The following is a 115343-nucleotide window of genomic DNA, read 5'->3' as shown; positions in this document are numbered from 1 at the left end:
GCCAGGAACGACGGGATCAGGGCCTGACCGCGCTTGCTGACGTACCCCCGGTCCTGAATGGTCTGCATGATCGACGCGTACGTCGACGGGCGGCCGATGCCCAACTCCTCCAGCGCCTTGACCAGCGAGGCCTCGGTGTACCGGGACGGCGGCTGGGTGTGGTGGCCCTGCGCCGCCAACTCCCGCGCGGTCAACGGCTGGTCCTTGACCAGGGTCGGCAACCGCCGCTCGGCGTCCTCGGCCTCGGCGTTCTCGTCGTCACTGGACTCGACGTACGCGCGCAGGAAACCCGGGTCGGTGATCGTCTTGCCGGTGGCCGCGAAGTCGGCCTCCTCGCCCGCGCTGGACAGCGCCCGGATCCGCACCGACACGCTGGACCCGACCGCGTCGGTCATCTGCGAGGCGATGGTGCGCCGCCAGATCAACTCGTAGAGCTTGTACTCCTCAGCGGACAGTTCCTTCGCCACGTCGCCGGGAGTCCGGAAGTTGTCGCCGGCCGGGCGGATCGCCTCGTGCGCCTCCTGGGCGTTCTTGACCTTGCCGGTGTAGCGGCGCGGCTCCGGCGGCACGCTGCGGTCGCCGTACAACTCCGCGATCTGCCGGCGGGCGGCCGCGATGGCGGTCTCGGACAGGTTGACCGAGTCGGTCCGCATGTAGGTGATGTAGCCGCTCTCGTACAACCGCTGCGCTGTGCGCATCGTCTGCTGGGAGGACATCCGCAGCTTGCGGGACGCCTCCTGCTGGAGCGTCGAGGTGATGAACGGCGCGTACGGGCGACGCCGGTAGGGCTTCTCCTCGACCCGGATGACCGTGAACGGCCGCCCGTCCAAGCGGGCCGCCAGTCCCCGGGCACCCGCCTCGTCCAGATGGGTCACCCCGGCACCGGGCCGTACCCGGCCGGTCGTGGGTTCGAAGTCCTTCCCGGTGGCGATCCGGTCGCCGTTCAACGCCACCAGGGTCGCGCCGAACGTCTTCGGTCCCTCGCCGGCCTCGGCCACCGCCAGGGTGGCCAGGATGTCCCAGTACTCGGCGGTGCGGAACGCCATCCGCTGCCGCTCGCGTTCCACTACGATCCGGGTCGCCACCGACTGGACCCGGCCGGCCGACAGCCCGCTGCGCACCTTGCGCCACAGCACCGGGGAAACCTCGTAGCCGTACAGCCGGTCGAGAATCCGGCGTGCCTCCTGGGCGTCCACCAGATCCCGGTCGATCTCCCGGGGGTTGGCCACGGCGGCCTGGATCGCCGGCCGGGTGATCTCGTGGAAGACCATCCGCTTGACCGGCACCTTCGGCTTCAGCGTCTCCACCAGGTGCCAGGCGATGGCCTCACCCTCGCGGTCCTCGTCGGTGGCGAGGAAGACCTCGTCCACCTCCTTGACCAGCGAGCGCAGCTTGGTGATCTGCTTGCGCCGGTCCGGCGAGACCACGTAGAGGGCGGCGAAACCGTTGTCCACGTCGACCCCGAGCCGGGCCCAGGGCTTGTCCTCGTAGCCCGACGGCACCTCTGCCGCGTTCCTCGGCAGATCGCGGACGTGCCCGAAACTGGCCTCGACGACGTAACCCGGGCCGAGATAGCCCGAGATCGTCTTGGCCTTCGCCGGTGACTCGACGATGACCAGACGGGTGCTCCTGGCGTTGCTCGGCACGTTACTCCCCGACCTCGCTCACAGTGCGCTGCTGCCCGGCGGACCGCTCTGACCGATCCGGGTGGTGCTGCCCGGCGGACCAGTGGCGGCCGCTACGGGTGGTGCTGCCCGGCGGACCGCTCCGGCCGGGCGTCCCGGCGAACCGTTCCGGCCGGGCGTCCCGGCGTCGTCGCCTTGCCGGGCTCGTCCCGATACCACGGGCCGACTGAACGTCCAACGTAACGCGCTCACCGACACTTCGGTTGCTCGGGCCACGCAATAGGCTCCCGAGCAGCGACGTTGACGGGACGACCGCGCCACGTAGTGGAACGGTGCCGAACGGCGACACGGTACACCGCCGATGGCTGCCAGCGGGGCAGACCGAGCGGATCAATATCCGTCAAGGTCTCCGGATCGGACCGTTTTCCGGGTCAAAACCCTCCCAACCGCCACCCCCGAATCCACCGGGTCGAACCCGAGATGAACGGCTCTTTCGATCCCCAAACCGCCCATCGACCCTCGCGATCGACGGCGCGGACCGGCGATCAGGCCGGGCCGCCGGCCCGGCGCTCCAGGGGTGCGAAAACCACCGGCCGACGCGCCGGGAGCGGGATGCGGGGTGCGGTCAGACCGGCCCGCCGGGAGCGGGTGCGGTCGGTCAGACCGGCCCGCCGGGCCAGCGGTCCGGGGGCGCGGTGGCCGGGCGGTCGCCGACCAACTCCGCCAACCGGGCGATCGGGCGCGGGCCGCTGATCCGGTACGCCGGGCCACCGTCCCCGGCACCGACCAGGTCCGCCGCCAGACCCACCGCGGCCAACGCGGCACCGATGATCGGCCAGTACGCCGCACCGGCCGGGTCCAGCCGCAGCGCGTACCCCTGGTCGTCCGGCCCGCCGTCGGCGGCCACCCAGAGCCGCAGCCGGGGACCGTCGAGGTGGAAGCCGGCCGGCGGGCGTTTCCGCTCGCCGGTCAGCCAGGCCCGCCCCAGCGCCGCCAGCCCGACCGCGTACGAGGTCCGAACGGCGTACCTGCCGTCCGCCGTGGGTGTCCAACCGGCCTTCAGGCCGCGCCGATCCAGTTCGGCGGCCAGGACGTGAACCCGCCACGGATGATCGACGTCGACCGAGATCCGGGCCGTACCGCCCATCCGGACCACCTGTCCGGTGCCGGCCAGCAGCCCGGCCAGATCGGCCACCGACGGCTCGACCGCCGCGACCCCGAACAGCGACGGCTGCCGGGCCGGATCGACGCCCGACGCGCCAGCCCCGGACCGTGCGCCGGATCGGCGGGCGGGCGTGGCGCCCGGGGCAGGATGATCGGCCGGCGGCTCGACCGAGAAGAGCGCCGGCTCGCCTGGTTCGGGCGGGGAGGTCAGCGACACTCCGGGACCTCGTCGAAGGCCCGCTTCAGCTCCTGCGAATTGAGCTTGGTGGTGTCCACCGAACTGGCCCGGTACTCGGTGGTCAGCCGCTCGACGCTCGCCTGCACCCCGTCATAGAACGTGTCCGACCGGTCGGTGCCCAACGCCTCGATCGAGGCGCGGGCCCGCCCGTACGCGTCGCGGACCGCGACGAGCGAGTTCAGGAAGCCGTGCGCGACGCTCTCGCCCTGCTCGGTGTCGGGAATGCCGGCGTCCGCGATCTTCTTGCGGGCCGTCTCGGTGGCCTGCTCGGCGCCGCCCATGAGCCGCACCAGATTCTCCTTCGCCTGGGCGGGAGTGGTCCGGGCCGTCATCTGCTGCTGGGTCACACTGGTCAGCTTGTTGATCTCGACCCGCCAGGGCGCGAGTGCCTGGCAGACCGTGGCGGCCCAGACCTGTGGGGTGGGTCCCGACCCGCACGCCCCGAGCAGGAGGACGGCCGTGAGGAGCACCGCAGCCGGTCCGACGGCGGTCGCGCGGGGCGTACGCATGCGTTGCAGCGTACCGGCGCGTGCGCCACACCGTACCGACCGAAAGGAAGGGCCCCTTGTTATCGCTTTCTGTATAACAAGGGGCCCTTCCTAACGCTGCCGACGGATCAGGCGTTGACCGGCTCGGACTCGCGGTCCGCACCGCCACCGGTCGCGTCGCCGCCGGTTCCGGCGTCGGTCATGGCGACCGGCTTGCGCTTGCTCCACACCACGGCGAGCACGATGATCAGCGCGGCGATCAGGGCGACGGACACCCGCAGCGGAGTGTTCTTGTCGTTGCCGACGCTCCACGCCACCACCGCCGGGGCGATCAGCAGCGAGACCAGGTTCATCACCTTGATCAGCGGGTTGATGGCCGGGCCGGCGGTGTCCTTGAAGGGGTCACCGACCGTGTCACCGATCACCGTGGCGGCGTGCGCGTCGGAGCCCTTGCCGCCGTACGAGCCGTCCTCGACCAGCTTCTTCGCGTTGTCCCACGCGCCACCGGAGTTGGCCAGGAAGACCGCCATCAGCGTGCCGGCACCGATGGCACCCGCCAGGTACGCCGCCAGCGCACCCGGCCCGAGACCGAAACCGACAGCGATCGGGGCCATGATGGCCAGCAGACCCGGGGTCATCAGCTCGCGCTGCGCGTCCCGGGTGCAGATGTCGACCACCTTGCCGTACTCGGGCCGCTGGCTGCCGTCCATGATCCCGGGCAGCTCGCGGAACTGCCGGCGTACCTCCATCACCACGGCGCCGGCGGACCGGGACACCGCGTTGATGGCCAGACCGGAGAAGAGGAACACCACCGCGGCGCCGATGATCAGGCCCACCAGGTTGCGCGGGTTCGCCACGTTCAGCGCGTTCATGATCTGCGTGCCGACGTCCTGCACGCCCGCGTCGGCGTACGAGACACCCAGCGTGTCGGTGTACGAGCCGAACAGCGCGGTCGCGGCCAGCACCGCCGTGGCGATCGCGATGCCCTTGGTGATCGCCTTGGTGGTGTTACCGACGGCGTCCAGCTCGGTGAGGATCCGCGCGCCGGCCTCGTCGATGTCGCCGGACATCTCGGCGACGCCCTGGGCGTTGTCGGAGATCGGCCCGAAGGTGTCCATCGCCACGATCACGCCGACCGTGGTGAGCAGACCGGTACCGGCCAGCGCCACGGCGAACAACGACAGCGTGATGGAGCTGCCGCCCAGCAGGAACGCGCCGAAAACGCCGGCGCCGATCAGCAGTGCGGAGTAGACGGCCGACTCCAGGCCGATGCTGATCCCGGCGAGGATCACCGTGGCGGCGCCGGTCAGCGAACTCTTGCCGATGTCCTGCACGGGACGCCGGTTGGTCTCGGTGAAGTAGCCGGTGAGCGCCTGGATGGCGGCGGCCAGCACGATGCCGATCAGCACCGCGCCGATCGCGACCAGGCGCGGGTCCCGGTCCACACCCGCCATCTGCTCGCTCGCGCCCTTGAAGTCGGCGAAGTTGTCCGGCAGGTAGAGCCAGCTCGCGACGGCCACCAGCACCGCCGAGATCAACGCCGAGATGTAGAACGCCCGGTTGATGGCGGTCAGGCCGGACCGGTCACCGGGCCGCAGCCGGGTGATGAACACGCCGATGAGCGCGATGACCGCGCCGATACCGGAGACGATCAGCGGGAAGACCAGGCCCTGCTCACCGAAGGCCGCACGACCCAGGATGAGCGCGGCGACCAGGGTCACGGCGTACGACTCGAACAGGTCGGCCGCCATGCCGGCGCAGTCACCGACGTTGTCGCCGACGTTGTCCGCGATGGTCGCGGCGTTACGCGGGTCGTCCTCGGGGATGCCCTGTTCGACCTTGCCGACCAGGTCCGCGCCCACGTCCGCGGCCTTGGTGAAGATGCCGCCACCGACCCGCATGAACATGGCCAGCAGGGCGGCACCGAAGCCGAAGCCCTCCAGCACGGTCGGCGCGTCGCCCTTGAAGATGATGACCACCAGGGCGGCGCCGAAGAGGCCCAGGCCGACGGTGAGGAAGCCGACCACGCCACCGGTGCGGAACGCGACCTTCATGGCCGCCTCCCGGCCGCCGGCCGCCTCCCGGGCCGCCGCCGCCACCCGCAGGTTCGCCCGGGTGGCCAGCGCCATCCCGAGACCGCCGATGGTCGCGCTGAACCCGGCGCCGACGACGAAGAAGATCGAGCGGCCGAGCTTCACTCCCAACTCGCTGCCGGTCGTGTCGTGTACCGGCAGCAGGAACAGCAGCACGACGGCGATCACGACGAACACGGCGAGCGTTCTGAACTGGCGGAGCAGGTATGCCGAGGCGCCCTCCTGGACCGCCCCGGAAATCTCCTGCATCCGCTTGGTGCCCGTACCGGCCGCCAGGACCGCCCTGGAGAGGGCTGCCGCGAAGCCGAGCGCCACCAACGCGATTACCGCGGCGATGATGACGTACGACAGGTTGGCGCCGGTAAGGGACAAGCCGCCGTCCGCGGCGACCAAGGTCCCGGACATCTATGTCCTCCTGTACCGAACAGTCGTGCCGGACCGCGGACGAACCGGTCCGGCGACATTACGCAGGGAGCAACGACCCGGTCCCGCGTCGGCGGGACCAGGGCATCTGCTGATCACCCCGGGTACTCTAGTCGTCGGCGGTGTCCGAGGTCACATCAGGCCGGGCCCCACCCTGATGATCTTCATCATTGGATTAGGCCGGGTCGGAACCCTGCGCCGTCAGCCCTTGCGGCCGACCGGCCAGACCATCCGTACCTCGGTGCCGATCCCCTCTTCCACGGGACGTACCTGAAGGTCCTCGACGAAACCGGCGAGCAGGGCGAAGCCGACGCCCGTGGTGAGCGCCTCATCCGTCAGCGACTCGTCGGCCAGTTCGTCCGGAGGCAACGCGGTCAGCCCGATGGCCGCCTCGATCGGTGCCCGGTCGATCACCCGGACCGTGTAGTTGCCCTGGTCGGCCATCTCCACCTGCACCAGATCGGACAGGTGGTACTGGCGGTGCAACGCCACCGCCCGGGTACACGCCTCACCGATGGCCAGCCGGACCTCGTCGAGCAACTCCTCGGCCACCCCGGCCCGCCGGGCGACCGCCACGCCGACGAGACGGGCGGTCCGGACGTGTACCGGGGCGGGCGAGAAGGACAGTCGGACCGTGGACATCACGTGTTGGGAGCGGCGGCATCGCCGGCCATGGCCGCCTCGACCGTCGGGTAGAGCGGGAACACCTGGTCCAACGCCGTGATCCGGAAGATCTTGAGCAACGGTTCCTTGTCGCACACCAGACTGAACGAGCCGTGTACCGCGCGCAGCCGCTTGAGCGCGCCGACCAGCACGCCCAGGCCGGTCGAATCGAGGAAGTCGACCCGACCGAGATCGACGATCACCTTCCGCGCACCGCCGTCGATCAGCTCGATGAGCCGTTCGCGCAGCCGCGGGGCGGTGTAGACGTCGACCTCGCCGCCGACCTCCAGCACCGTGTGTTCGGCGACGGTGCGGGTCGCCAGCGAAAGCTCCATCGGTCCTCCTCCGGGACGTACACGCTGCCCAGGATCCTGCCCGCCGCCGGTGGCGGCACGCTCTGGGCATCTAACCATCGAGCCCGACCGGCCGCACCGGCCGCCGCCCGGTCACCCTTACCCAACACCCGACTTTTCCATGGCACCCGGCGAGTGCGAGAGTGCAGGGTGTGACCTCCGAAGCCACCGTACCGGCGGGTTCCGGAGCGGCCGACCGGCCACCACCGGCCGCGCCGGACCCGGCGTCTCCGGGGGCGGCCGACCGGACCCACCCGCAGGCGGCCGACCGGCCGTCGCCGGCCGCGCCGGACCCGGCGGAGCTGCTGCACCGGCTGCGCGCCCGCACCGCCGCCGATCCGGTCACGCACGTCGAGCGGGTGCCGGCCAGTGCGGGTACGACCACCGACTGGCCGCTGTGGGTCCCCGACGAGTTGCGCAAGGCGTTCGCCGAACGCGGCGTGACGGCTCCCTGGCGGCACCAGGCCGAGGCGGCCCAGCTCGCGTACCAGGGCCGGCACGTGGTCGTCGCCACCGGCACCGCGTCCGGCAAGTCGCTCGCGTACCAACTGCCGGCGCTGGCCACCCTCCACGCCGACCCGCGCGCCACCGTGCTCTACCTGGCGCCGACCAAAGCACTCGCCGCCGACCAGCTCCGGGCCCTCGCCGAGCTGGGTCTGGAGGGGGTACGACCAGCCGCGTACGACGGGGACACCCCGCAGGCCGAGCGGGAGTGGATCCGGCAGCACTCCCGGTTCGTGCTGACCAACCCCGACATGCTGCACCACGGCATCCTGCCCGGACACGCCCGCTGGGCGACGTTCCTGCGCCGGCTCGCCTTCGTGATCGTCGACGAGTGCCATACGTACCGGGGGGTGTTCGGTTCGCACGTGGCCCACGTCCTGCGTCGGCTGCGCCGCCAGGCGGACCGCTACGGCGGCGGACCCGGCCGGGCCCTCGGCCGGACCGGACGCACCGCCGGGCCGGTGGCCGCCGGCCTCGGCCCGGGTGCCGCCGGCCTCGGCCCGGGTGGGCCCGGAGTCGTCCTCGACCCCTCGCACGGATTCGCCGATCCCCCACCGGGTCCCGGAGCAGCCCCCGGATCCGGTGGCCCGTCCGGAGCCGGAACTCGGGCGGTGAACCGCGGTCCGGTCTTCGTCCTCGCGTCGGCGACCGTCGGCGACCCGGCCGGCGCCGCCGAGCGGCTGACCGGGCTACCCGTGACCGCGGTGACCGAGGACTCCTCGCCGCGCGGCGGGGTCACATTCGCGCTCTGGGAACCGCCCCTGCTGCCGCCGGAACCCGGCGCCGGCGCACCGCCGTACCGCATCCACGCCCAGCCGGGTCCCGGTCACGACGGCCAGTCCGGTCCCGGTGGCCGACCCAGCGCCGGTGGTGCCGGCCGGTCCGGTCCCGGTGGCGCACCGGGCGCCGGCGGTGATGGCCCGGACGAGGTTGCCGGGGTCGGCGAGCTGGCCCAGGTCCGCCGGTCGGCGCTGCGCGAGACGGCCGACCTGTTGAGCGACGCGGTCGCGGCCGGCACCCGGACCCTGGCGTTCGTCCGGTCCCGGCGCGGGGCGGAACTGATCGCGACGGCGGCCCGGCGCTCGCTCGACGAGGCGGTTCCCGGACTCGGCCAGCGGGTCGCCGCCTACCGGGCCGGCTACCTGCGGGAGGAACGCCGGGAGTTGGAGCGGGCGTTGCTCTCCGGTGAGCTGCTGGGACTGGCCTCCACGAACGCGCTGGAACTCGGGGTCGACCTGACCGGGCTGGACGCCGTGCTGATCTGCGGCTATCCCGGCACCCGGGCCTCGCTGTGGCAGCAGGCGGGCCGGGCCGGCCGGTCCGGCCGGGAAGCCCTGGCGGTGCTGGTCGCCCGGGACGACCCGCTGGACACCTTTCTCGTCCACCATCCGGAGGCGCTGTTCGGGCGGCCGGTCGAGGCGACGGTGCTGGACGCGGGCAACCCGTACGTGCTCGGACCGCAGCTGTGCTGCGCGGCGGCCGAGGCCCCACTGACCGGGTCCGACCTGGAGCTGTTCGGCCCGGGCGCACCGGCCGCGGTGGAGGCACTTACCGCCTCCGGCGCGTTGCGGCGGCGCCCCACCGGGTGGTACTGGCGGCACACCGGGCGGCCGGAGGTGGACCTGCGCGGCACCGGCGGGGCGCCGGTCTGCGTGGTCGAGTCGGCAACCGGGCGGCTGCTCGGCACCGTGGAGGAGGCATCCTCGCACCTGCTGGTCCATCCCGGCGCGGTCTACCTGCACCAGGGCGTCTCGTACGTGGTGGACGAGCTGGACCTGGACGGCGCCTGCGCGCTGGTCCACGCCGAGGAACCGGACTGGTCGACGCACGCCCGCGACGTCACCTCACTCTCGGTGGTCTCGGTCCGGTCCTACGTCGACGCCGGTCCGGTCGGGATGTTCCTCGGCGAGGTCGACGTGACCAGCCAGGTGGTCTCCTACCAGCGGCGGCGGATCGCCACGGGCGAGGTGCTGGACACCCGACCGCTCGACCTGCCGGCCCGGGAACTGCGCACGGTGGCCGTGTGGTTCACCGTTTCGCCCCGGGCCCTGGACCTGGCCGGTGTCGAGCCGCCCGACGTGCCCGGTGCGCTGCACGCCGCCGAGCACGCGGCCATCGGGCTGCTGCCGCTGGTCGCCACCTGCGACCGGTGGGACATCGGCGGGCTGTCCACCGCGCTGCACCCGGACACCGAGGCACCCACCGTTTTCGTGTACGACGGGCACCCCGGCGGGGCCGGGTTCGCGGAGCGGGCGTACCACGCGGCCACCGACTGGCTGCGGGCCACCCGGGACGCGATCGTCGAGTGCGGCTGCGAGACCGGTTGCCCGTCCTGCGTGCAGTCCCCCAAATGCGGCAACGGCAACAATCCACTCGCCAAGGGGCCGGCGGTGACGGTGCTCGACGTGGTGCTGGCGAACCTGCCGGACCTGCCTGTCGACTGACGGTTGCGCCGGCTCAACCGGTCTCGTACCGGCCAATGGCGGGGCCCCGGCGTCCTACCCAGATATGCGAGACTCCCGCGGACAATTGAGGAGTAAAAACAATGGATCTTGCGCAGTTGCAGGCGCAGCGGCAGCTTTTCATCCGGCAACGGCTCCGGATGATGGTGAACCAGTACGAGGTGCGCTCGGTCGCACCGGACGGTTCTGAGGGCGAGATGCTGGCGTTCGCGCAGCAGAAGCGGCTCGCCTTCAAGGAGCAGGTGACGCTCTACACCGACGACAGCAAGCAGTACCCGGTGCTGGGCTTCAAGGCCCGGCAGGTGATGGACCTCGGCGCCACCTACGACGTGACGGACTCGGCCGGTACTCCCCTCGGGCTGTTCCGGAAGGACTTCAAGGCGTCGCTGCTGCGCTCGACCTGGCACCTTGAGCAGCCCGGCCTTGGCGTGGCGACCGGGCAGGAGCGCAGCCTGCCGGTGGCGCTGCTGCGTCGGTTCGTGGACTCGCTGTCCTGGCTGCCCTACCACTTCGACTTCACCATGAACGGGCAGGTCGCGTTCTCGGTGGTCAAGAAGTGGGGCCTGCGGGACCGGTACGTGATCGACATCCCGCACCCGGGTCTGGACCGTCGCCTGGTGATCGCGATGGCGGTCGGCCTGGACGCGCTCCAGTCCCGCTGACCGGTTTCCGGTAGTCGGGGCGCGGACCAGTGCGGTCCACGCCCCGGCTCAGGGCCGGCCCGACCAGTTGTCCCGGGATGACTGCCGCGGTTCAGCCGGACCGAGCCGGCTCTGGTGCGCTGTCCTCAACCCGTCCGGCGCGCTCAGCCCCGGAGCGGGCCGGCGCGGGCGGACGCCGTCACCGTGCGGTCGAGGCCGGGTAGCGGGCTGACCGTCACCACCACGGTGATCAGCAGGTCCAGCGCTTCGACCCGACATCCAGCCAACCGCGCTCCGTTACGCGAGACGATCTCGGTCGCGCTGGCGCAGGCCGCCTCGGCGCCCTCGATCGCCCTGGTCGCCCCGGCCAACGCGCCCAGATCCGCCGCGGCCTGAGCCTGCCGGCCGGCCAGCCGGGCGGCACCCACCGCCGCTCCGGCTGTGCCCGCCACCACCAGCAGCAGACCGATGGCGAGCAGCCACAGGGTCGCGCTGCCCCGGTCCATCGGCCCCGTACGGTGCCCCGACCGGCGCCACCAGCCAACCGCTGATCGCCGTGTCGGCATTGCGCCGGCAAGCCGACGCGACGATGTCGTCCCCATGCGGCGACCGAACCGTTGCCGCGAGTCGACCGCCTGGCGCCGTGTCGGCGTTGAGCCGATGAACCGCCGCGCCGACGTCACGGCGCCGGCTCCGGAGCGCCCGGCTCGACCACCGCGACGGCCGTCGCGCTGATCCGCAGCGATGGCAACCGGTTGCCCAGCGCGCGTACCGGTGCCACGACGGTCACCTCCACCCGGTCACCCTCGACGAACACGTCGATGGTTGCCCCGGCCGGCGCGCTCCCCGCCCCGGCCGAGGCGCCGTCATCGCCCCGGGAGGCGGCGAGGGCCGCCTCCCGGGCCGCGTCCAGGCACTGCCCCTTGACCGTCACGGCATTGACGGCGGTCAGCCCGGCCATCAGGAGCAGCAGGAGCGCCGGCAGACCGGCCGCGAGTTCCGCGGTGAACGAACCCCGGTCGCCGTGGGCACGGCCGGGCGGCCGGCGCCGGGTCACTTCAACGCCCGGTCGATCACCGCCGTCAGCGCTGCCTGCACGTTGCCGGAGGTGAGCACCTTGAGCAGGATGCCGGCGAAGGCCACGGCGGCCAGGGTGCCGACGGCGTACTCCGCCGTGTTCATCCCGGCGTCGTCGCGCAAGCGGTCGAGCAGAGTTCGCACGTTGTACTCCTTGTCTCTCGATTGGTTCTTCCGATGCGGGGTTCACAGCACGTCACCGAGAACGGCGACGATCACCGGGACGAGCCCGGCGAGGATGAAAGCCGGCAGGAAACACAGGCCCAGCGGCAGCACGATCAGCACCCCGGCGCGCCGGGCCGCGGCCTCGACGGCGGTGGCCCGGTCCGCTCGCAGGTCCTCGGCGAGCCGGAGCAACGCTCCGGACAGCGACGCACCGCTGCCGGTGGACCGGACGGCCGCCTGGGCCAGCCGCCGGGCTCCCTCGCCGGCACCCAGATATGCCCAGGCCTCCGCCGGAGTGCCGCCGAGGCGCAGCGTCCGACCGACCCGGTGCAGCCGCTCGCCCAACGGGCCGCCGATCGCCTCGGCAACGACGCTGGTCGCGTGTTCGGTGGGTGCCCCGGCCCGCATGACCGCTGCCATCAGGTCGGCGGCGAGAGGCAGGTCGGCGGCTTCCCGCTCTCGACGGCGCCGCTCGCCCGCCGGTTCCAGGCGGCGCAGCCCGCGATCCAACCCGACCGTTGCCAACCCGGCGACGACCAGGCCCGACCAGCCGCCGAGCACCAGCACCGTCGCCAGCCCGGTCAGCAGGCAGACCATCCGGATCCGGTCGAGCCGCCACGGACGGTCCGTAGGGCGGCGGGCCATCAGCGACCCGTCCAGATTGGTCTGGACGGCTGGCAGACCCACCGCGCCACCGGTCCGCGGGTCGCGCCGCCGCAGACCGGGCTGCCGCAGGCCGAGTCGCCGCAGGCGGCGCCGCGCCCGCCGACGGCGGGCCAGCCAGGCCCCTCCAAGCAGCGCCAACCCGGCGGCCGTGACCAGTACGATCTTCGCTGGCGGGCCGGGCGCGGCTGCCCAGTCCGGCACGAGGCTCCCGGCGACCCCGACGGACCGGACGAACCCGGTGGACCCCACGATTTCGGCGGACCCGACGATTCCGGCGGAGCCGACGATTCCGGCGGAGCCGACGGCTTTGGCATATCGGACGGCTTCGGCGGACAGGACGCTTCCAGCGGAGCTGGACGTTCCGGTACGCCAACTCCGGGTGGTCGTCACCGGGCCTCCGATCCGACGGCGGCAAGCCGGTCCGCCCAGGCGAGGCCGGTCACCTGGAGCACGACGGCCCCGATCGCGCAGGCCGCCCCGACGGAGCTGTGCAGCAACACCGCGAGCGGGTCCACCCCGATGCCGTAGCCAAGGGCGATGCCACCGGCCGGCAGACCGGCCAACAGCCAACCGGTCGCCCGCGCACCGGCCGCCTGAGCAGCGGCGGCAGCCAGGCCGCGGTCAATCGATCGCGCGTCCGCCTCGATCCGGTCGAGCAGGTCAGCCAGCGGAGCTCCGGTACTTTCAGCGATCCGGACGGCTGACGCGATCAGGTCCGCCACCCGTCCGCCAGGCTGGCTGCCGACAGGCTCCCGCCCCGGAGGGCGGACGAGCGGGTGAGCGGTCCGGGTGACCTCGCCATCGGGATCGTCCGCTCCGGTGCGCTCCCCTGCCCGGGGTGGCGACGAGCCGGCCCGCAGGTCGGCGGCCAGGGCGCCCAACCGGTCGAGTTGGCGCCGCCGCTCGTCCCGGGCCATCCGCCCGGCCCGCCCCCGCAGCACGGCGTGCGCGGCGAACCCGCCGTACGCGGCCAGCGCGAACCCCGCCACCGGGCCGGCGAACAGCCCTCCCGTTGCCGCGCCCAACACGGCGACGCCGACGACCGTCCGACGGCGGGTGGCGGTGAACCGCTCCAGCAGGCGGCGCGCAGAACGGCGGAGCGGCGCGACGAACGGCAGGACAGCGGCGGTCCACCGGCGGAGCCCACCGGGCCAGCCGAACGCCAGCATCGCGAGCACCGCGCCGACCAACGGTTGGACGGCGTTCACCGATCCGCACCGGCTTCCGGTGCCGAGCACGGACCGCCGGGCGCTGAGCCGGGAACCAGGATCGGCGGCACCCTCACCCCACGGTCCGCGATCAATCGGGCCAGCACGGCTCGAGCCGGTCCCGCACCCGTCGGTCGGCGCCAGGCCGGTAGCACGGTCACCAGCCGGTCCGGACCGTACGGCGTCAGCACGCAGACGGATTCCACGACCCGACCCTCGGGCCGTCGTCGGACCTGGACCAGCACCTGGAGCGCCGCCGCGACCTGCGCGTGCAACGCCGCCCGGGGCAGCCCGCCGAGCATTCCCAGGGCCTCCAACCGGGCCGGTACGTCCCGGGGGGCATTGGCGTGCAGGGTGCCGGCGCCGCCGTCATGCCCGGTGTTGAGCGCGCACAGCAGATCCACGATCTCGGCGCCGCGACACTCGCCGATCACCAGCCGGTCCGGTCGCATCCGCAGCGCCTGGCGTACCAGGTCGGTCAGCTGCACGGATCCCTGCCCCTCCACGTTGGAGGTGCGGGTCTGCAACCCCACCACGTGTGGATGGACCGGACGCAACTCGGCGGCGTCCTCCACGAGGACGATCCGCTCCGTGGGTGGCACCAGCCCGAGCAGCGTGTTGAGCAGCGTGGTCTTGCCGGATCCGGTCCCACCGACGACCAGGTATGCCAGGCGGGCGGCCACCAGCGCGGTCAGCAGTTCCGCCACCGGCTCCGGGACCGTGGCCTGACGTACCAGTTCGTCGAGGGTGAACGGTCGCTGCCGGAAGGTACGCAGTGACAGGTACGGGCCGTCGGTGGCCACCGGCGGCAGCACGGCGTGCAACCGGGTGCCGTCGGGCAGGCAGGCGTCCGCGAACGGCGACCCGTCGTCCAGCCGCCTGCCGCCGGCGGCGACCAGCCGTTGGGCGAGGCGGCGCACGTCCGCCCGGTCACCGAGGTCCAACGAGACCGGGCTGAGCCCGTGCCCCCGGTCCGCCCACACCCGCACCCCGTTGACCAGTACATCCGTGACCGCCGGATCGGCCAGCAGTGGCGCGAGGGGCCCGGCGCCGGCCAGTTCGTCGTGGACCTGGGCGGCCACCCGCAGCACCGTGGTGTCGCCCAGCACCACGGCGCCCGGCTCCTCCCGGATCGCCTCCACCACCGCCGCGGGGGTGACCGCCGTGCCTCGGACCGCGAACCGCCGGCGGACCCGGTCGGACAGTTCGGCGCTCATTCCGGCACCCCGCCGTGTTCGGTTCGGTGAACCGGCATCGGCCGGCTCATGCCGCACCCGCCCTCGGCGTACCTTCGAGGTTGGCGACCACCCGCTGGCACAGTGCGGCCAGCGGCCCGTTGCCGGACGAGGCTGGCGCCTCCCCCCGTTCGAGGGCCCGGCGCAGACCCGGTTCGGGGCGCAGGGTGCCCGCGAGCGGCAGGTCGAGCGAGCGGGCCACCTCGCGGGCCCGCAGACCGCCGGGTGCGGGCCCCCGGACCACCAGCGACAGGTTCGGACAGTGTGGCAGGGCCGTCCGCACCACCCGGGCAGCCGCCGCCGTGGCACGCAGTTCGGCCGGCACCACCACCAGCCCGAGGTCGGCCGACTGGAGCGCGATCACGGCGGCGTCGTCAAGTTGCCGGGGCAGGTCGACGATCAGGATGTCCCGGCTGCGCCGCCCGGCGTCCAGCGCGGCAGCCATCGCCTCGGCGGGCAGGCTCAGCGGATCCCCCCGGTCCCAGGAGATCATTACCAGGTCGCCGCGGCTGGGCAGCGCCCGCACCAGGGCCGGCGCGTCAACCCGCCCGTCGGTCGCCCGCAGAGCCGGCCAACGCAGCCCCTCGATCTCCTCCCAGCCGAGCACGAGGTCCAGACCGCCGCCCAACGGATCGGCGTCGATCAGCAGGGTCCGCAGGCCACGTCGGCCGGCGGTGATCGCGAGCCCGCCAGCCAGGACGCTCGCCCCGGCTCCGCCCCGACCACCGATCACCGCCACCACCCGGCCCGGACCGACGGCGCCGGTCGGTGGGACGGTGTCCCCGAGCCGGTCCACCACCCACGGCTCGGCAGCCGGCAGGATCGCCACGTGCTGGGCGCCGATCAACTCGGCGATCTCCCAGCCGGGATCGGCCAATCCGGACCGGCCGACCAGCACCAGTGGGGACCGGTGTGGCAGCCGGGCCCGCAGACAGGGTTGGGCCTGGTCGGCACCGACCAGCACCAGCGGCGCGCGGGACCAACGTGACCGGGCCGCGGCCGGATCGGCGGCCACCTCGACCTCGGTACCGGCCGCGGCGGCCAACCGGAGCAGTTCGTCGAGGAGACCGCCGTCGGACGTGACGACGAGCGGGAGCCGTCGGTCGGCGACGGGCAGCGTACGGGTGGACATCGCGGACCTCCGGCGGCGGTGCGGGCTGGTTGGACCCGTTCAGCGTCGCGTTCCCGGGTGGCCGGTGGCGAACGTCCGGAGTGGCCTGTGGACAACCGGGGGGGGCTGTGGACAACCCCCATGATTGGTGTCGATCTGCTATGAGTACTGCGACGAAGTGGATGAAATCGTTCACCCTCGGTTTCGACGACAAACGTCGATGGATGGAAAATCGGCGCGATCCCCGAACCGTCGGTGATATCCATCTGGTCCGGGCCAGCTTCACTGGCCGTGGCGACAACCATCCTCGGGGGCGAACCATGACCACACCGCAGTTCCGCACGGCCGGCGTCGACGACGCCGATCGGATAGCGCTGCTGCACGCCGACAGTTGGCGACGGCACTACCGCGGTGCGTACGCCGATGCGTTCCTGGACGGCGATGTCGCCGCCGACCGGCGCGGGCTGTGGTCGGCGCGCCTGGCGTCCCCCGGTCACACCGCGACCACCGTCGCCGAGGACGACACCGGGCTGGTGGGCTTCATCCACGTCGTCCTCGACGAGGATCCCCGGTGGGGCAGCCTGGTCGACAACCTCCACGTGGCGAACCACCGCCGGCGTACGGGTGTCGGCAGCGCCCTCCTCCGCCGGGCGGCGACCGTCGTTCAGGATCGGGCCAGGCGGGTGGCGCTGCACCTGTGGGTGCTCGAACAGAACACCGCCGCACAGGGGTTCTACCGGGCCTGTGGCGGTGAACCCGTCGAACGGGCCGTCGTGGAAGCGCCGGGAGGCGTACCGGGCCGGCTCAACGGCGCCCCGTACAAGTTGCGCTTCAGTTGGCCGGACTCGCCAACCCTCGCCCGACTCACCGCTCCCGGGAGCGACCGGTGATCGATGCGACCGGTGATCGGTGCGACCGGTGATCCACGGTCGACCAGAAACGCCCCGGGATCCGCCAGAAACGCCATGGGCTGCGGGAATGACGTACCCCGGAAAAGGAGACGACCCCCGTCGGGGGGAGCCGGGCCTGGGCTGTCGATCATTGGCAGCCGTTGCCGAATGGCACTGGCGTGCACGCTTCATCTGCTGTGCGTTGACGGGCCGACATGACCCTGATCAACGCTCTCGCTGCCTTCTCGCTGCCTCGGTGCTGCACGACGTCTCGCTTACAAGCTCTGTGCGCCTCGTCCGCACGCGTCCGGCAACGGCTGCGCGCTCGGAGCTTCGTTCGTGCCAGCGCTCGTCAGGGTGCCGCCGTCCGGTGACGTTGCTGTCAGCGTTGCTGTCGACAGCCGTTCCGCCGGTGAGCCAGGCCAACCCTCGGCCGGGGAGCCTGGTCGGGGTTCGCTGCTGACTCCGCCTACAGGTGGCAAACCCCTTGCCGGCCGGACTGCGAACTGCAACGCTCCGTCGATGATCGACAAGCCTGGCGTTGACCAGCGGCTTCTGGCGGCTGAGGTGGCCGCCGCCTGGGCCGTGAACATCGCCGACCTCGTGTTTATGCCGGTTGGGCTTGACGGGCAGGCATGGGCGTACCGGGTAGACACGTCCGACGGCGAGCGCTACTTCCTGAAGATGCGCCGCGGCGAGTTCGCCCGAGCCGCCGTCCTGCTGCCCGGGTTCCTCAGAGCGCAACGCGTCAGGCAGGTCGTAGCACCGATCGACCTTCCAGACGGCGGAGCCAGTCACGGGTTCGGGGGCTACCAGCTGCTGCTGTACCCGTTCCACGACGGCGGCAGCCTGTGGAGCCGCGGCCTCACCGACCGCCAGTGGATCGAGTACGGCGAGTTCCTGGGTCGTCTGCATGCGGTCACGCCGAGCGCCGACATCGCCGCCGTCCTGCCGGTCGAGACCTACCGATCAAGCGCCGGCGAGCGGCTGACAACCCTCGGCGGGCAGGCCGCGGCGAGCGAGGCCCTCGACGCTTTCTGGGACCGGTACGGCGCCGCACTGCATCACTTATCGGCAACGGTGGATGACCTCGCCTCCCGCGTGACGCAAGCTCAACACGTCATCTGCCACGCCGACATCCACCCCGGCAACCTGATCGCTGACGGCGACGGTGCACTGCACGTCGTGGACTGGGATGCGCCGATCCTCGCACCGCGCGAGCGGGACCTGATGTTCATCTACAGCCAAGACTTCGGCGACCACCCGATCAACGCGCACCGCGCCGAACTCTTCCGCCGAGGCTATGGGCCGCTAGAACCGGACCGGACCATGCTGAGCTACTACCGCAGCGAGCGGCACCTCGACGACGTCGCCGCGTTCCTCCATAGCATCCTCAACCCCGACGCCAGTCCGGAATCTCGAGCCAACGACCTGCACTGGCTCACCCGCATCGCCGAGACCGTCGCCGACCCCAGCTACGCGCCCTGATCTGGCCACACGCCCGATGACTACGCCGACCGGGTCCTGGCGGCCTTCGGTGGTGCTGCTGCCTCTCTGCTGCCTTCCGGCGGGGAAACGACCCAGGATGACACCCTGGTAGACGAGGAAGAGGGGCTATGAGCTGGGGATCTACCCGAACCCGGATAGGAGACGACCCCCGTCGGGGGGAGACGGGGGTCGTCTGCGGGTTCGGCTCCGGGGGGGTTGAGCCGATCCCACTCAGCGGTTACGGGGGGTGCAACCGCCGAGGGTCAATCTATGAATCTGTGTCGCAAATACAAGCATGCCTCAGCGCTCCCGTATACGTCGAGTGCTGAAGCGTCCACTCCCTGCAAATTTCCGCGGAGCCAGCGCGTCGTCCAGCGCCGGCGTCCTCGACCGCCGGATCAGGACCTTACCGGCCCTGACGTGCGGATGTGACCCCGCGCACCCGCCGACGATAGACCATCCGGCTAGACTTGCGCGCCGTGGGCCGAAGTGCCGCCTTTTTCGACCTCGACAAGACCGTCATCGCCAAGTCCAGCGCCTTGGCGTTCGGGCGTCCGTTCTACCGGGACGGGCTGATCACCCGACGGGACGTCGTGAAGTCCGCGTATGCCCAGCTGATGTTCCGGCTGGGCGGCACGGACGAGCAGACCATGGCCAGGACCAGGGACTATCTGGCCGCTCTCTGCAAGGGCTGGCCCGTGGAACAGGTCCGCCAGATCGTCGCCGAGACCCTGCACGACCTGATCCATCCGTATGTCTACGCCGAGGCCGCCGCACTGATCGAGCAGCACCAGGCGGTCGGCCGGGACGTGGTGCTGGTGTCCGCCTCCGGCGAGGAGATGGTCCGGCCGATCGGAGCGCTGCTCGGGGTGACGGACGTCATCGCCACCCGGATGTCGGTGGCCGATGGGCGGTACAGCGGCGAGGTCGAGTTCTACGCGGCGGGCCCGAGCAAGGTCTCGGCGGTGACGGAACTGGCCGGGCAACGCGGGTACGACCTGTCCGAGTGCTACGCGTACTCCGACTCGATGAGTGACCGGCCGCTGTTGGAATGCGTCGGTCATCCCACGGCGGTCAACCCCGACCGGCCGCTGCGCAAGCTCGCCACCGAGCAGGGCTGGCCGATCCTGGAGTTCCGTCATCCCATTCCGCTGGGCCGCCGGTTGCGCGAGCGGCCGGCCGTACCGGTCGCGGCCGCGGCGATCGGCGTCGGGGTGGGGGTGGCGATCGGGGTCGCATGGTACGGCCGGCACCGGCGGTCCCGGATCGCCAGCACCGCCTGACACCCGGCCGCCGAGATCCGGCGCCACCCGAAATCCAGCTTCCTCCGAGGCCCGGTACGCCGAGCCTCGGCGCTGCCCCGACTCAGGAGCCGGATCCGTTAACAGGGGACCCTTCCTCTACAAAAAGCGATAACAAGGTGCCCTTCCTTTCATCAAAGCTGGTCGGCGATCTCGGTTAGTTGGTCGACGCCGGCCTCGATGGCAGCCGTGTAGTGGCGCAGCCAGGAGCGCAGCCCGTCGGGGGTGCCGGTGGCGAACGCGCCGGCCGCGCCGACGTACTCGGGTTCCCGCTCGTGGTGACCGACGTCCACCGCGACCAGGCCGCGCGGGTCGAAACCGCCGGCGATCAGGGTGAGCCGGGCCACTCCCCGGGCCACCAGGCCGACGGGTCCGGCGAACGGCCGCAGCGCCAACAGCTCGCCGTGGACCACGGCGGCCAGCACGAGCGGGGACACCGACGTGCCGCCGGCCACCAGGTCGACCAGCCCGGTCAGCCGGGCCGCCACCGCCGGCGACGGGTCCGGCCGGCCAGGTCCGCCGGCACCGTCCGGTCCGCCAGCGCCGCCGGGCACGGGCTCGCCGACCGGCCGGCCCAGGTCGGCCGGTGGCACCGCGTCCCGGGCGGCCAGCACGTGCAGCCGGGCGAGCACCTGCCGGGGCGCGCGCTGCCACTGGTCGGCCAGTCCGGGTAGCGCACCGGCCACCCGCAGGGCCCCCTGCACCACCGGGTCGGTGACCGTACCGGCCCGGACGCTCTCCCGGTCGTACCCGTGTCCTTCCAGCGCGGCGCTGGCCACCGCGGACCGCAGGCTGACCTCGGCCGCGACCTGGCCGCCCTGGCGGCGCAGCGCGCGGTGCCGCAGCGCCTGGTCGACCCGGTCGCGGGCACGGTCGACGGCCGGCGCGATGTCGGCGAGGGCGAGCAGCGGGGCGAGTGGGTCGGTGGTCACGCCCGCAACGCTAGCCAGCGGTCCCGCCGCCGACCCCGGGGGTACGACAATCCACCGCCCCGAGGTACGGCGACCAGCGCGAGGGGTGCCGTCAGGCGCCCGGCACCGGTCGTTCGGCGCCCGGTGCAGGTCACCCCGGTGCCCGCGCTCGCGGTGTTCCGCGGAGCGCGACTAGGGTCGGGAGACGTAGGTCACGGGAAGCGGAGGGACAGGCTGAGATGAGCGAGACGCTGGCCAATCTGTTGAACGAGACTCGGGTCTTCCCGCCGCCGGACGGGCTGGCCGCCGACGCCAACGTGACCGCCGGCGCGTACGACGAGGCGGCCGGTGACCGGCTGGCGTTCTGGGCCCGTCAGGCCCGCCGACTGGACTGGGCCCGGGAATGGGACGAAACGCTCGACTGGTCCAATCCCCCGTTCGCGAAGTGGTTCGTCGGCGGCCAGCTGAACGTCGCGGCCAACTGCCTGGACCGGCACGTGGCGGCCGGCAACGGCGACCGGGTGGCCATCCACTGGGAGGGCGAACCGGGTGACACCCGGACGATCACCTACGCCGACCTGCTCCGGCTCACCAGCCAGGCCGCCAACGCGCTGACCGAGCTGGGCGTCACGGCGGGCGACCGGGTGGCGATCTACCTGCCGATGATCCCCGAGGCGGCGGTGGCGATGCTGGCCTGCGCCAGGATCGGCGCCACCCACAGTGTGGTCTTCGGTGGTTTCTCCGCCGACGCCCTGACCAGCCGGATCCAGGACGCCAGCGCCAAGCTGGTGATCACCGCCGACGGCGGATACCGCCGGGGCAAGCCGTCCGACCTGAAGTCCACCGTCGACGAGGCCGTCTCCCGGTGCGACACCGTGGAGCACGTGCTGGTGGTGCGCCGCACCGGTGAGCGGGTGAACTGGGGCGACAAGGACGTGTGGTGGCACGAGACCGTGGAGACGGCCGCCGACACCCACGAGGCGCAGCCGTTCGACTCCGAGCACCCGCTGTTCATCCTCTACACCAGCGGCACCACGGCCCGACCGAAGGGCATCCTGCACACCACGGGCGGTTACCTGACCCAGATCTCCTACACCACGCACGCGGTGTTCGACCTCAAGCCGGAGACCGACGTCTACTGGTGTACCGCGGACATCGGCTGGGTGACCGGGCACTCGTACATCGTCTACGGGCCGCTGTCCAACGGCGCAACCCAGGTGATGTACGAGGGGACGCCGGACACCCCGCACCGGGGCCGGTTCTGGGAGATCGTCGACAGGTACAAGGTGAGCATCCTGTACACGGCGCCGACCCTGATCCGCACCATGATGAAGTGGGGCGAGGACATCCCGCAGGAGTACGACCTGTCCTCGTTGCGCCTGCTGGGCAGCGTCGGTGAGCCGATCAACCCCGAGGCGTGGATGTGGTACCGGGAGTTCGTCGGCCGGGGCAACTGCCCGGTGGTGGACACCTGGTGGCAGACCGAGACGGGCGGCATGATGATTTCCCCGCTGCCCGGGGTGACCGCGACCAAGCCGGGCAGCGCGATGTCGCCGCTGCCGGGGATCAGTGCCGACGTGGTGGACGACCAGGGCAACTCGGTGCCGAACGGCGGCGGTGGCTACCTGGTCCTGCGCGAGCCGTGGCCCTCCATGCTGCGCACCATCTGGGGCGACGACAAGCGCTTCCTGGAAACCTACTGGTCGCGCTTCGGCGCGGGCGCCGACAGCCAGCACAGCGGCGCGGGCGCCGACGGCCAGCACAGCGGCGCGGGCGCCGACGGCCAGCACAGCGGCGCGGGCGCCGGTAGCGAGACCGGCGGCGCGGGCGCCGAGGGCGGTCGTTGGGTCTATTTCGCCGGTGACGGGGCGAAGAAGGACGACGACGGTCATCTGTGGCTGCTCGGCCGGGTCGACGACGTGATGCTGGTGTCGGGGCACAACATCTCGACCACCGAGGTGGAGTCGGCGCTGGTCTCGCATCCGTCGGTCGCCGAGGCCGCGGTGGTGGGAGCCACCGACCCGACCACCGGGCAGGCGATCGTCGCGTTCACGATCCCGCGCGGCAACGTCGACGCCGAGGGGGAGGCGGGCGAGGCCCTCATCACCGAACTGCGCAACCACGTGGCGAAGACGCTCGGGCCGATCGCCAAGCCGCGTCAGATCATGCTCGTAGCCGAGCTGCCCAAGACCCGATCCGGGAAGATCATGCGTCGGCTGCTCCGGGACGTCGCGGAGAACCGGTCGCTGGGCGATGTGACCACCCTGCAGGACTCGTCGGTGATGGACCTGATCTCCTCGGGGATGCGGTCCGGAAAGTCCGACGAGGACTGATCTCGACCGGAAAGTGACTCGAGGGTGGCGGTCCACACGGACCGCCGCCCTCGCCCGTTCGGGTACCGACGACCGCCGGACACTTGCCATCTGGGAACTGTCAACTTAGCTTCATGCCGTCGGGCCGCTCGGCTGATCCGACCCCTCCGAGCGGGCGTCCGGCTTCCACTCCCTCCCCATGCCATCGGAATTGGAGCGGCATGAACCATCCACATACCCGAACCCGGTCGCGCCGGCGTCTGCTTGTCGCGCTACCCGCGCTCGCCCTCGTCGCCAGCGCGCTGACCGTGTCCGGCGGTTCGGCGGCGGTGACCGCCGGTCCGGCGGGAGCCGTCATCGGACCGGACGAGTACTACATCAACTACGCCGAACCCACTGTGCAGTCCGATACCGAACATCTGGTCAAGGGCACCGCCGGGGTCTACGCCCCGGCGTTGACCAAGGCCAAGGCGATCGACCACAAGTACGCCCGGGGCAACCCGGTCACGGCACGCGAGCTGGCCCGGCTGGAAGCCAGGGCGGTCCGCGACCGGAAGAGCCCGCGCAAGATCAAGCAGGCGAAGCAGACCCAGGTCGCGAAGCTGCTGACCGTACTCGTGGAGTTCAACCCGGCGGCCAACGACGACTTCACCGGCACGATGGTGCCGAAGACCGTGACGGAGGACCGGACCTGCGTGCCGGGCACCGTGCAGAACGGGCCGACGCACAACAAGATCCCCAACCCGGCGACCCTGCCGCACAAGGACAACAACTCGATGTGGGTGCCGGACTTCTCCTCCGCGCACTACAACAAGATGCTCTACAGCACGGAGGGCATCACCCAGCGGGTCCGCACCGACCTGCGGGGGCCGGACGGCAAGCCGGGCATCAACCTGGCCGGCCGCACGATGCACAACATGTACTCGGAGATGTCCAAGGGCGCGTACACGGTGAACGGGCAGGCCAGCCCGTGGATCACGGTGCCGCACTCGGAGGCGTGGTACGCGGCCACCCTCTGTTCCAAGGACGCCGACGGCAACTGGGTCGCCCCGGAGATGCAGGCGATGAACGGGCACCCGGACAACCCGCTCGGTCCGGGCCGGCTGGCCACGGACGCGATCGACGCGCTGGCCAAGGCGGACCCGCACTTCCCCTGGGCCGACTACGACGTCGAGGACCAGGGCGACCGGGACGGCGACGGCAACTACTTCGAGCCGGACGGCGTGGTCGACCACCTGGTGCTGGTGCACGCGGGTGAGGACAAGTCCGGCGGCGGCGGCGCGGAGGGTCCGTACTCGATCTGGGCGCACTCGTCGGCGGTCACGGGCGGTTACACCATCCCCGGCACCAGCCTGAAGGTCTCGAACTACATCGTGCAGCCGGAGGACTCCGGGGTGGGCGTGTTCGCCCACGAGTACGGCCACGACCTGGGCCTGCCCGACCTGTACGACACCTCGGGCGCGGCCGATTCGGACGTCGACTTCTGGGACCTGATGTCCTCCGGTTCACACTCCGGCGAGATCATCCAGGCCCTGCCCACCCACATGGGCCTGTGGGACAAGTGGGTGCTCGGCTGGGCCGACCCGCTGGAGTTCACGCCGGGCAGCCGCGCCCGTAGCGTCCAGGTCGGGCAGACCTCCCGGACACCGGTCGGGACCGAGGACGGCATCAAGGTCGACCTGCCGGACAAGGTGCTCACGCTGGCGACTCCGCACAGCGGCGCCAAGATGTGGTACAGCAACGCCGACCAGGACTGGGCCGACGTGACGTTGAGCCGTTCGGTGAGCGTGCCGGCGGGCGCCGACGCGAAGTTCTGGATGTGGAACAACTACGTCATCGAGGAGGACTGGGACTACGGCTTCGTCGAGGTCTCCACCGACGGTGGCCGGACCTGGGCCGAACAGAAGGTCTACGACGCCACCGGAAACCTCGTCTCGACCGACGACGGCTACGCCGACCCGAACGGCCGGATGGCCGACTATGGCGGCAAGAAGTACGGCCTGACCGGCGACAGCGGCGGTTGGCGGCACGACTACGTCGATCTGAGCGGGTTCGCGGGCAGCACCGTCCAGGTGCGGCTGCGCCAGGCCACCGACGCCGCGTTCGAGGAGCGGGGCTGGTTCGCCGACGACTTCTCGGTCACCGGCGGTGGCAGCACCACCTGGAGTGACGACGTCGAGGGCGGGGCGAACGGTTGGACCGCGACCGTCGGCTCGTTCACCGACACCACCGGAGCGGGCTGGCAGATCGACAGCGGTACCCAGGTCAAGTCCCAGTACTACCTGGCGGAGTGGCGCAACTTCGACGGCTTCGACAAGGGCCTGAAGTACGCCTACGACACCGCGTACTCGCACGAGGCGTGGAAGGTCGACCGGGTGTCCTACAACGCTCCCGGCCTGCTGGTCTGGTACCGGGACACCGCGCTGGGCGACGTCAACCACGTCACCGCCCAGATGACCGCGCTACCCAGCTACGGCGCCAAGGGTGGCCTGCTCATCGTCGACTCGCACTTCGACCCGTACCGCCGGCAGGGGGTGGCGGCCGAGAAGGACCCGTCGGTGCTGGACAACCTGCCCAGCCGGCCGCAGTCGTCGAACGCGGCGTTCACGCTGCACCGGACGTACCCGTTCCGGGAATGTCTGGAAGCGGCCGACGAGCCGTACAGCGAGTACTGCACCAACTTCGGCAGCCAGCGGGCGGTGCCGGCGTTCAGCGACGCCAAGGGCTGGTACCCGGGCATCGAGATCCGGGACGGCAGCGCGTACGCCCGGGACAACGACGCCTCGGTGGTGGTCCCGTCGCGGGGCAACGCCAGCTACACCACCCGGGTGGTCAATCCGGACGGAACGCCGGCGCTGGACTACTACGGCGTCACCCTCGGCGGCGGGGCCATCGTGCTGGGGTCCGGCAATCCCGGTGACGCGGGCGTCAGCTACGGCGTTTCGCTGACCATCAAGCGCGCGGCTCGGGACAATTCATCCGCCACGGTTTATGTAACTCCGGCTCGGAGCTGACCCGAGGCACCTCGACGACCCGTCCGGAGCGGTCGCTCCGGACGGGTCGTCGCATTTCCGGCGTGTATCGACGGTGGTCAGAGAATGACCGAGAGTGGGATCGGTGAACCGGCCCGAGGTGGTCATCCGGACGGCCGGGTTGTGACATCGAAGGTCTTGTCCACGAAGTTTCTGCAATAAAACGACGCACGGTACTTCACATGATTCCCGGTGGTGTCTAGGTTCACAGTGGTCCCACAACTGGGTCCACCTGCGCCGGCGTGACTGCGTCATGTCCCGTCGGCTCCCCCTACACCGGAGGTACCACGTGCGCAAAGTCGCAGTGGGGCTACTCGGGTTGTCGTTGACCGCGACGAGCTTGGCTGTTGGCTCGTCCGCGGTGGCGGCTCCCGTGGCGAAGGCGCCGACGTCAGCCCCGTCGGTCTCCGAGCCAGCCCCGACTCGGGACGAACTGCCGAACCCCTTTGAGGACAAGCGGCGCGCGCTGCGCCAGGAGGGCCTCACCAGCGTCATCAACGGCAAGGCCAAGCCCGAGAAGCGCAACGGCAGCACCGTCGTGAAGGTGGGTGAGACCGTCAGTGCCGGCCCGGCCGGTAAGGCGGGCGCCCGCACTCTCGCCGGCGGCACCAACACCACCGACCAGTACGTCGAGCTGGCCCGGGAGAAGACGGACCACATCTTCGTCATCCTGGCCGAGTTCGGTGACGAGCGGGACCCGCGGTTCCCGGATCGGGACACCAACCCCCAGGTGCCCGGTCCGACGAAGTACGACGGTCCGCTGAACAACCAGATCCCGCAGCCCAACCGGGCGGTGGACAACTCCACCGTGTGGCAGCCGAACTACGACGCCGACTACTACCGGAAGCTGTACTTCGGTGAGGGCAGCGGCGTCGAGTCGGTCAAGACCTACTACGAGACCCAGTCCTCGGGGCGGTACAGCGTCGCGGGCGAGGTCACCGACTGGGTCAAGGTCAAGTACAACGAGGCCCGGTACGGCCGGTCCAGCGACTCGCCGACCGACGGCAACGGTGACGACCCGAACGTGTGCAACTCGCACGTCTGCAACACCACCTGGGACCTGGTCCGGGACGCCGCGAACCAGTGGGTCGCCGACCAGAAGGCCCGGGGTCGCACCGACGCCCAGATCGCCGAGGACGTCAAGCAGTTCGACCAGTGGGACCGGTACGACTACGACGGCGACGGCAACTTCAACGAGCCGGACGGCTACATCGACCACTTCCAGATCGTTCACGCCGGTGGTGACGAGGCCGACGGCGACCCGATCCAGGGTGAGGACGCCATCTGGAGCCACCGGTGGTACGCCTACGGCACCGACGCCGGTCGCACCGGCCCGGCGCAGAACAAGCTGGGCGGCACCCAGATCGGCAGCACCGGCCTGTGGATCGGTGACTACACCATCCAGCCGGAGAACGGCGGCCTGAGCGTCTTCGTCCACGAGTACGGCCACGACCTCGGCCTGCCGGACGACTACGACACCAACGGCGCCGGCGACAACGCGGTCGAGCACTGGAGCCTGATGGCCCAGAGCCGGCTGAACGCCAAGGAGGACGAGGCCATCGGCACCCGTCCGGGTGACATCGGTGCCTGGCAGAAGCTCCAGCTCGGCTGGCTGGACTACGAGGTCGCGGTGCCGGGCCAGACCCGGACCCTCAACCTGGGCCCGCAGGAGTACAACTCCAGCAAGGCGCAGGGTGTGGTCGTACCACTGCCCAAGAAGGCCGTGACGACCAACCTCGGGGCACCGTTCGCCGGGAGCAAGCAGTACTTCTCCGGCAACGCGGACGACCTCGACACCACCATGACCAGGTCGTTCGACTTCACCGGCAAGACGTCCGCGTCGCTGTCGGCGAAGGTCCGGTACGCGATCGAGGAGGGGTACGACTACCTCTACCTGGAGGCGTCGACGGACAACGGGGCGAGCTGGACCGCACTTGACGGCACGGTCAACGGCCACGCCTTCGACCGGGACGCCAGCGGCACCCCGGCCCTCGACGGCAGCACCGCGGGCGCCTGGGTCGACCTCAACGTCCCGATGAACGCGGTCGCCGGTCAGAAGGTGCTGTTCCGGTTCCACTACCGCACCGACGGTGGGGTGTCGGAGGGCGGCTTCTTCGCCGACAACATCACGGTCACGGCGGACGGCGCGACCGTGCTCAGCGACGGCGCCGAGTCGGCCGCCGGGTGGACGCTCGCCGGGTTCTCCGTCGTGGGTTCGTCCATCAGCAGCCTGTACGACAACTACTACATCGCGGGCAACCGGTCGTACGTCTCCTACGACAAGTACCTCAAGACCGGCCCGTACTACTTCGGCTACCAGAACAGCCGGCCGGACTACGTCGACCACTACCCGTACCAGCAGGGTCTGCTCGTCTCCTACTGGGACACCTCGCAGGTCGACAACAACGTCAGCGACCACCCGGGTGAGGGTCTCAACCTGTACATCGACGCGCACCCGCGCCCGATCTACAACCTCACCGGCAACCCCTGGCGGACCCGGGTGCAGATCTACGACGCCCCGTTCAGCACCATGAAGGCGGACTCGTTCACCCTGCACATCAACGGCCAGCCGCAGTACGTCCGTGGCCAGGACGCGCAGCCGCTGTTCGACGACACCAAGGACTACTTCGACTCGGTGCTGCCGAACCACGGCGTCAAGCTGCCGGCCGCCGGTGTCAAGATCAAGGTCCTCGAGCAGGACGGCACCTCGATGAAGATCCGCGTCTCCTGACGCACCGCACCACCGCACCACCGCACCACCGCACCACCGCACCACCGCACCACGACGATGCCCGGGACCGGTCCGCCGGTCCCGGGCATCGCCCGTTCCAGCGGGAACCAGCGACCGCCGGGCACCGTCGAACGGGCATGACGTCGAACCGCCGTGCCATCGCCGTCGCCGTCGGGGCCCTGGTGAGCCTGGCCGTCGTGGCCTGCGCCGCCCCGAGGGGAGACGCCACCCTTCCGCGGGAGCGGCCCGGCAGCACCACACCATCGGAGCGGGTCGAGTCCACCGGCCCGGCCGCACCGACCCAAACGCCGCCGCCGGATCCCACCCGGCCGGCCGACGGCGGCCCGTCGAGCCGCCCACCGCTTTCCGACGTCGCGCCGCCCACCCCGGGGCCGGTCGGCAAGCCGCCGGACAACCCGACCGACCAGACCCGGATGGACACGGTCGGCGGCCTCGTCACCCGTGGCGGGTCCGGACCCTGCTACGGACTGGTCGACGACGAGGGCACCGAATACGCCCTGTACGGCCCGGAGACCGGCTCGTTGCCCAGGGGTGTCCGGGTGGTCGTCCAGGTGGCGGCGTCGGCTGGGCAGGTCGACTGCGGACCCGGCAGGCCGCTGGCCATCCGGAGCGTACGGCGGCTGAGCTGAACCGCGCTGGCGGCGGCTGAGCTGAACCACGATGACGGCGGCTGAGCTGAACCGCGCTGGCGGCGGCGCCCGGCGAACCGGACAGCCGGTGGCCACCCGGACGATTCCCTGGTCCGACCCGTAGGGCCCGGTCGGGTAGCCGGCACGCCGCCTAGGCTGTTGGACATGAACGAGCGAAGCGAGCGAATCAGCAAGCTCACCCTGGTTGAGCCTCATGCTGGCTTCGAGCGCAGCGAGAATCCAGCATGAGAGCGCTCAGCGAGGAGCCGGCGTGAGCGACCACCGGGGTACGACCGTCGACGAATCCTGCGTGCTGGACGACGGCCCGTGGACGCACCGGTTCGTCGGTGCCAACGGCAGCCGCTTCCACGTCGTGGAGGCGGGCACCGGTCCGATGGTGCTGTTCCTGCACGGTTTCCCCGAGTTCTGGTGGGCCTGGCACGAGATCCTGCCGGCGGTCGCCGAGGCCGGATTCCGGGCGGTCGCGGCCGACCTGCGAGGATACGGCGCCAGCGACAAACCACCCCGCGGGTACGACGGGTACACCCTCGCCGCCGACGTGGCCGGGCTGATCCGCGGGCTGGGCGAACGCTCGGCCACCGTCGTCGGCACGGGCGCGGGCGGCATGATCGCCTGGGCCGCCGCCTCGTTCCACCCCACCCTGGTACGCCGGCTCGTGATCCTCGGCGCACCGCATCCGCTGCGGCTGCGGGCCGCCATCTTCGCCGACCCGCGCGGGCAGTTCGCCGCCGCCACCTCCACGCTGCGGTTCCAGCTCCCCCGGTACGAGCACATCCTCACCCGCGACGACGCCGCACTGGTCGGTGAGGTGCTGACCCGGTGGGCCGGCCCGGACTGGGTGCGGGGCCCCGCCTTCCCCGGCTACGTCGAGCGGTACCGGCAGGCGATGCGGATCCCGCAGGCGGCGTTCTGCGCGATGGAGGGCTACCGCTGGGCGTTCCGGTCCGCGCTGCGGCTGCACGGCTACCGGTTCGTCAAGCTGATGCAGAAACCCATCGTGACGCCCACGCTGCAACTGCACGGCGCGTTGGACCGCGCCGCGCTGCCCCGCACCGCGCAGGGTTCCGGCCGGTACGTCACCGCCCCGTACGAATGGCGACTGCTCGACGGGGTGGGTCACTTTCCGCACCTGGAAGCGCCCGACCTGATCCTCGGCGAGGTGCTGCGCTGGACCAAGAGCTGAACCACCCGGCCCAGACCTGAACCGCGCCGGTCAGACCCGGTGCTCCCGCAGCTCGGTGACCTGGACCGTGCCGGTCAGACCCGGTGCTCTCGCAGCTCGGTGACCTCGGTCGCCGGGGCCCAGCCCTGGTAGACGCCGTAGTCGAAGGTCTCCAGGCCCAGCGACTCGGCCACCGGCCAGCGTCCGCCGGTGTACTCGATCCGCAGCCAGCCGTCCTGCTCACCGAGCACGATGAACGGCTGCCCGCGCCACGAGCACAGGGTCCGCACATACACCAGCTCGTCCACCTCGGTCGCCGGGAGCACCCGGACGTACCGGTCGGGTCCGATGCCGGTGAAACCCTCCGCCGGGTCGGGCCGGTAGATCCGCACCTGCTCGCCGGCCGGGCTCGCGTCGTACTCGTCGCCCCGCCAACGCGCCAGATAGCCGTCGCGGATCATTCCGACACCCAGGCACGCCGGTCGCTGTCCAGCGTCGCCACCAGGCTCTCGACGCCGTCCGATCCGAGCCGCCAGAGCTGCGCACCGTGCGGCAGCCGTACGCTGTCCACCTTGAACTCCGCGATGACGTCGGGACCGTCCCCCGGGGCGAAGCCATTGCCCCGGAACGGTGGGCGTTCGATCATCCAGCCCTCCATCGCCCGCATCGCGGCCTCGTTCTGGCCGCCGTACGGGATGCGGTAGAGATCCGGTCGGTAGGCGGCCCACCGCAGCAGGTAGATCTCCTCGGCGTCAGGCGCGAACGCCGAGGTCGGATGGTTCAGACCGAGCGCTTCGTACAGCTCGGCCGGGCCGCGCAGGTGCGCCACCTCGCTGGCCCGCTGGACGAACCCGGCCACCCGGTCGTACCCGCGGTCCAGATAGAAACCCAGCTGGGTCGGTGCCACCACCTTCTGCATGATGACCGGCCTGGTGGGGTCGTCCGGCGCCGGTACGTACGGCGGGGCGGCCGGTGACACCGGGACGGGTCCGTCGGCCGCGGCCGGCAGCGGTTCGTCGTCGAGACCAGCCTCGGTGGCCCAGTTGGCCAGGGCGAGTACCTGCTCGCCGGGAAGCTTCGCCCCGACCGGCGTGCCGGGGTTGACCGCGAACGACCAGTCCGGATCCGGCCACCGACGGATCAGCTGCACGAACGTGACCCCCACCGTGGGGGTGTCGGGCGGCAGGTGCTCGGCGAGCCGTTCCGGCGAGGTGAAGACCACAACGAACCGCTCATCACCCAGCGCCTCGGCCCGCCAGACGAAGCCGGCGTCACCCGGCCCCGTCCCGGGCACCGAGGTGGCGTCCACCGGCAGCAGCACCCTGGCCAGCAGCAGGGTGGAGAGGAACCGGTCGGTGCTGCCCTCAGCGGCCGCCGTGTAAAGATCCCATTCCACCTCGTTGGCCGGCGTGAAGGCGTCCGACCGCTCGACCGGCCACCCGGCCGGCGCGGAACCGGTCCCGGCCGCCTCCGCGTCGGCCCGCTCGACACCCGCCGCCTCGGGGTCCACCGTCCCGACACCCGCCGGCCCGGGGGACGTCGGCTCGGGGTCCACCGTCCCGACACCCGCCGGCCCGGGGGACGTCGGCTCGGGGTCCACCGTCCCGACACCCGCCAGCCCGGGGGACGTCGGCGCGGGGGACGTCGGTGAGGTCGGCGTCAGCTCGGTTCCGTCGACCACCGCACCGTCGATGACCACCGGTTGGCTGTCCGACACCCGTCGGACCGGGGCCGCGATCCGCGGGGCCGGAGTCACCTCGGTCGGTTCCACCACCGGCAGTTCCGGCGCGCGCTCCGTGGGCTCCGCCTCCGCCGCCACCTCGGCGGGCCGGTCGGGTGCCGAAACCGGCGAACCGACCGGCACCGACCGTGCGGACTGTTCGGGTGCCGACATCGACCGTGCGGACTGTTCGGGTGCCGACATCGCCGAACCGGCCGATGCCGGCGAACCGACCGGTACCGGCCCGGTGAGCTGCTCGGAGTCCACACGCCCGTTCGGCGAGCCAACGGCGGCCGACCGGTCTGGGGCGGACGACCGGTCTGGGGCGGACGACCGGTCCGGGGCGGACGGTGGCGCACCAACCCCGGCCGGTACGTCGGCGGAGCCGGTCCCGTTGAACGGCGGTGGTGGCTGCCCGGAGAGGTCCGCCGGTGGCCGGAAGGGCGCCGGCGCCGGCCGGAACGGCGGTGGCGCCGTCGGGCCACCATGGTTCCCCGGCTGCCGCGCGGTCGGGGCGGGGTGATGCTCGGCCCCGGGACTGCCTGCTCGGGTCTCCGAACCGCCCGGTTGGGTTCGCGACCCGGCTGATCTCGGCGCCGAGCGGTCGGGCTGAGGCTCCGGTCCGCCGCCATGCTGGGCTGGCCGACCGTTCCCGTGCGCGAGTTGGGCCACGAACCAGGCGGGCAGGTAGCCCTCGATCGGGAGACCCGGGTTGACCGCCAGCCACCAGCGCTGGCTCGGCCAGTTCGCGGCGAGGTCGAGGTACCGGATCCGGCGGGTCGGACCGATGGCATCACCCAGACACCCCCGGGCCGCCCTCGTCGAGGTGAAGGCGAGCACATGGGTCCGCCCGTCGGTGGTCCAGGTGCCCCATCCGGCGCTGCGCCCGGCCGCCGGTTGATCCGGCACCGGCAGCAACAGTTCGGTCCCGGCCAGGACGCGGAAGTAACCTTCCTGGTCATCCCGGCGGAGCGCGTCCCACAACGCGGCCTCTGCCTCGGTGGCCGGCTCCCAGTCGGTCACGGCCACTCTCCCTTCCACCACCTGACGAAGCCGCGGCTCGCACTCAACTACAAGGGACGAAGCATGATCATAATTGTAGGCCCGAACGGTTGGTGGACGTCACCAGAACTCGTCCGGCGGTAACATCCCGTGCCGAAACCGACACGTTCGGAGATGGCATGTTCTCGTTCCGCCTCGCGACCGTACCGGTCGCGGCCCTGATCGCGCTGGCCACGCCCGGGTTCGCGCCGTCCGCAGGGACCGCTACCGGGAAGTTCGCAAGTCCGGCCCGACCGGTCACCGAACGCGCATTCGCCACCACCGGGTGTGCGACCCGGGCGCCGGTCACCCGAGCGGGATCCGCCCTCCCGTGGACGCAACGGCGCTTTCCGCCGGGCCGCATCGCGGCGCTGGCCACCGGGGCCGGGGTGACCGTCGCGGTAATCGACTCCGGAGTGGACGCGGACCATCCCCAACTCGCCGGCCGGGTCGATCCGGGCGCGGACTTCCTCGATCCCGGCAACGACGGCCGGCGTGACTGCGCCGGACATGGAACCGCCGTGGCAAGCATCATCGCCGCTGGTCCGCAGCCCGGTACGCCGCTGCGTGGGCTGGCTCCGGAGGCGCGGATCCTGCCGATCCGGGTGAGCGAGCAGCAGGCGATCGGCGGGAAGGAGTCCGGCCGGACCGCCCCGCCGGAACGGTTCGCCCAGGCGATCCGATGGGCGGTACGGCATGGCGCGGACGTCCTGAACCTCTCCGTGGTGCTCTACTCGGACGTCCCGGCAGTGCGGCAGGCGATCGGGTACGCGATCGACCACGACGTCGTGGTGGTGGCCGCCGCCGGGAACCGGCACGAGGACGGCGATCCGCCGCCATATCCGGCCGCCTATCCCGGGGTCGTCGGCGTCGGCGCGATCGGTCCGGACGGGCTGCGGTCCCCGTTCTCGCAGCTCGGCCCGTACGTCGATGTGGTGGCCCCAGGGACGGACGTGCTGGCGGCCAGCCCGGGGCGGGGCACCGGGCGGCACGACGGTACGAGCTATGCCACCCCGTTCGTCGCCGCGACCGCGGCCCTGCTCCGGGAATACCGCCCCACGCTGACCGCCGCCCAGGTCAGCGCGCAGATCCGCGACACGGCGGATCCGGCACCCGGAGCCGGCGTCGGGTACGGCAGCGGGGTGCTCAACCCGGAGCGGGCGGTGACCGAACGGGTGGACCCGGCCACCGGAGCTGGAACCTCGGCCGTCACTCCCGGCGGCTCGGACCCCGGCAGCGCCAATCCCGACGGCTCGGACCCCGCCGGCCTGGATCCCGTCGGTGCGAAGTCCGCCACGGCGACGGCGGTCGGCCGGCACCGGCGGACCGCCCTGCTGGTCGGCACGGCTGGCGCCGTCGGCACGGTGCTCGCGCTGCTGGCCACCGTGGTGCTGCCGCGCGGGAGGCGACGCCGGTGGGAGCCGCCGGACCCGGTCGACAGCTGAACCCGACCGGCCGGTCACTGGAAGAGGCTGGCGTTCCGTTTCTCGGTGCTGAGGTAGTCGGCCGTTGACTCGTCGACGGCCAGTTTGATGTCACCGAGCATCTGGCGCAGGTCCTGCGCGGCGGCCCGCCAGCGGGTCTGGCGCTGCTCGTAGGCCTGGCGGGCCGCGCCCTCCCAGGTCGCCACCAGCGGGGCGGCGTCCCGTTCGAGCTGGCCGAGCTGTGTCTCCAGGGTGTTCACGGCTCGCTGGATGTCGGCGCTCGCCTGTTGCAGCGCCGGAAAGCTGACGACGAGCTGGTCATCGGGCATGGGATCCTCGCCTCCGGGGTCAGAGCGGCAGCTGGATGCCGCGGCTGGTCCTGGCGACCCGGTCGGCCGCCGCGCTGTCGGTGTCGTCGTATCGCAGGCCGGCGGTGCGGATCGCGGTGGCGGTCTCCCGCAGCGCGCGCTGCAATGCCGCCTGATCCTCTGACCACTGCTGCTTGACCTGCTCGAAGGAGCGGCCACCGGCACCCCGCCAGGTCTGCCGCAGCCCCTCCAGCTCGGTCATCAGGCCACTGAGCATCGCCTGCAACGCCTCGTCAGCCCGTTCGAACCTGGCCGCGGTCTGCCGCAGCACCGTGGCCTCCGCCTGGGTCTGGGTCACCCGGTCACCCTCCTCCGCGTCGCACGCCGGCACGGCCCGCCCGGCATGATGATCACCTGTCGTCATCGATCGACTTCGCACCGCTGACGCTAGCCGGTCACGAGCACGGTCGGTAGGCCCGCGATCACGCCTGTGGACAACCGCCGGCACAGACCGCAAGCCGGCCCGGGCCGCAAGCCGGCACCGACCGGATCACGGGCCGGTCGGCGAGCGGGCCGCGCCGGGCTCCAGGGCCGGGCCAGCCGGCAACAGCGCCACCACGGAGGCGGGCAGCCCGATCGGGCGTACGTCCCGATAGCCGAGCATGGCCAGCACCTGCGCGTCCGGCACCGCGTACCGTCGGCCCAGGTCGGTGACGACGCAGATCGCGCCCTCGGGCGCGCCCGGAGCCGGCGCGGACCGCACCACGGCGCCGCCCCCGGCGGGCACCACGATCCGGTCGGCGCGGATCGGGTCACCGGGTTTGTTGGCCACCGCGACCCCCGCGCCCGGGTCCACCACGTCCGGCGACACCTCGCCCGAACGGGCCGCAGCGGGCGCCAGACGCAGTTCGGGCGGGTCAGCGGTGTCCGGGGCGAACCGACCACACAGCGTCGGACCGGCGGCGTCGACCAACTCGGGCGCCCGCTGCGGCGGCGCGGTGCCGCCGGTCGGTACCCGGCTCGGCGATTTGGCCACGGCGGCGAACCGGCCCTGCGACAGCAGCGTCGGTTCGGCCTGCCGGCCGGCCGTGAGCAGCAGGTCGGCCTGCAACTCGGTGATGTCGGCCAGGCCGTCGCCGTCCACGAGCGCGTACTGCCGCGATCCGCCCTGGCTGGCCACCACCACCACCTCCCCGACGGTCAGGCCGGGAATCCGGGACGGCCGCCCGGCGTCCGGTACCGGGACGGGGGCCAGATCGGCGCCGGGCGGGAGGGCGTTCAGCAGCGCGGCGGCCACCGGTAGCGGCTGGCGGCTCGTCCAGGCGAACGCGGACAGCACCAGGTCCGGGGTGCGTACCAGATGGCGGCGGCCGTGCCAGAGCAGATGCAGGCTGCCGTCCGGGGCCCGGACCAGCAACCCGGACTCGCCCAGGGCCGGCTCCGGTGACGCGGCGCCGAGCACCAGCACCGAGCGCGGCGATCCGGTGGCACCGTCAGCGGGCAGGGTCGAGCAGACCGTCCAGGGCCCGGCGCTGAGCCGGCCCGGCCGAGGCAGCGAGTCGGGCGCGCCAACGAGGCCCAGCGGAGTGCCCCGGGGAACGTCCTCGATGGACCTTCGGGACACCAGGACGGTCCGGGGCCCACTTCCACCGACGATCAGCAGCGCCGACGCGAAGTTGGTCACCGGATGCAGCCGACCGTCACGGTAGACGTACCGGGCGCCGGACTCGCGTTCCACGATCACCGCCGAGGTGTCCCGGTAGCCGTCGCCACCCGCGCCGGTGAACGCGCCGTACAGTGCGGTCCCGCCGAGCGCGATGCCGGCCACCAGCACACCCGCCAACGCGGCGCCGGCGACCCGGCGGAACGGGGCACGTGCCGGGTCGGTCTCCCGGAGCACCAGCGCGGCCACCACCCGCTGAACCATGAACTGGTACGAGTGCAGTTGCTCCTGCCGGCCCGGCACCGCGCCCCCCTCCAGAGATCCCGGCCAATACCATAGGCGGGGCTCATCGACGATCAGCGACGACTCCCGGACGGGGTATGAGGTGACGGTTCAGCCGCGCGGCCGGACGGCCCGGGTTCTCACCAGCCAGGTCGCCGTCGCGGTGCTGCTCGCGGCGGCACCGGCCGGCGGGCTGGCCGTGGTCCTGGCGGCCCCGGTGGCGGTTGTCCTGCTGGCCGTGGCCTGGGCCCGCTGGCGGGGCCGGTGGTTGTCCGGCTGGCTGGTGCTGACCGGGCGGCATCTGCTGCGTCGCCGGGCGCCACGTCCCGGCGCCGGCCCCGCCGACCCGCTGGACCTCGTCGCGGTACCGGCCGAGCCCGACACCGTGCCGCTGGCCGGCGGGCTGACCGGCGTCCTGCGGGATCCGGCCGGGCTGACCGCCCTGCTGGAGGTCGACGGGGCGGACCTGATCGGTGGCGCGGGCCGACGGCTGCCGGCACCGGCCCGGCTGCTGCCCAGTCCGGTCGCCGGAAGCCCGACCGTGGTGCTGCACCTGGTCATCGCCGGCCTGCCCGCCGCCGGCCCGGGCTTGTCGCCGTACCGGGGATCGGCTGGCGGGACGGTGGCCCGGCAGCGGATCCTGATCGCCGTCCGGGTCGCCCGGGGCGGCCCCACCGAGCCGGAGCCGCACGCGGCGCTGTCCGCCGCGGTGCGCACGGTCCGGCGGCGGTTACGGCCGCTGCCCGCCGTACCGCTCGACGAGGACGCGCTGGTCGACGCGGTGACCGAGCTGGCCCGGATCGGGCCGGGTCGGCCGCTCGTCGAGGGTTGGGCCGAGGTCCGGACCGGTGACGAAGCTCAGGTGACGTACGCGCTCGGTCCTGATCTGCCGGCCCTGGGCCGGCTGCTACCCATGCTGGCCGCCGTGCCGGCCGCCACCGTGACGTCGATCCGGGTGTGCCCGCGCGCGGACGGCGGCCCGGAGGCCGAGTTGGGCATCCGGATAGCCGCGTCGGCAACCCCCGCGCTCGAGCTGGCGACCGAGACGCTGCGTCAGCTCTGCACCCGGGCCGGCGTCGAGCTGCGGGAGCTTCCCGGCGAACAGCTACCCGCACTGGTCGCCACGTTGCCGCTGGCCCGTCCACTCCCCGTCGCGCCGGTACGTCTCGACCCCTCGGGGGCCCGGACCGCGCTGCCGCTCGGTGATTCCGGTCTGCCGCTCGGCCGGGACCGGCGGGGCACCCCGGTGACCGTACGGCTGTTCCGCGCGGCGCCCACCCGGTTGGTCCTGGCCGGCGGGGTACGCACCGCCCAGCTCCTCACGCTCCGCGCACTCACCATGGGCGCCGAGGTGGCGGTGCGAACCGTCCGGCCGGATGCCTGGCGGGTACTGGCCGACGGCACTCGGCCGATCTCACTCCTGGCCGCCGGCCGGCCGGCGCCGCGACCCTCGGCCTGGCGCCCGGTCCTGGTGGTGCTCGACGGCGCACCACCGGAGGCCGGCGACGTGTCCGGGTGGCGGACGGTGCTGGCCGTCCGGGACCGGTTGGCGCCGGCCGATCGGGACCTGCTGGCCCGAGCCGACCTGGCGATCCTGGCGCCGCTGAGCCGGCCCGAGGCCGAACTGGTCGGCTCGGCCCTCGACCTGCCGGACTCGGTCGACTGGTTCACCCGGATCCCCACCGACATGGTGGGCCTCGCCCGGCCCGGCGGGGTCCGCTGGGCGGTGCTGGCCGCGTCCCCGGCCGAGGCGCGGCTGTTGAACCCGTACGGCCCGGTCGGTCCGGCCCGTGTGACCCATCCGGACCGGCCGCCTGGTCCCACCCGGACATCTCGTCCGGGCCGTACGCCCGGTTCGGCCCGTGCGTCCGGTTCCGCAGGCCGCTGAGCAGCTCACCCGCCGGCGAGCCTGGGGGCGCACCCGGACGCGGTCGGCGTGGCACCATGCCGGGCATGGAATTTCTGAAGGGTCTTCTGATCCGGCTGGTGACCACCGCACTGGCCTTCTGGCTGGCCACACTCGTCATCCCCGGCATCGACCTGACCACCGACTCAGGTGTGGACAAGGTGAGCACGCTGCTGCTGGTCGCGCTGATCTTCGGCGTCGTCAACGGCGTCCTGCACCCGATCATCAAAACCGTGGGCTGCGGCCTCTACCTGCTCACGCTCGGCCTCATCGCGCTGGTCGTCAACGGCCTGCTGTTCCTGCTGACCAGCTGGATCGCGGATCGACTCGACCTGCCGTTCCACGTGGACGGCTTCTGGCCGGCGGCGGTGCTCGGCGCGCTCTTCGTCGGCGTGGTCACCTGGGTGCTCGGCCTGGTCCTGGACCGCGACTGACCCACGCGCCCGGCCCGGCGCGGGCCGTGGGAGCCGAGCCGGAACCACCGCCGGCAGCGCGACCCGTTGGCGTCGAAGGCGCAGGTCCCGGGGACCGTACGCCGGCCCGGGTGCGCTGCGGCGGTCCACAAAACGGGAATTGGCGTCCGATGCGCGGCCACCGGCGCACTAGCGTCGGCGGGGTGCGGACGACCAGCCGAGCCGACGGCTACCAACTTTCCACGGACCCGGACCGGCTGCAGCTCGAGCTGGTCCACCGGTGGCTCTCCACCGACGCGTACTGGGCGATCGGGCGGAGCCGGGCGGTGACCGAGCGCGCCTTCACGGGTTCGCTTCCGTTCGGGATCTACCGGCCGGACGACGGGCGGCAGGTGGCGGTGGCCCGAGTGGTCACCGACGGCGCCACCTTCGCCTGGCTGTGCGACGTGTACGTCGAGCCGCCGGAGCGTGGTCGCGGACTGGGCCGCTGGCTGGTCGGCACGGTCCGCGCCGAGGTGGCCGACCGGGGCGTACGTCGGATCCTGCTGGCCACGCTGGACGCGCACGGCGTGTACGCGCCGGTGGGGTTCGCCCCGCTCGCCGCGCCGGACCGGTGGATGGAACTGGACCAGCGGTGAGCCGGGCCACCATCCGAGCCGCCATCGGGACCCGGCCGGTCGACCAGCCCCTACGGTGCGGGTCATGACCGAGCTGACCCGGGGGTATCTCTACGGCATCGGGGCGTACACCCTGTGGGGTTTCTTCCCGCTCTACATCAAGCTGCTCCGGCCGGCGGGGCCGGTGGAGATCCTGTCCCACCGGGTGATCTGGTCCGTGGTGTTCGTGGCGCTGCTGCTGTGCGTACTGCGCCACTGGCGTTTCCTGCGTCGGCTCGCCCGCCGCCCGCGGTCGCTGGCCGGGATCGGAACGGCAGCCGTGCTCATCGCGATCAACTGGGGCACGTACATCTACGGGGTCAACTCGGACCGGGTGGTCGAGACGGCGCTTGGTTACTTCATCAACCCCCTGGTCGTCGTGCTGCTCGGACTGACCGTGTTCCGGGAGCGGCTGCGTCCGGCCCAGTGGGTGGCGCTCGGCCTGGGCGGACTCGCGGTGGCCGTGCTCACCGTCGACTACGGTCGGCTGCCGTACCTCGCGCTCACCCTGGCGTTGAGTTTCGGCGGGTACGGGCTGGTCAAGAAGCGGTTGGCGCTGCCGGCCGTGGAGGGCCTGTTCGTCGAGTCGGGCATGCTGGCCGTGCCGGCGCTGGCGTACCTGCTCTGGTTGGAGTCACGCTCGGCGGGCACCTTCGGACACCTGTCGGTCGGGCACACCGGCCTGCTCGTCCTCGCCGGGGCCGCGACCGCCGTCCCGCTGCTGATGTTCGCGGGGGCGGCGAACCGGCTGCCGATGACCGGTCTCGGCATGATCCAGTACCTGGCACCCATCCTCCAGCTCGGCTGCGGAGTCCTGGTGTTCCACGAGCCCATGCCGCCCGCCCGGCTGGCCGGTTTCGCCCTGGTGTGGCTCGCGCTCGCCGTGTTCACTGTCGACGCCATCCGGTCCGCCCGGCGGTCCCGGAACACGCCGGCAGCGGTGGCCGCGGAGGCCGCCGCCGCGCGGTGAGCGCCGCCGCCGCGCGATGCGCCCCGCCGCTGCGGTGCGCCTTTGGCGTTAACAAGGGGCCCTTCCTATACAAAAAGCGATAAGAAGGTGCCCTTCCTTTCCCCCTCAGGGGATGTCATAGCCGAGCAGGGGGGTGCCGTCCTGGCGCTGCAACTCCAGCCGGTTCAACTCCCGCCCGGACAGCCGGGTGGCACCGGTGAGCGTGACCTCGTCACCCGGCGCGGCCAGCCACGAGCCGACCTGCTCGCGGGCACCGTCGGCGCCGACGGCGACCAGCCGGAACGTTCTCGTCTCCGGATACTCACCGGTGGCCGGGTAGCTGCAGTGCATGACCACCTTGGTGCCCCAGCGGGTGCCGCTGAGCCCGACCTCGGCGGTCACCGGCCCGTCGCCACGCACCGGGCGCATCGCCACCAGCTGGGTGGCCGGCGGCTCCGGGCCGGTGCCGCCGGTCTGCCGGGTGAGCTGGCCGATGCCCAGCCCGACCACCACCGCCAACCCGGCCGCGGCGAGCGCCACCCCGGCGTACCGCAGCCGGGCCTGGCGCCGACCGCGTCGGCTGGCCGTCCGCGCGGCGGTGAGCAGCGTGGGGAGCCGGGACTCGGTCACCGGGGGTGCGGCGAGGGATTCCAACCCGGCCGGATCCAGCCGGCCTAGCAGACCCGGCAGCACGGCGATCTCCGCGACCGCCTCGCGGCAGTCGGCACAGCCGGCGAGGTGCCGCTCGTACGCGGCCCGGTCGGCGGGCGCGAGCGCGCCGAGCACGTACGCACCGTCGTCGTACGCGAAGTCGCAGCTGGTCACCGGGTCACCCCCATCTCGGCGAGCACCAGGCGCAGCGACCGCAGCGCGTAGTGGGTGCGGGACTTCACCGTCCCGGCGGGGACGTTCAACCGCGCGGCGGCCTCGGTGACCGACCTGCCCAGGTAGAAACACTCCACCAGCACCTCACGGTGGCTGGGGGTCAGCCGGTTGAGCGCCTCGGCCACCGTCCACGCCTCCACCGCACGGTCCGCCTCGTCGGGCCCGTGTGGTGGCTCCGGCAGGGTGTCGGTCACCACCTCGCCCACCCGCGAGCTACGCCGGCGCCAGGCGTCGATGGCGAGGTTGCGGGCCGTGGTGAACAGCCAGGCCCGCACGGAACCCCGGCTCGGGTCCAGCGCCTCCGGGTGCCGCCAGGCGCGCAGCAGGGTTTCCTGGACGAGGTCCTCGGCCCGCTGCCGGTCGCCGCCGACCAGCCGCAGCGCGTGCGAGTAGAGCGCGTCGGCGTGTTCGTCGTGCAGCGCGCGCAGCAGTTGGGCGTCCAGATCGCTGATGATGTCCACCCCGTCCGCTGTCCCGCGCCGTCTCCGTCCTCTCGTACGGGTTCCGAGCCGAAAAGGTTCACCCGAGGCGCGCAGCCGGAGCCGAAGTGTGGCGCAGGCGAGCACCGGTCAGGGGTCGGTGGCCAGCGCGTCGGCGACCGAGCGGGCCACGGCGATGAGCTTCGCCCGGATGATCCGGGCCGAGGTCATCATCTCGGCCGCCGGGAGCGCACAGGCGAGCACCACCCGGCGTTCCATCTCCTTCTCCGGTGTCACCAGCACCGCCGCGCAGGCCACTCCCTGCCGGAACTGCCCCATCTCCAGATGCATCCCCCGGCGGTCACCGGCGGCGATGTCGGCCTCGAACGCCTCGGCACCGGTGAGGGTGGCCGCGGTGAACGGGCGCATGCCGAACTCGCGCAGGTACCGCAGCCGCTGCTCGGGGGTGAGGGTGGCGAGCAGCGCCTTGCCCATCGCCGTCGCGTGGGCGCCCTCGTCGAAGCCGGGGACCAGATCCTCCAGGTACGGCGTGCGGGCGCCCTCGGCGACCGCCGTGATCGCCACCTGGCCGCCGACGAACCGGCCGAGGAAGTGGCTGTACCCGGTCTCCACCGCGGAGCGGCGCAGCGCCTCCCCGATCGCCGGCGGCCCACGGAACGCGGTGACCAACTCGCGATACCGGTCCGCGATCTCCAGCCCCACGATGTACGTCCCGTCCTCGCGGCGGATCACGTATCCCTCGTAGGCGAGGGTGCGGACCAGATGGTAGGTAGTGGCCACGGTCAGCTCGCAACGGCGTGCGATCTGCTTCACCGTGAGCCCCTTCGGGGCCCGGCCGACCGCTTCGAGCACCCGCAAAGCCCGCGACACACTGCGGATCAGGTCCGAAGGTTCTGCCAAGGGGTCGCGCACAACCACCTCCGCCGCCGAGTACTTACACCATATGTAAAACCGGGCGTCTGCGAAATGCCCGGTGGAATCGAGGCTGCCAGATCCTATCGCGACGTTCAGTACAGCGACAGACACGAAGGGTTCATCACAGCGAGGCGTAATGTCGATCACGATGACCAGCACCTACCTGGACCCCGTCCCGGCGCCCGGCACCAACAGCCCAGCAAGGGTCGCGGCCGGCGCCGTCGCCACCACTGTGGCCTGCGTCATACCCGTCTTCCTGGTCGGCGGGCTGGCCGTACAGATGGGTCGGGAACTGCACTTCTCCCCCGCCGGTCTCGGCCTCGCCGTCTCGATCTACTTCGGGGTCAGCGCGCTCGCCTCGGTCCCGTCCGGCACGCTGGTCGAGCGGTACGGACCGGCCACGGTCGCCCGGATCGGCGTCCTGCTCTCCGCCGCCGCCCTGCTCGCCATCGGGCTGCTCGCCCGGTCGTACGCGCTGCTGGTGCTGCTGCTGGCCGTCGGCGCGGCGGCGAACGCCCTCGGTCAGTTGGCCAGCAACATGGCGCTGGCCCGGCACGTGCCCGCCGGACGGCAGGGGTTGTCGTTCGGGGTGAAGCAGGCGGCGATCCCGATCTCCACGCTGCTGGCCGGCGCGGCGGTGCCGGCGGTCGCACTCACCATCGGCTGGCGGTGGGCCTTCGTGGCCGCGTCCGGGCTGGCGCTGGCCGCACTGCTCGCGGTGCCCGGCGACCGGACCGCCCCGGCCACCCGCTCGCGGGCCGCCGGGGGCCGGGCCACCGGCGCGCTCGTGGTTCTCGGGGTGGCGGCCACCCTCGCCGCAGCCGCGGCGAACGCGCTGGGGACCTTCGTCGTGGACTCGGCCGCCGCCCGAGGACTGGCACCGGCCCTGGCCGGACTCACTCTCACGTTCGGCAGCGCCGTCTGCGTGCTGGCCCGGATCGGTTCCGGCTGGCTGGCCGACCGTCGGGCCTCGGGACACGTCGCGGTGATCGCCGGCATGCTGGTGGTCGGCGCGGCCGGGCTGGGCCTGCTGGCGGTGGCCGGCCGGACGCCCCTGGTGCTCGGTGTCACGCTGGGCTTCGGGCTGGGCTGGGCGTGGCCCGGACTGCTCAACTTCGCCGTGGTACGGCTGCACCCGCAGGCGCCGGCAGCGGCCACCTCGATCACCCAGACCGGCGTGTACGCGGGCGGCTGTCTCGGGCCGCTCGGCCTGGGCGCCACGGCCGGGCACCTGGGCTATCCGGCCATGTGGACGGTGGCAGCCGGGGCGATGCTGCTGGCCGCCGGCCTCATGCTGGCCGGCCGCCGCCTCCTACCCCCCGCCCACCTCCCCCCACTCCCCCCGATGGGTTGATCATGAAGTTAGCGGTACACCGATCGGCGTGCCGGACCGCTAACTTCATGATCAACCCGGTGACGGGGTGGGGGGGTGGGGTGGGGGTTAGCTGGTGCGGTCGGCTATGAAGTCGCAGAGGGACTCCATGGCTCGGCGCGCGCCGCCGGCCGGTAGCGGGCGGAGCCGCTCGCGGGCGTCCTCGGCGTAGCTGCGTACGGTCTCCCGGGCCCGCTTCATGGCCGGTGACTCACGCAGCAGGCCAAGCGCCTCGGCGTGCAGGACGTCGTCGGTCACCGGGCCGGCGGCGAGGATCTCCCGCAGCCGGACCGAGGCGGCGTCCTGGTCGTCCGAGGCGAGCGCGTAGAGCACCGGCAGCGTGGGCACGCCCTCCCGCAGGTCGGTGCCGGGGGTCTTGCCGGACTGCACCGACTCGGAGGCGATGTCCAGCAGGTCGTCGGAGAGTTGGAAGGCCACCCCCATCGTCTCGCCGTAACCGGCCAACGCCTCGACCTCCGCCGGGCTGGCGCCGCCGAACAGCCCACCGAACCGGGTGGAGGTGGCGATCAGCGAACCGGTCTTCTCGGCGATGACCCGCAGGTAGTGCGCGACGTGGTCGTCGCCGGCCCGGGGGCCCACGGTTTCGGCGATCTGCCCGTGTACCAGCCGGGAGAAGGTCCGGGCCTGTAGGCGTACCGCCTCGGGGCCCAGGTCGGCGGAGAGGTCTGCGGCCCGCGCGAACAGGTAGTCACCGACCAGGATGGCCACCGAGTTGGTCCACCGCGAGTTGGCGCTCGGGGCGCCCCGCCGCACCGGAGCCTCGTCCATCACGTCGTCGTGGTAGAGCGTCGCCAGGTGGGTGAGTTCCATCACCACGGCGGCCTTGACCACCTCGGGGCGGTCCGGGTCGCCGAACTGGGCGCCCAACGCGACCAGCAGCGGGCGGAACCGCTTGCCACCGGCCTCCACCAGATGCCGGGCCGCCTCGGTGACCATCGGGTCGGCGCTGAAGATGCTGGTCCGCAGCTGCTCCTCGACCGCGTCAAGCACGGACCGCAGCGATGCTTCGACGGCCGGCTCGACGGCTTCCAGGCCCACCGTGTCGAACGGCGTGGCCAGTCCGCCCCGGCGCTCGTCCGCGCCGGGCTCGTCTCGACGTTGCTCCCCCGGTCTCACCACGCTTTCAACCATGCCACACCGTGACGACCGCTCCCGGTGGGGGGCGGCGACCACCGCCGCCCACCGGGGGCCAACCGGATGAATCCGGTCATCGCACGAATTCCGCCGCACCGTTCGCCAGCGCGAGCAACGGAGCCGGCGCCACCCCGAGCACGAGGGTCGCCAGCACCCCGATGCCGACGGCGGTCCCGGTGGCCCAACCCGGCAGCGCCACCGTCGGGGTGGACTCACCCGGCTCCGACAGCCACATCAGCACGACCACCCGCAGGTACGGGAAGGCCAGCAGCATGCTGGTCAGCACGCCGGCGATCACCAGCCAGGTCTGACCACCGTCCAGCGCCGCACCGAAGACCGCGAACTTGCTGATGAAGCCGCTGGTCAGCGGGATACCGGCGAAGGCCAGCAGGAGGAAGGTGAACAGCCCGGCGTACAGCGGGGACCGGCGGCCCAGCCCGGCCCACCGGGACAGGTGGGTGGCCTCGCCGTCGTCGTCCCGGACCAGGGTCACCACGCCGAACGCGGCGAGCACCGTGAAGCCGTACGCCACCAGGTAGAACATCGTGCTGGACAGGCCGTCCTTGGACAGCGCGAGGACCCCGACCAGCAGGTACCCGGCGTTGGCCACCGACGAGTACGCCAGCAGTCGCTTGATGTCGGTCTGGGTCACCGCGAGCACCGCGCCGACCAGCATGGTGAGCACCGCCACGGCACCGAGCACCGGGGTGAAGTCCCAGGCCGCGCCGGTGAATCCGACGTAGAAGACCCGCAGCAGGCCACCGAACGCGGCCACCTTGGTGCAGGCCGCCATGAAGCCGGTGACCGGCGTCGGCGCGCCCTGGTAGACGTCCGGGGTCCAGACGTGGAACGGCGCGGCGGCCGCCTTGAACAGCAGGCCGATCGAGATCAGCGCGATGCCCGCCACCAGCAGCACCGGGCTGGCCGAGGAGTCCCGGACCGCCGTGTGGATGGTGGCGAAGTCGACCCCGCCCTGTCCGGTCCGGCCGTTCACGGTGCCGACCGTGAAGCCGTACACGAGGGCGATGCCGAACAGGAAGAACGCCGAGGCGTACGCCCCGAGCAGGAAGTACTTCATCGCGGCCTCCTGGCTCAGCAGCCGCCGGCGCCGGGCCAGCGCGCAGAGCAGGTAGAGCGGCAGTGAGAAGACCTCAAGCGCGATGAACATGGTCAGCAGATCGTTGGCGGCCACGAAGAGCAGCATCCCGGCCATCGCGAACATGGTCAGCGGGTAGACCTCGGTGGTCCCGCCCTCCCGACCGGCCTGCTGCCGGTCCGCCGGCGAGTCCACGATGACCGCGGCGTGCGGCACGAACGCCCCGCCGCGCTCCACCGACCGATCCCCGATCAGCAGCAGCGCGAGCAGCCCGAGCACCAGGATCGAACCCTGGAGGAACAGGGTCGGACCGTCGACGGCCACCGCGTCGCTGGCGGTCAGCGTGCGCAGGTCCGCGCTGCGGACCACCATGACACCGGCCGCGACGATGCCGAGCAGGCCGACGCCGAACTGCACCGGGTGGCGCAGCCGGCGCGGCACGAACGCCTCAAGCAGGATCCCGAGGCAGGCCACGCCGAACAGGATCAGGATCGGCGCGAGCGCCGCGTAGTTGATCGCGGGGAACTTCAGGTCGCTCACCGGCGGGCCTCCTGTACGTTGCCGACCGTCGGTGCCGGGTCGGTCCTGCCGACGTCCTGCATCGTGGCCTGGACGGCGGGGTTGATGACGTCGGTGACCGGCTTCGGGTAGAAGCCGAGCAGCAGGAGCAGGGCGATCAGCGGCGCGACGACCACCTTCTCCCGCACCGACAGGTCGCGCCGCATCCCCTCGGACTCGGACAGGGCCGGGTTGAGGGTGCCCTGCGTGGTCCGCTGCACCATCCACAGCACGTACGCGGCCGCCAGGATGATGCCGGCGGTGGCGATCACGGCGACCAGCTTGTTCACCGTGAAGGTGCCCAGCAGCACCAGGAACTCGGAGATGAACGGCGCGGTGCCGGGCATGGCCAGCGAGGCGAGACCGGCGAAGAACAGCACCCCGGCGAGCAGCGGCACCAGCCGGCCGGCCCCGCCGAAGTCACCGACCAGCGCCGACCCGCGCCGGGCGACCAGCATGCCGACCACCAGGAAGAGCAGGCCGGTGGCCAGCCCGTGGTTGAGCATGTAGAGCACCGCGCCGGTGCCGGCCTGGGTGGTGAAGGCGAAGATGCCGACCCCGATGAAGCCGAAGTGCGCGATCGACGTGTACGACACGAGCCGCTTCAGGTCGTTCTGTCCCACCGCGAGGAGCGCCGCGTAGATGATGCCGATCACGGCGAGCGCCAGCGCCCACGGCGCGAACCAGCGGGACGCCTCGGGGAACAGCGGAAGGCAGTACCGCAGGATGCCGAAGGTGCCGACCTTGTCCAGCACCCCGACCAGCAGGGCCGCGGCGCCGGCCGGGGCCGCCCCACCGGCGTCGGGCAGCCAGGTGTGGAAGGGGAAGAACGGCGCCTTGATCGCGAACGCGATGAAGAAGCCGAGGAACAGCCAACGCGCCGTGTTCGTGTTGATGTCGGCGTTGACCAGCGTCTGCCAGTCGAAGGTGTGCCCGCCGACCACCCACAGGCCGATCACCGCGGCCAGCATGAACAGACCGCCGACCAGCGAGTAGAGGAAGAACTTCACCGCCGCGTACTGCCGCTGGTGGCCGCCGTAGCTGCCGATCAGGAAGTACATCGGTACGAGCATGACCTCGAAGAACACGTAGAACAGGAAGACGTCGGCGGCCGCGAAGACGCCGATCATCGTGCATTCCAGCACCAGCAGCAGGGCGAAGTACACCGGGACGCTGCGCTTCGAGCCCTCGGCGTCGTGCCAGCTCGCCAGGATGACCAGCGGGACCAGCACCGTGATGAGCATCAGCATCACCAGCGCGATGCCGTCCGTGGCGAAGGTGAAGTTGACGCCCCAGCGGGGGATCCAGGTGTACGACTCGCGGAACTGGAGCCGGTCGCCGCCGGCCGAGAAGCCGACCCACATGAAGATCGACAGGACCAGGACCGCGAGCGACCAGCCGAAGGCCACCTGCTTGGCCAGTCCGGGCCGGCTGCGCGGCAGCAGTGCCACCACCAGCGCGCCGACCAGCGGCGCGACGGTGAGCACCGAGAGGTAGGGGAAGTCGGACATGTTCTGCCTTACCTCGTCTCGTCCGTGCCGGTGTTGATGGTCCTCGCGCTCACGCCAACCACCCGGCCTGGATGGCCAGGAACGCGGCCACCACCAGCAGCGCGCCGGTCAGCATCGACATCGCGTACGACCGGACGAAGCCGGTCTGCAACCGGCGGAGCCGACCGGAGCCGCCACCGACCGCCGCCGCGAGACCGTTGACCAGCCCGTCGATGCCCCGGTTGTCCAGGTAGACCAGCGCCCGGGTGAGGAAGATGCCCGGCTTCTCGAAGATCGCCTCGTTGATCGCGTCGGTGTAGAGGTTGCGCCGGGCGGCCCGGACCAGCGCCCCGGCCGGCTGCTCCTGGGTGGCGGTGCCGTTACGGAACAGCACCCAGGCCAGGCCGGCGCCCAGCACGGTGAGCAGCAGGGAGAGCGCCGTGATCAGCCAGTGCGCGAGCACCGGCTCGGCGGCCTCCTCCTGCGGACCGAGGGTGGCGGTCAGCCAGTCCGGCACCGAGGTGGCCAGCAGGAAACCGGCGCCGATCGAGCCGACGGCCAGCAGGACCAGCGGGATCGTCATGATCGGCGGCGACTCGTGCGGGCCGTGCCCCGCGTGCCCGTCCGTACCGGCGATGTCGTCGGTCCACCGGGCCGGGCCGTGGAAGGTCAGCACGAACAGCCGGGTCATGTAGAACGCGGTGAGCCCGGCGCCGAGCAGCGCGGCCCCGCCGAACAGCCAGGCGGTCCAGCCCTCCCGTTCGAAGGCCGCCGCGATGATCGGCTCCTTCGAGAAGAAGCCGGAGAACGGGAACATGCCGATGATCGCCAGCCAGCCCATCATGAAGGTGAGCCAGGTGATCTTCATGTACTTCGACAGGCCGCCGAACCGGCGGATGTCCACCTGGTCCCGCATCCCGTGCATCACCGAACCGGCGCCGAGGAACATGTTCGCCTTGAAGAACCCGTGCGCCAGCAGGTGGACGATGGCCAGCGCGTACGCCGCGCCACCCAGGCCGACACCGAGGAACATGTAACCGATCTGGCTGACCGTCGACCAGGCCAGCACCCGCTTGATGTCGTCCTTGGCGCAACCGATGATGCAGCCGATCAGCAGGGTGAGCGCCCCGACGCTGACCACCACGAGCTGGAGGGTCGAGTTGGCCGAGAAGATCGGGTGGGACCGGGCGATCAGGTAGACACCCGCGGTGACCATGGTGGCGGCGTGGATCAGCGCGGACACCGGGGTCGGGCCCTCCATCGCGTCCGGCAGCCATGCCTGGAGCGGGAACTGGCCGGACTTGCCGGTCGCGCCGAGCAGCAGCAACAGGCCCATCGCCAGCACGATCCCGGAGCCGATCTGGCCGACCCCGTTGAACACCCCGCTGTACGAGGTGGTGCCGAGCTGGGCGAACATGATGAAGATCGCGATGGCCAGGCCGGCGTCGCCGACCCGGTTCATCAGGAACGCCTTCTTGCCGGCGGTGGCCGCGGACGGCCGGTCGTACCAGAAGGAGATCAGCAGGTACGACGCGAGGCCGACCCCCTCCCAGCCGACGTAGAGCAGCACGTAGTTGTTGCCCAGCACCAGCAGGAGCATCGCGGCCACGAACAGGTTGAAGTAGCCGAAGAACCGTCGCCGGCCGGCGTCGTGCGCCATGTAGCCCACCGCGTACAGGTGGATCAGGAAGCCCACCCCCGTGATGAGCAGCACGAAGCAGGCGGCCAGCGGGTCGAACAGCAGCCCGAAGTCCACCTTGAAGCTACCGACCGAGATGAGCTGCCAGAGGCTGCGCTCGACCGAACGGTTCTCCAGCCCGCGCAGCTGGAAGAAGTACGTCAGGCCGAGGACGAACGCGGCTCCCACGCTGGCCACGCCGAGCCAGTGCCCCCAGCGGTCGGCCCGGCGTCCGAGCAGCAGCAGGACCGCCGCGCTGGCCAGCGGGATGGCCACCAGCAGCCACACGCTGCTCAGCACGCCGTCAGCCGGCGCGTACGTGACGGCGCCGGCCGGCTCGGCGGCGTACGTCAGGATTCCATCCACGTCAGGCCCCTCTAGTACTTGAGCAGGTTCGCGTCGTCGACGCTGGCGGACCGCCGACTACGGAAGATCGACATGATGATCGCCAGGCCGACCACGACCTCGGCGGCGGCCACCACCATCACGAAGAACGCCATGATCTGGCCGTTGAGATCGCCGTTGATCCGGCTGAAGGTGACCAGCGCGAGGTTGGCCGCGTTCAACATCAACTCGACGCACATGAACAGCACGATCGCGTTGCGCCGGATCAGCACGCCCACCGCGCCGATCGTGAACAGGATGGCCGCCAGCACCAGGTAGTGGCCCGGCCCCATCGAGAAGAAGTCGCTCACTTGTCCGTCCCCTTCAGCGACCGCTCGGCCGCCGTCAGCTCCCGGGTCGGCATGATCTCCGGAATGCTCCGCTCGCTGAGCGCGCCGTCCGGCAGCCGCGCCGGGGTGGCGACCGAGGAGGAGGTGGCGAAGATCCCCGGGCCGGGCTTCGGCCCCGGGTAGTTGCCGGGCGCGAACCGGGCCCGCATGGTGCTCGGCTGGTCCTTCTTGTCCTCCCGGCGCCGCTCGACGTGAGCCAGCACCATGGCGCCCACCGCCGCGGTGATCAGCAGAGCCGAGGTGACCTCGAACGCGAAGACGTACTTGGTGAACAGCAGCCGGGCGATGCCCTGCACGTTGCCGTTCTCGTTCGCCTTGGCCAGCCCGGTGGCGCTGACGTGACCGAGCGCCCGGTAGAGCCCGGTGGCCACCAGGCCCGCGAACCCGAGGCCCAGCACGATCGCCGCGATCCGCTGCCCGCGCAGGGTCTCGATCAGCGAGTCGGAGGCGTCCCGACCGACCAGCATCAGCACGAACAGGAAGAGCATCATGATCGCGCCGGTGTAGACGATGATCTGCACCATGCCGATGAACGGGCCCGCCTGGAGCACGTAGAAGACGCCCAGGCAGAGCATGGTGAGCACCAGCCAGAGCGCCGAGTGGACGGCGTTGCGCGCGGCCACCATGCCGACCGCGCCGATCAGCGCGAGCGGCGCCAGGATCCAGAAGGTGACCTGCTCTCCCCCGGAGACCCCACTCGCCGCGGCGAGCACCGTCTGCGTGGTCATGCCCGTTCTCCCTCGTCACTTCCGGAGCCGCCGGGCGCCCCGACCGACTGCTCGGCGCCCTGTGGGGTCCGGGTGGACCGCTGGGCCGCCTGCTCGGCACCCGGGAAGGTCACCCCCGGGTGCTCGTCCACGGCGTACCGGCCGGGGCCCATCGGCGAGTGCTCGGCCCCGATCGAGGTGCCCGGGTTGCCGAGCGCGCCGACGTAGTAGTCCTTCTCGCTGTCGCCCAGCCGCATCGGGTGCGGCGGCTGCTCCATGCCCGGCAGCAGCGGCGCCAGCAGCTGCTCCTTGGTGAAGATCAGGTCCCGCCGGTTGTCCCGGGCCAGCTCGTACTCGTTGCTCATGGTGAGCGACCGGGTCGGGCACGCCTCGATGCACAGCCCGCAGAAGATGCACCGGGCGTAGTTGATCTGGTAGACGCTGGCGTACCGCTCACCGGGCGAGAAGCGCTGTTCGTCGGTGTTGTCGCCGCCCTCGACGTAGATCGCGTCGGCCGGGCAGGCCCAGGCGCACAGCTCGCACCCGATGCACTTCTCCAGCCCGTCGGGGTGCCGGTTGAGGATGTGCCGCCCGTGGTAGCGGGGGGCCGACACCGGGGGCTTGAACGGGTAGTCGGTGGTCACGATCTTGCGGAACATGTGCGAGAAAGTGACGCCGAAGCCCTTGAACGTGCCAGTGATCGCACCCATGTCACACCTCCTTGGTGTCGACGCCGACGTTGGCGGGTTGCCGTTCCGCCACGGCCCGCCGGGTCCGGGGACTCGGCGGCACCTGCAGGTCCATCGGGGGCACCGGGAAGCTGCCCTCCGGGCGGCGCTGCACCCGCTCCTGCGGGGTCGGCGTCGGCGTCGACCCCCGGCCGGGCCAGAGGAAGACGATCAACAGGACGACCGCCACCGGGATCCCGATCGCGATCAGCCGGTCGGTGCGCTGCCAGTCGCTGGTCACCCGGATTCCGGCCAGCGCCAGGATCCAGACCAGGTTGATGGGCAGCAGTACCTTCCAGCCGAGCCGCATGAACTGGTCGTAGCGCAGCCGCGGCAGCGTACCGCGCAGCCAGACGAAGACGAAGACCAGCAGCAGCACCTTGCCGAAGAACCACAGCAGCGGCCACCAGCCGGAGTTCGCGCCGGACCACTGGCTGATCGGCCACGGCGCCCGCCAGCCGCCGAGGAACAGCGTCGTGGTGACCGCCGACATGGTCACCATCGAGACGTACTCGGAGAGCATGAACAGCGCGAACTTCAGCGAGCTGTACTCCGTCATGAAGCCGGCCACCAGCTCCGACTCCGCCTCCGGCAGGTCGAACGGCGCCCGGTTGGTCTCACCGACGGTCGAGATGAAGAAGATGACGAAGCTGGGCAGCAGCAGCACCGCGTACCAGCCGGGGGCCGGAAGGCTCTGGCCGAACAGCGTGAACCGGGTGCCGTCGCCCTGGGCGGCCACGATGCCGCTCGTCGACATCGTGCCCGCGGTCATGAAGACGGCCACGATGGACAGCCCCATGGCGACCTCGTACGAGATCATCTGGGCGCTGGAGCGCAGACCACCGAGCAGCGGGTACGTGGATCCGGAGGCCCAGCCGCCGAGCACGATGCCGTAGATGCCCATCGACGAACAGGCCAGCAGCACCAGCACCGCCACCTGCACGTCGGTGACCTGCAACGGCGTGTGGTGACCGAAGACGCTGACCATCGGGCCGAACGGCACCACGGACAGCGCGGTGACCGAGCAGATCACCGAGATCGTCGGCGCGAAGAAGTAGACGACCTTGTCGGCCTTCGTCGGGAGGATGTCCTCCTTGAAGGCCATCTTCAGACCGTCGGCGAGGGTCTGCAGCAGGCCGAACGGACCCACCTGGTTGGGCCCCGGCCGCACCTGCATGAAGCCGACGACCCGACGCTCGAACCAGACACCGAGCAGCGTCGCCAGCACGGCGAACACGAACGCCAGCACCACCTTGGCGAGAACGAGCCACCAGGTGTCGTGCCCGAAGTCCTGCAGTGTCGGATCCTGCGCGAGATAGAACGTCATTGCGCACTCCCGGTGTTGAGCAGCGGTCCCGGCCGGTGGGCCGCGTCGGCCGCGACCGTCGCGTGGTCGCCGGCCGCCTCGGCGGAACGGTTCCCGGCGGAGATCCGCACCACGGCTCCCGACGTGACCCCCAGGGCCCGCCGGACGGACGAGCCGGGCGAGTTCGTGGGCAGCCAGACCACCCCGGCCGGCATGTCCGTGAGGGCCGCCGGCAGCGTGATGGCGCCCCGGCCGGTGCCGACCGTCACCGCGTCGCCCTCGGCCACCCCGATCTGCTCGGCGGTCGCCTTGGCCAGCCGGACCACCGGCGGCCGGGCCGTGCCGCCCAGGTACGGGTCGCCCTCGGTGAGGGTGCCGGAGTCGATCAGCTGGTGCCAGGTGGCCAGCACGGCCTCACCGGCACCGGGCCGGTACGGCTCGGTCGGGCCGATGTTCGGGGCCAGCGCCCGCCCGACGCGGGTCGACGGCAACCCGCCCAGCTCCCGCCGGATCCCGTTGACGCTGTCGGTGCCGAGCCGGACGCCGAGCTGGGCGGCCAGCGCGTCCAGCACCCGGCCGTCGGTCATGGCCGTGGTGTTGAGCACCGCCTCGAAGGTGCGCAGCCGGCCCTCCCAGTCCAGGAAGCTGCCGGGCTTCTCCACCACCGGGGCGACCGGCAGCACCACGTCGGCGCGACGGGTCACCGGACCCGACCGAAGTTCCAGGCTCACCAGGAACGGCACGGCGTCCAATGCCTGCTCGGCGGCGCGCGGGTCGGCCAGGTCGCCCGGGTCGACCCCGGCCACCACCAGCGCCCCGAGTTGACCGTTGGCGGCCGCGGCGATGATCTGGTCGGTGTCCCGGCCGGGCTGGCTCGGGATGACCCCGGGCGCGACGTCCCAGGCCTGGCCCAGTTCCCCCCGCGCCGCCGGGTCGGCCACCAGCCGGCCGCCGGGCAGCAGGTTGGGCAGGCAGCCCGCGTCCACCGCGCCCCGGTCACCGGCCCGGCGCGGCACCCAGGCGAGCTTCGCGCCGGTCCGCTCGGCCGCCGCCGCGGCGGCGGAGAGCCCACCCGGCACGGTCGCCAGCCGCTCCCCGACCAGCAGGATCGCGCCCTCGGCGCTGAGCGCCTCGGCCACCGTCGGGTGGTCGGCCAGCACGCCGGCCTCCTCACCCGGAACCACCCGGGCGATCTTGCCGCCGAGCTTCTCCAGGCCCCGGCTCGCGTACGGCGCGATGGCGAAGACCTTGAGACCGTTCTTCTGGTGGGCCTTGCGCAGCCGGAGGAAGAGGATCGGGCACTCCTCCTCGGGCTCCAGCCCGACCAGCACGACGGCCGGCGCGTTCTCCACGTCGGCGTACGTCACCTCGGTCCGGCCGGCGACCGCGGCGGCCAGGAAGTCGGCCTCCTCGCCGCCGACGTCACCGCCGCTGGGTCCGGTCGGCCGGGCCCGGAAGTCGATGTCGTTGGTGCCCAGGGCCACCCGGGCGAACTTCGCGTACGCGTAGGCGTCCTCGACCGTGAGCCGGCCACCGGTGAGCACCCCGATGCCCCGGTTGCCGTCCCGGGCCGCCCGCAGTCCCTCGGCGGCCACCGCGAGCGCCTCACTCCAGGAGGCCTCGCGCAGCTCACCGGTGCGCTCGTCGCGGACCATCGGAGTGTTGATCCGCTCGGCGGCGGTGGCGTAGCGGAAACCCCACCGACCCTTGTCGCAGTTCCACTCCTCGTTCACCGCCGGGTCGTCGCCGGCCAGCCGCCGCAGCACCTTGCCGCGCCGCCAGTCGGTCCGCATGTCGCAGCCGGCCGAGCAGTGCTCGCAGACGCTGGGCGTGGAGACCAGGTCGAAGGGGCGGGCCCGGAACCGGTACTGGCTGCCGGTGAGCGCGCCCACCGGGCAGATCTGCACCGTGTTTCCGGAGAAGTAGGAGTTGAACGGGACCACCTCGGCGTCGTCGGCGTCGTCCACGCCGTACGCCTCGTCCCGGTAGATGTTGATCTCTTCGGCGCTGGACCGGCCCATCAGGTCGATGAACTTGTCACCGGCGATCTCCTCGGAGAACCGGGTGCAGCGCTGGCACAGCACGCACCGCTCCCGGTCCAGCAGGACCTGGGTGGAGATCGGCAGCGGCTTCGGGTACTCCCGCTTGTGCTCGTGGAACCGGGAGTCCGTCCGGCCCGTCGACATCGCCTGGTTCTGCAGCGGACACTCGCCGCCCTTGTCGCACATGGGGCAGTCGAGCGGGTGGTTGACCAGCAGCAGCTCCATGATCCCGGCCTGCGCCTTCTCGGCGACCGCCGAGGTGAGCTGGGTCTTCACCACCATGCCCTCGGCGACGGTCTGGGTGCACGATGCGACCGGCTTGCGCTGCCCCTCCACCTCGACCAGGCACTGCCGGCAGGCGCCGGCCGGCGCCAGCAGGGGGTGGTCGCAGAACCGCGGGATCGCGATCCCCATTTCCTCGGCCACCCGGATCAGCAGGGCACCCTTGGGCGCGGTGACCTCGACGCCGTCGATGGTCAGCGTGACCGTGTCGGTCTTCTTGGCCAGGTCTGTCATATCAGTGCGCCCCTGCCAGGGCCTTCTCGGACAGCTTCGGGGCGGTCCGGCCCTCGATGTAGTCGACGTAGTCCTGCTTGAAGTACTTCAGCGACGAGGTCACCGGGCTGGTCGCGCCGTCACCCAGGCCGCAGAACGACCGGCCGAGGATGTTGTCGCAGGTGTCCAGCAGGGTGTCCAGGTCCTCGGGGGTGCCCTGCCCGGACAGGATCCGGCGGTAGACCCGGACCATCCAGTAGTTGCCCTCCCGGCACGGGGTGCACTTGCCGCACGACTCGTGGTGGTAGAACTCCAGCCACCGGTAGGTCGCGTAGACCGGGCAGTCCTGGTCGGAGAAGATCTGCGTGGCCGTCGTACCGAGGATCGAGCCGGCCGCGGCCACCCCCTCGAAGTCCAGCGGCACGTCCAGGTGCTCCGCGGTGAGCAGCGGGGTCGACGAGCCGCCCGGGGTCCAGAACCGCAGGTTGTGGCCGGGCTGCATCCCGCCGGCCAGCTCGATCAGCTCCCGCAGCGTGATGCCCAGCGAGCACTCGTACTGGCCCGGGTTGGCGATCCGACCGGAGAGCGAGTAGATCATCGGGCCGGACGACTTCTCCGTACCCATGGTCTTCCACCAGTCGGCGCCGCCCAGCACGATATACGGCACGCTGGCGATGGTCCCGACGTTGTTGACCACGGTCGGGCAGGCGTACAGGCCGTGGGTGGCCGGGAACGGCGGACGCAGCCGGGGCTGGCCGCGGAAACCCTCCAGCGAGTCGAGCAGCGCGGTCTCCTCGCCACAGATGTACGCGCCGGCGCCGCTGTGCACCACCACGTCGAGGTCGAAGCCCGACTTCAGGATGTCCTTGCCGAGGAAACCCGCCGCGTACGCCTCGTCCACCGCGTTGCGCAGCCGGCGCGCGGCGTTGACTGCCTCGCCCCGGATGTAGATGTACGCCCGACTGGCCCGGATCGCGTACGATGCGATGATCACGCCCTCGATCAGCGAGTGCGGGTCGTGCGTCATCAGCGGCAGGTCCTTGCAGGTGCCCGGCTCGCCCTCGTCGGCGTTGACCACGAGGTAGTGCGGCTTGTTGTCACCCTGCGGGATGAAACCCCACTTGAGACCGGTCGGGAAGCCGGCGCCACCCCGGCCGCGCAGGCCGGAGTCCTTGACGAGCTGGATCAGGTCGTCCGGGTGGGCCCCGAGCGCCTTGCGCAGCGCCGCGTACCCGTCGAGCTGCTGATAGGTGTCGATCGACCAGGCGTCCGGCGACAGCCAGCGCTTGGTGAGCACCGGGGTCAGCTTGGCCAGCGTCTCCCGTCGAGGGGTGGTCACTTGTCGGCCTCCTTGTCGCCGGCCTCCGCGAGGTTCCGCTCCTGGGCACCGGTGCCCTCGCCGGCGGGCTTGGCGTCCCCGGCCGGCCTGTTGGCGGCCCTACCCGCCTCCTCGGCCTTCTTCTCGGCCGGCTTGGCCTGGGCCGCCGGCTTGGCCTGCTCGGCGTCCGCCTTGCGCCGGATCGGAGTGTCCGGGTCGAAGTTCGACACCGAGATGCCGTGCTCCTGGGCGAGCCGCAGCCCGCGCAGGGAGGGCTCGCCGGTCCGGCCGTCGGCCACCGCTCCGTCGCGGTCGTCGGAGAAGCCGGCCAGCTGCACCGCCATTTCCTTGAGCGTGCACAGCCGGGCGCCCCGGGTCGGGGTGGGTCGCCCGCCGGCCCGCAACTCCTCGACCACGGACACCGCGGTGTCCCGGTCCACCCGGTCGAAGAACTCGTAGTTGACGGTCATCACCGGGCCGTAGTCGCAGGCCGCCAGGCACTCGGCGTGCTCCAGCGTGATGCTTCCGTCGGCCGTGGTCTCGTCGTGCCCGACGCCCAGCAGCTCGGTCAGGGTGTCGTAGACCTCCTGCCCGCCGAGCACGTTGCACATCGTGTTGGTGCACACGCTGACCAGCCAGTCACCGGTGGGCCGCCGCTTGTACATGGTGTAGAAGGTGGCCACCGCGCCGACCTGAGCCTTGTTCAGCCCGAGCACCTCGGCGCAGAACTCCACCCCGGCCGGGGAGACGTACCCCTCCTCCGCCTGCACGAGGTGCAGCAACGGCAGCAGCGCGGACCGGGACCGGTCGGCCGGGTAGCGGGCCACGATCTCCCGGGCCCGGTCACCGAGCCGGTCCCGCAGCACCGTCGCGGTCACCACGTCCTGACGTACATCCGTCATCGGAGCCACCTTCCGTTCGCGACTGCACAGGCTGTTGCTCGCGACTGCGGGGCTCGCTGCGCTCGCTCCTCGCGCTCGCGGCTGGGACCCGCAAGCTCACTCCTCGCGCTCACCGGTCACACCCACCCATCACCGGGTCCAACGAAGCGCCGCCGGCGATCACGTCGGCGATCAGGCCACCCTCGGCCATCGCCGGGATCGCCTGGAGGTTGACGAAGCTCGGTTCGCGGTAGTGCACCCGGTACGGCCGGGTCCCACCGTCGGAGACCGCGTGTACGCCCAGCTCGCCGCGGGGCGACTCGATGCCCACGTACACCTGGCCCGGCGGCACCCGGAAGCCCTCGGTGACCAGCTTGAAGTGGTGGATCAGCGACTCCATCGACTGACCCATGATCTTCGCCACGTGCTCCAGGGAGTTGCCCATCCCGTCGAGCCCGATGGCCAGCTGCGCCGGCCAGGCGATCTTCCGGTCGGCGACCATCACCGGGCCCGGCTTGAGCCGGTCCAGCGCCTGCTCGACGAGCTTCAGCGACTCCCGGATCTCGGCGAGCCGGACCTGGTACCGGCCCCAGACATCGCCGTCGGGGTGCGTCGGCACGTCGAACTCGTAGTTCTCGTAACCGCAGTACGGCATGGTCTTGCGCAGGTCCCACGGCAGACCCGCCGACCGCAGCACCGGCCCGGTCACGCCCAGCGCCAGACAGCCGGTCACGTCCAGCACGGCCACGTTCCTGGTCCGCTCGATCCAGATCGGCTGGCCGGAGAGCAGGTCCTCGTACTCCTTGAGCCGCTTGGGCATCATCTTCAGGAACTCGCGGATCTTGACGATCGCCTCGTCCGGTACGTCCTGCGCGACGCCGCCGGGCCGGACGTACGCGTGGTTCATCCGCAGCCCGGTGATCGTCTCGAAGATGTCCAGGATGTGTTCGCGCTCACGGAAGCCGTACAGCATGATCGAGATGGCCCCGAGCTCCATGCCCGTGGTGGCCAGCCAGACCAGGTGCGACGAGATCCGGTTCAGCTCCATCATCAGCACCCGGATCGTCGTCGCCCGGTCGGTGATGTCGTCGGTGATCCCGAGCAGCTTCTCCACCGCGAGGCTGTACGCGGTCTCGTTGAAGATCGGTGCCAGGTAGTCCATCCGGGTGACGAACGTGCTGCCCTGCACCCAGTTGCGGTACTCGAGGTTCTTCTCGATTCCGGTGTGCAGGTAGCCGATCACCGACCGCGCCTCGCGGACCGTCTCGCCCTCGAGTTCGAGGATGAGCCGCAGCACGCCGTGCGTGGACGGGTGCTGCGGACCCATGTTGACGATGATCCGCTCGTCGGCGATCGGGTCCGTACCCTCGACGACCGTGTCCCAGTCGCCGCCGGTGACGGTGAAGACCTTGCCCTCGTCGGTCTCCCGCTCGGTCGCGTAGCCAGGGGTAGAAGTCACTGGTAGCTCCTTCGGGCATCCGGCGGAGGAATCTCGGCGCCCTTGTACTCCACCGGCACGCCGCCCAGCGGGTAGTCCTTGCGCTGCGGGTGCCCCTCCCAGTCGTCCGGCATGAGGATCCGGGTCAGGTTGGGGTGGCCGTCGAAGACGACGCCGAACATGTCGTACGTCTCCCGCTCCTGCCAGTCGGCGGTCGGGTAGATCTCGGTGACGCTGGGCAGGTGCGGGTTCTCGGCCGACACGGCTGCCTCCAGCCGGACCCGCCGCCGGTAGGTCATCGAGGTGAGCTGGTAGACGACGTGCAACCGCCGCTCGTCCGCACCCAGGTAGTCCGCTCCGGACACCGAGGAGCACAGCTCGAACCGCAGCGCCGCGTCGTCCCGCATGATCCGGCAGACCTCGGCGATCCGCTCGGGCCGGATGTGCAGGGTCAGCTCGCCCCGGTCGACGATGACCTTCTCGATCGCGTCGGCGAACCCGGGGTACGCCTCCTCCAGCGCGTCGGTGACCTCGTCGAAGTAACCGCCGTACGGGCGCGGGCTGCCGGTCACCTCGGTACGCGGCCGGACCAGGCCGCCGAACCCGGAGGTGTCGCCGGTGCCGTGTACACCGAACAGGCCACGCTGTGCCCTGCTCGCCGGCGGGTACTCGGCCGGGGCCCCGGTGCTGGCGCCGACGGGCGGCACCTGCGCGGGTACGCCGCCGGACTGGCCGTTGGGCGTGCTCACTTCACAGCCCCTTCGTGGAGGTGGTTCTGCGCCTTCATCCAGTTCTCGATCCGCAGCTGCTCCTCGCGACCCTCGCGGACCGCGCGGGTCCACTCGGCCCGCCGGGCCTTGTCGCTGCGGTAGGACGACGGCATCGAGCCGTACGGGACGACCGGCACGTCACCGCGTTCCTGACGGGCCTCGTGCATCTTGCGGCCGCCCGGACCGAGCGGCTCGTGCATGATCTTTTCCCGCAGCTTGAGGATCGCGTCGATCAGCATCTCCGGCCGCGGCGGGCAACCCGGCAGGTACATGTCCACCGGTACGACGTGGTCGACGCCCTGGACGATCGCGTAGTTGTTGAACATCCCGCCGCTGCTGGCGCAGACACCCATCGACAGCACCCAGCGCGGCTCGGCCATCTGGTCGTAGATCTGACGCAGCACCGGGGCCATCTTCTGGCTCACCCGGCCGGCCACGATCATCAGGTCCGCCTGCCGGGGCGAGGCGCGGAAGACCTCCATGCCCCAGCGGCCCATGTCGTAGTGCGGCCCACCGGCGGCCATCATCTCGATGGCGCAGCAGGCGAGGCCGAAGGTGGCCCCCCACACCGACGACTTACGGGACCAGTTGACCAGCTTCTCCACACTGGTGAGCAGGATGCCGGCCGGGAGCTTCTCCTCGATGCCCATTGTTCGAGCCCTCCCTCAGTCCCAGTCCAGGCCACCGCGTCGCCACACGTAGGCGTACGCGATGAAGACCGTGACGATGAACAGGACCATCTCCACGAACCCGAAGGCGCCCAGCAGGTCGAAGGAGACCGCCCAGGGATAGAGGAAGATGATCTCGATATCGAAGACGATGAAGAGCATCGCCGTCAGGTAGAACTTGACCGGGAATCGGCCACCGCCGATCGGCTGCGGGCTCGGCTCGATCCCGCACTCGTAGGCGTCGAGCTTCGCCCGGTTGTAACGCCGGGGGCCGGCGATCCGGGCCGAGGCCACGGAGAACAGCGCGAACGCCGCAGCTATGGCGAACAGCCCGATGATCGGTACGTAAGGCGAGAGCGACATCGTTTCTCCTGCTCTTCCTTCCCTGCCCTCGGCGGTTGATGAATGTCACACTAGGCACAGCTCATGCGGCGGTTCACACCCGGGGGTCCGACCGTCCCGCGACGCGCGCTCACACGGCGGGCGCCACCTTCGTCATCGCGTTGATGATCCGATCCATCGCGTCCCCGTCGCGCGGGTCGGTCAGGTTGGCCATCAGCTTCAGCACGAAACGCATCAGCATCGGGTGCGGCATTCCGTGCCGGGTCGCGATCCGCATGATCTCCGGCCGGCCGATCAGCTTCACGAAGATGCCGCCGATCCGGTAGTAGCCGCCGTACCGGTCCTTGAGCGCCGCCGGGTAGCCGTGCAGCGCACGTTCCCGCTCGGCACCGGCGGGCCGGGCCAACGCCTGCACGATCACCTCGGCGGCCAGTTCGCCGGACTCCATGGCGTACGCGATGCCCTCGCCGTTGAAGGGGTTCACCATCCCGCCGGAGTCGCCGACCAGCAGCACTCCCCGGGTGTAGTGCGGCACCCGGTTGAAGCCCATCGGCAACGCCGCGCCCAGGATCGGACCGTCGGCGTTGGCCTCGTCGGTCATCCCCCACTCCGGCGGCGTGTTGGCCAACCAGTCAGTCAGCAGCCGGCGGTAGTTGGTCCGGCCGAAGGCGGTGGAGGAGTTGAGCACGCCGAGGCCCACGTTCACCCTGCCGTCACCCATGCCGAAGATCCAGCCGTACCCGGGCAGCAGCTTGTCCCCGCTGTCCCGGCTGCGCAGCTCCAACCAGGACTCCAGGTAGTCGTCCCGGTGCCGGGCCGGCGACCGGTAGTACCGGCGGACCGCGACGCCGATCGGCCGGTCCTCCCGCTTGGCCAGCCCGAGTGCCAGCGGGAACCGCCCCGAGACGCCGTCAGCGGCCACCACGAGCGGTGCGCGGAAGCTCACCGGCGCCTTGTCCGGGCCGTGTTCGGCGGACACCCCCACCGTCCGGCCCGCGTCGTCGAGCACCGGACCGATCACGTTCATGCCGGTCCGCAGCACCGCGCCGGCCTTCACCGCCTGCCGGGCCAACAGGTCGTCGAAGTCGAGCCGCGTCCGGACCAGGCCGTAGTTGGGGAAGCTGGCCAGCTCCGGCCAGTCCAGCTCCAGCCGCATGCCACCGCCGATGACCCGCAGGCCCTTGTTCACCAACCAGCCGGCCTCGGCCGCGGCCGCACCCCGCTGGTCGGTGCCCGCCTCGGCGCTACCGAAGACACCCATCTTGATCAGCTGCTTGACCGCGCGCGGGGTCAACCCGTCGCCGCAGACCTTCTCCCGGGGGAACTCGGTCTTCTCCAGCAGCAGCACCCGCAGTCCGTGCCGGGCCAGGTGGTAGGCGGTGGTCGAGCCACCGGGGCCGGCGCCCACGACGATCACGTCGGCGTCATTCTCGACGGCGGTCATCTGCGCCTCCCTCCAGTGCTCGTGAAATGCTTCACAAGCTCGTTCGGGGAGGAGTCTATGACCGGCACTACCCAGCCGCCAGGTTAGGTGTACCTAACCAGGCGGGAACACCAGCGGGTACGCCGTCGTCAGCCCGGTTCCGACGGTCCGTCAGCCCCGTTGGGCGGATCGATCAACCCGCTTCGGACTGGTTCCGGCGAGTCAGCCAGCCCGGCTCCGGCGGATCCGCCAACCCGGCTCTGCGGATCCGCCAGACTGGCTCGGCAGGTCCGTCAGTCCGGCTCGGGGGTCCGTCAGCCCGGCTCGGCGGGTCCGCTGGGCCGGCTCGGGGTCCGCCAGCCCGGCTCGGCGGGTCCGCTGGGCCGGCTCGGGGTCCGCCAGCCCGGCTCGGCGGGTCCGTGTCCGGCTCGGGGGGCCCGCTGGGCCGGCTCGGCGGGCCGTCAGCCCGGCTCGGGGGGTCCGCTGGGCCGGATCAGCGCGCCGTCAGCCCGGCTCGGGGGGTCCGCTGGGCCGGTTCAGCGCGCCGGGTAGCTGGTCGCGCAACGCGCCTCCACTGGCCCGGTCGAGCGCGGCGAGCACCTCGGCCACCACCTGCTGCACCGCGTCCGGATCGGAGCCGGCGAGGTCCCGCAGCTGCGCGGCCAGATCCGCCGCGTCGTTCCCGGCGGACGGCTGACCGTCCACCCGATCCGACTCCGTCATGCCGGCAGCCTACGTGGGTAAACCACCAAAATCGCCAAAACCACCCAGCAAAGGCACACCCCGATCCAACTCATCCCACCCCCGAACGAGATCTTGGAATCCCACTACCGCGCTGGGGGTAGTGGAATTCCAAGATCTCGTTTTGGGCGGGCCCGGCGGGACAGGCGGGCCCGGCGGGATTGGCGGGGTGGGTTGGCCCGGCGGGCCCGGAGGGCCCGGCGGGATGGGCGGGGTGGGTGGGCCTGGGGCCGGGGGGTGGGACAGCGGGGTGGGTGGGTGGGTGGAGGCGGGTGGGTGGCGGGTCAGTGGCGGGTGGCGCGGTGTAGGGCGGCGAGTCCGCCGGTGAGGTTCCGCCACGCCACCTGGCCCCAGCCGGCGGCCTGGATGCGGGCGGCCAGCGACGCCTGATCCGGCCAGGCCCGGATCGACTCGATCAGGTACACGTAGGCGTCCGGATTGCTCGACACGATCCCGGCCGCGGTCGGCAACCAGCGCATCAGGTACGACAGGTACGCGGTCCGGAAGACCGGGTTGACCGGATGACTCAACTCGCACACCACCAGCCGGCCGCCCGGCCGGGTGACCCGGGCGAACTCCCGCAACGCCGCCCCGGTGTCCACCACGTTGCGCAACGCGAAGGAGATGGTCACCGCGTCGAAGGTGGCATCCGGGAACGGCAGCCGCAGCGCGTCGCCGGCCAGCAGCGGTACGCCGGGCCGGACTCGTTTGCCGGCCGCCAACATCCCGAGCGACAGGTCGGCACCCACGACGTACGCCCCGGACCGGGCCAGCTCGGCGGTGGACACGCCGGTCCCGGCGCCCACGTCGAGGACCAGTTCGCCGGGACGCAGGCCCAGCGCCGCCCGGGTGGCCCGGCGCCAGGCCCGGTCCCGGCCGGCCGTCATGACGGTGTTGGTCAGGTCGTACCGCGAGGCGACGCCGTCGAACATCGCGGCGACCTCGTGCGGCTGTTTGTCCAGGCTGGCCCGCGCCCCGGCGGATGCACGCTTCACGGCTCCCCACTCTGCCAGCCACCGACCTGGTCGAAAGGAAGGGCCCCCGCTTATCGCTTTCGGTATAGCAAGGGCCCCCGCTTAACATCCACGCCCAATCCACCGCGCCCTACGGCAGCCAGAGCGCCCGGGACCGGACCGGCCAGCAACCGGACCGCCGGCAACGGACCGCCGGCAACGGACCGACAGGACCGGACCGCGGCACCGGACCGCCAGCAGCCGGATCGCCGTCGCCGGAATCGCCGGCACCGGACCGCAACGGGCAACTGGCCGCCGGGAGCCGCTGGCGCCCATCGGACCCTGCTGATCCGCTACGGACAGCCGGGCTGCCGCCAGCGCGGCGGGTCGTTCGTCGGCGCGCAACACGAAGGCGTCCACGCGAAACGGCCCGGCTGGCGCGAACAGCCCAGCCGATACGAACCCCGGCCGCGTCAGCCTGCCCTGCTCAGCCCTGCGGGCGCTCGTCGTCCGGCGACACCAGCACGACCCTGCGGCGGCGCGACAGCACGAACAGCAGGGCACCCAGGCCGAGCACGACGACGCCCAGGCCCACGATGAGGCCGACCTGTACGCCCGTCACCGGCAGCCCGCCTCCGGCACCCGGCGCGGTACCGCCCGACGGTGCCGGCGAGGGATCGCCCGACGGGCCGGGCGAGGAGCTGTCCGAGGGAGAGGGCGACGCGGTGACCAGTTCACCGAAGATGTCGAAGTTGGCGATGTTGTCGGCGTCGTCGACGTCCGTGAGCTGTCGTCGCTGTTCCGGAGTGGCCTGCTTGCCGTGCCGCTGACCGGCGGCGAGTGGCGTGGCGTCCGCGACGTCGTCCATCGCCTCGGCGGCGACCTGGCCCGGGTCGGGCAGCTTGACAGTGGTGCCCGGATCGACGGTCACGGTCACCGGTGCGGTGTACACCTCACCGGGCCGCAGCGCCTGGCCGGGAGCCGTGCAGTAGTAGACGTCCAGGACGCCTGGCTGCTTCGTACACCGGTCTGGCACCGCCGCGAAGTGCGCGCCCGCCGGCAGATTCAGCACGTACGTGAGACCGACCGCGCGCCTGCTGCCGGCGTTGTAGACGAGCCATTCCAGCGGCACCGGTCCCGGGGCCGCGCTCCCGGCGGCCACCGGCACGTGTACGTCATTGGCCCAGGTCGTGAGGTCGTACCCACGTCCGACCACCCGCACCGGCACCTCGACCGTGTTGTCCGCGGTCGCCGGGTCGGCGGTGGCCGACGTGACGGAGACGCTGAACGTCGCGGCGTCGCCCTTGGGGCCGACGCTCCAGATCGGCAGCCCGAACTCGGTCCGGGCGCCGGCCGGGATGTCATCCTGGCCGTCGGCCAGCGGAAGCTGCCCGAGGCGGCAGACGTAGATCTTGCGCGACTTCTGCGCGCAGTCGTCCAGCGGCAGCCAGGCGACCCGCCGGGTGTCGAGCTGCCGGTAGTCGATGGTGACCGTGACGTCCTTCGCGGTCGACGGGCCCTGGTTGACGACGGTGACCTTGAACGGCTTGATGACCGCCGTTTCCTTGCTCTTGGCGATCTGGGTGCTGGACGGCACCAGCGCGAGATCGGCCTGGTCGGAGGCGTACGCCGGGGTGCCGAGCACCGCCAGCGCACCGGTCGCGAGCAGGGCCGCCGCGGCGAGCTGGGCCGGGCGCGAGGAACTACGGATTGTCATCGATCCCTCGGGGATGGGCGGGCTGAAGGGGAAGCGCACCGCACCGTATCGGAGGGCAGCCACGGGGACCAGCCCCGACATACGCCAACACCCGGTTTACGCCGCTCCGTCGAGGCGATCTCCACCGAACGGCTGGTGGGCACCCCCGGCGACACCGGATCCGGTCGACGGGTCGCCGGCACCGGTCCCCGGACACCGGCCCGAGACGCACCGCGGGCGGGATGGTCACCCATCCCGCCCGTCGGCTCTATATGGACGGCCCCGCGGGCCGATGGAGGACGCGCCTGGTCTCACCGTTTGTCGCGGCTGGCGTCAGCTGCCGAAACAGGTACGCGCGCCGCACGTTAGCCACCGCGGAGCCAGGCTGCCAGCATCCGCGCCGGATCGTTACCGATTCCGGCCCATCCCGTGCCCCAATCGGTCAGTGTCGGCGCTCACCCGCGGCATTCCGCACGGCGGCCGGGCAGCTCACCCGCCCGATCGCCGCACGGCGGCAGGGCAGCTCACCCGCCCGATCGCCGCACGGCGGCCAGGCAGGTCACCCGGACCGATCGCCGTATGCCCGCCGGGTCCGGCGGGAGCAGATCGGGTCAGTTCGCCTCGACCAGCGGTAGCCGGCGGCCGACCCCACCACCCGGCAGCGCGATCGAGGAGAAGTGCGACACGACCCGGTCGTCGGTCGGGTCGTCGGCCGGGGTCCAGTGGACCCGCATGTGCCGGTAGAGGGTGTCCCGCTGGGCCGGGATCCGACCCGCCGAACGGATCATGTCGATCAGCTCGTGCAGGTTGGACCGGTGCCGGGCACCGGCCGAGGAGATCACGTTCTCCTCCAGCATGATCGAGCCCAGGTCGTCCACCCCCATGTGCAGGGCGAGCTGCCCGACCTCCTTGCCGGTGGTCAGCCAGGACGCCTGCAGGTGCGGGATCGTCGGGAAGAACAGCCGGGCCACGGCGATCAGCCGCAGATATTCCACGCTGGTCGCCTGGGTGCGGCCCTTGAGGTGGTTGTTCTCCGGCTGGTACGTCCACGGGATGAAGGACCGGAACCCGCCGTACCCACCGGCGTCGGCCTGGTCCTGCACGTCGCGGATCATCCGCAGGTGTTCGATCCGCTCGGCGTTGGTCTCGCCGGTGCCCATCATCATCGTGGCGGTGGACTCGACGCCGAGCTTGTGTGCCAGCGCCATCACCTCGCACCAGCGCTCGCCGGACTCCTTGAGCGGGGCGATCGCCTTGCGGGGCCGTTCGGGCAGCATCTCGGCGCCGGCCCCCGCGATCGAGTCGAGCCCGGCGGTGTGGATCCGGGTGATCGCCTCCGCCAGCGACACCCCGGAGACCTTCGCCATGTGCAGGATCTCGCTCGGGCCGATGGAGTGGATGACGAGCTGCGGGTACGCCCGCTTGACCGAGGAGAACAGCTCCTCGTAGTACTCGACGCCGTAGTCGGGGTGGTGGCCGCCCTGGAGCATGACCTGGGTGGCGCCGAGGTCCACGGCCTCGGCGCAGCGCCGCAGGATCTCCTCGGTCGGGTGGGTCCAGCCCTCCCGGTGCTTCGGCGCCCGGAAGAAGGCACAGAACTTGCACGCCGTCACGCAGACGTTCGTGTAGTTGATGTTGCGGTCGATGATGTACGTGACGATGCCGTCCGGATAGCGCCGCCGGCGCACCGCGTCGGCCGCCTCGCCCAGCCCGTGGAACGGGGCGTCGGTGTAGAGCAGCAGCGCCTCCTCGGGCGTGATCCGCCCGCCGTCCGCACCGCGCTGCAGGATGTCGTCGATCTCCCGGCTCACCGTCACATCTGCGAGCCTACGTCGGTCCTCGCCGGCCGGCCCGGTCGCCCGGATCCGCTGCGGTCCATCCCACACGTCCCGCTGGTTCAGTCAGCTCCGGGGCTTGCCACCGGAAGCCCGACGGCCTTCGCCGCGTCCAGCAACCGCCGGTCGTATGTCACGAAGGCCGCGAAGTCGGACGTCTGACCGGCCAGGATCTGCGCGGTGGCGAGATGGATCGCGTCGAGGCCGCGCAGCATCGATTCGGAATAGGCCGCCGCGGTGGTCCGGACAACGCTGTCGATCTCGACCCGGTACAGCCGGGACAGTACGGCTGGCACTCCAACCAGCGCCTGCGGCGCCGACCGGCGCAGCGCGCGGGGCACCTCCACTTCGACCAGGGCCGATGCCACAGGGACCTGCCGGGCTGGGAGTTGAGCCAACTGACCAGTTCGTCCGTGGCGGACTCGCGGCGGAGCAGCTTGATGATGGCCGCCGAGTCGAGATAGATCACCAACGCTCCTCGTCGCGGGACTCGGCGAAGGCCGCCGCCACGTCGAGCGCGGGATCGCCCAGCACCGGAGGAAGCGGAATGGACCCTGAGGAGGTAGGGCCGGTGGCCTGGCCCGCCCGCACCAGCCGGTCCAGCAGCGAGTCGCCCGGGACCACCGGTACGAGCCGGGCGATCGGCTCACCCCGGTCGGTCACCTCAACCGTTTCTCCGGCCCGTACCCGGGCCAGCACCCGACTGGTGTGCTGATTCAGCTCTCGAACCGCGACCTGCTCCACCGGAACAGTTGTAGAACAACACGTACTACACTGTCACGCGTCGTAGTCGACGGCGAGGGTGTCGGTGACCGGGCTGGACTGACAGGTCAGGACATACCCGGCGGCGATCTCGTCCGGCTCCAGCGCGTAGTTGCGGGCCATCGTCACCGCGCCGTCGACGACCTTGGCCTTGCAGGTCGAGCAGACCCCGCCCTTGCAGGCGTACGGCAGCTCGCCGCGCACCTTCAGCGCCGCGTCCAGCACCCGCTCGTCCCGGGTCATCCGGAAGCTCGACGCCCGGCCGTCCAGCAGGATGGTGACCTCGCTGCCGGCCGCGGTGTCCTCGGCCCGGCGGGGCGGCGCGGGGGGCTCGTCGACGTGGAACAGCTCGGTGTGGATCGCTTCCCGGGCCACGCCGCGTCCGGCCAGCACCGCCTGAGCGTCGGTGACCATCCCGTACGGCCCGCACAGGAACCACTCGTCGATGTCGTCGGCCGGTACGACCGTCTCCAGCAGCCGGCCCAACCGGTCGGCGTCCACCCGCCCGGACAGCAGCGGCGACTCGCCCGGCTCCCGGGACAGCACGTGGATCAGGTGCAGCCGGGCCGGGTACCGGTCCTTCAGGTCGGCCAGTTCCTCGGCGAACATCACGCTGCGCGCGTACCGGTTGCCGTACACCAGGGTGAAGCTGCTGGCCGGTTCGGCGGCCAGCGCGGTAGCGACCAGCGCGAGCACCGGCGTGACGCCCGACCCGGCGACCACCGCTCCGTAGTGCCGGACCCGCGCCGGGTCGAAGGCCGTGCCGAACTGGCCCAGCGGTGGCAGCACCTCGACCGCGTCGCCGGCGCGCAGCGCCGCGCAGGCGTACCCGGAGAAGACCCCGCCGGGGATCTCCTTGACGCCGATCCGCAGCCGGCCATGTTCGGCCAGTTCGGCGGGGGTCGAACAGATCGAGTAGGACCGCCGCGCGTCGGTGCCGTCCGGGTCGATCAGCCGCACCGTGAGGTGCTGGCCGGCCCGGAACGCGAAGGTCTCCCGCAGTTCGGCCGGCACGGCGAAGGTGATCGCCACCGAGTCTTCGGTGAGCCGGTCGACCGAGTCGACCGGCAGCGGGTGGAAGACCGGCCGGCGGCGCACCGGCCGGGTGATGGTGACAGTCACAGCGCCTTCAGGTGGTCGAACGGCTCGCGGCAGGCGCGGCAACGCCACAGCGACTTGCAGGCGGTGGAGCCGAACCGGCTCAGTTGCTCGGTGTCCGGGGAGTCGCAGCGCGGGCAGCGGGTGGTGGCCAGGGTCAGCGGCACCGGGCCGGGCCACCGGGCCGGGCCGGGCGGTGCGATCCCGGCGGCGGCGAGCTTCGCGCGGCCGGCCTCCGAGATCCAGTCCGTGCTCCAGGCCGGCGCGTAGTCGGTGCGTACCTCCGCGTCGGGATACCCGGCCGCGGCGAGCGCGGCCCGGATGTCGGCCCGGATGACGTCCATGGCCGGGCAACCGGTGTAGGTCGGGGTGATGGTCACGACCACCCGACCGGTCTCCGGGTCCTCGGCCACCTCCCGCAGGATGCCCAGTTCCTCGATGGTGACGGCGCGGATCTCCGGGTCGACCACCGTGGCGGCGACGGTCCAGGCCCGGTCCGGGGCCCGCCGCGTCCGCTCGCCAGCGGTGGCGGAGGTCACCGTGCTCACCACCGGGCCCCGGGATGGGCGCGGTGCACCACCTGCATCTCCGCGAGCAGGTACGACAGGTGCTCGGTGTGCAGGCCGTCCCGGCCGCCGGCCGGGGCCCAGTCATCCCCGGGGCGCTGGAGGGTCGCCTCGGCCAGCACCGCGTCGACCGTGGCGTCGAACTCGGCCCGCAGGGTCGCCGGGTCGACCGGCGCCGCCGGGTCCGGGCTGAACAGCTCCCCACGGTACGGCCACACCGCGTCGATCGCGGCCTGCATGCGCCGGTGCGACTCGGTGGTGCCGTCGCCGAGCCGGACCGTCCACAGCGAGCTGTGGTCCAGGTGGTACGCCGACTCCTTGTGGGCCTTGGCCGCGATGGCCGCCAACCGTTCGTCGCCGCACCGGCTCAGCGCCCTGTAGAGCGGGACCTGGTACGCCGACAGGATCAGCAGCTTCGCGATGGTCTGCCCGAAGTCCCCGTTGGGCAGTTCGACCAGCAGGCAGTTGCGGAACTGCCGGTCGTCGCGCAGGAAGGCCAGCGCGTCCTCGTCCCGGCCGGCGCCCTCCAGTTCGGCCGCGTACGTCAGCAGCAGGCGGGCCGCGCCGAGCTGGTCCAACGCGATGTTGGCCAGCGCGACGTCCTCTTCCATCTCGGGCGCGCCGGCCGCCCACTCACCGAGCCGCTGCGCCATGATCAGCGCATCGTCGCCGAGCCCGAGCAGGTAGTCCACGCTCGGCCGGGCGATCGCGTCGCCCACGGCGCCTTCGTCGGTGTCGGTCGGGCCGACCCGGTCCGGGCTGGTCGCGGTGTCCGGCGCGGTCACAGGTGTGCCACCCCGTCCGGGACCTCGTAGAAGGTCGGATGCCGGTAGACCTTGTCGGCGGCCGGGTCGAAGAAGGCGTCCTTCTCGTCCGGACTGGACGCGGTGATCGAAGCGGCCGGCACCACCCAGATCGACACCCCCTCCTGACGGCGGGTGTAGAGGTCCCGGGCGTTGCGCAGGGCCAACTCCGCGTCGGGTGCGTGCAGGCTGCCGACGTGGCTGTGTGACAGCCCGCGCCGAGCCCGCACGAAGACCTCCCAGAGCGGCCAGCCGGCCCGTCCCCCGCTTGCCTGTTCACTCATGCCGGGCTCTCTTCCGTTCGCGACTGCGGGGCTCGCAAAACCGGCTCACTCCTCGCGCTCACGCCGGGACCGATTCCTTCCGCTGCTCTTCGTTCCGCTGGTCCTCGTCCCGCTGTTCTTCGTTTCGCCGGGCCCGTTGCGCGCGCTTGGTCGCGTGCGCGACGGCGGCTTCCCGTACCCAGGCGCCGTCGGTGTGGGCCCGGCGGCGGTGCTCCATCCGTTGCCGGTTGCACGGACCGGCGCCGGAGATCACCCGCAGCAGCTCGTCGTAGTCCGGCTGGGTGTAGTCGTGCGCCTGCCGCTCCTCGTTCCACCGCAGGTCCGGGTCGGGAAGCCGCAGGCCGAGGTGCTCGACCTGCTGCACGCACATGTCCACGAACCGCTGCCGCAGCTCGTCGTTGGAGAACCGCTTGATCTTCCAGGCCATGGACCGGGCGGAGTGGGTGGAGTCGGCGTCCGGCGGGCCGAACATCGCCAGCGACGGGTACCACCAGCGGTCCACCGCGTCCTGGGCCATCGCCCGCTGCCCCTCGGTGCCGTGCGCCAGCGTGTGCAGGATCTCGTAGCCCTGCCGCTGGTGGAACGACTCCTCCTTGCAGACCCGGATCATCGCGCGGGCGTACGGGCCGTACGAGCAGCGGCACAGCGGGACCTGGTTGACGATCGCGGCGCCGTCCACGAGCCAGCCGATGGCCCCGACGTCGGCCCAGGTGAGCGTCGGGTAGTTGAAGATCGAGCTGTACTTCTGCCGGCCGGACAGCAGCAGGTCGACCAGCTCGGCGCGGTCGACACCCAGCGTCTCGGCGGCGGCGTAGAGGTAGAGACCGTGCCCGGCCTCGTCCTGCACCTTGGCCAGCAGGATGGCCTTGCGCTTGAGCGACGGCGCCCGGGTGATCCAGTTGCCCTCGGGCTGCATCCCGATGATCTCCGAATGCGCGTGTTGGGCGATCTGCCGGATCAGCGACCGGCGGTAGTCCTCGGGCATCCAGTCGCGCGGCTCGATCTTCTGGTCGGCCGCGATCACCGACTCGAAGTACGCCTGCGGGGCGGCATCGTCCGCGCCGTGCCGGCCGCGGTCCGCCGCGGCCCGCAACTCGGCCTCGGCGGCCTCGACCTGATCGAGCAGCGCCCCGGAGGGCGCCGCCTCGGGCGGGGGGAAGTCGTTGCCGTACACCCGTTCAGTGTTACAGGCATGACGTGATGCCGCTAGGCCGCTGTCACACAAATAGCGCGAATGACACGCCGGGTGTCCGGGTGGTTCCGGGCAGTCACGGGGTCATCCAGCGTCGAGACGTCGCTCACATTCAGTGCTGAACAGCTCGGGGTTTCGTGCCAATTGATGTGGTTTCCCCCGGATCGGTCACGACTCACCGGTATCGAACTCTGGTGTCCAGCGATTCAGCGCCTAGAATTGCCCGGGTCGGTCAGCCGGCCACCGCAGCGCCGGACACCGATGACCCGGCGGACCGGCCGCATCCCCCCGCCGGACCGACGGTCAGCGTCCAGCCCAAACCGTCCAGTCCCCCTGGGCCCTATCCCCGGAGTCTCACCACTCATGCGCCCTCGCGTGATCATGGTGCTCGCCATCGTGACGATCGTCCTCGGCGGTGTCCTGCTGGTTCCGGCCGCGTACGCGGCGTTCAGCGGCGGCGGCAGCCCACTCGGGATCAGCCTGGCCGGCAACGCCAAGCCGAAGGTTCCGGCACCCACCGCTCCGCCACCGCCCACCCTGGCGTACGCGCCGGTGACGGTGGCCGGCTTCAAGGGCCCGTTCCTGTCCTGGGCGATCATGGACCGGCAGACCGGCAAGATCTCCGGATCGACCAACATGACGGCGACCAACTCCACCGAGTCGATGATCAAGATCTGGTTGGCCTCGGACTACTTCCGCCGGCTCGGCAGCAGGAAGCCCTCGGCATCGTTGTTGAAGGACGCCGAGTTGGCGATCCGGGACAGCAACGACGACTCGGCGCAGCGGCTCTACCGGGCCGGCGGCGGCAACGCTTCGGTGATCAACCGCCTGGTCAGCACGTGCGGGCTCACCGAGACCCGGCCGGTGATCCCGCCGACTGACCCTCGCCATCTGGTGTGGTGGAGCTACACCCGGATGTCACCCCGGGACGCGGTGCGGATGGGCGACTGCGTGGCCAGCGGCAAGGCCGCCGGACCCAAGTGGACCGAGTGGGTGCTGACCCAGATGACCAAGGTACGTGGCACCACCGCGCCGAAGGACCAGTTCGAGAGGCACGGCGGTGGGCACTGGGGGATCGTCGACGGCCTGCCGAAGTCGATCTCCAGCCAGGGTCCGGTACACATCAAGAACGGCTGGACGCAGATCAACGCGGATCGTCTGTGGCACCTGAACTGCCTCGCCGTGACCGACAAGTGGTCGCTCGCGGTGATGATGCGCTACCCGGCCAAGATCAGCCTCCAGTACGGCGCGAGCGTCTGCGCCAGCGTCACCAGCCAACTGGTCACCCCGCAGCCGGGCGCCGCGCTCGACGTACCGCTGCCGTTGGCGAGTATCGGATGAGCGACTACCGCGGCAACCGACGCCGCCCCGGAGAGCGCACGACACTACGGCTCGTACTCGTCGCCGTGGTGCTGCTGGTCGCGGTCCTGGCCGGGTTGCGGTTCATCCCCGGCTCGCCGTTCGTCTCCAAGACCGCGGCCCGCTGGGGGGACAACAGCGCCAGCTCCGCTCCGTCCGGACCCGCCCGGAACAACTCGGTCAGTCGGTCTGGCCGGCCCGACGGCGACTCCGCGTCGCCGCTGCCGCCGCTGGACATCGCCCCGGCCAACGTGCGGATCGACGCCACCGGCTGGTGGTCGTGGGCCATGCAGGACACCCGGACCGGCAAGATCTACGGATCGAAGAACCTCGGCGAGACCAACACCACGGCATCGCTGATCAAGTCCTGGATCGCCGCCGACTTCCTGCGCCGTTCGGCGGAACAGGGCGTCACCCCGAGCCAGGCCCGGATGGACCAGGTCAGCACGATGATCCGGGACAGCGACAACGAGGCCGCGCAGAGCCTCTGGCTCGCCATCGGCGGCGCCCCAGCGATCACCCGGTTGATCAACACCTGCAAGCTCACCGACAGCAGCGGCTACAAGAACCTGTGGAGCAACACCCGGCTCTCCCCCCGGGACATCACCCGGCTGGGCGCCTGCATCGCGGACGGCCGGGCCGCCGGCCCCAAGTGGACCAGCTACCTGCTGAACGAGATGCGCCACGTCCGGGGCACCGGGGACTTCGGGGTCCGCAAGGCGTTCCCGACCAGCGAGCAGAAGCAGATCGCCATCAAGAACGGCTGGGTGGACCGGCAGGCGGCCCAGGAGTACCACGTGAGCTGTCTGGCCATCGGCGACGGCTGGACGGTGGGCGTGATGGCCCGCTATCCGATCAACCTCGACTACACGTACGGGGCCAACATCTGCGAGAGCGTCGGAAAGCAGTTGATCGCCGCCGCCAAGTGAGGCGCCGTCGCGGTGTGTGAACCCACAGCCCACGACGGCGTCTCAGTTCTACCGCAGCCAGTCGCGAGACACGATTACACAGATCTGTAGCTGTACACATGATCGATAATCAAAAGCCACCTGCTATTCGTCCAGCGACACCACCTTCCCACGCCACCTCAGCACAGCGCGACGAGCAGCTTCGGCCCCAGCCAGAACCAGGAAGAACACTCCCGTCAGAGAAAGCACGAGACCAATGCGAAAAAACCACTCCTGCACGCCGGGGTAGGAATGTGGATGCTCGCGAGCCAGCCAATCACCAAGACCAAAGGCCCAGACGGCGGCCGCGAGTTGCGTGAGCAGCAGCAGACCGAAGCCAAATACCGTCAGACCGCCGAGAACTCCCCGCAGGCGAGCTAGTCCGAATATCAACCCTGCCAACAGAATGAGGGGGACGAGCAGCCTGATACCCGAGTTCAGCAAGTCAACCATCGGATCCTCCTCAGGCGGCGCTTCGATCAGGTCAGTCTAGACACACAGATCGATAAGCCAGCCATTGAGGCATGCGACCGCGCGGTCGACATTCTCCAGATCGAACCTTGCTGGCCAAAGAAGGAACGACGGATTAGCGCTTCAGCTGCAACTTCAACCTGGAAGTGCGCCTTGCTGGACCACGACTCAGGCCGCTGTGCAGCACTGGTCGCTGTGTGTGAAGACAGATTGCGGAAGCCCTCACCAAACGCAGTCACAGGATCATGGCGGCGGCCGTGGAGGCTCATATAGAAGCAGCCAGGCCAGCGTCGAGAGGCCGCCGCCCGTACCCACTGCTCCCGGCCCCGGCGTCAGGCCGCGAAGAAGGCCGGGCCGTCGGCGGGGAGCCCTGGCGCCGCGCCGAGGGCCGCCGCCCGCCGGGCGAACTCCCGCAGCCCGGCCACCTGCCGGTCGCCGAGGGAGAAGTCGAGGGTACGGAAGTAGTTGGCCAGGGTGGCCGGGTCGAACGGCTCCCACCGGGCGCCCGCCTCGGCGACCTCGTCCAGTTCGGCGAGGCACAGGTCACGGGAGCGCAGGAACGCCTCGTGCATCTCCTTGACCCGGCCCGGGTGCGCCGCCGCGAAGTCCCGGCGGACGGCCCAGACCGCGAAGACCATCGGCAGCCCGGTCCAGTCTCGCCAGGCCTGACCCAGGTCGGTGACCGTGAGTCCCCGGTCGGGTGCCTCGTACAGGGCCCGTAGCGCGACGTCCCCGATCAACACGCCCGCGTCCGCCTCCAGCAGCATCTGACTCAGCTCGGGCGGGCAGCGGAAGTACTCGGGATGGACGCCGTACCGCTCGGCCAGCAGCATCTGGGCGAGCAGCACCCCCGTCCGGGAGGTGGAGCCGAGCGCGACCTTGGCGCCGTCCAGCTCCGCCGGCGGGCGGGTGGAGACGAGGTTCACCGACAGCACCGGGCCGTCGCTGCCGACCGCCAGGTCGGGCAGCAGGAGCAGTTCGTCGGCGCTGCGGAGGTATTCGACCAGGGAGATCGGGCCGATGTCCAGGTCGCCGTCGACGAGCGCCTGACTGAGCCGCTCGGGGGTGTCCTTGTGCAGATCGACGTCGATGAGCGCGCCGGACCGCATCAGCCCCCAGTAGATCGGCAGGCAGTTCAGGAACTGGATGTGCCCCACCCGGGGTCGGCGCAGCTCGGTCACCATCCGACCGTATCCCGCATACTGGACGCGCGGTCGGCGGGGGCATCGGATTGCGCCCCGCCTCACACCCGCCCCCACCCTCCGGCGTTGATCGAGGCGTTCGGGTCACCGGGAAGCGCTTCCGATGACCCGAACGCCTCGATCAACGCAAAAGAGAGATTAGAGGATGACCAGGGTGGAGTCGCCGATTTCGGTGTTGCTCGGGCAGCGGGCGATTGAGGTTCCCCGGCCCGGGCCGTAGACCAGCGAGCCGTTGGCGTAGAGGACGTGACCGCCGCCGAGCCGCTCGCAGGTCAGCCGCAGGTACCAGTTCTCCTGGACCAGGTCGGTGCAGGTCGCGCTCTCCTGGTTCAGCGACAGGTTCCAGCCGTACGTGCAGCTGGTCGGGGCCGCAGACGCGGGTTGCGCGCCGAGTGCGACCAGGGTGGCGCCGGACGCCAGCGTGAGCAGTGCGCCGATCCGGAGTTTGCGGGCCAGAGACATGAGTTACCTCCTCGGTGATGCGCGGAACACCAGGAAAATATCGGGATCCATGGATGCTGAGGTCTCACATCCGTCTCACTGATGGCCATGGTCGGGCGAATTCGATACGTTGCGGCGCGTGACCGCCCCACCGTCCATGTTGGAGACGAACGCCCGGCGGGTCGCGACCGCGCTGCGGGGCGGCGGATCCCCGGTGGTCCAGCTCGTCGGCGCGCTCGGCACCGGCAAGAGCACGGTGGCGCGGGCCGGCCTGACCCGGCTACGGCACGTCGGGCTGCCAGCGGTGCCGCTGGTGGACGGGGTGGACGGCGCCCGGCAGGCGCGGTCGGCCTGGCGGCTCCGCCGGGAGAGCCCGACCCGGCCGATGTTGGTGGCGGGGCGCCGCCCGCTGGTCAGCTTCCCGGAATGGGCCGGCAGCGAGGTCACCGAGATCCCGCTGGGACCGTGGTCCCGCCCGGACCTCGTGACACTGGCACACGGGTACGGGGTACGCCGGGAACCCGACCTGACCCGGGTACTCCGGCTCTCCGGCGGGATCCCGCTGATCGCCTCGGCGGTCTGCCGGCTGCTCCGCCGCGACGGTGGCGACCTGAGCGACGGCGCCCTGGCCCACGCCGCCGCGGCCGAGATCCTGCGTCGGGTACGCACCGAGGTGCCCCGGCGGATACCGGCCGCCGTGTCGGTGCTGGCCACCGTGGACGGCGCCGACAACGATCTGCTCGGTCAGCTGGTCGCCGCGTCCACCGGCACCTTCGACTGGCTCAGCGAGTTGAGCATCGTCCGCCCCGACGTACACGGCCTGACCGTCAGCGAGCCGTACCGGACGGTGCTCGACCTGGCGCACCGCTGGCGGCACCCGGTGAGCCGGACGGCGCTGGCCGCCCGGACCAGCGCGTACCGTTCGGCTCAGCTCGCGGGCGGCGCGGCGGTGCCACTGCGGGGGCGGCTGGCCAGCCAGATCCTGAACCTGTCGGCCCCGCCCCGGGTCCGCGCCGACCTGTTCGCCGAACCGTCCGGGCACGTCCGGGTCCGCGACGCGGAACCGGCCGACGCCGACCACATCGGGCGGTTGATCCGCCGGTGGGCGGACGGCGAGGGATTGTCCCGGGCCCGGGCGGAACGGATGGCGCAGCTCTGGCTGTCCGGATCCGCGCACGGGTTCCGGCTCCTGGTGGACCCGGGCGACGAGCCGCTCGGCATGGTCAACATCAGCCCGCTCGACCCCGGGCTTCCGGTACTGGACCAGCTCCTCCAGCAACACTCCGCCGACCTGCCACCCGACGGCGGGGTGGTGGTCGGGATGATGGCCATGCGGCCGGGCACCGAACGGCTCCAGCCGGTACTGGTCCACGACATCCTGATCGAGGGGCTGCGCTCGGGGCGGCTGGTCGTCTCCACCCCGTGGTTGCCGTACCAGCAGCTGTCCGACCGGTTCGGCCTGCGCCGTCTCGGCGAGACCCGGGACGACCTGTACCGGTGCGGTCGCGCCAACGCCGTGCTGACCCGCACCTTCCGGTCCGACAACCTGCTGGGCTGGCTACGGCGGATGCAGCGCGGCGGCACGGCGGCCCCGGCCGCGCGGGCGGTACGCGACGCGCTGACCGGCATCCGCTCCCCCGACGCGCTCGCCCGCTCCCCGCTGGTGGCCTGGACCGGAGCCGGTTCGGGTCCCGCGCTCGCCGGCCTGCTGCGGGACGCGGTCAGCGCGCTCGCCGATTCACCGGTACCCGCCGACGCCGAGGCCGGCCGCATCCTCTCGGAGTACTACCTGCGCGGCGCCGGCGGCCACGAGATCATCGCGCACCGGTTGCACCTGAGCCGGGCCACCTATTTCCGCCGCTTCCGCTACGCCCTAGACCGCCTGACCGCGCTACTCCTGCCCCCCGCGCCCCGCTGACAGGTGCGCGGGTAGATCTTGGACGCAAACCGTTCGCTCCGAACGGTTTGCGTCCAAGATCTGGAAGTCACCCGGCGTACGTCTCGAATTCCGCGACCCGTGGGATGCCGCTCGCGGCGGTGATCACAAAGTTGATCTTCTTGAGCGAGGTACGGGCGAAGCTGATCGAGCCGGCTCCGCCGCCCGTGGCCAGGACGGCGCCGGTGTCGTTGTTGACCACCCGCCAGGACCTGATGTAGCCGACGGCGCCCGACGCCTCCCGGATGTTGATCCTGCCGACCGTCGTCGCCGAGTCCCACTTGACCGAGATGGTGCCGGTCGAACCGGTCGGCGACCAGTACGTGCCGAGATTGCCGTCGACCACGTTGCCGTAGCTGGTCCCGCTCGCCTTGCTGGAGCCGTCGGCCCCGGCCCCGATGCTGAGGTTGGTCCCGCTCGGCTGACTCGGCGTCGGCGTCGGACCGGTCGGCCCCGAGCTGGGCGAGGAGGTGGGCCCCGAGGTGGGCGACGAGGTGGGCCCGGAGGTCGGCGACGGGCCGGTCGGTGACGGTGACTGCGGTGTGCAGTTGCCGTCCGAGATCCGCAGGCCCTTGTTGGCGCCGGCCGTGTTGGCGACCACTGAGGGTACGCAGCTGGCCGCGTCGAGCTGGTAGGCGTACGGGATACTGATCGAGGTGTTGGACGTCGGGTTGGGACCGGCCGGGTGGTTCTCGCTGCCCGGAGCCGACCAGGTCACGTTGTCGAAGATGTTGCCGTTGACCTGCCAGGAACCCATCAGATCGGTGTAGAAGGTCCCGAGTACGTCCCTGGAGTCCTTGAAGTAGTTGTTGTCCACCCGGGCCTTGCCGCCGGCCCGGGGGTTGATGCCGGACTCGTTGAGGTGCAGGTAGTAGTTGTTGTAGATGTGGGCGGTCGCGCCGCGCAGCAGCGGGGTGCGGGAGTCGATGTTCTCGTACAGGTTGTGGTGGAAGGTCACGGGGCCGTTGCCGAGATCGCTGTCGCTCGACCCGACCAGGCCACCACGCCCGGAGTTACGGAGGGTGGTGTACGACACCGTCACGTAGTTGGTGCCGGCCTTCATGTCGACGAGCGAGTCGTACCCCTGGTCCTCGCCGCCCGAGGCGAACAGCGTGTCGTGGTCGACCCAGACGTTGTGGACGTCGCTCTCCATCCCGATGGCGTCGCCGCCGTTGGAGGTGGGACCGTTCGACTTCTTGACGTTCTGGACGGTCACGTTCTGGATGATGATGTTCGAGGCGCTGCGCAGGTGGATGCCGATCTGGTCGAAGACCGCGCCACCGCCCACCCCGACGATCGTGACGTTGCTGACCTCCTTGAGCTCGATCTTGTCGGCGGCGGTGTTGCAGCTGCCGCCCGACACCTGGGTGGTGTTGCCGAGGGTGATGGTCCCCTCGACCTGGATGGTTATCGGGGTGCTGCTGCTCGCCCGGTTGCACAGGGCCGTGTGGATGGCGGTTCCGGTGGTGGTGCGGACCGTCTGCCCGCCCGCGCCCCCGGTGGTGCCGCCGTTGAGGGTGGCGTAGCCGGTCACCCCGCCGGTCGCCGCCGACGCCTGGGACAACGGCAGGGCCATCACGGCCGCCGCCCCCATGGCCGCCGTCGCGAGCGTCGCCTGAAGTCGTCGTACGACTGGTCGTCTCATCCTCGCCTCACCTTCATCGCCGCATCCGGGTCAACCTCCGAGCCCGAACCCATCGCCGGACATGACCCCATCGCCGGGGATCGGCCGGTACCCGGATCGAACGCACCGGGTAACCAAGCCGAAATATTGATGTGCGTCAGCATAAGAAAGCGCTTTCCCATACTCAATAGCCGGCGCGTGCAGGTTTGTTGCAGCCGCGCTGCTTGACATGCAGCCATGCGGCTGCCTAAGTTGTGCAGCCAAGTGACTGCATGTCAGGAGCGGATGAATGGACGCGGTGTTTCGGGCCCTGGCCGACCCCGGGCGACGCCGGCTGCTGGACAGCCTCAATCGGCGCAACGGGCAGACCCTGCGCGAGCTGTGCGGTGAGCTGGCCATGGCCCGGCAGTCGGTCAGCAAGCACCTGGCCGTGCTGGAACAGGCCGGCCTGGTCACCACGATGTGGCGCGGTCGGGAGAAGCTGCACCACCTCAACGCCGCACCGATCAACGCCATCGCCGAACGCTGGATCAGCCGGTACGACCGGGAGCGGGCGGGTGCGCTCGCCGATCTCAAACGAGCACTGGAGGAACCGATGCGGAACAACGAACCGACAGCGGACCGACCCTTCGTCTACACCACCTACATCAGGACCACGCCCGAACGGCTGTGGCAGGCGTTGACCGAGCCCGCCTTCACCCGCCGCTACTGGGGGGTGACCTTCGAGACCGACTGGCAGAAGGGCTCGCCCATGAGCTGGACAGAGAACGGCACGCGCACCGAGGACCCCGCCCAGGTCATCCTGGAGGCCGACCCGTACCGCCGGCTGGTCTACACCTGGCACACCTTCACGGCGGAGTGGGCAACCGCGCACGGCATCGAGACCGATCTGCGCGAACGGTTGGCCGCCGAGGGCAGGTCGCGGGTCTCGTTCGAGCTTGAACCCAACGGGCCGATGGTGAGGCTGACGGTCGTACACGACGGACTGGAGCCCGACGGGGCGCTACGCGGAATGATCAGTCAGGGCTGGCCGCACCTGCTCGCCAGCCTCAAGACGCTGCTGGAGACCGGTGAACCGTTGCCCGAGCCGCACGCGGACTGAGCGCGCCCCCGGACGGTCCCGGTGGCCGCCAGGCAAAGATCGGCCCAGACTGCGACATCCCAGGTTCCGGCAGTCCGGGACCCACGCTACGACGCGGGCGGGTCATCGACGTCGGAGCAGGGCGCGGGTGTCAATCTCGATGGCGAACGGACCATCGGCGATCAGCGTCTCATGGTCGTTGGCGACCGCCTGCTCGACGTAGTGCTGGCCCGCCAGGCGCAGCAGTCGCAGGGCCACGGAATCCAGCTTTTCGGACTCAACCAACAGATACCATTCGATCCGCGCGGCGGCGTACAGCTGCATCTTCAACAACCGGTCGGCACCCGCGTTTCCCGGCGAAACGACCTCACCCACCAGCGCCACATCGGTCGCGTCGATGGTTGTCACGTTCTCGACGGGCGTGACAACCAGATCGGGGATGAAGATCCGCCCACTCGCCAAGCGGACATTAACCGCCTCGTAGACCCAGAAACCGGCCGCGTCGGCCGGCGCGTCGACCAGGTTGGCCAGCCGGCGGGAGATGTGCTGGTGACATGTGGTCGGTGCCGGGCTCACCAACAGGCTCCCATCGAACAGCTCTATCCGGTTGGGAGTCTCACCGAGCGCGAAGAACTCGTCCTCGGTCCAGGGACCCACATGCTCGAGCAGGGCCACGCTCATCGACGGATCACCTCCGGATCGATAGTGCCACAGCCAGTAGTCAGCCCGGAGGGGCCAGCTCCAGCGGCCTCCGCCGAAATTCGCTGGAGACCAGCGCGGACGGCGCGTACTCTGGTTGGCCGCTTGACGGCCGAGGTGAACACGCACCGCAGCGGACGTCCCCGCGCCGGGCGGCCGGCCATCCGCCCCCGGAAACGCGAGCGAGCAGCACGGCGCGACCGTCGGAAAGCCTCCCGGGCGTCTCCGAACGGTCCGCGAACCCCGATGGGAGTCAAGGTGCCCGCCACCGACCTCGATACCGACCTCGCCATCGAACGGGAACATCTGGCCGTCTCCCGGGCCGCCCTGCGCCGGATGCGGGACCGCGCCGAGGCGCTGTACTCCACCGGCGACAAGGTGGCCGGCGACGCGTACACCGCCGAACAGCTCGGCCGGCACCTGGCCCGGCGGGTCGCCGAACTGGCCGACGACCCGAACACGCCGCTCTTCTTCGGCAAGCTCACCTTCGCCGACGCCCCGCACCACATCGGTCGACGGCACGTCACCGACGACCTCGGCGAGCCGCTCGTGCTGGACTGGCGGGCGCCGGTCTCCCGGGCGTTCTACCGGGCCAGCGTGAAGGACCCGCAGGGTGTCGTCACCCGCCGGCGGTTCGGCTTCCAGCAGGGCGAGATCACCTCGTTCGAGGACGAGCACCTCGACCGGGGCGAGGAACTGGGCACCACCAGCCGGATCCTGACCGCCGAGATCGAGCGCCCCCGCGTCGGGCCGATGCGCGACATCGTCGCCACCATCCAGCCCGAGCAGGACGAGCTGGTCCGGGCCGACCTGGAGATCTCGGTCTGCGTGCAGGGTGCGCCCGGCACCGGCAAGACGGCCGTCGGCCTGCACCGGGCCGCCTTCCTGCTCTATCTGCACCGCGACCGGCTGCGCCGCTCGGGAGTGCTGGTCGTCGGGCCGAACCGGGCCTTCCTGTCGTACATCGCCGGGGTGCTGCCGGCACTCGGCGAGGTGGAGGTGGCGCAGTCGACCGTCGAGGACCTGGTCGCCCGGGTACCCGTGCGGGCCGTCGACGACCCGGCGACGGCCACGGTCAAGCACGATCCCCGGATGGCCGAGGTGCTGCGCCGCGCCCTGCACGCCCGGATCCGCAAACCCGAGGAGGCGATCACCGTCTCGGACGGGTCGTACCGGTGGCGGCTCGGGCCGGACGTGCTGCGCCGGGTGGTGGACGAGGCCCGTCGGGATGGACTGCCGTACGGCATCGGTCGGGAACGGGTCCGGGCCCGCGTGGTCAGCCTGCTGCAACGGCAGGCCGAGGCACGCCGCGCGGAGTCGCCGAGCGACGCCTGGCTGCGCCGGATGGGCAGATCCCGACCGGTGACGGACTTCCTCGACGCGGCCTGGCCGGCGGTCACCCCCGAGGGCCTGGTCTTCGAACTGCTGGCCGACCCGGCGAGGTTGGCCGCCGCCGCCGACGGGCTGCTCAGCCCCGAGGAGCAGGCCCGGCTGTGCTGGGCCAAGCCGGCCCGTACCGCGAAGGCGACCCGCTGGTCGGCGGCGGACGCCATCCTGATCGACGAGGCCGCCGGGCTCGTCGACCGGCTGCCCAGCTTCGGGCACGTGGTGGTGGACGAGGCGCAGGACCTGTCCCCGATGCAGTGCCGCGCCATCGCCCGGCGCAGCGAGCACGCCTCGATCACCCTGCTCGGGGACCTCGCCCAGGGCACTGCGCCGTGGGCCGCCACGGACTGGCCGAGCACCCTCGCCCACCTCGGCAAACCCGGGGCGACGGTGGTGCCGCTGACCGTCGGCTTCCGGGTACCGGCCGCCGTGGTGGCCTTCGCGAACCGGTTGCTGCCGGCGCTCGCGGTGGACGTACCGGCGGCCCGGTCACTGCGTAGCGACGGCGCGCTGGACATCGTCACCAGCTCGGACGTGCCGGGCACGACGGTGGCCCAGGTGCGGGCGGCGCTGGCCCACGAGGGTTCGGTCGCGGTGATCGCCGCGGACGCCCGGTGTCCGGAGGTACGCCAGGTCCTGGTCGACGCGGGCATCGCGGCCTCGACCGCCGAGGAGGTGGCGGCGGCCGAGCGGGTCACCGTGGTGCCGGCCAGCGTGGTGAAGGGCCTGGAGTACGACCACGTCGTGGTCGTGGAGCCGGCCGAGATCGTGGCGGCCGAGCCGCGCGGGCTGCACCGGCTCTACGTGGTGCTGACCCGGGCGGTGTCCGGGCTGTCGGTGGTACACGCCGAGCCGCTGCCCGAGCCACTGCGCTGACCCGACCACCGGCCGGCCCGGCTGACGGGGCCGGCCGGTCCGAGTGACGGGGCCGGCCGATCCGGCCGACGGGGCCGACCGATCCGGTCGTCGGTCGGCTCTCGTCCGAACCAGCCGGCGTCGTCCGGCCGCCGGCCGGACCGGCGGTCTCAGGGCCGGACCGGGACCACGAGCGGGCCGTGCTCGCCGGGGACGATCCGCACCCGGGCCCGGTAGTGCCGGGCCAGCAGATCCGCGGTGAGCACGTCCCCGGGGACACCCTCGGCGACCACCCGGCCCTCGGCCAGCAGCACCAGCCGGTCGGCGTACTCACCGGCCGCCGAGAGATCGTGCATGGTGGCCAGTACGGTCAGCCCGCTCTCCCGGCGCAGCCGGTCCACCAGCTCCAGCACCTCCTGCTGGTGCCCGATGTCGAGCGCGCTGGTCGGCTCGTCGAGCAGCAGCAGCGGGGCGCCCTGGGCGAGCGCGCGGGCCAGGAACACCCGCTGCCGTTCCCCGCCGGAGAGGGTCTCCAACGGTCGGCTGGCGAAGCCGGCCAGGTCCAGCCGGTCGAGTACGTCACGCACCACGACGAGGTCGGCGGCCGACTCCCGGCCCAGCGGCGGCATGTGCGGCGTCCGCCCGAGCAACACGTAGTCGAGCACCGCCATCCCGGGCGGAACCACCGGGGACTGCGCGACGGTGGCCACGGTCCGGGCCCGGTCCCGGCGGCGCAGTCCGGCGCTCGGCGTACCGAACAGGGTGATCGACCCGGTCGCCGGCAGCAGCCCGCCGACGGCGCGCAGCAGGGTCGACTTGCCGGCGCCGTTCGGTCCGATCACCGTGACCCACTCGCCGGCCTCGACGCGCAGGTCCACCCCGGCCAGGATCGGCGTGCCGTCGAGGGCGACCCGCAGGTCCGCCACCTCGACGGCGGGACCGGAACCGCCGGCCGCGTCCATCCCGTCACCCGGCGCGCTCATCCCGTCACCCGCCGCGCCCGCCGCGCTCATCCGGTCACCCGGCGGCTGGTTCGCAGCACCACGATGAAGAACGGCGCGCCGACCAGCGCGGTCAGCACGCTGATCGGGACCTCGTTGGGCGCCGCCACGGTCCGGGCCGCGACGTCGGTGAGCGCCAGGAAGGCGGCGCCGAACAGCATCGACAGCGGCAGGATCACCCGGTACGTCGTACCGAAGAGCAGCCGGACGGCGTGCGGCACGACGATCCCGACGAAGCCGATCAGACCGGAGACCGAGACGGCGGCGGCGGTGCCGAGCGCGGCGGCGGCGAGCAGCAGGTACCGGGACCGCTGCGGGTGCAGGCCCAGTCCACGGGCCTCGTCGTCGCCCACCGAGAGCACGTCCAGCTCGCGCCGGTGCAGCAGCACGACGGTCGTGGTCAGCGCCGCGTACGGCAGCATCAGCAGCACGTCATGCCAGGTGGCGGTGCTGAGCCGACCGCCGAGCCAGGCGTAGACCTCGCGGATCGTTTCGGTGTTGCGTTGCAGCAGGTAGGTCTGTCCGGCGGTGAGGAACGCCGAGACCGCGACACCGGCCAGGATCAGCGTGGCCGGCGAGCGGTTCTGCCCCCCGGACGCCCCGACCAGATAGGTCAGCAGCACCGCGCCGAGGGCGCCGACGAACGCGGCCACCGGCACCGTGAGCGGCAGGCCGGCGGTGGCGTCCCCCGAGGTGGAGCGGAAGGCCACCACCGCGGTGACCGCCAGGCCCGCTCCGGCGGCCACCCCCAGCAGGTACGGATCGGCGAGCGGGTTGCGGAACACCCCCTGGTACGCCCCGCCGGCCAGCGCGAGCATGGCCCCGACGAGCAGGCCGAGCACCGCGCGGGGTAGTCGCAGCTCGGTGACGATGGCGGCCTGCTGGACCGTCAACCCGCTGTGCAGGCGTACCCCGGGGATGAGGTCCAGCAGTTCCACCGCGACGCCACCGGGCGGCAGGCGTACCGGACCGAGCGCGACGCCCGTGACGAGCGCGACGAGCACGGCGGCGATGCCCAGCCCGATGGTCCACGGTCGCAGCCGGGCCGGGGTGGGTCCGGTCAGGACCGTGCCTTGGCGACCGCGTTCGCCATCGCCCGAACCAGATCGACGGTACGCGGACCCCAGCGGGAGGCGATGTCGTCGTCCAGCGCGACCACGCCGCCGTGCTTGACCGCGGGGATTCCACCCCAGCCGGCGCGGCCACGGACCTTCGCCGGGGTCTGCTGGCAGCACTTGACGTCGGCCAGGAAGACCAGATCCGGTCCGGCGTCGATGACCACCTCGGGCGAGAGCTGCGGATAGCCGCCGGCCTTGCCGTCCTTGTCGGCGGAGTCCGCGACGCTGGTCACGCCAAGCATCGTCAGCAGCGAGCCGATGAAGGTCTTACCGGTCACCGAGTAGTAGTTCGGGTCCAGCTCGTAGTAGTAGGTCAACTTCTTCCCACCGGCCGGCGGGACGTCCTTGACGATCTTGGCGATGTCGCTCGTCATCCGGGTCACCACGTCGGCGGCCTCGTCAACGTGCCCGGTGAGCCGGCCGAGGTCGTTCAGTTGCCGGTAGGTGTCGTCGAGGCTGGTGGCCGCGGACGCCAGGTACACCGGGATCTTCAGCTTGCCCAGCTGCGCGGCCACGTTGTCGATGTCGTTCGAGATGACGACGAGGTCGGGGGCCTTGCCGGCGATCGCCTCGGCGTTCGGCTGGTAGCTCGACAGCTTGCTTTTGGGCGCCTCGGGCGGGTAGTTCGAGTTGTCGTCCACGGCCGTGACCTGCTGGCCGGCGCCGATGGCGAAGAGCATCTCGGTCGCGGTCGGCGACAGCGACACGATCTTGTGGGGCTGTTCGGCGAGGGTCAGCCGGCCCACGGTGACCGGAAAGGCCGCGGGCGCGCTGCTCGACGCCGTCGGTCCGGCGCCGCCGTCGGAGTCGCCGCAACCAGCGACGGCGACGGTCGCGGCGACGACCAGGGCGACGAGAAACGCGGGGGTACGGCTGCGCATGGATCCTCCTGTCGGTCGAGGAGCCGGTGCTTCGCCGACAGGGGCGATCCGGGGGATCGTCCCGTCCGCGAGGCGCCCTTCCTCGAGAGCGCTGGTTCGCGACCACGACGCAGGCGATCTGGCTCGTTCCGACTCCGGCGCCGAGCGGCGTCGAGCGGGCATCACAGTTGCGGGACAGCGCCGGTTTCGCACCGGCTTCGCTGTGTCGCGGTCGCTAGAACCGTAGCGCACCGCCCCTGACCGGCCCGCCGGCACGGTGGCGACCCGGTCGGCACCAGCGACGTACCGAACCCGGGTGGCAAGAAGTTTCCAGGTGCTGGAACCTGGCGAAATTTGTCGCCGGGCGGGATAGTGACCGGAACAACATCCCCGCGAGCGTGGAGTGTGTGCCATGGCCCGACGCCTGTATGCGGCCACCGTCGCCGGTTTCGTCACCCTCGCCCTGCTCGGCAGCGCCACCCCCGCGCTGGCGAACGGCGGTCCGGTCCCGCACGATGAAAACATCACCTACCAGGCGTTCAGCAGCTATCCCGACTGGCTCGGCGGCGCCCACGACGGCACCGTCGCGATTCCGGGCGTCCGCACCGGGATCACGCTGCGCCGGCCGGCCGGGGTGACCGACTACACCGATCCACACACGGGCACCACCCGCAGCTGGCAGTACGCCACCTGGACCTCCCCGGTCCGTCGGATCGGCTTCGACGCCACCGAGCTGGTCACCTCGTGGAACGCCGAGACACCGGCCGGTACCTGGATCCAGGTGGAGATGAAGGGGACGTACAACACCGGCCAGCAGAGCCCCTGGTACGTCATGGGTCGGTGGGCCTCCGGGGACGGTGACATCCGTCGTACCAGCGTCGATGGCCAGGGCGACCCGTACTCGTCGATCTGGACCGACACGTTCGCCATCGACGACGCCACGGCCGGGGTGCTGCTGTCCGAGTACCAGCTCCGGCTGACCCTCTACCGCGCGCCCGGACAGGCCCGTTCACCCCGGGTCTGGATGCTCGGCGCGATGAGCTCCAACGTGCCCGACCGGTTCACCGTGCCGGCGAGCGCCGGACACATCGCCTGGGGCCGGGAGCTGCCGGTGCCGCGCTACTCGCAGAACATCCACAAGGGCCAGTATCCAGAGTACGACGGCGGCGGCGAGGCGTGGTGCTCGCCGACCTCCACCGAGATGGTGGTGGAGTACTGGGGCCGGAAACCCACGGCCGAGGACACCTCGTGGGTGGACTCCGACTACGCCGACCCGACCGTCGACCACGCGGCCCGCAACACCTACGACTACCAGTACGAAGGCGCCGGCAACTGGCCGTTCAACACCGCGTACGCCGCGTCCTATCCGGGACTGGACGCCCGGGTGACCCGGCTGCACTCGCTGGACGAGGCGGAGCGGTTCATCGCCGCCGGCATCCCGGTGATAACCAGCCAGTCGTTCCTGTCCAGCGAACTCGACGGAGCCAACTACGGCACCTCGGGGCACCTGTTCGTGGTGGTCGGCTTCACCGCGACCGGTGACGTGGTGGTGAACGACCCGGCGTCCTCCTCCGACGAGGCGGTCCGGAACGTCTATTCGCGTGCGCAGTTCGAGCAGATCTGGCTGCGTACCAAGCGGCACCGCGCGGATGGCTCGGTGGGCAGCGGCTCGGGTGGCATCGCGTACCTGATCAAGCCGTGGTGGAAGCCCTGGCCGAAGGTCGCCGGCTCGACCAACTGGTGAACCGACGCCGCCGGCCCGCGTTGATCAGGGCGAACGGATCACGAGGAAGCGTCTCCGCGACCCAACGCCTTGATCAACGCCACGGTCAGTCGGCGTTGCGGCCGTCGGGCTCCGCTGCTGACGGCCGGTTCCTGGCGTCGGGTCCGGAGGGTGCCGGGCCGGCGGATTCCGGGCCGGTGTCGTCCTCGCCGGCCAGGGCGGCGCGCAGCCGCGCCTTCTCGCCCTGACGACGGCGGGCGGAGCCGTCCAACTGCTGGGCCATGGCATCCCGCCAGGAACGCAGGAAGAAGAAGGAGAGGGCGGCCGAGAAGGCCAGCGCGAGCATCAACTTGATGAACAGGTTGAGGTGTACCGGCAGGAGGGCGGCCAGGACCACCACGAACAGCCCGATCCGGCCGAGCGTGTACTTCACCGCGGGAGACATGCTCGCCACCTTCTCCTCAGCCCGCCCGGCGGCTCAGCCACCGGACGCCGACAAACCAGACCACGGCGTACAGCACCGCGAAGACCGCCGCCGCGAAGGCTCCGGACCAGAGCGCCGGCAGACCGCTCGCGGTGGCCGCGGCCAGCAGCCCGGCGGCGACCCCGAGCGCCCCGGCGAGCAGCGCCGCGACGACCCGGGCCACGCCGTAACCCCAGGCCCGGAAGTCGTCCAGGAACAGCCACGCCGGCAGGATCACCGCCAGCCACCCGTTGGCGTGCCCGAACCGGCCGGCGCCGACGGTGGCGAACCCCCAGTCGAAGACCACCAGGGCCAGCACCCCGACGACCACGCCGGCCAGGCTGACCCCGAGCAGGTGGGACAGGCGCACGATCCGGCCGTCGCCGTCGCGCTGGGGAAATCCGCCGCCGTCGGTGCTCATGACCCACCGAGGGTACGTGAGTCGGCCGGTCGCGCCGGTCGGGGGCAGTCGGCCGGTGCTCGCCCGCGCCGAACCCCGGCGCCGGTTGCGCCCCGGTGGAAAGGACAGTCGGTACCGATCGGCACCGTCAGGCCCACACGCGCTGCGGCTCGGACCGGCGGGCGGCCCAGGACGGCGGCGCGTCGTACTCGCGGACCACCCGGTGGCCCGCGTCGAGTTCCACGGGGCGGAAGCCGGCGTCGCCGATCAGGGTCACGAGTTCCGACGCCGGCTCGGCGTCACCGTCACCCGGCTCCGCCAGCAGCTCGTCGACACCGAAGTTGAGCGCGAGCTGGGCCAGCGCCGGGCCGTCCACGTCCACCGCGAACCCGAGGTGTGCGACGTTGTCCAGCAACAGTCGGCACACCGCCAGGGTCCGCAGCGCCTCCACCGAGGACGGCGGCTCGGCCGACTCGGGGTCACCCTCGGCCGTCGCGGCCACACCGTCCGCCGTCGTCGCACGGGCCGTCGCGGTCGCGCTGTCCGCCGGTACGGGCCGTCGCCGGACCGGTACGAGCGTCTCGCACGCCCCGGTGGCGTCCTGCCGCTCGCGCAACCGGAGCAGCCGGTCCACCCGGTCCTCGGCGGGCTCGTCCCGGCCGTATCCCAGAACGGTCACCGGGCCGAGGTCCGGGACGTCGCCGGTGGGCACCGGCGGAACCGGCCCGAGCACGAAGCCGGTACGCTCCGGATCCGCCCGGCGGTGGTGGGCGAGCCGTCCCAGCCAGACCAGGTCGTCACAGCCGCACAGGTCCACCCCGTCGGCCCGGTCCAGCCGCTCCCCGGCGTACACCTTCTGTTCGACCTCGTGCCTGCGCGCGGCGTCCATCGCTGCCCACCCCTTCCAGCTGCGGCGATCCCCGACCGAGGGTACGCGGGCGGGCCGACCCCACCGGGGGCGGCCGGGCCCCGGGCGCCGGCGTCCTGGCGTCCCGGGGTTGATGCTCGGAGTCCTGATTTGTGAAACGCGACAGTGACATTGACGACGGTTTCCGGTAAGACAAAGTGGGGCCGCACGGTGCATCGACCGCGCCACCGGCATGGCAGGGCGCGTCACGAGCGCGGACGGCAGGGCTGACTAGCGGGGAGCGGGATGACCAGGATCGGACGGGCACGGCGGTTTCGGCTGCGGGATGTGATCTCCCCGGTGCTCCGACCAGGTCTGTGGGCCGCGATACTGGGTGCCGCGGTGGCGGCGGCGTTCGCGGTGCCCGCCTACGCCGACCCGGCGCTGCCGACGGCCCCACCGGACACCGGCACCCGACCGCAGTACGTCGGGACGCTGCCGCTGCCGGGCGCCGTACCGGCGGGTCCGACCACCGGCGCCACCACCGCCCCGACCGGCGGGCTGAACGGGCCGCTGGCGACCCAGGTCCTCGCCCTGCAGAACGAGGTGGCGGCCCTCGGCGACCAACTGCTCCAGTTCAAGCAGGACCGGGACACCGCGCTGGCCGAGCGCACCCGGGCCGATACCGGGCTGGCCGCCGCCGCCGCCGCGCTGCACCGGGCGCAGACGGCCGCCGAGCAGGCGGCGGGCGAGGCGCTCAAGGAGGCGGCGGAGCTGCCGCCCGGTGCCTTCGGCTCGGACCTGCACGGTCTGGGTTCGCTGAGCCAGATCCAGGAGGGCCGGCGGCCCAGGGCGGATCTGACCGGGGTCGGCGGCGAGGTGAGCCGGGCCCAGCGGGCCATGCAGGAGGCGCAGGCGGCGTTCGCCGCGGCCGACGCCAGGTCCAGCACCGCGAGCGCCACCTTCAGCCGGGCCGAGACGACGTACAAGCAGCGCGAGGCCGCCCTGCTCGACCTGCGCAAGCGGAACGCCGAACAGCTGGCGGAGATCGAGCGGGCCCAGGAAGCCGCCGAGCAGCAGCTCGGTGCCGACTATCTCGACGGTTCGGCCGCCGGGTTGGCCGCCGATCCACGGGCGCTCGACGCGGTGCAGTACGCGCTGGCCCAGCTCGGCGACCCGTACGTCTGGTCCGAGGAGGGCCCCGACGCGTTCGACTGCTCCGGGCTGATGTGGGCGGCGTACCGGTCCGTCGGCTACCAGCTGCCCCGGGTGTCCCGGGACCAGTACTACGCCACCCGTACCCGCAGCGTCGACCGGTCCTCGCTGCTCCCCGGTGATCTGATCTTCTTCGCCTCCGACAATCGGGACTGGCACACCGTCCACCACGTCGCCATGTACATCGGAAACGGCAAGATGGTCCACGCGCCGAACAGCGGTGACGTGGTGAAGGTCTCGACGGTCTGGTGGTCCCGTTTCTACGCCGCCACCCGGGTGTTCGGGGCGGTGCCGGCACCGAGCACGCCGGCCGACACCCCGAAGCCGCCGGCCAGCAAGCCGCCGACGAGCAAGCCTCCGGCCACCCAACCGCCGCCGACCCGGCCGCCGGCGAGCAGGCCACCGACGACCAAGCCGACGCCGAGCACCTCGCCGACGGGGAAGCCGAGCACCTCCCCGACGCCGACTCCCAGCGGCAGCTCGAACCCCGCCGGGCCGACACCGACCACGGCGGCCACCACCGCCTCGGCCCGACCGAGCAGCGCGGCGCCAACGGAACAGTCCGCGACCGGCAGCGCCGGCCCGTCCGGCGAGTGACCGCCGGGGCTGGCGTCCGCCTGACCGGTTGGTCGGCCTGGCTGGCCGAAGCGTAATCGGGTCTCCGGGCGGGTAACCGGTCCTCGGGCCCATCGCCGATACTGTGTCGACGGCGCCCCGTGCGCGGGGTGGGCGCCGTCGCCGGATCGACGCCGGATCGTCGCGCGGACTTCGACCGGCGGCAACCGGCAGCGGTACGCGGCGACGCCCGTGGGTGGCACGGTGGTCAACGGGATTCGGGTCCGGCGCACCGGTTCCGGGTACGGGTGCGGGAGGCAGCCATGGACGAAGAGCAGGACCCGCCGCCGGGCGCAGTCACGGAGGTGGCAAAGTCCGCCGGAACGGCTTCCACCAGCACGAGGCCGACGACGCCGGCCGCGGAACCGGCGACTGCCAGGTCCGCTGTCGTGAACCCGCCGACCGGGCCCGGCTCGACCGGCGACGACCGGGACACGCGCCCCGCGGAGACCGCCGAGTCAGCCGACGCGGCCGAGCCGGTTCGGGGCCGGGCAGCCATCGCGGTCCGGGCTCGGGCCTCCGTCGCCGGCCACGGTTCCGGAGCGGGCCAGGCCGGCACGCCGTACCGCGTTGGACCACCGTCTCCGGCGGAACCGACGTCTCCGCCGGAGCCACCGTCTCCGGGCGAGCCGGCCCCACCGCCGCGGCCGGTCAGCCCACCCGAGCCCGCCGCCCCACCGGTACCCATCGAGCCGTCCCCGGTGCCGACCCCCGCACCCGCCCCACCCGGCCCGAACCCCGCTCCGGTGCCACCGGGACCCACCCCGCCCGGGCCCAACCCCGACCCGGTGCCGCCGACGCCTACGCCACCCCCGGCTCCAGCGCCGCCCGATCCGAATCCGGTCCCGCCGACGCCCGCGCCGCCGGTCCCGGTGCCGCCGGGTCCCATCCCGCCGGTCCCGCAGCCGTTGCCTCCGGTGCCACCGGCGCCCGCGCCACCCGGTCCAATGCCGGCGCCGCCCTTCCCACCGCCGCCCGCGATGGGCACGGCCGGTTCCACTTCCGCGACCGCCCGGCCGGCGAACCGGCCGGCGGAGGAACTCGCCTTCCTGTCGGGTAGCGAGGAAACCCAGGCCGTCCGGGCCGGCCAGGTGCCGGTGGCCAGGCCCACCAACGCCGGCGCCATTCCGCCGGGCGCCGAGGAGACCCAGGTGGTTCGGGCGAGCACCGGCATCATCCCGCCCGACGCCGAGGAGACCCAGGTCGTCCGGATCGGCTCGCAACCCCGGCAGTCGGGACTGCCCGGAATCCCGCGCCCGCGTACCTCTCCGGAGACCCTCCGCCCGGACCCGGAGGCCACCATGGTCGTCCGGACCGGCCAGGGACCGGTGACGGGGCCGACCGACGCCGACGCCACCCAGGTCGTCACGGTCAACCCGGCCAGCCGGCACCCCGACGCCGATGCCACCCAGGTCGTCACGACCCGTCCGCAGCGCCCTGCGCGGCGCGCGAGCGGGGGCCACGGCACGGTCTACACCGGCCACGATCAGCACGATCTGGGGCAGCGGACGGTCCCGGTCCTCCCGGCGTCGGTGGAGAACTCCGGCTCGCTGACCGGGCATATTCTGGCTCAGGGTTGGTCGGACGCACCGGCTCAACGGGACGCCCGCACCACCCGGGTGGTGATCGTTCTGGCGATCAGCCTCGGCATCCTGGTGCTGGTCGGACTGCTCGTCGCCGCGGTGGCCGGTGATCTGTTCCGGACGCTGTTCGGTGGTGTGCTCGGCAGCTGACAACCCGCCGACTGGGTGACTCTGCCCACTGGAACCCGCCGCGCGCTGCCGGACGGGCCGGTGCGCCGTACACTTGTACCGATCATTGACCTGGCGCGTGTGACGCGCCCATGGGCGATCTTGCGGGCGAATCAGCGGCGACCTTCACGGTCGCGGCGGGCCATCGCGAAGATGCGCCCCGCCTGAGAGGTTCTTCTTGACGTCCTTCGCTGATCCCAGCACGTTTCCGTCCGTCTTCGACACCTCGGCCGCTCTCGACACCCCGGCCGACCTTGGCGCATCGACCGACGCCATCGCCCCGACCGGCCTCGGCGCATCGACCGACGCCATCACCCCGGCCGGCCCCGACTCCCCGGCGGTGGATCCCGCCGGCCCGGCTGACCTCGACGCCTCGACAGAGGTTGTCACCCCGGCCGGCCCTGAGGCCCCGGCGAGCCCGCTGGCCGTCACCAGCTTCGCCGACCTCGGTCTGTCCGACACCCTCGTCCGGGCGCTGAGCCGGGAGGGCATCACCACGCCGTTCGAGATCCAGGCGGCGACCGTCCCGGACGCCCTGGCCGGTCGGGATGTGCTCGGCCGTGGCCAGACCGGCTCCGGCAAGACGCTCGCCTTCGGCCTGCCGGTGCTGGCCCGGCTGGCCGCCGGTGAACGGGCCCGGCCCCGGCATCCCCGCGCGTTGATCCTGGTGCCCACCCGCGAGCTGGCCATGCAGGTGAACGACGCGCTGCTTCCGCTCGGCAAGTCGGTCGGCGTCTTTCTCAAAACCACCGTCGGCGGTGTGCCGTACGACCGGCAGATCGACGCCCTGCGGCGCGGTGTCGAGATCATCGTGGCCACCCCGGGCCGGCTCGGCGACCTCATCGAGCGGGGCGCCTGCAACCTCGGCGACGTCGAGGTCACCGTGCTGGACGAGGCAGACCAGATGGCCGACATGGGCTTCCTGCCGGAGGTGACCGAGCTGCTGGCCAAGACCCCGGCCGACGCCCAGCGCCTGCTGTTCTCGGCAACCCTGGACGGCGACGTGGACGCCCTGGTCAAGCGCTTCATGACCGACCCGGTCACGCACTCGACCGCGCCGGCGACCGCAGCGGTGTCCACCATGGACCACCACCTGCTGCTGATTCCGCCGACGGACAAGTTCGCCGTGGCGGCTTCGATCGCCGCGCGCCAGGGACGGACGATGATGTTCGCCCGTACCCAGATGGGTGTCGACCGCCTGGTGACGCAGCTCGCCGAGGTCGGCGTCCGGGCCGGAGCCCTGCACGGGGGCAAGACCCAGCGGGTCCGTACCCGGACGCTCGCCGAGTTCCGCGAGGGCCGGATGGACGTCCTGGTCGCCACCGACGTGGCGGCGCGCGGCATCCACGTCGACGGCGTGTCGCTGGTGGTGCATGTGGACCCGCCGAAGGACTCGAAGGACTACCTGCACCGGGCCGGACGGACGGCGCGGGCCGGTGAGTCGGGCGCGGTGGCCACGCTGGTCCTGCCCAAGCAGCGCCGTTCGACCCTGGCCATGCTGGAGCGGGCCGGTGTCGAGCCGGCACAGTCGCGGGTCCGCCCGGGCGATCCGGTGCTGGCCGAGCTGACCGGTGCCCGCCAGCCCAGCGGGGTGCCCGTGGTCGAGGAGCCGCCGGCGGCCCGCCGATCCGACCGGTTCCGCGGCGAGCGTCGGGACGGTGACCGGCCACAGCGCGGGAACCGCTTCGCCGACCGTGGCGAGCGTCGATACGGCGAGCGCCGCGACGACGACCGGCCACGGGGCGAGCGCCGGTACGGTGACCGACCCGGCCAGGGTGAGCGCTTCGGCGACCAGGCCGGACGCACCGAGCGGGCCGAGCGTCCCACGGACCGGAGCGAGCGCTTCGGCGACCGGACCGAGCGCCCCGCGGACCGGAGCGAGCGTCGGTACGACGACCGGCCCCGTGCCGACCGTCGGTACGGCGACCGGCCGAGCAGCGACCGGCCGAGCAGCGACCGGCCGAGCGTTGACCAGCGGGGCGGGGACCACCGCCCCGGGTTCCGCTCGGGGGGTCGTGCCTTCGCCGACCGTGGCGACCAGGGCCGGACCGAGCGTCGCTTCGGCGGCCGCCAGCCCAGCCGTACCCACTGATCAACCCGGTGTCCGGCGGGGGCCGCGCGTCCCCGCCGGACATCGGCGTGTCGGGTCGGTTCCTGCGCCGACGGCGTGCGGTGGCCGTCGCCGGCCGGTAGCGTCCGGCACATGGCCACGCTGCCGACTTCGTTGTTCTGGGCCCGCACCGACACGGCCGGCAGCGACCACTGCCTGCTCGACGACCGTGCCGGGCTGGTCGCGCGGGGAGTCGCGCAGGCCGTCGACCCGCTGCCCTACACCTGCCGGTACGACCTGCGCACGGACGAGACCTGGGCGAGCGTACGGCTGGAGGTGTCCGTCGAGGGCGGCGGCTGGCTGCGGACGGTCCGGCTGGAGCGGAACAACCGCCGTTGGCGGGTGAGCACCAGCGAGACCGGTGACCTCGACGCGGCGCTGACCGCGGCGGATCGACCCGGAGCGGGGCTGCCCGGTGCCGACGAGCCGGAGCGGCTGGAGGACGCGCTCGACGTCGACCTCGGGGCCGCTCCGCTGTTCAACACCCTTCCGGTACGCCGGCTCGGCCTGCTGGACGCCGCCGTCGGCACCAGCCATCGGATAACCGTCGCCTGGGTGCTGGTGCCCAGCCTCGTGGTGGTGCCCGCCGAGCAGGTCTACACGGCGCTCGGTGACGGTCGGGTCCGGTTTGCCAGTGACCGCTTCACCGCCGAGTTGACCCTGGACCGCGACGGCTACGTGCGCACGTATCCCGGGCTCGCCGAGCGTGACGCCCCCGGCTTCCCGGGTTGAGCGGGGGCCCCTGCTATACAGCCCTTCCTTTCAGGCGTCCCAGGTGCCGGTGGCGAGGAAGCGTTCCACGGTGGCCAGGTGCGGCGCGAGGTCCAGACCCCGCCGGGCCACCCACTCGTCCGAGTAGTACGAGTCGACGTACCGCTCACCGCCGTCGCACAGCAGCGTGACGAGCGATCCGGTCCGGCCGGCCGCCCGCATCTCGGCGATCAACGCGAACGCACCCCACAGGTTGGTGCCGGTGGAGCCGCCGACCCGCCGGCCGAGGACCCGGGACGCCGCCCGCATGGCGGCCAGCGACGCCGCGTCCGGCACCTGCACCATCCGGTCCACCACGCCCGGCAGGAACGACGCCTCGACGCAGGGTCGCCCGATCCCCTCGATCCGCGAAGCCTGCCCGGTGTTGACCGACCAGTCGGCGCGGGTCCAGGCCGGGTAGAAGGCCGAGCCGTCGGGGTCGACGACGCAGAGCCGGGTCTCCAGCCGCCGGTACCGGGCGTACCGGCCGATGGTCGCGCTGGTGCCGCCGGTACCGGCGCCCACCACGATCCAGGCCGGAACGGGGTACCGTTCGAGCGCCATCTGGAGGTAGATCGACTCGGCGATGTTGTTGTTGCCCCGCCAGTCGGTGGCGCGCTCCGCGTAGGTGAACTGGTCCATGAAGTGGCCGCCCCGGTCCTCGGCCAGCCAGCGCGCCTCGATGACCGCCTTGGCCGGGTCGTCGACCAGGTGGCACGAGCCGCCCTGGAACTCGATCAGGCTGATCTTCTCGGCCGAGGTGGAGGCCGGCATCACCGCGATGAACGGCAGGCCCAGCATCCGGGCGAAGTACGCCTCGGAGACCGCCGTGGACCCGGACGACGCCTCGACGATGGTGGTCTGCGGACCGATCCAGCCGTTGCACAGTCCGTACAGGAACAGCGAGCGCGCCAGCCGATGCTTGAGCGAGCCGGTCGGGTGCACCGACTCGTCCTTCAGGTAGAGGTCGACCCCCCACTCCGGCGGCAGCGGGAACGGCAGGAGGTGGGTGTCCGCGGAACGGTTGGCGTCGGCCTCGACCGCCGCGATCGCGGCGGTCACCCAGGCCCGATCCGCCTCGTTGGACCTCTCCACGTGCGTCATCCCCGGCACGGTAACAGCGGTTACCCGGCCGGACGCGGCAGGGTTCCAGCTGGTTGAGCTGGAACCCTGCCTGGCGCTGCGGTCAGTTCCAGTACAACCAGACGTCGCCGGTTGCGGAAGCCGGCCCGGAAAGGACCGCGTAGAACTCCCCGCTGGTGCTCTTCCACGGCGAGCAGGTGCTGTTCTTCGCTCCGTAGTAGGTGGCGCTCCACAGCAGGGTGGGGCTGGGCAGGGCATTGCGGTACATGGACACCTTGTAACCGCTGCTGAGGCTGCTGCCCCAGGTGTTGAAGCAGATCTGGGCGCTGCTGGACGCCTGCCTGTGCGGGGTGCTGTGGCTGCCGCTACCGGTGGAGTGGATCCGGTAGGGACCGGCCGATCCTCCCGCTGACGCCGGGCTTCCCATGCCCGTGACCAGTGCGACGCTCACCGCGCCCATCGCTGCGATCTTCTGGGTCTTCGTACGTAGCATCGAGCCCCTCCGTATTGCTCAACGTAATCAAGACCGATACCGACAAGACTTCGTTGAGCGGGCCCGCTCGCAATCGGTTCAGCTCAAGCATGGTGAGCCCGACCCGGCACGGGCAATGAAAATCGGCGTCCGGAACAGTGCGGGACAGTCCCGAAGGGGCCCGGCGGGTGTTCTGCCCCAGGTCGGTGGCTGCTCGGGCCGGTCTGTCAGTCGGTCGGCGCGGTGAGGGGCCGTGGCCGGTTCTCCCACTTGGTCGACAGCGCGATGCCGGTCCGGGTGGAGGCCACCCCGGCGGTCCGGTTCAGCCGGTTGATCAGATGTTCCAGCTCGGCGATGGTGCCTACCCGGGCCTTGAGCAGGAAGGACTCCACTCCGGCCATGAAGTAGCAGGACTCGATCTCGGGCATGTCACGGAACGCCGCGAGCACGTCGTCGGTGTCCCCGCCCGAATCCTGCACGATCCCGATCAGGGCGGTGACGCCGAGACCGATGGCCTCGGGCTCGATGTCCGCCCGGTACGCCCGGACGACGCCGCTGGCCTCCAGTTTGCCGACGCGCTCGTGTACGGCCGGTGCGGAGAGCCCGACCTGGCGGGCGAGTTCGGCATAGGAGAGCCGGGCGTTGCCGCGCAGCAGGTCGACCAGCGCTCGATCGATGGCATCCATGAGACAAAGACCCTACGCGGCCGGATCCGGCGCATCCGGATCGGCCGCCCGGGAGCGTAACATGAAACGGGCGAAATACCCGCATATCAGCACGGACATCTGCTCAACGAGTACCTTTTCGCGTTTCGGGGACCACGCCACGCCGACGATGCTTGAATTGCCCTACGTCCCTAACCGACGCTGAGGCAGGCACCCGTCTGGGGGACAGGTCCTAGCAGCCCGGGGGGCTTCGTCGGACGCGAGGAGGGGGCTGTGGATACTGGAGATCGTCTATTGACACCGGGCGAGGTGGCCGCGTTGTTCCGGGTCGACCCGAAAACGGTCACCCGCTGGGCCGCCGCCGGCCGGATCGGTAGCATCCGGACGCCGGGAGGACACCGGCGGTTCCGGGAGTCCGAGGTACGGGCGTTACTGGAGGGCGAGGGCATGCTCGACGAGGTCGACGAGGGCATGGCCGACCGGCCCCGAAACGCGGGACCGGCTGCGACCGGCGGCCCGGGACCGGCCAACGCCGGCCTGTACTGAGCGCTCGGTCGGCCCGACCGGCTTGCAAACCGGTCCGGCCGGCTCACCACGACCGGCTCACTCGGCCGGCTCACCACGACCGGCGCCCAGGTCTCCGGTCCAGCGCCGGAACAGGGTGTGCCGGACACCCAGCGCGTCCAGCACCTTGCCGGCGACGAAGTCCACCAACTGGGCCGCGGTGGCCGTCGCGCCGGCGCCGTAGAAACCGGGACTCGCCGGCAGCACCACCGCCCCCGCGTCGTGCAGGGCGATCAGATGCTCAAGGTGGCTCCGCGTCACCGGTGTCTCGCGGGGAACCACGACCACCGGACGCCGTTCCTTCAGGTTGACCTCGGCAGCCCGCTGGAGCAGGTCCTTCGACAGCCCGATCGCGATGCCGGCGCAGGCCGCCGTGCTGGCCGGCACCACGGCCATCCCGCGCACCGGGTACGACCCGCTGCTCGGCCCGGCCGCCAGGTCGCCCGCCGGCCAGTACCTCAGGTCGGCACCGGCCAGGTCGCGGCCGAGCCAACCGGCCAGGTCGTCCCGCCAGTGCGCGTCCCGGAACGGCTGCCCGGTCTCGTCCAGCAGGGTCAGCCGGGCGGCCCGCGAGACGATCAGGTCCACCGGGTCACCGGCGTCCAGCAGCCCACCGAGCACGGCCGCCGGATACGGCGTACCGGAGGCTCCGGAGACCCCAACCACCCACGGCCGGCGCATGGCTCAGCGAGCCTGCCTGGCGCGGTGGCTGCCGGGGAACGACCGGCGCCGGCTGCGGGCACCGGCGCCCCGGACGCCCGGCGGGGTGGTCATGCCCGCAGGTCCAGCCGGAAGATCAGGTCCAGCAGGGCGAAGACGAACAGCGCGATGCCCACGAAACCGTTCGCGGTGAAGAACGCCCGGTTGACCTTGGACAGGTCGGTCGGGCTCACCACCACGTGCTGGTAGCCGAACGCCACGGCGGTGAGCAGCAGCCCCAGCCACCACGGCCAGCCGTAGCCGACAAGCTGACCGAACCACACGAACAACGCGAAGGTCACCACGTGCGCCACCGTCGAGGCGTGCAGCGCGGCCCGCAGGCCGTACCGGGCCGGCACGCTGCGCACGCCGATCCGCCGGTCCACCTCGGCGTCCTGACAGGCGTAGATCAGGTCGAACCCGCCGATCCACAGCCCGACCGCCGCGCCCAGCAGCCAGGCCGGTCCCGACCCGGCGAACGACCCGGTCACCGCGATCCAGGCCCCCACCGGGCCGACCGCCTGGGCGACCCCGAGGATCGCGTGCGGGAAGTCGGTGAACCGCTTGCCGTACGGATAGATCACCAACGGGACCGCGGCGAGCGGCGCGAGCGCCAGGCACAGCGGGTTGAGCAGCGCCGCGGCGCCGAGGAAGACCACCAGCGCTACCACCGCGCCGGTCCAGGCCGTCCGCACGCTCACCGCGCCGGTCACCAGTTCCCGCCCGGCGGTACGCGGGTTCCGCGCGTCGATCCGGCGGTCGATGATCCGGTTCGCGGCCATCGCGAAGGTACGGGCACCGATCATGGCCACCGTGATCAGCAGCAGGTCGACCCAGCGCACCCGGCCGCCGTTCACCCGCATCGCGGTCAGCGCGGACAGGTACGCGAACGGCAGCGCGAACACCGAGTGCTCGATCGCCACCAGTTTGAGGAACGACTTGACCCTGCCGGGCCGCTCCGCCACCGCGGTCATCAGATCCCGTACTCCTTCCAGCGCTTGTCCACCAACGCGGTGACCTCCGGCGACATCCGCATCGACTCGGGCCAACCCCGGGTGTAACCCTCCGTCGGCAGCTTGCGGGTCGCGTCCACGCCCGCCTTGCCGCCCCAGAACTGCTGGTACGACGCGTGGTCCAGATGATCCACCGGGCCCTCGGTGAGCAGCAGGTCCCGGGCGTAGTCGACGTTGCCGAAGGCCCGGAACGCCACCTCGGCGTAGTCGTGCACGTCGCAGTCGTCGTCCACCACCACGATCAGCTTGCTCAGGCTCAGCAGGTGGGCGCCCCAGATCGCGTTCATCACCTTCTGCGCGTGCTTCGGGTAGCGCTTGCGGATCGACACGATCACACAGTTGTGGAACACGCCGGCCGCCGGCAGGTCGTAGTCGACGATGTCCGGGATCAGCAGCTTCAGCAGCGGCAGGAAGATCCGCTCGGTGGCCTTGCCGAGCCCGTGGTCCTCCTGCGGGGGCTGGGAGGTGACGATCGAGTGGTAGACCGGTTCCCGTTGCATGGTCATGGTCTCGATGTGCAGCACCGGGAACGGCTCCACCGGGGTGTAGAACCCGGTGTGGTCCCCGAACGGGCCCTCGGGCAGCCGCTCCCCCGGTTCCAGGTAGCCCTCCAGCACCACCTGGGCCTGCGCCGGCACCTGGAGCGGCACGCTCAGGCAGTCCACCATCTCCACCCGCTCGCCGCGCAGGAACCCCGCGAACAGGTATTCGTCGATGTCCCCGGGCAGCGGGGCGGTGGCCGCGTAGTTCAGCACCGGGTCACAGCCGATCGCTACGGCCACCGGCAGCCGCTGGCCGAGCCGCTCGGCCACCGCGTGGTGCGCGGTGGAGTCCTTGTGGATCTGCCAGTGCATCCCCAGGGTGTTCGGCGTGTGCTGCTGGAGCCGGTACAGCCCGAGGTTCCGCTTGCCGGTCTCCGGATGCTTGGTGTGGGTCAGCCCGAAATTGTGGAAGATCCCCCCGTCGCCGGGCCACACCTGGAGACCGGGCAGCCGGTTCAGGTCCACGTCGGCGCCCCGGTAGACGACCTGCTGGCACGGCGCCGTCTTCACCTTGCGCGGCGGCACCGACTTGAGCTGGAGCACCTTGCCCAGCCCCTCCCGGATCCCGGACCAGCCCACCGGCAGCTCCGGCTTCACCAGCGCGCCGATCCGGTCGCCGATCTCGTCCAGCGAGTCGACCCCGAGCGCCATGGCGGTGCGCTTCTCGGTGCCGTACAAATTGATCGCCACCGGCATCTCGCCCCGGGTGGGACGCTCGAACAGCAGCGCCGGCCCACCCGCCCGGACCGTACGGGTGACCACCTCGCTGATCTCCAGGGTGGGGTCCACCGGCACGCCGACCCGACGCAGCTCCCCGGCCCGCTCGAGAGCGGTCAGGAAGTCCTTGAGATCCGGGTACGGAAAGCCACGTGGTGCCATGCCACCCAGTCTCCCGCACGCCCGCCGGGCGGAAAGGAAGGGCCCCTTGTTATCGCTTTTTGTATAGGAAGGGCCCCCTCTTAACGCCCGCTCGGCAGGGCCCGCCGATCACGCTCCGACGGGCTCCCAGGCGTACCGGGCCAGCGGCGCGTCGAGTGGCGCGCGGACCAGCCGGTTCGCGAAGGTCGAGATCGTGTACGTCCCGACCCCGAGCACCACGTCCAGGGCGTGCCGCGGCGCAAAACCGGCGGCGAGGAATCCGTCCAGCTCCGCTTCGGGCACCCCACCTCGGTGTTCGAGCACGGCGAGGGTGAACCGGCGCAAGGCCTCCAGTCGCGGATCGGGCAGCGGCGCGCCGGACCGCAGCCCGGCGATCACCTCGGCCGGAGCGCCGGACCTGGTCAGGACAGCGGTGTGCATCGCCACGGTGATCTGGCATTCGATGCGGGTGCCGACGGCCATCGCGACGACCTCGCGCTCCAACTGGTCCAGGCCGCAGTCCTCGAAGGTCCGGTTGCTGCCGAGGAAGCCGTTGAGCAGTTCCGGTGATTCGGCGAGCAGCTCGACGCTGGCCGGAAGGTAGCCGAGCGTGCGCTGCATCCCCGCCATCACCGGTTGGACGGCAGGCGGTGCGGTGTCGATGGTGTGCGGGGAGAAGGTTCTGGACATGTTTGTCCTTTCCTGTCATGACGGGTCGGATCTGCAGGTCGCCGTGCGGACCATGCTGCGGACCGGCGACGCGGGTCGCGGTCCGGACCGGCGGCGCGGACCGGCGACGCGGGTCGCGGTACGGACCGGCGACGCGGACCGGCGGCGCGGACGGGCCACTGCCCGCGGCACCGCGGAAACCCGCGTCACCGCGCAACCCGCTTCCTGGAGGGAAGCTGCCCCGCCCCGGACGGAGAAGCCGCCGGCACCGGGTCAGTCCGGCGTCGATCCGGTACGATAGTCAACGTGGTTGACGAAATAGTAAACGTGGTTGACGAGATTTGCAACCGCGCCGGCGGCACCGGCGGTGGCCGTCGTCGCGGCGACGATCCTGGCCGTCACAACCGTCACCGAGGTAGTAGCGGTGATCAACGCAAGCATGGTCGTCACGAGCGCGGGCATCACGAGCATGGTCAACACGAGCGCGGGTATCACGAGCGCGGGTATCACGAGCGCGGGTATCACGAGCGCGGGTATCACGAGCGCGGGTATCACGAGCGCGGGTATCACGGGCGTGCCCGTGGCTGATCCGGATCGACCCGGCTTCCTGCTGCCGCTGTTGCTGCTGGCCGGTTTCCGCACCCTCATCGACGAGTTGCACACCAACCTGGCCGTCGAGGGCCACCCCGAACTGCGGCCACTGCACGGGTTCGTCCTCCAGGCGGTGGGACCCGACGGCACCACAGCCACGGAACTCGGACACCGGCTGGGCATCTCCAAGCAGGCCGCCGGCAAGACCATCGATCGACTGGTGGCCGTCGGTTACCTCGAACGGGTCGACGACCCGCACGACGCGCGCCGCAAGATCGTCCGGATGACCGAAGCCGGGCTCGACGGGCGGCGGCGATCGGCAATGATCTTCGACGAACTGCGCGACCGGTGGGCCGGCACCATCGGCCCCGAACGGCTTTCCGCGCTGGAGGAGGACCTACGGCTGCTCGCCGCCGCCAACCTGTACCGGCTGGACGTACCCGGTTGGTTCAGCGGCTGATCACGTGGACGATGGTTGCCGCTCAGACAGGTCATCCCGACATGATCAACTCAATATCGGCGACATAGGGGGTCCGGGTCATCCCAACCCCCCGATATCGCCGACCTTGGGGTGGACCGGTCAGGGTCAGGCGGCGAGGCCAAGCCGGTACGGCGACGCACCGAACCGCCGGGTCGGGGCCATCCGACGCCGAGCCCGGCGGTCGGCCTACCCGCGCCCGGCGTCCGAAGGAGGAGCGCCGGGCTACTTCACCCCGGAGTACGAGTGCAGCCCGCTGATGAACAGGTTCACCCCGAACAGGTTGATCAGCATGGTCACGAAGCCGAGTACCGCGATCCAGGTGGCGACCGTGCGCTTGACGCTCGGGGTCGCGCGGGCGTGCAGGTAACCCGCGTAGACCACCCAGGAGATGAACGCCCAGGTCTCCTTGGGGTCCCAGCCCCAGTACCGGCCCCAGGCCGCCTCGGCCCAGACCGCGCCGGCCATCACGCCGAAGGTCCAGATCGGGAAGGCGAAGGTGTGCAGCCGGAAGGTCATCCGTTCCAGCGTCGCGGCCGGCGGGGTGCGCCGACCCAGCGCGTACGGGAAGGAGCGCTTGCCCTCCTCGTAACCGTTGCGGATCAGGAACATCACCGCGGGCACGGCGCCGAGCAGGAACAGCCCGGAGGCCAGGCTGACCGCCGTGATGTGGATGACGAACCAGTACGAGTTGAGCGCCGGGACCAGCGGGCCGATGGGTACGTAGACCACCAGCCCGGCCATGGCGAGCAGCAGCACCTCGGCCAGCGCGACGAACAGGCCCAGGTGGCGGATTCCGGGGTACCACCGGAGCGTCACGAGCCAGCCGGCGATCGCGACGAGCGTCGCCATCAGCACGTACTCGTACATGTTGCCCCAGGGGAGCCGGTCGGCGGCGATGCCCCGGGTGACGATCGTGGCCAGGTGCACTACCGCGGCGAGTGCCGTGAACAGCACCGCGAGCCGGCCCATCCGGGCGGCCCGGGAGAGCGGGTCGACCGGTCCGGTACCGGCCACCGGCCCGTCGGAGTCGACGCCGGGGCCCGGGGCGGGCGGCTCCTCGCCAACCAGCGACCCGGCGCCACCCGATCCGGCGTCACCCGATCCGGCGCCATCCCATCCGGCGCCACCCGAGCCGGCGCCCACCGCCACCAGTTCACGGGCGGGGCGGATCGAGCCACGGCCCACGGCGCTGCGGTTGCCGAAGGCGTACTCGGCGGCGTGGCAGATCATCGCGACCAGATATCCGAAGATGGTCGCGACCAGAAGCTGGTCGGACAACGCAGCCATCAGTTGGTCCCCTTCCGCTCGCCACCACGACCCGACGCGGCGCCCTCGACCCCGCCATGGTCGGCGGAACCGCTCCCCTCACGGTCGACGGTCCGGTCCTCGGAACCGCTCCCGTCACGGTCGACGGTGCGGTCCTCGGACCCGCCGCCTACCGCGGCGACGAGTTGGTCGAACTCGTCGGCGAACCCGGCGTAGTCGGCGCGCGGCAGTCCGCCGGCCTCCACCAAACTACTACCGCTTGTCGTGGAACCGCCCTCGGGGGCGGGTATCACCCGGAACCAGACCCGGCGGCGGCGCCCGGTGAGCGACAGCATCAGCCCGACCAGCAGCATGGCCGCGCCGCCGAGCACGATCTGCTCGCCCGGGTCGTACCGGACGGCGAGCGTGACGAACGGCCGGGTGCCCAGGAACTCGACCCGGCTGCCGTCGTCCAGCGTCCAGGACTCGCCCGGCTTCATCAGCCGGGTGCCGATCTGCTTGAGCTTGCCGTTGGCGATCTGCCGCTGGTTCAGCGCGTAGACCGAGCCGGGGATGCCGGCCTCCATGCCCAGGTTGCCCCGGTACGCGACCAGGTTGAGCAGCGGGTTCCGCTCGGCCGGGTACGTCGAGCGGACGTACGGCGCGGACGAGGGCGCGGTGGGCAGGTAGAGCCCGTCGAAGGCGATCTGCCGGTCCGGATCCCGGGCACCGGTCTCCGGGTCGATGTTGATGTCGGGGAAGATCGCCACCCCCTGCCCGGTCACCATCCCGTCCACCGTGGGGAACGGCGCCACCCGGGTCTGCGCCCGGCCGGTCCGGTCGGTGTACCGCAGCACCGGCGCGTACCCGTGGCCGAGCAGGTAGACGTTGGCGTGATGCAGTCGCAGCGGGTCGTTCACCGAGAAGTTGACGCTGCGGCCCGCCCGGCCCTGCTCGTCGACCTGCACGGTGGCCCGGAACGACTTCGCCTGCCCCGAAGACTGGTACGTCGCCGCGAAGTCCGTCAGCTCGAGGCAGAACGGCGGCAGGTCCGTCGAGTCCAGCCGGGGACCGAGGCCGACCTCGGCGTACTGCTGGACGACGTTGCAGAACCGCTGGTCCGCCCCGGCCACCAGCAGGCGGTTGCCGTGCCAGCCGTACCAGGAACCGAGCCCGACCCCGACCAGGACGGCGATCAGGGTCAGGTGGAAGACCAGGTTGCCGGTCTCCTTGAGGTAGCCCTTCTCGGCGGCGACGGTGTCGCCACGGACCACGACCCGCCAGCGGCGCCGGCGCAGCACGGCCGCGATGGCCGCCGGGTCGGTGCTGGCGGAGTCGGCCAGGACCCGGTGTTGGGGCAACCGGTCCAGCCGGCGCGGTCCGGCGGGCGGTGCCGCGCGCAGCGCCCGGAAATGGTCGCGGGACCGGGGCAGGATGCAGCCGACCAGCGAGACGAACAGCAGCACGTAGATGGCCGAGAACCAGGGCGAGGCGAAGACCTCGAACGCCCCGACGGCGTTGAGTGGCGGGAACAGCTTCGGATGCTGGGCCTGCCAGTCGTTGACCTTGTCGATGTTGACTCCGCGCTGCGGCAGCAGGGAGCCGGGGATCGCGGCCACGGCCAGCAGGAACAGCAGGACCAGCGCCGTACGCATGCTGGTGAGCTGCCGCCAGGAGTTGCGCAGCAGCGCCAGCAGCCGGTTGGGGCGGCGCGGCGGGCGCGGTGCGGGTGGCGCCGGTGGGCTGGTCACCCCGGTCGCGGTGGACATCAGATTCCCACTTCCCCGGTGCCGAACGTGGTCTGCAACCAGATGATGAAGCTCTGCCAGCCGCCGGTGACCAGGGCCAGCCCGACGATGATCAGCAGCGCGCCGCCGACCCGGGTCACCCAGCGGCTGTTGCGGCGGATCGCCCGGAACAGCCCCAGCAGCCGGGAGAAGCCCAGTCCGAAGGCGATGAACGGCAGGCCGAGGCCCAGGCAGTACATCACGGCCAGCACCACCGCGCGGTCGGTCTGCCCGGCGACCGTCGCCATCCCGAGCACCGCGCCCAGGGTGGGGCCGGTGCAGGGCGCCCAGGAGAGCGCGAACACGGCGCCGAAGACCGGTGCGCCCAGCAGCCCGGCGGCCGGTAGCCGGTGCAGCCGGAACTCGCGCTGGAGGCCGGGGACGAGCCCCAGGAACGCCACGCCGAGCACGATGATCAGGCCACCCACCACCATCTCCAGCATCCGCCGGTGGTTGAGCATGGCCTGACCGATGCCGGCGAACAGGATCGCCGTGAGCAGGTAGACCGTGGTGAAGCCGGCGACGAACAGCAGGGTCCCGGCCAGCACCCGGCCCTTCACCGACCGGCTCGGGCCGGTCCCCGCCCCGCGACCCTCCAGGTCGGCGCCGGCCAGACCGGTTACGTACGACAGGTAGCCGGGCACCAGCGGCAGCACGCACGGCGAGAGGAAGCTCACCAGCCCGGCCAGCGCCGCCGCGCCCACGGCCAGCAGCAGCGGGCCGGAGCGGACCAGGTCGGCGAAGGTGGCACCCATCAGCGCTGGACCGGTTCCTCGGCGGCGACCCGTTCGACGACCGGCCGCAGGTCGTCGGCGCGGATCGGCACCCGGATCACCACGGCGATCCGACCCTGCCGGTCCAGCACCACGGTGGCCGGGGTCGCGTTCGGTGGCACCGCGAAGCCGAGCGCAAGTTTGCTGCCGGGGTCGTACACGCTGGGGTAGCTGATCCGGCCCCGCTCGAAGGCGCGGGCCGAGTCCCGGTCGTCCTGGGTGTTGATGCCGAGGAACCGCACCCCGGACGCCTTCGTCGCCTGGTACGTCGACTCCAGGTCGTCGGCCTCGGCGCGGCAGGGCGCGCACCAGGAACCCCAGAAGTTGACCACGACGACCTGACCCCGGTCCTGGGCCACGTCGTACGACCCGCCGTCGATGAGCGCACCGCTGATCGGGGTGGGCGCGGGACGGTTGTCGGGGGCGCACTGGACGATGCCCGCCGACGTGGTCTCGCAGTCCTTCCGCCAGTCGAACCGGTCACCGCCGTCCGAGCAACCGGCCAGGGCCCCGACCGCGAGCGCGGCGAGGACTCCGGTGAGCACCCGAAGGCGGCGCATCAGGCCCCCTTGGCCGTCCGGGCGCCAGGTGACAGGGCGACCAGGTGGGCGGCCGGCTCGGAGTAGCCGATCCCGACGATCTTGGCGCCGTCGAAGTGGAACGAGGTGAGGCTGGCCAGCCCGCACTGCCGGCGCCGAGGGTCGTGCCACAGTCGCTTGCGTTCGACGTACCGGCGCAGCGTCCAGATCGGCAGCTGGTGCGAGACGCAGACGGCCTCGCGGCCCTCCGCGGCCACCCGGGCGGCCTGGATGGCCGCGAACATCCGCTGGGCGATCGTCAGGTACGCCTCACCCCAGGACGGCGTGATCGGGTCCCGCAGCACCCACCAGTTGCGCGGATCCCGGAACGAACCGTCGCCCGGCGAGACCCGCTTGCCCTCGAACCAGTTGGCGCTCTCGATCAGTCGCTCGTCCACCCCGACCGGCAGCCCGAACTGGGCCGCGATCGGCTCGGCGGTCTGCTGGGCGCGTTCCAGCGGGCTGGCCACCACATGTACGACGTCCCGCTCGGCGAGCGACTGCGCGGCGGCCTTGGCCATCTGCACACCCAGCTCCGAGAGCCGGTAACCGGGCAGCCGGCCGTACAGGATCTTCTCGGGGTTGTGCACCTCGCCGTGCCGCAGCACGTGGACGATCGTCTCCCCGCTCATGATCCTCCCCCGACCTTTCGGGCCTGGGCAGCGGCCCGCGCCGCCCTCGGCAACGCCTCGGCGACCCGGGCGAACGCGCTCTCGTCGGTGGCCAGCGCGTCGGAGACGAACCATGCCTCGAAGGCGCTCGGCGGCAGGTAGACGCCGTCGGCCAGCATCGAGTGGAAGTACGCCCGGTAGGCGTCGACGTCCTGGGTGCGGGCGGTGTCGTAGTCGACGACGTCACCGTCGGTGAAGAAGATCGAGAACATGTTGCCGGCGTTGGACACCCGGTGCGGCACCCCCGCGCCGGCCAGCGCCTCGCTGGCCAGCCCGGCCAACCGTCCGGCGGCGGCGTCCAACCGCCGGTAGACGGCGTCGTCGGCCAGCCGCAGCGTGGCCAGCCCGGCGGCGCAGGCCAGCGGATTGCCGGACAGCGTGCCGGCCTGGTAGACCGGCCCGGCGGGGGCCAGCCGGCCCATGATCTCGGCCCGGCCGCCGAACGCCGCCGCCGGCAGGCCGCCGCCCATCACCTTGCCGTACGTGAACAGGTCCGCGTCCACCGGTTCGTGCCCGGCCCAGCCGCCCCGGCTGACCCGGAACCCGGTCATCACCTCGTCGACGATCAGCAGCGCACCGTAGGCGTGCGCGATGCTCGCCAGTTTGGCGTTGAAGCCGTCCCGGGGCGCGATCACGCCCATGTTGCCGGCCGCCGCCTCGGTGATGATGGCCGCGATGTGCTGGCCCTGGTCGGCGAAGGCGGCCTCGACGGCCGCCACGTCGTTGTACGGCAGCACGATCGTCTCGCTCGCGGCGGCCCCGGTCACGCCGGGCGAGTCGGGCAGCCCGAGGGTGGCCACCCCGGAACCGGCGGCGGCCAGCAGCGCGTCCACGTGCCCGTGGTAGCAGCCGGCGAACTTCACGATCCGAGAGCGGCCCGTGTAACCACGGGCCAGCCGGATCGCCGACATCGTCGCCTCGGTGCCCGAGTTCACCAGCCGGACCTGCTCGACCGGGGTGCGGTCGACGATCTCGGCGGCCAGGTCGACCTCGCCGGGGGTCGGTGCGCCGAAGCTGGTGCCGTCGGCCGCCGCCGCCCGTACCGCGGCCACCACCTCGGGGTGGGCGTGACCGAGGATCAGCGGACCCCAGGAGTTGACCAGGTCGACGTAGTGGCGGCCATCCGCGTCGGACAGCCAGGCGCCCGCGCCGCGCACCATGAACCGTGGCGTGCCGCCGACCGCGCGGAAGGCGCGTACAGGAGAGTTGACCCCGCCCGGCACGATGCTGCGGGCGCGGTCGAACAGGGCTTCGGAGGCCGGCGCCGCGCTCGGGTAGGGAGCGCCACCAGCAGGGTACGGGTCAGTCACGGCTTCCTCATTCTGTCAGCGTCACCCCGGTGACCGGCAGCGCCCCCCGCTCCGGGTTACCGAGGTCACGCCGGCCCGCCACGCCCGCTCGACGGGCCGGGTCAGCTAGATCGCGATAGGCTGACCCGCGTGGAGCGTGCGGAGCTGACCATCACGGTGCAGCGTACGACCGACGAGGTGGTGCTCGGCCTCGCCGGTGAGATCGACATGCTCACCGCCACCCGGCTCTCCGCGGTGGTGAACGAGGCGCTCGCCGAGCCACCGCCCCGGATCGTCCTCGACCTGACCGGGGTGACCTTCTGCGATTCGCAGGGTCTGGGCACCCTGGTCGTGCTCAGCCGGAAGGCGAGCCACGCGCAGAGCCTGCTCCTGCTGACGAACGTCGGCGACTTCCTGCTCCGGGTCCTCGACATCACCGGCCTGCGCTCGGCACTGATGATCAAGAACGAGCAGTCCACCGGCTGACCCGCACCGCTCCCCCTGCACAACTCCGCGAGTCGGTCAAGGCGGTCGGGCTTCGGAAAGCGCTTCCCCTGATCCGGCATCCTGATCAACACGGCCCGGCAGGGACGGCGGGTGGTTGTGTGGGTGACAGTCGTCCATTAGGGTCCATGACGCGCGGAGCAACGAAGAGGGTCGATGTAAGCGCTTACCCGCCAAGCGCGGCGCGCGGTCCCGTCAGGCCAAGGGCAGGCCACCACGGTGACGCCGGTGCCGTGCGCACGACCTCCTCGGAGGCATCCTCATGTCCCGCATCATTCCGCGCCGTACCGCCGTTCTCGCGGCGGCCTCGGCGGCCATGCTCACAGCCGGCACCCTCGGCATCGTGACCGCCGCCGAGGCGGCCGCCGGTTGCCAGGTCGACTACCAGATCTCCAGCCAGTGGGGCGGCGGCTTCGGCGCCAACGTCACCATCACCAACCTCGGTGACCCGATCAACGGCTGGACGCTGACCTGGTCGTACGTCGCCGGCCAGCAGGTCACCAGCGCCTGGAACGCCACGGTCACCCAGTCCGGCACCCAGGTCACCGCCAAGGACGCCGGCTACAACGGCTCGGTCGGCACCGGCGGCACCGCGTCGTTCGGGTTCAACGGCTCGTGGAACAACTCCAGCAACCCGGTGCCGACCTCGTTCGTACTGAACGGCACGCCCTGCAACGGAACGGCACCCACCCTGCCGCCCACCAGCGCCCCGCCGACCAGCGCACCGCCCACCAGCGCGCCGCCGACCAGCGCGCCCCCCACCAGCGCGCCACCGACCAGCGCGCCCCCCACCAGTGCGCCGCCGACGAACCCGCCGGCCGGGGCCAAGCAGCTGGAGAACCTGGACCGGGGCCTGGTCAGCGTGCGCTCCGGCAACGGCAACCTGGTCTCCTGGCGACTGCTCGGCACCGAGACCTCCGGGGTGTCGTTCAACCTGTACCGGGGCTCAACCAAGGTCAACTCCACCCCGATCACCGGCGCCACGAACTACCTCGACTCCGGGGCGGCGGCCGGCACCGCGTACACCGTGCGGGCCGTGGTGAACGGCACCGAGCAGGCGGCATCGGCGCCCGCGTTGCAGTTCCCGTCCGGCTACCTGGACGTGCCGATCCAGCCACCGGCCGGCGGCACCACCCCGGACGGCGTCTCGTACACCTACTCGGCCAACGACGCCAGCGTCGGCGACCTGGACGGTGACGGACGGTACGAGTTCGTGCTCAAGTGGGACCCGTCGAACGCCAAGGACAACTCGCAGTCCGGCTACACCGGGAACGTCTTCGTCGACGCGTACACCCTGACCGGCACCCGGCTGTGGCGCATCGACCTGGGCCGCAACATCCGGGCCGGCGCCCACTACACCCAGTTCCAGGTGTACGACTACGACGGCGACGGCCGCGCCGAGGTGGCCATGAAGACCGCCGACGGCACCCGTTCGGGCACCGGCCAGCTCATCGGGTCGTCCTCCGCGGACTACCGCAACTCCAGCGGGTACGTGCTGTCCGGTCCCGAGTACCTGACCATGTTCGACGGACGCACCGGCGGCATCCTGTCCACCGTCAACTACGACCCGCCGCGCGGCACCGTGTCGTCCTGGGGCGACTCGTACGGCAACCGGGTCGACCGCTTCCTGGCCGCCACCGCGTACCTGGACGGACAGCGGCCCTCGCTGATCATGGCCCGTGGCTACTACACCCGGGCGGTCATCGCGGCCTGGGACTTCCGCAACGGCAGCCTCACCAGGCGGTGGACCTTCGACTCGAACAACTCCGGCAACGGCGCCGCCGCCGGCCAGGGCAACCACAACCTGGCGGTGGCCGATGTGGACAACGACGGCCGCCAGGAGATCGTGTACGGCGCCGCCACGATCGACGACAACGGCCGGCTGCTCTACTCCACCGGAAACGGCCACGGCGACGCCCTGCACGTGGGCGACCTCGACCCGAGCCGCGCCGGCCTGGAGATCTTCAAGGTCGACGAGGACTCCAGCAAGCCCAGTTCCTGGTTCGCCGACGCCCGGACCGGCCAGGTCCTCTGGACGACCCCGCCGAACGGTGACAACGGTCGCGGCGTCTCGGACGACGTCTGGGCCGGCAGCGCCGGCGCCGAGTCCTGGTCCGCACACGCCGACGGCCTGCTGAACACCCGGGGACAGAACGTCGGCCGCAAGCCGTCCTCGATCAACTTCCTCGTCTACTGGGACGGCGACCCGGTACGCGAACTGCTCGACGACACACACATCGACAAGTACGGCACCGGCGGCGACACCCGACTGCTCACCGGCAGCGGCGTGGCCTCGAACAACGGCACCAAGGCCACCCCGTCGCTGTCGGCCGACATCCTCGGCGACTGGCGCGAGGAGGTGGTCTGGCGTACCAGTGACAGCCGGGCACTGCGGATCTACAGCACCCCGAACGAGACCTCCACCCGCATCTACACGCTGATGCACGACCCGCAGTACCGGGCCGCCATCGCCTGGCAGAACACCGCCTACAACCAGCCCCCGCACCCGGGCTTCTTCATCGGCAACGGCATGTCCACCCCGCCCACCCCGAACATCTACCTGCGCTGACCCGCCCACCCGGCACCGGGGGGGGGGGGGGAGGTGGGGGGGGGGGGGGGGGGGGGGGGGGGGGGGGGGGGGGGGGGGGGGGGGGGGGG

At 71.6% G+C, this 115343-nt stretch carries 103 protein-coding genes, 1 pseudogene and 1 riboswitch (1 of these 105 running past the window's edge); of the genes and pseudogenes, 30 read left to right on the top strand and 74 right to left on the bottom strand.

Going from position 1 to position 115343, the window contains the following annotated elements; all coding sequences use genetic code 11:
• From topA to ACXN5W_RS02090, 6 genes are all read right to left on the bottom strand, one after another.
• Positions 1-1646: the 5' portion of a type I DNA topoisomerase gene (gene topA, locus ACXN5W_RS02115; RefSeq protein ID WP_473156400.1), read on the bottom strand. It extends 1258 nt beyond the left edge of the window; only the first 1646 of its 2904 coding nucleotides appear in the window; it begins with the start codon at positions 1644-1646; its stop codon lies off the left edge, out of view.
• A gap of 637 nt (positions 1647-2283) precedes the next feature.
• Positions 2284-3006, bottom strand: coding sequence for a hypothetical protein (locus tag ACXN5W_RS02110; RefSeq protein WP_473156399.1), 723 nt, complete (start codon positions 3004-3006; stop codon positions 2284-2286).
• Positions 2997-3536 carry a hypothetical protein gene (locus ACXN5W_RS02105; protein WP_473156398.1) on the bottom strand — a complete coding sequence of 180 codons (540 nt, stop codon included), beginning with the start codon at positions 3534-3536 and terminating at the stop codon, positions 2997-2999. The genes ACXN5W_RS02110 and ACXN5W_RS02105 overlap by 10 nt, the downstream gene beginning before the upstream one ends.
• 107 nt (positions 3537-3643) lie before the next feature.
• A complete protein-coding gene (locus tag ACXN5W_RS02100) occupies positions 3644-6013 on the bottom strand; it encodes a sodium-translocating pyrophosphatase (RefSeq protein WP_473156397.1) in 2370 nt (789 codons plus the stop codon).
• A 219-nt stretch (positions 6014-6232) separates the two neighbouring features.
• On the bottom strand, positions 6233-6676 hold the full coding sequence (locus ACXN5W_RS02095; protein WP_473156396.1) for an ATP-binding protein: 444 nt from the start codon (positions 6674-6676) through the stop codon (positions 6233-6235).
• Complete coding sequence (locus ACXN5W_RS02090) at positions 6673-7029, bottom strand: STAS domain-containing protein (RefSeq protein ID WP_473156395.1); 357 nt, start codon at positions 7027-7029, stop codon at positions 6673-6675. Before ACXN5W_RS02090 ends, ACXN5W_RS02095 begins: the two co-directional genes overlap by 4 nt.
• Positions 7030-7349: 320 nt before the next feature.
• Between ACXN5W_RS02090 and ACXN5W_RS02085 the strand changes: the two genes are divergently transcribed.
• Together ACXN5W_RS02085 and ACXN5W_RS02080 are read left to right on the top strand one after the other, a co-directional pair.
• The gene (locus tag ACXN5W_RS02085) at positions 7350-9995 is read left to right on the top strand and encodes a DEAD/DEAH box helicase (protein ID WP_473156506.1); all 2646 of its coding nucleotides are present in this window, start codon (positions 7350-7352) and stop codon (positions 9993-9995) included.
• Between the two features lie 101 nt (positions 9996-10096).
• The gene (locus ACXN5W_RS02080) at positions 10097-10675 is read left to right on the top strand and encodes an LURP-one-related family protein (RefSeq protein WP_473156394.1); all 579 of its coding nucleotides are present in this window, start codon (positions 10097-10099) and stop codon (positions 10673-10675) included.
• A 143-nt stretch (positions 10676-10818) separates the two neighbouring features.
• On the opposite strand, the gene ACXN5W_RS02075 is transcribed toward ACXN5W_RS02080, so the two are convergent.
• The 7 genes and pseudogenes from ACXN5W_RS02075 to ssd form a co-directional block, all read right to left on the bottom strand.
• Entirely contained in the window at positions 10819-11160 is a 342-nt protein-coding gene (locus ACXN5W_RS02075) for an Rv3654c family TadE-like protein (RefSeq protein ID WP_473156393.1), read from the bottom strand.
• Between the two features lie 173 nt (positions 11161-11333).
• Positions 11334-11711 (bottom strand): TadE family type IV pilus minor pilin, encoded by a 378-nt coding sequence (locus ACXN5W_RS02070; protein ID WP_473156392.1) that lies wholly within the window; start codon positions 11709-11711, stop codon positions 11334-11336.
• A complete protein-coding gene (locus tag ACXN5W_RS02065; RefSeq protein ID WP_241562862.1) occupies positions 11708-11836 on the bottom strand; it encodes a DUF4244 domain-containing protein in 129 nt (42 codons plus the stop codon). Before ACXN5W_RS02065 ends, ACXN5W_RS02070 begins: the two co-directional genes overlap by 4 nt.
• An 81-nt stretch (positions 11837-11917) precedes the next feature.
• Complete coding sequence (locus tag ACXN5W_RS02060; RefSeq protein ID WP_473156505.1) at positions 11918-12541, bottom strand: type II secretion system F family protein; 624 nt, start codon at positions 12539-12541, stop codon at positions 11918-11920.
• A gap of 407 nt (positions 12542-12948) precedes the next feature.
• Positions 12949-13626: pseudogene (locus ACXN5W_RS02055) on the bottom strand (type II secretion system F family protein); the annotation flags it as partial.
• Between the two features lie 140 nt (positions 13627-13766).
• Positions 13767-14987 carry a TadA family conjugal transfer-associated ATPase gene (locus tag ACXN5W_RS02050; protein ID WP_473156391.1) on the bottom strand — a complete coding sequence of 407 codons (1221 nt, stop codon included), beginning with the start codon at positions 14985-14987 and terminating at the stop codon, positions 13767-13769.
• Positions 14988-15033: 46 nt separating this feature from the next.
• Positions 15034-16137, bottom strand: coding sequence for a septum site-determining protein Ssd (gene ssd, locus ACXN5W_RS02045; RefSeq protein ID WP_473156390.1), 1104 nt, complete (start codon positions 16135-16137; stop codon positions 15034-15036).
• A gap of 299 nt (positions 16138-16436) precedes the next feature.
• Between ssd and ACXN5W_RS02040 the strand changes: the two genes are divergently transcribed.
• From ACXN5W_RS02040 to ACXN5W_RS02030, 3 genes are all read left to right on the top strand, one after another.
• Positions 16437-17006, top strand: a complete 570-nt coding sequence (locus ACXN5W_RS02040) for a GNAT family N-acetyltransferase (RefSeq protein WP_473156389.1) — start codon at positions 16437-16439, stop codon at positions 17004-17006.
• Positions 17007-17528: 522 nt separating this feature from the next.
• Positions 17529-18494 carry a phosphotransferase enzyme family protein gene (locus ACXN5W_RS02035; RefSeq protein ID WP_473156388.1) on the top strand — a complete coding sequence of 322 codons (966 nt, stop codon included), beginning with the start codon at positions 17529-17531 and terminating at the stop codon, positions 18492-18494.
• A gap of 470 nt (positions 18495-18964) precedes the next feature.
• The gene (locus ACXN5W_RS02030) at positions 18965-19777 is read left to right on the top strand and encodes an HAD family hydrolase (RefSeq protein WP_473156387.1); all 813 of its coding nucleotides are present in this window, start codon (positions 18965-18967) and stop codon (positions 19775-19777) included.
• A 152-nt stretch (positions 19778-19929) separates the two neighbouring features.
• Here the strand turns inward: ACXN5W_RS02030 and ACXN5W_RS02025 are convergent, their stop codons facing one another.
• The gene (locus ACXN5W_RS02025; RefSeq protein ID WP_473156386.1) at positions 19930-20727 is read right to left on the bottom strand and encodes a Fic family protein; all 798 of its coding nucleotides are present in this window, start codon (positions 20725-20727) and stop codon (positions 19930-19932) included.
• Between the two features lie 218 nt (positions 20728-20945).
• Between ACXN5W_RS02025 and acs the strand changes: the two genes are divergently transcribed.
• The 5 genes from acs to ACXN5W_RS02000 all read left to right on the top strand — a co-directional run bounded on the left by acs (position 20946) and on the right by ACXN5W_RS02000 (position 30635).
• Complete coding sequence (gene acs, locus ACXN5W_RS02020; protein ID WP_473156385.1) at positions 20946-23039, top strand: acetate--CoA ligase; 2094 nt, start codon at positions 20946-20948, stop codon at positions 23037-23039.
• Between the two features lie 200 nt (positions 23040-23239).
• Positions 23240-26032, top strand: a complete 2793-nt coding sequence (locus ACXN5W_RS02015) for an immune inhibitor A domain-containing protein (RefSeq protein ID WP_473156384.1) — start codon at positions 23240-23242, stop codon at positions 26030-26032.
• A 322-nt stretch (positions 26033-26354) separates the two neighbouring features.
• Positions 26355-28781: an immune inhibitor A domain-containing protein gene (locus tag ACXN5W_RS02010; protein ID WP_473156504.1), complete on the top strand. Its 2427-nt coding sequence runs from the start codon at positions 26355-26357 to the stop codon at positions 28779-28781.
• 137 nt (positions 28782-28918) lie between these two features.
• Positions 28919-29431: a hypothetical protein gene (locus ACXN5W_RS02005; protein WP_473156383.1), complete on the top strand. Its 513-nt coding sequence runs from the start codon at positions 28919-28921 to the stop codon at positions 29429-29431.
• A gap of 271 nt (positions 29432-29702) precedes the next feature.
• The gene (locus ACXN5W_RS02000; RefSeq protein ID WP_473156382.1) at positions 29703-30635 is read left to right on the top strand and encodes an alpha/beta fold hydrolase; all 933 of its coding nucleotides are present in this window, start codon (positions 29703-29705) and stop codon (positions 30633-30635) included.
• 74 nt (positions 30636-30709) lie between these two features.
• Here ACXN5W_RS02000 and ACXN5W_RS01995 read toward each other — a convergent pair whose 3' ends face one another.
• Positions 30710-31075 carry a hypothetical protein gene (locus tag ACXN5W_RS01995; protein WP_473156381.1) on the bottom strand — a complete coding sequence of 122 codons (366 nt, stop codon included), beginning with the start codon at positions 31073-31075 and terminating at the stop codon, positions 30710-30712.
• On the bottom strand, positions 31072-33357 hold the full coding sequence (locus tag ACXN5W_RS01990) for an SseB family protein (RefSeq protein WP_473156380.1): 2286 nt from the start codon (positions 33355-33357) through the stop codon (positions 31072-31074). The genes ACXN5W_RS01995 and ACXN5W_RS01990 overlap by 4 nt, the downstream gene beginning before the upstream one ends.
• 158 nt (positions 33358-33515) lie before the next feature.
• On the opposite strand from ACXN5W_RS01990, the gene mycP reads away from it, so the two are divergent.
• Positions 33516-34820 (top strand): type VII secretion-associated serine protease mycosin, encoded by a 1305-nt coding sequence (mycP, locus tag ACXN5W_RS01985; RefSeq protein ID WP_473156379.1) that lies wholly within the window; start codon positions 33516-33518, stop codon positions 34818-34820.
• A gap of 14 nt (positions 34821-34834) precedes the next feature.
• On the opposite strand, the gene ACXN5W_RS01980 is transcribed toward mycP, so the two are convergent.
• The 3 genes from ACXN5W_RS01980 to eccB form a co-directional block, all read right to left on the bottom strand.
• Complete coding sequence (locus ACXN5W_RS01980) at positions 34835-35128, bottom strand: WXG100 family type VII secretion target (protein ID WP_473156378.1); 294 nt, start codon at positions 35126-35128, stop codon at positions 34835-34837.
• 19 nt (positions 35129-35147) lie between these two features.
• A complete protein-coding gene (locus ACXN5W_RS01975; protein WP_473156377.1) occupies positions 35148-35465 on the bottom strand; it encodes a WXG100 family type VII secretion target in 318 nt (105 codons plus the stop codon).
• 192 nt (positions 35466-35657) lie between these two features.
• Positions 35658-37073 (bottom strand): type VII secretion protein EccB, encoded by a 1416-nt coding sequence (gene eccB / locus ACXN5W_RS01970; RefSeq protein ID WP_473156376.1) that lies wholly within the window; start codon positions 37071-37073, stop codon positions 35658-35660.
• Between the two features lie 82 nt (positions 37074-37155).
• On the opposite strand from eccB, the gene ACXN5W_RS01965 reads away from it, so the two are divergent.
• The 4 genes from ACXN5W_RS01965 (at position 37156) to rarD (ending at position 40997) form a co-directional block, all read left to right on the top strand.
• Positions 37156-38940, top strand: coding sequence for a type VII secretion protein EccE (locus ACXN5W_RS01965; RefSeq protein ID WP_473156375.1), 1785 nt, complete (start codon positions 37156-37158; stop codon positions 38938-38940).
• Between the two features lie 65 nt (positions 38941-39005).
• Positions 39006-39392, top strand: a complete 387-nt coding sequence (locus ACXN5W_RS01960; RefSeq protein WP_473156374.1) for a phage holin family protein — start codon at positions 39006-39008, stop codon at positions 39390-39392.
• A gap of 149 nt (positions 39393-39541) precedes the next feature.
• Positions 39542-40009, top strand: a complete 468-nt coding sequence (locus ACXN5W_RS01955; RefSeq protein WP_473156373.1) for a GNAT family N-acetyltransferase — start codon at positions 39542-39544, stop codon at positions 40007-40009.
• Positions 40010-40073: 64 nt separating this feature from the next.
• A complete protein-coding gene (gene rarD / locus ACXN5W_RS01950) occupies positions 40074-40997 on the top strand; it encodes an EamA family transporter RarD (protein WP_473156372.1) in 924 nt (307 codons plus the stop codon).
• Between the two features lie 105 nt (positions 40998-41102).
• On the opposite strand, the gene ACXN5W_RS01945 is transcribed toward rarD, so the two are convergent.
• The 3 genes from ACXN5W_RS01945 to ACXN5W_RS01935 all read right to left on the bottom strand — a co-directional run bounded on the left by ACXN5W_RS01945 (position 41103) and on the right by ACXN5W_RS01935 (position 43213).
• Positions 41103-41801 (bottom strand): anti-sigma factor family protein, encoded by a 699-nt coding sequence (locus tag ACXN5W_RS01945; protein ID WP_473156371.1) that lies wholly within the window; start codon positions 41799-41801, stop codon positions 41103-41105.
• Positions 41798-42292: a sigma-70 family RNA polymerase sigma factor gene (locus ACXN5W_RS01940; RefSeq protein ID WP_473156503.1), complete on the bottom strand. Its 495-nt coding sequence runs from the start codon at positions 42290-42292 to the stop codon at positions 41798-41800. The genes ACXN5W_RS01945 and ACXN5W_RS01940 overlap by 4 nt, the downstream gene beginning before the upstream one ends.
• 138 nt (positions 42293-42430) lie before the next feature.
• On the bottom strand, positions 42431-43213 hold the full coding sequence (locus ACXN5W_RS01935; protein WP_473156370.1) for an IclR family transcriptional regulator: 783 nt from the start codon (positions 43211-43213) through the stop codon (positions 42431-42433).
• A gap of 151 nt (positions 43214-43364) precedes the next feature.
• Here ACXN5W_RS01935 and ACXN5W_RS01930 point away from each other — a divergent pair, with 151 nt between their 5' ends.
• Complete coding sequence (locus ACXN5W_RS01930; RefSeq protein ID WP_473156369.1) at positions 43365-44570, top strand: MFS transporter; 1206 nt, start codon at positions 43365-43367, stop codon at positions 44568-44570.
• Between the two features lie 87 nt (positions 44571-44657).
• Here the strand turns inward: ACXN5W_RS01930 and ACXN5W_RS01925 are convergent, their stop codons facing one another.
• The 27 genes from ACXN5W_RS01925 to paaA all read right to left on the bottom strand — a co-directional run bounded on the left by ACXN5W_RS01925 (position 44658) and on the right by paaA (position 73329).
• Positions 44658-45740: a polyprenyl synthetase family protein gene (locus ACXN5W_RS01925; protein ID WP_473156368.1), complete on the bottom strand. Its 1083-nt coding sequence runs from the start codon at positions 45738-45740 to the stop codon at positions 44658-44660.
• Between the two features lie 76 nt (positions 45741-45816).
• Positions 45817-47379: an NADH-quinone oxidoreductase subunit NuoN gene (gene nuoN / locus ACXN5W_RS01920; protein WP_473156367.1), complete on the bottom strand. Its 1563-nt coding sequence runs from the start codon at positions 47377-47379 to the stop codon at positions 45817-45819.
• The gene (locus tag ACXN5W_RS01915; RefSeq protein ID WP_473156366.1) at positions 47376-48908 is read right to left on the bottom strand and encodes an NADH-quinone oxidoreductase subunit M; all 1533 of its coding nucleotides are present in this window, start codon (positions 48906-48908) and stop codon (positions 47376-47378) included. Before ACXN5W_RS01915 ends, nuoN begins: the two co-directional genes overlap by 4 nt.
• Before the next feature lie 49 nt (positions 48909-48957).
• The gene (gene nuoL / locus ACXN5W_RS01910; protein ID WP_473156365.1) at positions 48958-50931 is read right to left on the bottom strand and encodes an NADH-quinone oxidoreductase subunit L; all 1974 of its coding nucleotides are present in this window, start codon (positions 50929-50931) and stop codon (positions 48958-48960) included.
• Between the two features lie 11 nt (positions 50932-50942).
• Positions 50943-51260, bottom strand: coding sequence for an NADH-quinone oxidoreductase subunit NuoK (nuoK, locus tag ACXN5W_RS01905; RefSeq protein ID WP_473156364.1), 318 nt, complete (start codon positions 51258-51260; stop codon positions 50943-50945).
• Positions 51257-52027, bottom strand: coding sequence for an NADH-quinone oxidoreductase subunit J (locus tag ACXN5W_RS01900; RefSeq protein WP_473156363.1), 771 nt, complete (start codon positions 52025-52027; stop codon positions 51257-51259). The genes nuoK and ACXN5W_RS01900 overlap by 4 nt, the downstream gene beginning before the upstream one ends.
• Entirely contained in the window at positions 52024-52716 is a 693-nt protein-coding gene (gene nuoI / locus ACXN5W_RS01895; RefSeq protein WP_473156362.1) for an NADH-quinone oxidoreductase subunit NuoI, read from the bottom strand. Before nuoI ends, ACXN5W_RS01900 begins: the two co-directional genes overlap by 4 nt.
• A gap of 1 nt (position 52717) precedes the next feature.
• Positions 52718-54061 (bottom strand): NADH-quinone oxidoreductase subunit NuoH, encoded by a 1344-nt coding sequence (gene nuoH / locus ACXN5W_RS01890; RefSeq protein ID WP_473156361.1) that lies wholly within the window; start codon positions 54059-54061, stop codon positions 52718-52720.
• Positions 54058-56598 carry an NADH-quinone oxidoreductase subunit G gene (locus tag ACXN5W_RS01885; protein ID WP_473156360.1) on the bottom strand — a complete coding sequence of 847 codons (2541 nt, stop codon included), beginning with the start codon at positions 56596-56598 and terminating at the stop codon, positions 54058-54060. The genes nuoH and ACXN5W_RS01885 overlap by 4 nt, the downstream gene beginning before the upstream one ends.
• Before the next feature lies 1 nt (position 56599).
• Positions 56600-57916 carry an NADH-quinone oxidoreductase subunit NuoF gene (gene nuoF, locus ACXN5W_RS01880; RefSeq protein ID WP_473156359.1) on the bottom strand — a complete coding sequence of 439 codons (1317 nt, stop codon included), beginning with the start codon at positions 57914-57916 and terminating at the stop codon, positions 56600-56602.
• A complete protein-coding gene (nuoE, locus tag ACXN5W_RS01875) occupies positions 57913-58797 on the bottom strand; it encodes an NADH-quinone oxidoreductase subunit NuoE (protein WP_473156358.1) in 885 nt (294 codons plus the stop codon). Before nuoE ends, nuoF begins: the two co-directional genes overlap by 4 nt.
• 109 nt (positions 58798-58906) lie before the next feature.
• Complete coding sequence (locus tag ACXN5W_RS01870; RefSeq protein WP_473156357.1) at positions 58907-60235, bottom strand: NADH-quinone oxidoreductase subunit D; 1329 nt, start codon at positions 60233-60235, stop codon at positions 58907-58909.
• Complete coding sequence (locus ACXN5W_RS01865) at positions 60232-60963, bottom strand: NADH-quinone oxidoreductase subunit C (RefSeq protein ID WP_473156356.1); 732 nt, start codon at positions 60961-60963, stop codon at positions 60232-60234. The genes ACXN5W_RS01870 and ACXN5W_RS01865 overlap by 4 nt, the downstream gene beginning before the upstream one ends.
• Complete coding sequence (locus tag ACXN5W_RS01860) at positions 60960-61634, bottom strand: NuoB/complex I 20 kDa subunit family protein (RefSeq protein WP_473156355.1); 675 nt, start codon at positions 61632-61634, stop codon at positions 60960-60962. The genes ACXN5W_RS01865 and ACXN5W_RS01860 overlap by 4 nt, the downstream gene beginning before the upstream one ends.
• A gap of 15 nt (positions 61635-61649) precedes the next feature.
• Positions 61650-62015, bottom strand: a complete 366-nt coding sequence (locus ACXN5W_RS01855; protein ID WP_473156354.1) for an NADH-quinone oxidoreductase subunit A — start codon at positions 62013-62015, stop codon at positions 61650-61652.
• A 109-nt stretch (positions 62016-62124) separates the two neighbouring features.
• Positions 62125-63438, bottom strand: coding sequence for a geranylgeranyl reductase family protein (locus tag ACXN5W_RS01850; RefSeq protein ID WP_473156353.1), 1314 nt, complete (start codon positions 63436-63438; stop codon positions 62125-62127).
• A 483-nt stretch (positions 63439-63921) separates the two neighbouring features.
• Entirely contained in the window at positions 63922-64140 is a 219-nt protein-coding gene (locus tag ACXN5W_RS01845; RefSeq protein WP_473156352.1) for a hypothetical protein, read from the bottom strand.
• A gap of 302 nt (positions 64141-64442) precedes the next feature.
• Complete coding sequence (locus ACXN5W_RS01840; RefSeq protein ID WP_473156351.1) at positions 64443-65153, bottom strand: demethylmenaquinone methyltransferase; 711 nt, start codon at positions 65151-65153, stop codon at positions 64443-64445.
• A 445-nt stretch (positions 65154-65598) separates the two neighbouring features.
• Positions 65599-66828: a COG1361 family protein gene (locus ACXN5W_RS01835; protein ID WP_473156350.1), complete on the bottom strand. Its 1230-nt coding sequence runs from the start codon at positions 66826-66828 to the stop codon at positions 65599-65601.
• 590 nt (positions 66829-67418) lie between these two features.
• On the bottom strand, positions 67419-68624 hold the full coding sequence (mqnC, locus tag ACXN5W_RS01830; protein WP_473156349.1) for a cyclic dehypoxanthinyl futalosine synthase: 1206 nt from the start codon (positions 68622-68624) through the stop codon (positions 67419-67421).
• A gap of 80 nt (positions 68625-68704) precedes the next feature.
• Entirely contained in the window at positions 68705-69010 is a 306-nt protein-coding gene (locus ACXN5W_RS01825) for a PIN domain-containing protein (RefSeq protein WP_473156348.1), read from the bottom strand.
• Positions 69011-69107: 97 nt separating this feature from the next.
• The gene (locus ACXN5W_RS01820) at positions 69108-69386 is read right to left on the bottom strand and encodes a type II toxin-antitoxin system Phd/YefM family antitoxin (RefSeq protein ID WP_473156347.1); all 279 of its coding nucleotides are present in this window, start codon (positions 69384-69386) and stop codon (positions 69108-69110) included.
• Positions 69387-69419: 33 nt separating this feature from the next.
• A complete protein-coding gene (gene paaE / locus ACXN5W_RS01815) occupies positions 69420-70526 on the bottom strand; it encodes a 1,2-phenylacetyl-CoA epoxidase subunit PaaE (protein ID WP_473156346.1) in 1107 nt (368 codons plus the stop codon).
• Complete coding sequence (gene paaD, locus ACXN5W_RS01810; protein ID WP_473156345.1) at positions 70523-71041, bottom strand: 1,2-phenylacetyl-CoA epoxidase subunit PaaD; 519 nt, start codon at positions 71039-71041, stop codon at positions 70523-70525. Before paaD ends, paaE begins: the two co-directional genes overlap by 4 nt.
• 5 nt (positions 71042-71046) lie before the next feature.
• On the bottom strand, positions 71047-71721 hold the full coding sequence (gene paaC, locus ACXN5W_RS01805) for a 1,2-phenylacetyl-CoA epoxidase subunit PaaC (protein ID WP_473156502.1): 675 nt from the start codon (positions 71719-71721) through the stop codon (positions 71047-71049).
• 128 nt (positions 71722-71849) lie between these two features.
• Complete coding sequence (gene paaB / locus ACXN5W_RS01800) at positions 71850-72155, bottom strand: 1,2-phenylacetyl-CoA epoxidase subunit PaaB (RefSeq protein WP_473156344.1); 306 nt, start codon at positions 72153-72155, stop codon at positions 71850-71852.
• A gap of 58 nt (positions 72156-72213) precedes the next feature.
• Positions 72214-73329 carry a 1,2-phenylacetyl-CoA epoxidase subunit PaaA gene (paaA, locus tag ACXN5W_RS01795; RefSeq protein ID WP_473156343.1) on the bottom strand — a complete coding sequence of 372 codons (1116 nt, stop codon included), beginning with the start codon at positions 73327-73329 and terminating at the stop codon, positions 72214-72216.
• Positions 73330-73710: 381 nt separating this feature from the next.
• On the opposite strand from paaA, the gene ACXN5W_RS01790 reads away from it, so the two are divergent.
• Together ACXN5W_RS01790 and ACXN5W_RS01785 are read left to right on the top strand one after the other, a co-directional pair.
• Positions 73711-74688: a hypothetical protein gene (locus ACXN5W_RS01790; protein ID WP_473156342.1), complete on the top strand. Its 978-nt coding sequence runs from the start codon at positions 73711-73713 to the stop codon at positions 74686-74688.
• On the top strand, positions 74685-75635 hold the full coding sequence (locus ACXN5W_RS01785) for a serine hydrolase (protein ID WP_473156341.1): 951 nt from the start codon (positions 74685-74687) through the stop codon (positions 75633-75635). Before ACXN5W_RS01790 ends, ACXN5W_RS01785 begins: the two co-directional genes overlap by 4 nt.
• Positions 75636-75758: 123 nt before the next feature.
• On the opposite strand, the gene ACXN5W_RS01780 is transcribed toward ACXN5W_RS01785, so the two are convergent.
• From ACXN5W_RS01780 to ACXN5W_RS01770, 3 genes are all read right to left on the bottom strand, one after another.
• Positions 75759-76106, bottom strand: coding sequence for a hypothetical protein (locus ACXN5W_RS01780; RefSeq protein WP_473156340.1), 348 nt, complete (start codon positions 76104-76106; stop codon positions 75759-75761).
• A gap of 350 nt (positions 76107-76456) precedes the next feature.
• Positions 76457-77308 carry a menaquinone biosynthetic enzyme MqnA/MqnD family protein gene (locus tag ACXN5W_RS01775; RefSeq protein WP_473156339.1) on the bottom strand — a complete coding sequence of 284 codons (852 nt, stop codon included), beginning with the start codon at positions 77306-77308 and terminating at the stop codon, positions 76457-76459.
• A 156-nt stretch (positions 77309-77464) separates the two neighbouring features.
• Positions 77465-77788 (bottom strand): hypothetical protein, encoded by a 324-nt coding sequence (locus ACXN5W_RS01770; protein ID WP_473156338.1) that lies wholly within the window; start codon positions 77786-77788, stop codon positions 77465-77467.
• 118 nt (positions 77789-77906) lie between these two features.
• Here ACXN5W_RS01770 and ACXN5W_RS01765 point away from each other — a divergent pair, with 118 nt between their 5' ends.
• Entirely contained in the window at positions 77907-79685 is a 1779-nt protein-coding gene (locus tag ACXN5W_RS01765; protein WP_473156337.1) for a hypothetical protein, read from the top strand.
• 67 nt (positions 79686-79752) lie between these two features.
• Here ACXN5W_RS01765 and ACXN5W_RS01760 read toward each other — a convergent pair whose 3' ends face one another.
• Positions 79753-81348, bottom strand: coding sequence for a pectate lyase family protein (locus ACXN5W_RS01760; protein ID WP_473156336.1), 1596 nt, complete (start codon positions 81346-81348; stop codon positions 79753-79755).
• 268 nt (positions 81349-81616) lie between these two features.
• Here ACXN5W_RS01760 and ACXN5W_RS01755 point away from each other — a divergent pair, with 268 nt between their 5' ends.
• Positions 81617-82429: an ArsR/SmtB family transcription factor gene (locus ACXN5W_RS01755; RefSeq protein WP_473156335.1), complete on the top strand. Its 813-nt coding sequence runs from the start codon at positions 81617-81619 to the stop codon at positions 82427-82429.
• Positions 82430-82531: 102 nt separating this feature from the next.
• Here ACXN5W_RS01755 and ACXN5W_RS01750 read toward each other — a convergent pair whose 3' ends face one another.
• On the bottom strand, positions 82532-83089 hold the full coding sequence (locus tag ACXN5W_RS01750; protein WP_473156334.1) for a Uma2 family endonuclease: 558 nt from the start codon (positions 83087-83089) through the stop codon (positions 82532-82534).
• Positions 83090-83365: 276 nt separating this feature from the next.
• Between ACXN5W_RS01750 and ACXN5W_RS01745 the strand changes: the two genes are divergently transcribed.
• Complete coding sequence (locus tag ACXN5W_RS01745; RefSeq protein ID WP_473156333.1) at positions 83366-85369, top strand: HelD family protein; 2004 nt, start codon at positions 83366-83368, stop codon at positions 85367-85369.
• A gap of 149 nt (positions 85370-85518) precedes the next feature.
• Here ACXN5W_RS01745 and ACXN5W_RS01740 read toward each other — a convergent pair whose 3' ends face one another.
• Genes ACXN5W_RS01740 through ACXN5W_RS01730 form a run of 3 tightly spaced genes read right to left on the bottom strand, consistent with a single transcriptional unit; the run spans position 85519 to position 88348 of the window.
• The gene (locus ACXN5W_RS01740; RefSeq protein ID WP_473156501.1) at positions 85519-86310 is read right to left on the bottom strand and encodes an ABC transporter ATP-binding protein; all 792 of its coding nucleotides are present in this window, start codon (positions 86308-86310) and stop codon (positions 85519-85521) included.
• Between the two features lie 47 nt (positions 86311-86357).
• The gene (locus ACXN5W_RS01735; RefSeq protein ID WP_473156500.1) at positions 86358-87413 is read right to left on the bottom strand and encodes a FecCD family ABC transporter permease; all 1056 of its coding nucleotides are present in this window, start codon (positions 87411-87413) and stop codon (positions 86358-86360) included.
• The gene (locus ACXN5W_RS01730) at positions 87410-88348 is read right to left on the bottom strand and encodes an ABC transporter substrate-binding protein (RefSeq protein ID WP_473156332.1); all 939 of its coding nucleotides are present in this window, start codon (positions 88346-88348) and stop codon (positions 87410-87412) included. Before ACXN5W_RS01730 ends, ACXN5W_RS01735 begins: the two co-directional genes overlap by 4 nt.
• A 113-nt stretch (positions 88349-88461) precedes the next feature.
• Positions 88462-88549: riboswitch (cobalamin riboswitch) on the bottom strand.
• A gap of 190 nt (positions 88550-88739) precedes the next feature.
• Here ACXN5W_RS01730 and ACXN5W_RS01725 point away from each other — a divergent pair.
• The gene (locus tag ACXN5W_RS01725) at positions 88740-90071 is read left to right on the top strand and encodes a C39 family peptidase (RefSeq protein WP_473156331.1); all 1332 of its coding nucleotides are present in this window, start codon (positions 88740-88742) and stop codon (positions 90069-90071) included.
• A gap of 85 nt (positions 90072-90156) precedes the next feature.
• On the opposite strand, the gene ACXN5W_RS01720 is transcribed toward ACXN5W_RS01725, so the two are convergent.
• From ACXN5W_RS01720 to ACXN5W_RS01710, 3 genes are all read right to left on the bottom strand, one after another.
• Positions 90157-90495: a DUF4229 domain-containing protein gene (locus ACXN5W_RS01720; RefSeq protein WP_473156330.1), complete on the bottom strand. Its 339-nt coding sequence runs from the start codon at positions 90493-90495 to the stop codon at positions 90157-90159.
• Positions 90496-90511: 16 nt separating this feature from the next.
• A complete protein-coding gene (locus ACXN5W_RS01715) occupies positions 90512-90934 on the bottom strand; it encodes a hypothetical protein (RefSeq protein ID WP_473156329.1) in 423 nt (140 codons plus the stop codon).
• A gap of 127 nt (positions 90935-91061) precedes the next feature.
• Positions 91062-91802, bottom strand: coding sequence for a hypothetical protein (locus ACXN5W_RS01710; protein WP_473156328.1), 741 nt, complete (start codon positions 91800-91802; stop codon positions 91062-91064).
• Positions 91803-92066: 264 nt separating this feature from the next.
• Here ACXN5W_RS01710 and ACXN5W_RS01705 point away from each other — a divergent pair, with 264 nt between their 5' ends.
• From ACXN5W_RS01705 to ACXN5W_RS01690, 4 genes are all read left to right on the top strand, one after another.
• Positions 92067-93572: a C40 family peptidase gene (locus ACXN5W_RS01705; RefSeq protein WP_473156327.1), complete on the top strand. Its 1506-nt coding sequence runs from the start codon at positions 92067-92069 to the stop codon at positions 93570-93572.
• Positions 93573-94570: 998 nt separating this feature from the next.
• Entirely contained in the window at positions 94571-95323 is a 753-nt protein-coding gene (locus ACXN5W_RS01700) for a hypothetical protein (protein ID WP_473156326.1), read from the top strand.
• 196 nt (positions 95324-95519) lie between these two features.
• Complete coding sequence (locus ACXN5W_RS01695; protein ID WP_473156325.1) at positions 95520-97433, top strand: DEAD/DEAH box helicase; 1914 nt, start codon at positions 95520-95522, stop codon at positions 97431-97433.
• A 111-nt stretch (positions 97434-97544) separates the two neighbouring features.
• On the top strand, positions 97545-98183 hold the full coding sequence (locus ACXN5W_RS01690; RefSeq protein WP_473156324.1) for a putative glycolipid-binding domain-containing protein: 639 nt from the start codon (positions 97545-97547) through the stop codon (positions 98181-98183).
• A 30-nt stretch (positions 98184-98213) separates the two neighbouring features.
• Here the strand turns inward: ACXN5W_RS01690 and cds1 are convergent, their stop codons facing one another.
• The 3 genes from cds1 to ACXN5W_RS01675 form a co-directional block, all read right to left on the bottom strand.
• Positions 98214-99305 (bottom strand): L-cysteine desulfhydrase Cds1, encoded by a 1092-nt coding sequence (gene cds1 / locus ACXN5W_RS01685; protein ID WP_473156323.1) that lies wholly within the window; start codon positions 99303-99305, stop codon positions 98214-98216.
• An 82-nt stretch (positions 99306-99387) separates the two neighbouring features.
• Positions 99388-99777, bottom strand: coding sequence for a hypothetical protein (locus ACXN5W_RS01680; protein WP_473156322.1), 390 nt, complete (start codon positions 99775-99777; stop codon positions 99388-99390).
• A 206-nt stretch (positions 99778-99983) separates the two neighbouring features.
• Positions 99984-100442, bottom strand: a complete 459-nt coding sequence (locus tag ACXN5W_RS01675; protein ID WP_473156321.1) for an Lrp/AsnC family transcriptional regulator — start codon at positions 100440-100442, stop codon at positions 99984-99986.
• 252 nt (positions 100443-100694) lie between these two features.
• Between ACXN5W_RS01675 and ACXN5W_RS01670 the strand changes: the two genes are divergently transcribed.
• Positions 100695-100967 (top strand): BldC family transcriptional regulator, encoded by a 273-nt coding sequence (locus tag ACXN5W_RS01670; protein ID WP_473156320.1) that lies wholly within the window; start codon positions 100695-100697, stop codon positions 100965-100967.
• Positions 100968-101024: 57 nt separating this feature from the next.
• Here the strand turns inward: ACXN5W_RS01670 and ACXN5W_RS01665 are convergent, their stop codons facing one another.
• From ACXN5W_RS01665 to ACXN5W_RS01645, 5 genes are all read right to left on the bottom strand, one after another.
• Positions 101025-101666, bottom strand: coding sequence for a UbiX family flavin prenyltransferase (locus tag ACXN5W_RS01665; protein WP_473156319.1), 642 nt, complete (start codon positions 101664-101666; stop codon positions 101025-101027).
• Between the two features lie 89 nt (positions 101667-101755).
• Positions 101756-102658 carry a menaquinone biosynthesis prenyltransferase MqnP gene (mqnP, locus tag ACXN5W_RS01660; RefSeq protein WP_473156318.1) on the bottom strand — a complete coding sequence of 301 codons (903 nt, stop codon included), beginning with the start codon at positions 102656-102658 and terminating at the stop codon, positions 101756-101758.
• A complete protein-coding gene (locus ACXN5W_RS01655) occupies positions 102658-104118 on the bottom strand; it encodes a menaquinone biosynthesis decarboxylase (RefSeq protein WP_473156317.1) in 1461 nt (486 codons plus the stop codon). Before ACXN5W_RS01655 ends, mqnP begins: the two co-directional genes overlap by 1 nt.
• Positions 104119-104226: 108 nt before the next feature.
• On the bottom strand, positions 104227-104787 hold the full coding sequence (locus ACXN5W_RS01650) for a carboxymuconolactone decarboxylase family protein (protein WP_473156316.1): 561 nt from the start codon (positions 104785-104787) through the stop codon (positions 104227-104229).
• Between the two features lie 252 nt (positions 104788-105039).
• A complete protein-coding gene (locus ACXN5W_RS01645; RefSeq protein ID WP_473156315.1) occupies positions 105040-105336 on the bottom strand; it encodes a hypothetical protein in 297 nt (98 codons plus the stop codon).
• A gap of 10 nt (positions 105337-105346) precedes the next feature.
• On the opposite strand from ACXN5W_RS01645, the gene ACXN5W_RS01640 reads away from it, so the two are divergent.
• Positions 105347-105817, top strand: coding sequence for a MarR family winged helix-turn-helix transcriptional regulator (locus tag ACXN5W_RS01640; RefSeq protein WP_473156314.1), 471 nt, complete (start codon positions 105347-105349; stop codon positions 105815-105817).
• Positions 105818-106060: 243 nt separating this feature from the next.
• Here ACXN5W_RS01640 and ccsB read toward each other — a convergent pair whose 3' ends face one another.
• Genes ccsB through hemL form a run of 6 tightly spaced genes read right to left on the bottom strand, consistent with a single transcriptional unit; the run spans position 106061 to position 112202 of the window.
• Positions 106061-107125 carry a c-type cytochrome biogenesis protein CcsB gene (gene ccsB / locus ACXN5W_RS01635; protein ID WP_473156313.1) on the bottom strand — a complete coding sequence of 355 codons (1065 nt, stop codon included), beginning with the start codon at positions 107123-107125 and terminating at the stop codon, positions 106061-106063.
• Complete coding sequence (gene resB, locus ACXN5W_RS01630; protein WP_473156312.1) at positions 107125-108852, bottom strand: cytochrome c biogenesis protein ResB; 1728 nt, start codon at positions 108850-108852, stop codon at positions 107125-107127. Before resB ends, ccsB begins: the two co-directional genes overlap by 1 nt.
• A complete protein-coding gene (locus ACXN5W_RS01625) occupies positions 108852-109625 on the bottom strand; it encodes a cytochrome c biogenesis CcdA family protein (protein ID WP_473156311.1) in 774 nt (257 codons plus the stop codon). Before ACXN5W_RS01625 ends, resB begins: the two co-directional genes overlap by 1 nt.
• Positions 109625-110203, bottom strand: coding sequence for a TlpA family protein disulfide reductase (locus tag ACXN5W_RS01620; protein ID WP_473156310.1), 579 nt, complete (start codon positions 110201-110203; stop codon positions 109625-109627). The genes ACXN5W_RS01625 and ACXN5W_RS01620 overlap by 1 nt, the downstream gene beginning before the upstream one ends.
• Complete coding sequence (locus ACXN5W_RS01615; RefSeq protein ID WP_473156309.1) at positions 110203-110853, bottom strand: histidine phosphatase family protein; 651 nt, start codon at positions 110851-110853, stop codon at positions 110203-110205. The genes ACXN5W_RS01620 and ACXN5W_RS01615 overlap by 1 nt, the downstream gene beginning before the upstream one ends.
• Complete coding sequence (gene hemL, locus ACXN5W_RS01610; RefSeq protein WP_473156308.1) at positions 110850-112202, bottom strand: glutamate-1-semialdehyde 2,1-aminomutase; 1353 nt, start codon at positions 112200-112202, stop codon at positions 110850-110852. Before hemL ends, ACXN5W_RS01615 begins: the two co-directional genes overlap by 4 nt.
• A gap of 129 nt (positions 112203-112331) precedes the next feature.
• On the opposite strand from hemL, the gene ACXN5W_RS01605 reads away from it, so the two are divergent.
• Positions 112332-112667, top strand: a complete 336-nt coding sequence (locus ACXN5W_RS01605) for an STAS domain-containing protein (protein WP_473156307.1) — start codon at positions 112332-112334, stop codon at positions 112665-112667.
• A gap of 280 nt (positions 112668-112947) precedes the next feature.
• Positions 112948-115254: a rhamnogalacturonan lyase family protein gene (locus tag ACXN5W_RS01600; RefSeq protein ID WP_473156306.1), complete on the top strand. Its 2307-nt coding sequence runs from the start codon at positions 112948-112950 to the stop codon at positions 115252-115254.
• Positions 115255-115343: the final 89 nt, after the last annotated feature.

Source organism: Plantactinospora sp. A48, from assembly GCF_055793945.1.
The sequence above is the reverse complement of the archived record's forward strand: the minus strand, read 5'-3'. Positions and strand labels throughout refer to the sequence as shown.

Bases quoted from the DNA above. Each gene is read 5' to 3' on its own strand.
- ACXN5W_RS02105 (WP_473156398.1), bottom strand. From the start codon at position 3,536: ATGCGTACGCCCCGCGCGACCGCCGTCGGACCGGCTGCGGTGCTCCTC.
- ACXN5W_RS02100 (WP_473156397.1), bottom strand. From the start codon at position 6,013: ATGTCCGGGACCTTGGTCGCCGCGGACGGCGGCTTGTCCCTTACCGGC.
- ACXN5W_RS02090 (WP_473156395.1), bottom strand. From the start codon at position 7,029: ATGGAGCTTTCGCTGGCGACCCGCACCGTCGCCGAACACACGGTGCTG.
- ACXN5W_RS02080 (WP_473156394.1), top strand. From the start codon at position 10,097: ATGGATCTTGCGCAGTTGCAGGCGCAGCGGCAGCTTTTCATCCGGCAA.
- ACXN5W_RS02075 (WP_473156393.1), bottom strand. From the start codon at position 11,160: ATGGACCGGGGCAGCGCGACCCTGTGGCTGCTCGCCATCGGTCTGCTG.
- ACXN5W_RS02065 (WP_241562862.1), bottom strand. From the start codon at position 11,836: ATGAACACGGCGGAGTACGCCGTCGGCACCCTGGCCGCCGTGGCCTTC.
- ACXN5W_RS02060 (WP_473156505.1), bottom strand. From the start codon at position 12,541: ATGGCCCGCCGCCCTACGGACCGTCCGTGGCGGCTCGACCGGATCCGG.
- ACXN5W_RS02050 (WP_473156391.1), bottom strand. From the start codon at position 14,987: ATGAGCGCCGAACTGTCCGACCGGGTCCGCCGGCGGTTCGCGGTCCGA.
- ssd (WP_473156390.1), bottom strand. From the start codon at position 16,137: ATGTCCACCCGTACGCTGCCCGTCGCCGACCGACGGCTCCCGCTCGTC.
- ACXN5W_RS02040 (WP_473156389.1), top strand. From the start codon at position 16,437: ATGACCACACCGCAGTTCCGCACGGCCGGCGTCGACGACGCCGATCGG.
- ACXN5W_RS02035 (WP_473156388.1), top strand. From the start codon at position 17,529: ATGATCGACAAGCCTGGCGTTGACCAGCGGCTTCTGGCGGCTGAGGTG.
- acs (WP_473156385.1), top strand. From the start codon at position 20,946: ATGAGCGAGACGCTGGCCAATCTGTTGAACGAGACTCGGGTCTTCCCG.
- ACXN5W_RS02015 (WP_473156384.1), top strand. From the start codon at position 23,240: ATGAACCATCCACATACCCGAACCCGGTCGCGCCGGCGTCTGCTTGTC.
- ACXN5W_RS02005 (WP_473156383.1), top strand. From the start codon at position 28,919: ATGACGTCGAACCGCCGTGCCATCGCCGTCGCCGTCGGGGCCCTGGTG.
- ACXN5W_RS01995 (WP_473156381.1), bottom strand. From the start codon at position 31,075: ATGATCCGCGACGGCTATCTGGCGCGTTGGCGGGGCGACGAGTACGAC.
- mycP (WP_473156379.1), top strand. From the start codon at position 33,516: ATGTTCTCGTTCCGCCTCGCGACCGTACCGGTCGCGGCCCTGATCGCG.
- ACXN5W_RS01980 (WP_473156378.1), bottom strand. From the start codon at position 35,128: ATGCCCGATGACCAGCTCGTCGTCAGCTTTCCGGCGCTGCAACAGGCG.
- ACXN5W_RS01960 (WP_473156374.1), top strand. From the start codon at position 39,006: ATGGAATTTCTGAAGGGTCTTCTGATCCGGCTGGTGACCACCGCACTG.
- ACXN5W_RS01955 (WP_473156373.1), top strand. From the start codon at position 39,542: ATGCGCGGCCACCGGCGCACTAGCGTCGGCGGGGTGCGGACGACCAGC.
- rarD (WP_473156372.1), top strand. From the start codon at position 40,074: ATGACCGAGCTGACCCGGGGGTATCTCTACGGCATCGGGGCGTACACC.
- ACXN5W_RS01930 (WP_473156369.1), top strand. From the start codon at position 43,365: ATGACCAGCACCTACCTGGACCCCGTCCCGGCGCCCGGCACCAACAGC.
- ACXN5W_RS01925 (WP_473156368.1), bottom strand. From the start codon at position 45,740: ATGGTTGAAAGCGTGGTGAGACCGGGGGAGCAACGTCGAGACGAGCCC.
- ACXN5W_RS01915 (WP_473156366.1), bottom strand. From the start codon at position 48,908: ATGTCCGACTTCCCCTACCTCTCGGTGCTCACCGTCGCGCCGCTGGTC.
- ACXN5W_RS01900 (WP_473156363.1), bottom strand. From the start codon at position 52,027: ATGACCACGCAGACGGTGCTCGCCGCGGCGAGTGGGGTCTCCGGGGGA.
- nuoI (WP_473156362.1), bottom strand. From the start codon at position 52,716: ATGGGTGCGATCACTGGCACGTTCAAGGGCTTCGGCGTCACTTTCTCG.
- nuoH (WP_473156361.1), bottom strand. From the start codon at position 54,061: ATGACGTTCTATCTCGCGCAGGATCCGACACTGCAGGACTTCGGGCAC.
- ACXN5W_RS01885 (WP_473156360.1), bottom strand. From the start codon at position 56,598: ATGACAGACCTGGCCAAGAAGACCGACACGGTCACGCTGACCATCGAC.
- nuoE (WP_473156358.1), bottom strand. From the start codon at position 58,797: ATGACGGATGTACGTCAGGACGTGGTGACCGCGACGGTGCTGCGGGAC.
- ACXN5W_RS01860 (WP_473156355.1), bottom strand. From the start codon at position 61,634: ATGGGCATCGAGGAGAAGCTCCCGGCCGGCATCCTGCTCACCAGTGTG.
- ACXN5W_RS01855 (WP_473156354.1), bottom strand. From the start codon at position 62,015: ATGTCGCTCTCGCCTTACGTACCGATCATCGGGCTGTTCGCCATAGCT.
- ACXN5W_RS01850 (WP_473156353.1), bottom strand. From the start codon at position 63,438: ATGACCGCCGTCGAGAATGACGCCGACGTGATCGTCGTGGGCGCCGGC.
- ACXN5W_RS01845 (WP_473156352.1), bottom strand. From the start codon at position 64,140: ATGACGGAGTCGGATCGGGTGGACGGTCAGCCGTCCGCCGGGAACGAC.
- ACXN5W_RS01835 (WP_473156350.1), bottom strand. From the start codon at position 66,828: ATGACAATCCGTAGTTCCTCGCGCCCGGCCCAGCTCGCCGCGGCGGCC.
- paaC (WP_473156502.1), bottom strand. From the start codon at position 71,721: ATGGCGCAGCGGCTCGGTGAGTGGGCGGCCGGCGCGCCCGAGATGGAA.
- paaB (WP_473156344.1), bottom strand. From the start codon at position 72,155: ATGAGTGAACAGGCAAGCGGGGGACGGGCCGGCTGGCCGCTCTGGGAG.
- ACXN5W_RS01790 (WP_473156342.1), top strand. From the start codon at position 73,711: ATGCGCCCTCGCGTGATCATGGTGCTCGCCATCGTGACGATCGTCCTC.
- ACXN5W_RS01785 (WP_473156341.1), top strand. From the start codon at position 74,685: ATGAGCGACTACCGCGGCAACCGACGCCGCCCCGGAGAGCGCACGACA.
- ACXN5W_RS01780 (WP_473156340.1), bottom strand. From the start codon at position 76,106: ATGGTTGACTTGCTGAACTCGGGTATCAGGCTGCTCGTCCCCCTCATT.
- ACXN5W_RS01775 (WP_473156339.1), bottom strand. From the start codon at position 77,308: ATGGTGACCGAGCTGCGCCGACCCCGGGTGGGGCACATCCAGTTCCTG.
- ACXN5W_RS01770 (WP_473156338.1), bottom strand. From the start codon at position 77,788: ATGTCTCTGGCCCGCAAACTCCGGATCGGCGCACTGCTCACGCTGGCG.
- ACXN5W_RS01760 (WP_473156336.1), bottom strand. From the start codon at position 81,348: ATGAGACGACCAGTCGTACGACGACTTCAGGCGACGCTCGCGACGGCG.
- ACXN5W_RS01755 (WP_473156335.1), top strand. From the start codon at position 81,617: ATGGACGCGGTGTTTCGGGCCCTGGCCGACCCCGGGCGACGCCGGCTG.
- ACXN5W_RS01750 (WP_473156334.1), bottom strand. From the start codon at position 83,089: ATGAGCGTGGCCCTGCTCGAGCATGTGGGTCCCTGGACCGAGGACGAG.
- ACXN5W_RS01740 (WP_473156501.1), bottom strand. From the start codon at position 86,310: ATGGACGCGGCCGGCGGTTCCGGTCCCGCCGTCGAGGTGGCGGACCTG.
- ACXN5W_RS01730 (WP_473156332.1), bottom strand. From the start codon at position 88,348: ATGCGCAGCCGTACCCCCGCGTTTCTCGTCGCCCTGGTCGTCGCCGCG.
- ACXN5W_RS01725 (WP_473156331.1), top strand. From the start codon at position 88,740: ATGGCCCGACGCCTGTATGCGGCCACCGTCGCCGGTTTCGTCACCCTC.
- ACXN5W_RS01720 (WP_473156330.1), bottom strand. From the start codon at position 90,495: ATGTCTCCCGCGGTGAAGTACACGCTCGGCCGGATCGGGCTGTTCGTG.
- ACXN5W_RS01715 (WP_473156329.1), bottom strand. From the start codon at position 90,934: ATGAGCACCGACGGCGGCGGATTTCCCCAGCGCGACGGCGACGGCCGG.
- ACXN5W_RS01710 (WP_473156328.1), bottom strand. From the start codon at position 91,802: ATGGACGCCGCGCGCAGGCACGAGGTCGAACAGAAGGTGTACGCCGGG.
- ACXN5W_RS01705 (WP_473156327.1), top strand. From the start codon at position 92,067: ATGACCAGGATCGGACGGGCACGGCGGTTTCGGCTGCGGGATGTGATC.
- ACXN5W_RS01700 (WP_473156326.1), top strand. From the start codon at position 94,571: ATGGGCACGGCCGGTTCCACTTCCGCGACCGCCCGGCCGGCGAACCGG.
- ACXN5W_RS01690 (WP_473156324.1), top strand. From the start codon at position 97,545: ATGGCCACGCTGCCGACTTCGTTGTTCTGGGCCCGCACCGACACGGCC.
- cds1 (WP_473156323.1), bottom strand. From the start codon at position 99,305: ATGACGCACGTGGAGAGGTCCAACGAGGCGGATCGGGCCTGGGTGACC.
- ACXN5W_RS01680 (WP_473156322.1), bottom strand. From the start codon at position 99,777: ATGCTACGTACGAAGACCCAGAAGATCGCAGCGATGGGCGCGGTGAGC.
- ACXN5W_RS01675 (WP_473156321.1), bottom strand. From the start codon at position 100,442: ATGGATGCCATCGATCGAGCGCTGGTCGACCTGCTGCGCGGCAACGCC.
- ACXN5W_RS01665 (WP_473156319.1), bottom strand. From the start codon at position 101,666: ATGCGCCGGCCGTGGGTGGTTGGGGTCTCCGGAGCCTCCGGTACGCCG.
- mqnP (WP_473156318.1), bottom strand. From the start codon at position 102,658: ATGACCGCGGTGGCGGAGCGGCCCGGCAGGGTCAAGTCGTTCCTCAAA.
- ACXN5W_RS01655 (WP_473156317.1), bottom strand. From the start codon at position 104,118: ATGGCACCACGTGGCTTTCCGTACCCGGATCTCAAGGACTTCCTGACC.
- ACXN5W_RS01650 (WP_473156316.1), bottom strand. From the start codon at position 104,787: ATGTCCAGAACCTTCTCCCCGCACACCATCGACACCGCACCGCCTGCC.
- ccsB (WP_473156313.1), bottom strand. From the start codon at position 107,125: ATGGCTGCGTTGTCCGACCAGCTTCTGGTCGCGACCATCTTCGGATAT.
- resB (WP_473156312.1), bottom strand. From the start codon at position 108,852: ATGTCCACCGCGACCGGGGTGACCAGCCCACCGGCGCCACCCGCACCG.
- ACXN5W_RS01625 (WP_473156311.1), bottom strand. From the start codon at position 109,625: ATGGGTGCCACCTTCGCCGACCTGGTCCGCTCCGGCCCGCTGCTGCTG.
- ACXN5W_RS01620 (WP_473156310.1), bottom strand. From the start codon at position 110,203: ATGCGCCGCCTTCGGGTGCTCACCGGAGTCCTCGCCGCGCTCGCGGTC.
- ACXN5W_RS01615 (WP_473156309.1), bottom strand. From the start codon at position 110,853: ATGAGCGGGGAGACGATCGTCCACGTGCTGCGGCACGGCGAGGTGCAC.
- ACXN5W_RS01600 (WP_473156306.1), top strand. From the start codon at position 112,948: ATGTCCCGCATCATTCCGCGCCGTACCGCCGTTCTCGCGGCGGCCTCG.